97 protein-coding genes and 3 pseudogenes (1 of these 100 running past the window's edge) are annotated in these 115,343 nt (G+C 61.3%); 47 read left to right on the forward strand and 53 right to left on the reverse strand.

Annotated features, from left to right (window positions below; all coding sequences use genetic code 11):
- Nucleotides 1–161 precede the first annotated feature (161 nt).
- From GIW28_RS01970 to GIW28_RS01990, 5 genes are all read left to right on the forward strand, one after another.
- Nucleotides 162–3,668, forward strand: a complete 3,507-nt coding sequence (locus GIW28_RS01970; RefSeq protein ID WP_236445652.1) for a DUF2339 domain-containing protein — start codon at nucleotides 162–164, stop codon at nucleotides 3,666–3,668.
- Nucleotides 3,668–5,011: a DUF3999 domain-containing protein gene (locus GIW28_RS01975; protein WP_236445717.1), complete on the forward strand. Its 1,344-nt coding sequence runs from the start codon at nucleotides 3,668–3,670 to the stop codon at nucleotides 5,009–5,011. Before GIW28_RS01970 ends, GIW28_RS01975 begins: the two co-directional genes overlap by 1 nt.
- Before the next feature lie 96 nt (nucleotides 5,012–5,107).
- Entirely contained in the window at nucleotides 5,108–6,118 is a 1,011-nt protein-coding gene (locus tag GIW28_RS01980) for a class 1 fructose-bisphosphatase (RefSeq protein WP_003237460.1), read from the forward strand.
- Nucleotides 6,119–6,378: 260 nt separating this feature from the next.
- Complete coding sequence (locus GIW28_RS01985; RefSeq protein WP_017138621.1) at nucleotides 6,379–6,633, forward strand: hypothetical protein; 255 nt, start codon at nucleotides 6,379–6,381, stop codon at nucleotides 6,631–6,633.
- A gap of 30 nt (nucleotides 6,634–6,663) precedes the next feature.
- Nucleotides 6,664–7,233, forward strand: coding sequence for a lipocalin family protein (locus GIW28_RS01990; RefSeq protein WP_017138620.1), 570 nt, complete (start codon nucleotides 6,664–6,666; stop codon nucleotides 7,231–7,233).
- A 160-nt stretch (nucleotides 7,234–7,393) separates the two neighbouring features.
- On the opposite strand, the gene GIW28_RS01995 is transcribed toward GIW28_RS01990, so the two are convergent.
- Nucleotides 7,394–8,758 carry a formimidoylglutamate deiminase gene (locus GIW28_RS01995; protein ID WP_236445679.1) on the reverse strand — a complete coding sequence of 455 codons (1,365 nt, stop codon included), beginning with the start codon at nucleotides 8,756–8,758 and terminating at the stop codon, nucleotides 7,394–7,396.
- Between the two features lie 147 nt (nucleotides 8,759–8,905).
- Here GIW28_RS01995 and hutC point away from each other — a divergent pair, with 147 nt between their 5' ends.
- The 22 genes and pseudogenes from hutC to GIW28_RS02105 all read left to right on the forward strand — a co-directional run bounded on the left by hutC (nucleotide 8,906) and on the right by GIW28_RS02105 (nucleotide 35,616).
- Nucleotides 8,906–9,616, forward strand: coding sequence for a histidine utilization repressor (gene hutC, locus GIW28_RS02000; RefSeq protein ID WP_017738808.1), 711 nt, complete (start codon nucleotides 8,906–8,908; stop codon nucleotides 9,614–9,616).
- Nucleotides 9,613–10,173 carry a HutD/Ves family protein gene (locus tag GIW28_RS02005; RefSeq protein WP_236445681.1) on the forward strand — a complete coding sequence of 187 codons (561 nt, stop codon included), beginning with the start codon at nucleotides 9,613–9,615 and terminating at the stop codon, nucleotides 10,171–10,173. Before hutC ends, GIW28_RS02005 begins: the two co-directional genes overlap by 4 nt.
- A 323-nt stretch (nucleotides 10,174–10,496) precedes the next feature.
- Nucleotides 10,497–12,200 (forward strand): urocanate hydratase, encoded by a 1,704-nt coding sequence (hutU, locus tag GIW28_RS02010; protein WP_050547752.1) that lies wholly within the window; start codon nucleotides 10,497–10,499, stop codon nucleotides 12,198–12,200.
- Between the two features lie 169 nt (nucleotides 12,201–12,369).
- Nucleotides 12,370–13,815: a purine-cytosine permease family protein gene (locus tag GIW28_RS02015; protein WP_099549490.1), complete on the forward strand. Its 1,446-nt coding sequence runs from the start codon at nucleotides 12,370–12,372 to the stop codon at nucleotides 13,813–13,815.
- 69 nt (nucleotides 13,816–13,884) lie between these two features.
- Nucleotides 13,885–14,850 carry an ABC transporter substrate-binding protein gene (locus GIW28_RS02020; protein ID WP_017138614.1) on the forward strand — a complete coding sequence of 322 codons (966 nt, stop codon included), beginning with the start codon at nucleotides 13,885–13,887 and terminating at the stop codon, nucleotides 14,848–14,850.
- Between the two features lie 72 nt (nucleotides 14,851–14,922).
- Nucleotides 14,923–15,774, forward strand: a complete 852-nt coding sequence (locus GIW28_RS02025; protein ID WP_017138613.1) for an ABC transporter permease — start codon at nucleotides 14,923–14,925, stop codon at nucleotides 15,772–15,774.
- Nucleotides 15,771–16,595 carry a quaternary amine ABC transporter ATP-binding protein gene (locus GIW28_RS02030; protein ID WP_046034013.1) on the forward strand — a complete coding sequence of 275 codons (825 nt, stop codon included), beginning with the start codon at nucleotides 15,771–15,773 and terminating at the stop codon, nucleotides 16,593–16,595. Before GIW28_RS02025 ends, GIW28_RS02030 begins: the two co-directional genes overlap by 4 nt.
- A 131-nt stretch (nucleotides 16,596–16,726) precedes the next feature.
- Nucleotides 16,727–18,250, forward strand: coding sequence for an HAL/PAL/TAL family ammonia-lyase (locus GIW28_RS02035; protein ID WP_236445682.1), 1,524 nt, complete (start codon nucleotides 16,727–16,729; stop codon nucleotides 18,248–18,250).
- 31 nt (nucleotides 18,251–18,281) lie between these two features.
- On the forward strand, nucleotides 18,282–19,820 hold the full coding sequence (gene hutH, locus GIW28_RS02040) for a histidine ammonia-lyase (protein WP_236445684.1): 1,539 nt from the start codon (nucleotides 18,282–18,284) through the stop codon (nucleotides 19,818–19,820).
- Nucleotides 19,821–20,040: 220 nt separating this feature from the next.
- Nucleotides 20,041–21,450, forward strand: a complete 1,410-nt coding sequence (locus tag GIW28_RS02045) for an amino acid permease (protein ID WP_017138609.1) — start codon at nucleotides 20,041–20,043, stop codon at nucleotides 21,448–21,450.
- 15 nt (nucleotides 21,451–21,465) lie between these two features.
- Nucleotides 21,466–22,671, forward strand: coding sequence for an imidazolonepropionase (gene hutI, locus GIW28_RS02050; RefSeq protein ID WP_170039043.1), 1,206 nt, complete (start codon nucleotides 21,466–21,468; stop codon nucleotides 22,669–22,671).
- A gap of 11 nt (nucleotides 22,672–22,682) precedes the next feature.
- Nucleotides 22,683–23,483, forward strand: a complete 801-nt coding sequence (gene hutG / locus GIW28_RS02055) for an N-formylglutamate deformylase (protein WP_236445686.1) — start codon at nucleotides 22,683–22,685, stop codon at nucleotides 23,481–23,483.
- A 216-nt stretch (nucleotides 23,484–23,699) separates the two neighbouring features.
- Complete coding sequence (locus GIW28_RS02060) at nucleotides 23,700–24,635, forward strand: choline ABC transporter substrate-binding protein (protein WP_236445688.1); 936 nt, start codon at nucleotides 23,700–23,702, stop codon at nucleotides 24,633–24,635.
- A gap of 152 nt (nucleotides 24,636–24,787) precedes the next feature.
- On the forward strand, nucleotides 24,788–25,717 hold the full coding sequence (locus GIW28_RS02065; protein WP_176991721.1) for an alpha/beta hydrolase: 930 nt from the start codon (nucleotides 24,788–24,790) through the stop codon (nucleotides 25,715–25,717).
- Between the two features lie 104 nt (nucleotides 25,718–25,821).
- Nucleotides 25,822–26,793 carry a prolyl aminopeptidase gene (gene pip, locus GIW28_RS02070; RefSeq protein ID WP_017138604.1) on the forward strand — a complete coding sequence of 324 codons (972 nt, stop codon included), beginning with the start codon at nucleotides 25,822–25,824 and terminating at the stop codon, nucleotides 26,791–26,793.
- Nucleotides 26,790–27,227, forward strand: coding sequence for a D-aminoacyl-tRNA deacylase (gene dtd / locus GIW28_RS02075; protein ID WP_017138603.1), 438 nt, complete (start codon nucleotides 26,790–26,792; stop codon nucleotides 27,225–27,227). The genes pip and dtd overlap by 4 nt, the downstream gene beginning before the upstream one ends.
- A 323-nt stretch (nucleotides 27,228–27,550) precedes the next feature.
- The gene (locus GIW28_RS02080; RefSeq protein WP_170039139.1) at nucleotides 27,551–29,239 is read left to right on the forward strand and encodes a glucan biosynthesis protein G; all 1,689 of its coding nucleotides are present in this window, start codon (nucleotides 27,551–27,553) and stop codon (nucleotides 29,237–29,239) included.
- Nucleotides 29,232–31,876: pseudogene (gene mdoH, locus GIW28_RS02085) on the forward strand (glucans biosynthesis glucosyltransferase MdoH). Before GIW28_RS02080 ends, mdoH begins: the two are co-directional and overlap by 8 nt.
- Before the next feature lie 111 nt (nucleotides 31,877–31,987).
- Nucleotides 31,988–32,788, forward strand: coding sequence for a transporter substrate-binding domain-containing protein (locus GIW28_RS02090; RefSeq protein WP_138452866.1), 801 nt, complete (start codon nucleotides 31,988–31,990; stop codon nucleotides 32,786–32,788).
- A 220-nt stretch (nucleotides 32,789–33,008) separates the two neighbouring features.
- Entirely contained in the window at nucleotides 33,009–33,806 is a 798-nt protein-coding gene (locus GIW28_RS02095; RefSeq protein ID WP_236445690.1) for a transporter substrate-binding domain-containing protein, read from the forward strand.
- 123 nt (nucleotides 33,807–33,929) lie between these two features.
- A complete protein-coding gene (locus tag GIW28_RS02100; protein WP_017138598.1) occupies nucleotides 33,930–34,889 on the forward strand; it encodes an amino acid ABC transporter permease in 960 nt (319 codons plus the stop codon).
- Nucleotides 34,882–35,616, forward strand: coding sequence for an amino acid ABC transporter ATP-binding protein (locus tag GIW28_RS02105; RefSeq protein ID WP_176991724.1), 735 nt, complete (start codon nucleotides 34,882–34,884; stop codon nucleotides 35,614–35,616). Before GIW28_RS02100 ends, GIW28_RS02105 begins: the two co-directional genes overlap by 8 nt.
- Nucleotides 35,617–35,672: 56 nt before the next feature.
- Here GIW28_RS02105 and GIW28_RS02110 read toward each other — a convergent pair whose 3' ends face one another.
- The 12 genes and pseudogenes from GIW28_RS02110 to ubiE form a co-directional block, all read right to left on the reverse strand.
- Entirely contained in the window at nucleotides 35,673–37,580 is a 1,908-nt protein-coding gene (locus tag GIW28_RS02110) for a methyl-accepting chemotaxis protein (protein WP_099549482.1), read from the reverse strand.
- A gap of 137 nt (nucleotides 37,581–37,717) precedes the next feature.
- Nucleotides 37,718–38,590 (reverse strand): methyl-accepting chemotaxis protein, encoded by an 873-nt coding sequence (locus tag GIW28_RS30695; protein ID WP_442963450.1) that lies wholly within the window; start codon nucleotides 38,588–38,590, stop codon nucleotides 37,718–37,720.
- Nucleotides 38,576–39,634, reverse strand: a pseudogene (locus GIW28_RS30700) (methyl-accepting chemotaxis protein); the annotation flags it as partial. The gene GIW28_RS30695 and the pseudogene GIW28_RS30700, both read right to left, overlap by 15 nt.
- Before the next feature lie 192 nt (nucleotides 39,635–39,826).
- On the reverse strand, nucleotides 39,827–40,534 hold the full coding sequence (locus GIW28_RS02120) for a 16S rRNA (uracil(1498)-N(3))-methyltransferase (RefSeq protein ID WP_017138594.1): 708 nt from the start codon (nucleotides 40,532–40,534) through the stop codon (nucleotides 39,827–39,829).
- Nucleotides 40,531–41,322, reverse strand: coding sequence for a twin-arginine translocase subunit TatC (gene tatC, locus GIW28_RS02125; RefSeq protein ID WP_017138593.1), 792 nt, complete (start codon nucleotides 41,320–41,322; stop codon nucleotides 40,531–40,533). Before tatC ends, GIW28_RS02120 begins: the two co-directional genes overlap by 4 nt.
- Nucleotides 41,319–41,720 carry a Sec-independent protein translocase protein TatB gene (gene tatB, locus GIW28_RS02130; protein ID WP_017138592.1) on the reverse strand — a complete coding sequence of 134 codons (402 nt, stop codon included), beginning with the start codon at nucleotides 41,718–41,720 and terminating at the stop codon, nucleotides 41,319–41,321. Before tatB ends, tatC begins: the two co-directional genes overlap by 4 nt.
- Nucleotides 41,721–41,730: 10 nt before the next feature.
- On the reverse strand, nucleotides 41,731–42,009 hold the full coding sequence (locus GIW28_RS02135; protein ID WP_138454343.1) for a twin-arginine translocase TatA/TatE family subunit: 279 nt from the start codon (nucleotides 42,007–42,009) through the stop codon (nucleotides 41,731–41,733).
- 25 nt (nucleotides 42,010–42,034) lie between these two features.
- Nucleotides 42,035–42,367: a phosphoribosyl-ATP diphosphatase gene (locus GIW28_RS02140; RefSeq protein WP_017138590.1), complete on the reverse strand. Its 333-nt coding sequence runs from the start codon at nucleotides 42,365–42,367 to the stop codon at nucleotides 42,035–42,037.
- A gap of 2 nt (nucleotides 42,368–42,369) precedes the next feature.
- The gene (gene hisI, locus GIW28_RS02145; protein ID WP_012721796.1) at nucleotides 42,370–42,762 is read right to left on the reverse strand and encodes a phosphoribosyl-AMP cyclohydrolase; all 393 of its coding nucleotides are present in this window, start codon (nucleotides 42,760–42,762) and stop codon (nucleotides 42,370–42,372) included.
- Nucleotides 42,763–42,803: 41 nt separating this feature from the next.
- Nucleotides 42,804–44,408 (reverse strand): ubiquinone biosynthesis regulatory protein kinase UbiB, encoded by a 1,605-nt coding sequence (gene ubiB / locus GIW28_RS02150; protein WP_236445696.1) that lies wholly within the window; start codon nucleotides 44,406–44,408, stop codon nucleotides 42,804–42,806.
- Nucleotides 44,405–45,028: a ubiquinone biosynthesis accessory factor UbiJ gene (locus tag GIW28_RS02155; protein WP_017138587.1), complete on the reverse strand. Its 624-nt coding sequence runs from the start codon at nucleotides 45,026–45,028 to the stop codon at nucleotides 44,405–44,407. Before GIW28_RS02155 ends, ubiB begins: the two co-directional genes overlap by 4 nt.
- Nucleotides 45,028–45,798 (reverse strand): bifunctional demethylmenaquinone methyltransferase/2-methoxy-6-polyprenyl-1,4-benzoquinol methylase UbiE, encoded by a 771-nt coding sequence (gene ubiE, locus GIW28_RS02160; RefSeq protein ID WP_003171186.1) that lies wholly within the window; start codon nucleotides 45,796–45,798, stop codon nucleotides 45,028–45,030. Before ubiE ends, GIW28_RS02155 begins: the two co-directional genes overlap by 1 nt.
- 145 nt (nucleotides 45,799–45,943) lie before the next feature.
- Here ubiE and GIW28_RS02165 point away from each other — a divergent pair, with 145 nt between their 5' ends.
- The 3 genes from GIW28_RS02165 (at nucleotide 45,944) to GIW28_RS02175 (ending at nucleotide 47,749) form a co-directional block, all read left to right on the forward strand.
- A complete protein-coding gene (locus GIW28_RS02165; RefSeq protein ID WP_017138585.1) occupies nucleotides 45,944–46,219 on the forward strand; it encodes a polyhydroxyalkanoic acid system family protein in 276 nt (91 codons plus the stop codon).
- 105 nt (nucleotides 46,220–46,324) lie between these two features.
- The gene (locus GIW28_RS02170; RefSeq protein WP_017138584.1) at nucleotides 46,325–46,747 is read left to right on the forward strand and encodes a phasin family protein; all 423 of its coding nucleotides are present in this window, start codon (nucleotides 46,325–46,327) and stop codon (nucleotides 46,745–46,747) included.
- 12 nt (nucleotides 46,748–46,759) lie between these two features.
- Complete coding sequence (locus GIW28_RS02175) at nucleotides 46,760–47,749, forward strand: phasin family protein (RefSeq protein ID WP_236445698.1); 990 nt, start codon at nucleotides 46,760–46,762, stop codon at nucleotides 47,747–47,749.
- Nucleotides 47,750–47,922: 173 nt separating this feature from the next.
- On the opposite strand, the gene GIW28_RS02180 is transcribed toward GIW28_RS02175, so the two are convergent.
- The 10 genes from GIW28_RS02180 to GIW28_RS02225 form a co-directional block, all read right to left on the reverse strand.
- Nucleotides 47,923–48,543: a TetR/AcrR family transcriptional regulator gene (locus GIW28_RS02180; protein ID WP_017138582.1), complete on the reverse strand. Its 621-nt coding sequence runs from the start codon at nucleotides 48,541–48,543 to the stop codon at nucleotides 47,923–47,925.
- A 27-nt stretch (nucleotides 48,544–48,570) separates the two neighbouring features.
- Nucleotides 48,571–50,253 (reverse strand): class II poly(R)-hydroxyalkanoic acid synthase, encoded by a 1,683-nt coding sequence (gene phaC, locus GIW28_RS02185; protein WP_236445700.1) that lies wholly within the window; start codon nucleotides 50,251–50,253, stop codon nucleotides 48,571–48,573.
- 88 nt (nucleotides 50,254–50,341) lie between these two features.
- A complete protein-coding gene (phaZ, locus tag GIW28_RS02190) occupies nucleotides 50,342–51,187 on the reverse strand; it encodes a poly(3-hydroxyalkanoate) depolymerase (RefSeq protein WP_017138580.1) in 846 nt (281 codons plus the stop codon).
- A gap of 166 nt (nucleotides 51,188–51,353) precedes the next feature.
- Nucleotides 51,354–53,033 (reverse strand): class II poly(R)-hydroxyalkanoic acid synthase, encoded by a 1,680-nt coding sequence (gene phaC, locus GIW28_RS02195; protein ID WP_099549478.1) that lies wholly within the window; start codon nucleotides 53,031–53,033, stop codon nucleotides 51,354–51,356.
- A gap of 249 nt (nucleotides 53,034–53,282) precedes the next feature.
- Nucleotides 53,283–53,660: a gamma-butyrobetaine hydroxylase-like domain-containing protein gene (locus GIW28_RS02200; protein ID WP_017138579.1), complete on the reverse strand. Its 378-nt coding sequence runs from the start codon at nucleotides 53,658–53,660 to the stop codon at nucleotides 53,283–53,285.
- Nucleotides 53,661–53,843: 183 nt separating this feature from the next.
- On the reverse strand, nucleotides 53,844–55,181 hold the full coding sequence (gene hslU, locus GIW28_RS02205; RefSeq protein WP_017138578.1) for an ATP-dependent protease ATPase subunit HslU: 1,338 nt from the start codon (nucleotides 55,179–55,181) through the stop codon (nucleotides 53,844–53,846).
- 36 nt (nucleotides 55,182–55,217) lie between these two features.
- Nucleotides 55,218–55,748 carry an ATP-dependent protease subunit HslV gene (gene hslV, locus GIW28_RS02210; protein WP_010563201.1) on the reverse strand — a complete coding sequence of 177 codons (531 nt, stop codon included), beginning with the start codon at nucleotides 55,746–55,748 and terminating at the stop codon, nucleotides 55,218–55,220.
- A gap of 258 nt (nucleotides 55,749–56,006) precedes the next feature.
- A complete protein-coding gene (locus tag GIW28_RS02215; RefSeq protein WP_017138577.1) occupies nucleotides 56,007–56,708 on the reverse strand; it encodes an SPOR domain-containing protein in 702 nt (233 codons plus the stop codon).
- Nucleotide 56,709: 1 nt separating this feature from the next.
- Nucleotides 56,710–58,446, reverse strand: a complete 1,737-nt coding sequence (gene argS, locus GIW28_RS02220) for an arginine--tRNA ligase (protein ID WP_236445702.1) — start codon at nucleotides 58,444–58,446, stop codon at nucleotides 56,710–56,712.
- A gap of 204 nt (nucleotides 58,447–58,650) precedes the next feature.
- Nucleotides 58,651–60,870, reverse strand: coding sequence for a primosomal protein N' (locus GIW28_RS02225; protein ID WP_138452622.1), 2,220 nt, complete (start codon nucleotides 60,868–60,870; stop codon nucleotides 58,651–58,653).
- 342 nt (nucleotides 60,871–61,212) lie between these two features.
- On the opposite strand from GIW28_RS02225, the gene rpmE reads away from it, so the two are divergent.
- Both rpmE and GIW28_RS02235 read left to right on the forward strand, forming a co-directional pair.
- A complete protein-coding gene (gene rpmE, locus GIW28_RS02230) occupies nucleotides 61,213–61,440 on the forward strand; it encodes a 50S ribosomal protein L31 (RefSeq protein WP_017138574.1) in 228 nt (75 codons plus the stop codon).
- 288 nt (nucleotides 61,441–61,728) lie between these two features.
- Nucleotides 61,729–62,997 (forward strand): malic enzyme-like NAD(P)-binding protein, encoded by a 1,269-nt coding sequence (locus tag GIW28_RS02235; protein WP_099548044.1) that lies wholly within the window; start codon nucleotides 61,729–61,731, stop codon nucleotides 62,995–62,997.
- Nucleotides 62,998–63,739: 742 nt separating this feature from the next.
- Here GIW28_RS02235 and GIW28_RS02240 read toward each other — a convergent pair.
- Nucleotides 63,740–66,202 (reverse strand): penicillin-binding protein 1A, encoded by a 2,463-nt coding sequence (locus GIW28_RS02240; protein ID WP_407073963.1) that lies wholly within the window; start codon nucleotides 66,200–66,202, stop codon nucleotides 63,740–63,742.
- Between the two features lie 219 nt (nucleotides 66,203–66,421).
- Between GIW28_RS02240 and pilM the strand changes: the two genes are divergently transcribed.
- The 10 genes from pilM to hemE all read left to right on the forward strand — a co-directional run bounded on the left by pilM (nucleotide 66,422) and on the right by hemE (nucleotide 80,905).
- On the forward strand, nucleotides 66,422–67,078 hold the full coding sequence (pilM, locus tag GIW28_RS02245) for a type IV pilus biogenesis protein PilM (RefSeq protein WP_099548046.1): 657 nt from the start codon (nucleotides 66,422–66,424) through the stop codon (nucleotides 67,076–67,078).
- On the forward strand, nucleotides 67,075–67,626 hold the full coding sequence (locus tag GIW28_RS02250; protein WP_236445703.1) for a PilN domain-containing protein: 552 nt from the start codon (nucleotides 67,075–67,077) through the stop codon (nucleotides 67,624–67,626). The genes pilM and GIW28_RS02250 overlap by 4 nt, the downstream gene beginning before the upstream one ends.
- Complete coding sequence (locus tag GIW28_RS02255) at nucleotides 67,623–68,624, forward strand: pilus assembly protein PilP (RefSeq protein WP_236445704.1); 1,002 nt, start codon at nucleotides 67,623–67,625, stop codon at nucleotides 68,622–68,624. Before GIW28_RS02250 ends, GIW28_RS02255 begins: the two co-directional genes overlap by 4 nt.
- A 69-nt stretch (nucleotides 68,625–68,693) precedes the next feature.
- Entirely contained in the window at nucleotides 68,694–70,022 is a 1,329-nt protein-coding gene (locus GIW28_RS02260; RefSeq protein WP_017138568.1) for a type IV pilus secretin PilQ, read from the forward strand.
- A 4-nt stretch (nucleotides 70,023–70,026) separates the two neighbouring features.
- On the forward strand, nucleotides 70,027–70,545 hold the full coding sequence (aroK, locus tag GIW28_RS02265; protein ID WP_017138567.1) for a shikimate kinase AroK: 519 nt from the start codon (nucleotides 70,027–70,029) through the stop codon (nucleotides 70,543–70,545).
- Between the two features lie 123 nt (nucleotides 70,546–70,668).
- A complete protein-coding gene (aroB, locus tag GIW28_RS02270) occupies nucleotides 70,669–71,769 on the forward strand; it encodes a 3-dehydroquinate synthase (RefSeq protein ID WP_017138566.1) in 1,101 nt (366 codons plus the stop codon).
- A gap of 10 nt (nucleotides 71,770–71,779) precedes the next feature.
- Complete coding sequence (locus GIW28_RS02275) at nucleotides 71,780–73,348, forward strand: AAA family ATPase (RefSeq protein WP_177034866.1); 1,569 nt, start codon at nucleotides 71,780–71,782, stop codon at nucleotides 73,346–73,348.
- 354 nt (nucleotides 73,349–73,702) lie between these two features.
- Nucleotides 73,703–78,148: a glutamate synthase large subunit gene (gene gltB, locus GIW28_RS02280; RefSeq protein WP_236445705.1), complete on the forward strand. Its 4,446-nt coding sequence runs from the start codon at nucleotides 73,703–73,705 to the stop codon at nucleotides 78,146–78,148.
- 32 nt (nucleotides 78,149–78,180) lie between these two features.
- Nucleotides 78,181–79,599, forward strand: a complete 1,419-nt coding sequence (locus GIW28_RS02285; protein ID WP_003187920.1) for an FAD-dependent oxidoreductase — start codon at nucleotides 78,181–78,183, stop codon at nucleotides 79,597–79,599.
- A gap of 238 nt (nucleotides 79,600–79,837) precedes the next feature.
- Nucleotides 79,838–80,905 carry a uroporphyrinogen decarboxylase gene (gene hemE / locus GIW28_RS02290; RefSeq protein ID WP_034117349.1) on the forward strand — a complete coding sequence of 356 codons (1,068 nt, stop codon included), beginning with the start codon at nucleotides 79,838–79,840 and terminating at the stop codon, nucleotides 80,903–80,905.
- A gap of 117 nt (nucleotides 80,906–81,022) precedes the next feature.
- On the opposite strand, the gene GIW28_RS02295 is transcribed toward hemE, so the two are convergent.
- A complete protein-coding gene (locus tag GIW28_RS02295; protein WP_189660918.1) occupies nucleotides 81,023–82,249 on the reverse strand; it encodes an MFS transporter in 1,227 nt (408 codons plus the stop codon).
- Between the two features lie 172 nt (nucleotides 82,250–82,421).
- On the opposite strand from GIW28_RS02295, the gene GIW28_RS02300 reads away from it, so the two are divergent.
- Nucleotides 82,422–83,315: a LysR family transcriptional regulator gene (locus GIW28_RS02300; RefSeq protein ID WP_017138561.1), complete on the forward strand. Its 894-nt coding sequence runs from the start codon at nucleotides 82,422–82,424 to the stop codon at nucleotides 83,313–83,315.
- Nucleotides 83,316–83,433: 118 nt separating this feature from the next.
- Here the strand turns inward: GIW28_RS02300 and GIW28_RS02305 are convergent, their stop codons facing one another.
- The 20 genes from GIW28_RS02305 to GIW28_RS02400 form a co-directional block, all read right to left on the reverse strand.
- Complete coding sequence (locus GIW28_RS02305) at nucleotides 83,434–83,853, reverse strand: hypothetical protein (protein WP_017138558.1); 420 nt, start codon at nucleotides 83,851–83,853, stop codon at nucleotides 83,434–83,436.
- Between the two features lie 26 nt (nucleotides 83,854–83,879).
- Nucleotides 83,880–85,106 (reverse strand): beta-ketoacyl-ACP synthase, encoded by a 1,227-nt coding sequence (locus tag GIW28_RS02310; protein ID WP_099548054.1) that lies wholly within the window; start codon nucleotides 85,104–85,106, stop codon nucleotides 83,880–83,882.
- Nucleotides 85,106–85,834: a 3-oxoacyl-ACP reductase FabG gene (fabG, locus tag GIW28_RS02315; protein WP_186617945.1), complete on the reverse strand. Its 729-nt coding sequence runs from the start codon at nucleotides 85,832–85,834 to the stop codon at nucleotides 85,106–85,108. The genes GIW28_RS02310 and fabG overlap by 1 nt, the downstream gene beginning before the upstream one ends.
- Complete coding sequence (locus tag GIW28_RS02320; RefSeq protein WP_017138555.1) at nucleotides 85,831–86,292, reverse strand: ApeP family dehydratase; 462 nt, start codon at nucleotides 86,290–86,292, stop codon at nucleotides 85,831–85,833. Before GIW28_RS02320 ends, fabG begins: the two co-directional genes overlap by 4 nt.
- Entirely contained in the window at nucleotides 86,289–87,455 is a 1,167-nt protein-coding gene (locus GIW28_RS02325) for a beta-ketoacyl-[acyl-carrier-protein] synthase family protein (protein ID WP_186617943.1), read from the reverse strand. The genes GIW28_RS02320 and GIW28_RS02325 overlap by 4 nt, the downstream gene beginning before the upstream one ends.
- Complete coding sequence (locus GIW28_RS02330) at nucleotides 87,452–87,934, reverse strand: hypothetical protein (protein WP_056860603.1); 483 nt, start codon at nucleotides 87,932–87,934, stop codon at nucleotides 87,452–87,454. Before GIW28_RS02330 ends, GIW28_RS02325 begins: the two co-directional genes overlap by 4 nt.
- Nucleotides 87,931–88,665 carry a class I SAM-dependent methyltransferase gene (locus GIW28_RS02335; protein ID WP_017138552.1) on the reverse strand — a complete coding sequence of 245 codons (735 nt, stop codon included), beginning with the start codon at nucleotides 88,663–88,665 and terminating at the stop codon, nucleotides 87,931–87,933. Before GIW28_RS02335 ends, GIW28_RS02330 begins: the two co-directional genes overlap by 4 nt.
- Complete coding sequence (locus tag GIW28_RS02340; RefSeq protein ID WP_099548058.1) at nucleotides 88,662–89,909, reverse strand: NAD(P)/FAD-dependent oxidoreductase; 1,248 nt, start codon at nucleotides 89,907–89,909, stop codon at nucleotides 88,662–88,664. Before GIW28_RS02340 ends, GIW28_RS02335 begins: the two co-directional genes overlap by 4 nt.
- A gap of 33 nt (nucleotides 89,910–89,942) precedes the next feature.
- Nucleotides 89,943–92,255, reverse strand: coding sequence for an MMPL family transporter (locus GIW28_RS02345; RefSeq protein WP_186617941.1), 2,313 nt, complete (start codon nucleotides 92,253–92,255; stop codon nucleotides 89,943–89,945).
- Nucleotides 92,245–92,895 (reverse strand): outer membrane lipoprotein carrier protein LolA, encoded by a 651-nt coding sequence (locus GIW28_RS02350; protein WP_186617946.1) that lies wholly within the window; start codon nucleotides 92,893–92,895, stop codon nucleotides 92,245–92,247. Before GIW28_RS02350 ends, GIW28_RS02345 begins: the two co-directional genes overlap by 11 nt.
- 29 nt (nucleotides 92,896–92,924) lie before the next feature.
- Entirely contained in the window at nucleotides 92,925–93,350 is a 426-nt protein-coding gene (locus tag GIW28_RS02355) for an acyl-CoA thioesterase (RefSeq protein ID WP_099487817.1), read from the reverse strand.
- Complete coding sequence (locus tag GIW28_RS02360; protein ID WP_099548062.1) at nucleotides 93,343–94,884, reverse strand: HAL/PAL/TAL family ammonia-lyase; 1,542 nt, start codon at nucleotides 94,882–94,884, stop codon at nucleotides 93,343–93,345. Before GIW28_RS02360 ends, GIW28_RS02355 begins: the two co-directional genes overlap by 8 nt.
- Nucleotides 94,868–95,803: an LpxL/LpxP family acyltransferase gene (locus GIW28_RS02365; protein ID WP_099548063.1), complete on the reverse strand. Its 936-nt coding sequence runs from the start codon at nucleotides 95,801–95,803 to the stop codon at nucleotides 94,868–94,870. Before GIW28_RS02365 ends, GIW28_RS02360 begins: the two co-directional genes overlap by 17 nt.
- Complete coding sequence (locus tag GIW28_RS02370; protein ID WP_176991735.1) at nucleotides 95,800–96,534, reverse strand: glycosyltransferase family 2 protein; 735 nt, start codon at nucleotides 96,532–96,534, stop codon at nucleotides 95,800–95,802. Before GIW28_RS02370 ends, GIW28_RS02365 begins: the two co-directional genes overlap by 4 nt.
- Nucleotides 96,535–96,734: 200 nt before the next feature.
- Nucleotides 96,735–98,405: an acyl-CoA synthetase family protein gene (locus GIW28_RS02375; RefSeq protein ID WP_017138544.1), complete on the reverse strand. Its 1,671-nt coding sequence runs from the start codon at nucleotides 98,403–98,405 to the stop codon at nucleotides 96,735–96,737.
- Entirely contained in the window at nucleotides 98,402–98,947 is a 546-nt protein-coding gene (locus GIW28_RS02380) for a hypothetical protein (RefSeq protein WP_186617937.1), read from the reverse strand. The genes GIW28_RS02375 and GIW28_RS02380 overlap by 4 nt, the downstream gene beginning before the upstream one ends.
- The gene (locus tag GIW28_RS02385; RefSeq protein ID WP_003187949.1) at nucleotides 98,944–99,198 is read right to left on the reverse strand and encodes an acyl carrier protein; all 255 of its coding nucleotides are present in this window, start codon (nucleotides 99,196–99,198) and stop codon (nucleotides 98,944–98,946) included. The genes GIW28_RS02380 and GIW28_RS02385 overlap by 4 nt, the downstream gene beginning before the upstream one ends.
- Nucleotides 99,199–99,207: 9 nt before the next feature.
- The gene (locus tag GIW28_RS02390) at nucleotides 99,208–99,477 is read right to left on the reverse strand and encodes a phosphopantetheine-binding protein (protein WP_017138542.1); all 270 of its coding nucleotides are present in this window, start codon (nucleotides 99,475–99,477) and stop codon (nucleotides 99,208–99,210) included.
- Nucleotides 99,455–100,267, reverse strand: a complete 813-nt coding sequence (locus tag GIW28_RS02395) for a lysophospholipid acyltransferase family protein (RefSeq protein ID WP_017138541.1) — start codon at nucleotides 100,265–100,267, stop codon at nucleotides 99,455–99,457. The genes GIW28_RS02390 and GIW28_RS02395 overlap by 23 nt, the downstream gene beginning before the upstream one ends.
- Nucleotides 100,243–100,962: a beta-ketoacyl synthase chain length factor gene (locus GIW28_RS02400; RefSeq protein ID WP_186617935.1), complete on the reverse strand. Its 720-nt coding sequence runs from the start codon at nucleotides 100,960–100,962 to the stop codon at nucleotides 100,243–100,245. The genes GIW28_RS02395 and GIW28_RS02400 overlap by 25 nt, the downstream gene beginning before the upstream one ends.
- Before the next feature lie 317 nt (nucleotides 100,963–101,279).
- Between GIW28_RS02400 and GIW28_RS02405 the strand changes: the two genes are divergently transcribed.
- Entirely contained in the window at nucleotides 101,280–102,050 is a 771-nt protein-coding gene (locus tag GIW28_RS02405) for a ParA family protein (protein WP_017138539.1), read from the forward strand.
- Between the two features lie 478 nt (nucleotides 102,051–102,528).
- Nucleotides 102,529–102,750, forward strand: coding sequence for a DUF6124 family protein (locus tag GIW28_RS02410; protein WP_099548066.1), 222 nt, complete (start codon nucleotides 102,529–102,531; stop codon nucleotides 102,748–102,750).
- A gap of 125 nt (nucleotides 102,751–102,875) precedes the next feature.
- On the opposite strand, the gene trxC is transcribed toward GIW28_RS02410, so the two are convergent.
- The 6 genes and pseudogenes from trxC to GIW28_RS30710 form a co-directional block, all read right to left on the reverse strand.
- Nucleotides 102,876–103,310, reverse strand: a complete 435-nt coding sequence (trxC, locus tag GIW28_RS02415) for a thioredoxin TrxC (RefSeq protein ID WP_017138537.1) — start codon at nucleotides 103,308–103,310, stop codon at nucleotides 102,876–102,878.
- A gap of 216 nt (nucleotides 103,311–103,526) precedes the next feature.
- A complete protein-coding gene (gene selO / locus GIW28_RS02420) occupies nucleotides 103,527–104,990 on the reverse strand; it encodes a protein adenylyltransferase SelO (RefSeq protein WP_236445706.1) in 1,464 nt (487 codons plus the stop codon).
- A gap of 48 nt (nucleotides 104,991–105,038) precedes the next feature.
- Nucleotides 105,039–108,377: a mechanosensitive channel MscK gene (mscK, locus tag GIW28_RS02425; protein ID WP_017138535.1), complete on the reverse strand. Its 3,339-nt coding sequence runs from the start codon at nucleotides 108,375–108,377 to the stop codon at nucleotides 105,039–105,041.
- A 56-nt stretch (nucleotides 108,378–108,433) separates the two neighbouring features.
- Nucleotides 108,434–110,176, reverse strand: coding sequence for a potassium/proton antiporter (locus tag GIW28_RS02430; RefSeq protein ID WP_017138534.1), 1,743 nt, complete (start codon nucleotides 110,174–110,176; stop codon nucleotides 108,434–108,436).
- 261 nt (nucleotides 110,177–110,437) lie between these two features.
- On the reverse strand, nucleotides 110,438–111,310 hold the full coding sequence (locus GIW28_RS30705; RefSeq protein WP_442963451.1) for a methyl-accepting chemotaxis protein: 873 nt from the start codon (nucleotides 111,308–111,310) through the stop codon (nucleotides 110,438–110,440).
- Between the two features lie 30 nt (nucleotides 111,311–111,340).
- Nucleotides 111,341–112,117 (reverse strand): annotated as a pseudogene (locus tag GIW28_RS30710) (MCP four helix bundle domain-containing protein); the annotation flags it as partial.
- Between the two features lie 223 nt (nucleotides 112,118–112,340).
- Here GIW28_RS30710 and GIW28_RS02440 point away from each other — a divergent pair.
- The gene (locus GIW28_RS02440; protein WP_017138532.1) at nucleotides 112,341–112,571 is read left to right on the forward strand and encodes a hypothetical protein; all 231 of its coding nucleotides are present in this window, start codon (nucleotides 112,341–112,343) and stop codon (nucleotides 112,569–112,571) included.
- Complete coding sequence (locus GIW28_RS02445; RefSeq protein ID WP_017138531.1) at nucleotides 112,568–112,861, forward strand: cell division protein ZapA; 294 nt, start codon at nucleotides 112,568–112,570, stop codon at nucleotides 112,859–112,861. Before GIW28_RS02440 ends, GIW28_RS02445 begins: the two co-directional genes overlap by 4 nt.
- On the opposite strand, the gene GIW28_RS02450 is transcribed toward GIW28_RS02445, so the two are convergent.
- On the reverse strand, nucleotides 112,858–114,660 hold the full coding sequence (locus GIW28_RS02450) for an acyl-CoA dehydrogenase (protein ID WP_236445708.1): 1,803 nt from the start codon (nucleotides 114,658–114,660) through the stop codon (nucleotides 112,858–112,860). The genes GIW28_RS02445 and GIW28_RS02450 overlap by 4 nt on opposite strands.
- A gap of 210 nt (nucleotides 114,661–114,870) precedes the next feature.
- Nucleotides 114,871–115,343, reverse strand: partial view of a trifunctional transcriptional regulator/proline dehydrogenase/L-glutamate gamma-semialdehyde dehydrogenase gene (gene putA, locus GIW28_RS02455; RefSeq protein ID WP_236445710.1) — the 3' portion only. Its footprint extends 3,481 nt past the window's final position; the window shows 473 of its 3,954 coding nt (coding positions 3,482–3,954); its start codon lies off the right edge, out of view; its stop codon occupies nucleotides 114,871–114,873.

Consider the following 115,343-nt stretch of genomic DNA (forward strand, 5'->3'; position numbering starts at 1 on the left):
CATACGAGCTTACGCGGCTGGTCGCGTGGGCGCGGAGAGGGGGATAAGAGACAGCCGAAAGGGTGATGGCCTGGTCGCCACAAAAGCCGCTCCCACATTAGCTTTGCGTCGATATACTAGGCCTCGGTTTGCCCGCCTCGGGCTGCTTAGGGATATCGACCATGCAATGGATTTTCATGCTGATTGGCCTGGTGCTCGGCTGGACACTCGATGAGTCGTTCACCGATGCCGGCTTCGGTGCGCTATTGGGCTTGGGCATTGGTCAGGCGATTCGCCTGTCGAGGCTGTCCGCCCAGGCAGACCAGCAAGCGCTTCAGTTAGAGACCACGCAGAAGGCATTGATAGCCCTGGGTGAGCGCCTGCGGCAACTGGAAGTGCCTGCGCCTACAAACAGCGTGATTGTCGAAGCCCCCATCCCTGAACCTGCACCTGCCGTTGCCAAGCCCGAACTTGTTTGGGAGCTGCCCACCGAACTGGCGCCCGTCGCCGTGATGGCCGAGGCGAGCCAGCCACTGCCGGAGGACGTCTGGACCCCAGCACCAAAACCGAAAGAACCTGCCATCCCCCGCGGCCCCAACCTGATCGAGCGCGCCATCGGCGGCGCCCGCAATTGGCTGTTCGGCGGCAACACCGTGCTGCGCGTTGGCGTGGTGCTGCTGTTCCTTGGCCTGGCCTTCTTGCTGCGTTATGCCACCGAAGGCGTGGTGGTGCCGATTGAACTGCGTTACGCCGGGGTTGCCGCTGCCGCCATCGGCCTGCTGGGCCTGGGTTGGTGGTTACGGCTGCGCAACAGCAATTACGGGCTGATGCTGCAGGGTACCGGGATTGCCGTGTTGTACCTGACGGTGTTTGCTGCGATGCGCCTGCACCCGTTGATCGACCCAGGCGCGGCACTCGGCCTGCTGGTGGCGGTCACGGTGTTCTCGGCAATCCTGGCGATCACCCAGGATGCCCTCGGCCTGGCCTGCGCAGCGGCGCTGGGTGGGTTTGCCGCGCCGATTCTGACCTCAACCGGCGCCGGTAATCATGTGGCGCTGTTCAGTTACTTTGCATTGCTCAACGCCGGCATTCTGGCCATCGCGTGGTTCAAGGCCTGGCGTCTGCTCAACCTGATCGGATTTGTCGGCACCTTCGGCATAGGCTTCGCCTGGGGCATGCGCTCCTACACACCGGAACTGCTGTGGAGCACCGAGCCGTTCCTGATCCTGTTTTTCCTGATGTACCTGGCCGTCGGCCTGTTGTTCGCCCGCCGCAAGCTGCAGGAGGTGGGCGATGCCCCCGAAGGCCGTGAGGCGCTGCTGCGCTGGTCGGCGGCCAAGGGTGATTATGTCGATGGCAGCATGCTGTTCGGCCCGCCGTTGGTAGGCTTTGGCTTGCAGTTCGCCGTGGTGCAGCACCTGGAGTTTGCCGCCGCGTTCAGTGCACTCGGTTTAGGCCTTATCTACATGGGCTTGGCGCGGATGCTGAGTGGCGGGCGCGCCTTGCTGCTGGCCGAAACTTGCCTGGCGCTGGGCGTGATCTTTGCCAGCCTGGCGATTCCGCTGGGCCTCGACGCGCGCTGGACGGCGGCGGCCTGGGCAGTGGAGGGCGCCGGGATCTTCTGGCTTGGCTTGCGTCAGCAGCGGCCGTTGGCTCGTGCGTTTGGCCTGTTGTTACAGTTGGGGTCAGCGCTGGCGTTCCTCAGCGAACTGCGCGTTGGCGAGTTGACCTTGCTCAACGGTGCACCACTGGGCGCGCTGTTGCTGGGCGCGGCCCTGTTGTTCAGCTTCGATCAGTTGCGCAAGGCATCGACCGAACAAGCGGCGCAATGGGAGCGCACCGGCCTGCCCGTGCTGGCGAGCCTGGGATTGACCTTTTTGTACCTGCTTGCACCCTTGTTGTTGCTGACCCAAGGCACCGCCATCAGTTGGGCAATCGCCGGGCTGCTGACGCTGTTTGTCGGCCTGCGCATTGGCTCGCGCACCTTCCTGTTCACTGCCTTTGCTGTGCAATTGCTCGGTGGGGTGTTGTTCCTCCTGCGCTTGCAGGGCGGTGATGGGGCCGCGGTATTCAGTGCCGGTTGGACCGGCTTGTTGACCGCCTCGCTGATCGGCCTGGCGTTGGTCGGCGGCATGCTGATGGCGGCGCGCGATGACATGGTGCGCAGCGATGTGCGGCTGCTGCGTGGCTTGTCGGTGGTGCTGCTCGCGGGTCTGGTGCTGATCAACCTTGCGGTGCTGTTTGTGCTGCCATGGGAAAGCGCCAGCGGCGTGTGGGCGGCCAGTGGCTTGCTGATCATCTGGTTGAGCCTGTACCTGCAACAACGCGTGAGTTTCGTGTTTGGTTTGCTGCTGCAACTGATCGGTGGTGCTTCGTTCTTGTTGGCGGTGCCGCAGTTGCTCGGGCCGTTGAACAGCGAGGGCTTGCGGCCCTTGGCGCACAGCGCTTTCTGGACGCCGATGGTGCTGGGCCTGGCGGCAATGGTGGGCGCCTGGCGCTTGCAACGTGAGTCGCAGGCGCCGGTGTTTGACGTGTTGAAATTGCAACGCCTGTCCGACCTGCTGTTGGTGTGGGGCGCGGCCTGGTGGGCATTGGCGTTGATCGGCGAAGTGCTGCGGTTTATCCCGCAAGCGCTGCAAGGCGCATTTCTGCTCGGCATCGCGGCGCTGAGCGTGGCGATCTGGGCGCTGTTGGCCGCACGTTTACGCTGGGCATCTCTGGGCATGCTGTGCGCCTTGCTGATGCCGGCGGCGGGCGTGGTGTTGCTGGTGTCTGCCCATGATTACTACCACCCGGCAGCGCATTACGGCTGGCTGGCGTGGTTGGCGGTGTTTGTGGTGCATTTTATCGCGCTGCGCCGTTTGGCGGCGGTGGTGCCGGGCAAGGTATTGAGCATCGCTCATGTGTTCGGCTGCTGGATGTTGATCGGTGTGTTGGCGCTGGAGCTGCGTTACGGCCTGTTGCTGCTGTCGAGTGAGTACAACGCCTGGCGTTGGCTGGGTTGGGCGATTCTGCCAAGCCTGTACCTGGTGCTGGCGGCGGCACCGCGCAGTTGGCCGTGGCCGGTGTCGGCAAACCCGCGTGAATACCGTGTGCTGGCCGCGTTGCCGCTGGCGGTATTGATGCTCGGCTGGTTCTGGTTGGCGAACATCTTCAGCGACGGCACGGCGAAACCACTGCCGTACGTGCCATTGCTCAACCCGTTGGACGTGGGCCTGCTGTTCGCATTGCTGGGTATTTACCTGTGGTCGCGCAGCGTGGCGCCGCAGCGCGGGCCGCGTGCTGAACTGATCGCCCAAGGTGTCGCAGGTGCTTCGCTGTTTGCCTTCTTCACGGCCTTGGTGATGCGCACCGCCCACCATTGGGCGGGCGTGCCGTTCCAACTGGATGCCTTGCTGGCGTCCATGTGGGTGCAGGCTGGCCTGTCGCTGGTCTGGACCCTGATCGCCCTGGGCCTGATGATCGGCGGCCACCTGCGCCATCGTCGCGAAGTGTGGCTGATCGGCGCGGCGTTGATTGCGGTGGTGGTCGCCAAGCTGTTCTTTGTCGAGCTGAGCAACCGTGGCGGGCTGGCGCGGATCGTATCGTTTATTGGTGTGGGCGGGCTGTTGCTGGTGGTGGGTTACTTCGCACCGCTGCCGCCCAAACGCGCCGAGCCGGTGTTGGAAACTGAAGGAGCATCCTCTTGATCGGTAAGTTGAGCGTGATCGCGTTGGGCATGTGTTCGACGTTGTCGGCGTGGGCGCAAGAAACGCCCGCCGACTTCACCACACAGGTGCCGTTGGCGGTAAGTGGCAACGGGCCTTGGTATCGCCTGGAGTTGCCGCTGTCGGTGCAATTGAGCGCGCGCCAGGCAGATCTTGGTGATGTGCGCGTGTTCAACGCCGCCGGCGAGCCCCAGGCTTACGCGTTGTCGCGCCAATCAGCGCAACGCACCGAAAGCCGCACGGTGGCCGACGTGAAGTGGTTCCCGTTGTACGCCGCCGACACCCGCCAAAGTGTGCCGGACGTGGTGATGAAATCCACCGCCGAAGGCACGCTGCTGGAAGTGCGCCCGTCCAAGGCCGGCAAACAGGTGCTGCGTGGCTGGGTACTGGACGCCAGCGCGATCAAGGCGCCGTTGCAGCAACTGAGCCTGGACTGGAGTCGCGAACAGGATGGCTTCCAGCGTTTCAGCATTGAAGCCAGCGATGACCTGCAGCACTGGGAACCCTGGGGCGATGGCCAGGTGGCGCGCCTATCGTTTGCCGATGAGCGGGTTGAGCAACATGACGTGAGCCTGCCGGGGCAATCGGCGCGTTACCTGCGCCTGCTGTGGCAAGGCCAGGCCGCGCCGACGCTGACCTCGGCCAAGCTTGTGAGCGCCACCAGCAGCAGCCTGCCAATGCCCTTGGTGTGGTCGCAGCCGTTGTCGGGTACGCGGCTCAAGGCGGGTGAATACAGCTGGCAGTTGCCGACGGGGCTGCATGTGGAGCGCTTGCGCGTCGAGCTCAAGCAGCCCAACACGCTGGCGCCCGTGACGTTGGCGGGGCGGCGGGAAGCCAATCAAGCCTGGCAGCCTTTGAGCAATGGCTTGTTGTATCGCCTGGCCCAGAACGGCCAGGACGTGGTGCAGGATGAATTGCAATTGCCAGGCGTGGCCGTGGGCGAACTTAAGTTGCAGGTGGACGAGCGCGGCGGCGGCCTGGGCGTGGAAGCGCCGGCATTGCGTTTTGCTGTGCGCGCCACGCAGTTGGTGTTCCTGGCGCGGGGCGAGCCGCCGTTTACCCTGGCGTTGGGCAACCCGTCGGTAAAGGCCGCTAACTTGCCGCTGTCGACGCTGATTCCCGACTACAGCGCCGAGCGTATCAAGACCTTGGGGCAGGCCACGGTCACAGGCGACGTGAGGGTCAAATCGCCTGTGATTGCCGTTTCACCCGAAGCGGGCACCGACTGGAAGAAACTCGGCCTGTGGGCCGTGCTCCTGCTGGGTGTAGCGGCGCTAGGGGCGATGGCCTACAGTTTGTTGCGTGCACCGGCGGCCAAGCCGTGAACTCTATTGGGGTTAAATCCTCTGATTAGAGGAAATAACCCTCGACTCGCGTTAAACTGCGCGGGTTTTTAAGCCCCCCATTTTCCGGAGCCTTCCATGTCCCGCGTTACCCTGAGTCGCTATTTGATCGAGCAGACCCGCAGCAACAACACGCCTGCCGATCTGCGCTTCCTTATCGAAGTGGTGGCGCGTGCTTGCAAGGAAATCAGCCACGCCGTGTCCAAAGGCGCACTGGGTGGTGTTCTGGGCAGCATGGGCACTGAAAACGTCCAAGGCGAAGTGCAGAAGAAGCTCGACGTGATTTCCAACGAAATCCTGCTCGAAGCCAACGAATGGGGTGGCCACCTGGCCGGCATGGCGTCCGAAGAAATGGACAATGCCTACCAGATCCCGGGCAAATACCCGAAAGGCGCGTACCTGCTGGTGTTCGACCCACTCGACGGCTCGTCCAACATCGACATCAACGCACCGGTCGGCACTATCTTCTCGGTACTGCGTTGCCCTAACGAATACCTGAGCCAGAACGAAGCCCTGAACGAAAAGGCCTTCCTGCAGCCAGGCACCGAACAGGTTGCTGCCGGTTACGCCATCTACGGCCCGCAGACCATGCTGGTGCTGACCCTGGGTGACGGCGTCAAAGGCTTTACCCTGGACCGCGAAATGGGCAGCTTCGTACTGACCCACGAAGACATCACCATTCCTGCTTCCACCCAGGAATTTGCGATCAACATGTCCAACCAGCGTCACTGGGAAGAGCCTGTGACCCGCTACGTGGGCGAGTTGATGGCCGGCGAAGAAGGCCCGTTGAAGAAGAACTTCAACATGCGCTGGGTCGCTGCGATGGTTGCCGACGTACACCGCATCCTGACCCGTGGTGGCCTGTTCATGTACCCACGTGACAGCCGCGAACCTTCCAAACCGGGCAAGCTGCGCTTGATGTACGAAGCCAACCCGATGTCGTTCCTGGTTGAGCAAGCAGGTGGCGCGTCCACTGACGGCCACCAGCGCATCCTCGACATCCAGCCGGAAGGCCTGCACCAGCGTGTGGCAGTGTTCCTGGGCTCGAAGGAAGAAGTTGAGCGTGTGACGGCTTATCACAAGAAGTAAACCTCTGTGGCGAGGGAGCTTGCTCCCGTTGGGCTGCGAAGCGGCCCCAAAAAGCTTGCGGGCGCTGCGCACCCGAACGGGAGCAAGCTCCCTCGCCACAGAAGCATTCAAGACTTGAAGTTTTGAATGAGAAGAAGCCCCGAAACGTTTCAGCGTTTTCGGGGTTTTTTTGTTTTTGCCCATCGGGAACCAGACACCTCTTTTCCCTTCTAAGCTTCTGGCAGATACCCCAGCTGCTTTGTCTCTCCAGGAGCTTTTCCATGTCTTTACGCCGTCTCTCCCTGCTGGCTTTTTGCGTGCTGTTAGCCGCGTGCAGCAAGGTCAATCAAGAAAATTACGCGAAGCTGTCGGCTGGCATGGCCAAGGCCGAGGTGGAGTCGTTGCTGGGTAAGCCGACCGATTGTTCCGGTGCGCTGGGCATGTCCAGTTGCACGTGGGGCGATAAAAACAGCTTTATCAGCGTGCAGTACGCCGGTGACAAAGTTCTGATGTTTTCCGGGCAAGGCCTGAAGTAAACCGGGGCGCGAGCCTGCGGGAGAAGAAGAATGATGCGTTTTGTTTTGTTTCTTTGCGCCAGTCTGTTTTTGGCGGGCTGCGCCAGCCATTCTGGCGATGATCTGCAACCCAAGACCGCGAGCAACGTCAACCTCAAGCGTTACCAGGGCACCTGGTATGAGTTGGCCCGATTGCCGATGTACTTCCAGCGTAACTGCGCGCAGTCCGAGGCTCGCTACACCCTGCTGCCGGATGGCGATATGTCGGTGTTTAACCGCTGCCTGACCACAGAGTGGAAGTGGGAAGAAGCCAAGGGCACGGCCACGCCGCAAGTGCCGGGCAAGACCGACAAGCTCTGGGTGGAATTCAATAACTGGTTCACCGCGCTGCTGCCAGGCGTCGCCAAGGGCGATTATTGGGTGCTGTACGTGAGTGATGATTACAAGACCGCCATCGTCGGTAGCCCGAGCCGGCGTTATATGTGGATCTTGTCGCGCACACCGACGGTGAGCGCCGACACCCGCGAAGACCTGCTGAGCAGGGCGCGCCAGCAAGGGTATGACACGACGCGACTGATCTTCCGCACGTCGGACAAGCAGATGGCGAAGACCTCGCAGTAACCTGAGGTCACCCTCAATCCAATGTGGGAGCTGGCTTGAATTGGGAGCTGGCTTGTGTGGGAGCTGGCTTGCCTGCGATGCAGACACCTCGGTGTATCAGTTACACCCAGGTGATGCTATCGCAGGCAAGCCAGCTCCCACATTTGTTTTGCATTGTTTTTTAGCCGAGTAGATTCCTCAGAACTTGGGTGAACGCCCGGCTGCTTTCTTCTTCGCCAGCATGATGCCCATCGCGCACCACCCATTTGCCGTTGACCAGCACATCGCGCACTTGGCGATCACCACCGGCGAACAGCCAGCGATTGAGGATGCCATCCTCGGTTGCCGTCGCCAGGTACGGGTCATTGCCATCCAGCACAATCCAATCTGCCCGCTTGCCGACTTCCAATCGACCAATCGGCTGCCCCAACGCTTGGGCGCCGCCGTCCAGTGCAGCATCGAACAGCGTGCGGCCAACCATCGGTTGATCACTGCGATACAGGCGGTTGCGCCGCTGGTCCCGCAGGCGCTGGCCATATTCGAGCCAACGCAACTCCTCCACCACGCTCAGTGACACATGGCTGTCGGAACCGATACCCATACGCCCGCCTTGAGCGAGGAAATCCACCGCCGGGAAAATCCCGTCGCCCAGGTTGGCTTCGGTGGTCAGGCACAAGCCGGCGATTGCCCGGCTCTTGGCCATGCGCGTGACTTCATCGGCGTCAGCATGGGTGGCGTGTACCAGGCACCAACGTTCATCCACTTCAACATTGTCATACAGCCATTGCAGCGGGCGTTTGCCGCTCCAGGCCAGGCAATCATCGACTTCTTTTTGCTGCTCGGCGATGTGGATGTGTACCGGGCAAGCCTTGTCGCTGGCGGCCAGCGCCTCATTGATCTGTTCGGGTGTGACGGCACGCAATGAGTGGAAACACAGGCCCAGTTGCTGCGCTGGCTGCGCCGCCAGAATGGGCTTCAGGCGTGCTTGCAGGTCCAGGTAATCTTCGGTGCTGTTGATAAAGCGCCGCTGGCCTTCATTCGGCGCCTGGCCACCAAAGCCGGAATGGGTGTAGAGCACTGGCAGCAATGTCAGGCCAATCCCACTGCTGGCGGCCGCCTGGCTGATCTGCCGCGACAGCTCCGTGCGATCGGCATACGCCTGGCCGCTGACGTCGTGGTGCACATAATGAAACTCGGCCACCGAGGTGTAACCGGCCTTGAGCATCTCGATATAAAGCTGGCGGGCGATGACCTGCAGTTGTTCCGGGGTGATCTTGCTGACCATGCGGTACATCAAGTCGCGCCAGGTCCAGAAGCTGTCATTCGGGTTGCCGGCCACTTCGGCCAACCCGGCCATGGCGCGCTGGAACGCATGGGAGTGCAGGTTGGGCATGCCCGCCAAAACCGGGCCTCTGAGCCGTTCGGCGTTGTCTGCGCTGGCATTGGGCTCAACCTGGGTCAGCACGCCATCGGCGCTGACTTCAAAGCGTACATCGTTGGCCCATCCATTAGGCAGCAGCGCGCGTTCGGCAAAGAAAGCGGACATGATCAAGGCACCCCGGTCGTGTGTTTATTTGTATATACATATACAGACGTTTGCCTGCTCGGTAAACTCCGGCAATCTATGCATCTTTTCCCCCTGCAAGGATTCCCTGTGCCGACTCCGCCCGCCAAGTCTTCGCTGGCTGCCCACATGGACGAAAGTCCGGCGCCCTTGTATGCCCGCGTCAAACAGATGATCAGCCAGCAGATTCTCAACGGCAACTGGCCGCCCCATTACCGCGTGCCGTCCGAGAGCGAACTGGTCAGCCAGTTAGGCTTCAGCCGCATGACCATCAACCGCGCCCTGCGTGAGCTCACCGCCGAAGGGTTGCTGGTGCGCATGCAGGGCGTTGGCACTTTCGTCGCCGAGCCCAAGAGCCAATCGGCGCTGTTTGAAGTGCACAACATTGCCGATGAGATCGCCTCCCGCGGTCATCGGCATACCTGCCAGGTTATTCACCTGGGCGAAGAGGCCGCCGGCTCCGAACGTGCTGTGGCCCTGGAAATGCGCGAAGGCGGCCGCGTGTTTCACTCGTTGATCGTGCACTTTGAAAACGACATTCCCGTACAAATCGAAGACCGCTTCGTCAACGCTCTGGTTGCGCCGGAATACTTGCAGCAGGATTTCACCCAGCAAACGCCGTACGCCTACCTCAACCAGGTCGCACCACTGACCGAGGGCGAGCATGTGGTTGAAGCCATCCTCGCCGACGCCGCCGAGTGCAAGCTGTTGCAGATCGAGCCGAGCGAGCCTTGCCTGTTGATTCGCCGCCGCACCTGGTCCGGCCGCCAGCCGGTGACCGCCGCGCGTTTGATCCACCCCGGTTCCCGTCATAGCCTGGAAGGACGTTTCAGTAAATGAGTGAAGTGAAAGTCTGGCGCGCCGCCGACTACATCCGCATGCCATGGAAAAACGGCGGCGGCAGCACCGAAGAAATCACCCGTGACGCAGGCACTGGCCTGGATGGCTTTGGCTGGCGCTTGTCGATTGCCGATATAGCCGAATCGGGTGGGTTTTCTACCTTTGCCGGCTACCAGCGTGTGATCACCGTGATCAAAGGTGCGGGCATGGTTCTGACCGTGGATGGCGAGGAACAGCGCGGGCTGTTACCGCTGCAGCCGTTTGCGTTCAAGGGTGAAAGTGAAGTGTCCTGCCGCTTGATCACCGGGCCGATACGCGATTTCAACCTGATTTATTCGCCTGAGCGTTACCACGCACGGTTGCAGTGGATGGATGGTGTGCAGCGGTTTTTCAGCACGGCGCACACGGTGTTGGTGTTCAGTGTGGCGGATGAAGTGAAGGTGCTGGGTGAAAAGCTCGGCCATCACGATTGCCTGCAAATCGACGGTAACAATGACCTGCTGGATATTTCTGTCACCGGCCGCTGCTGCGTAATCGAACTGACCGCACGCGGTTAAAAAACTGTGGGAGCAGGCAAGCCAACTCCCACATTTGCTTTTCATTGCTCATAAGAGCTGTTTCCAGCCGCGCACCAATTTGTTACCGAACGCCCCAGCTTGGCGCAATGCCTGGCAGTGATGAACAATGTCCTCGTCCGCAAACTCCCTCTGTAAGAAAATTCACCAAGCCTCAAAGCCTTAATTTCCGAGGCTTTCACGCACCTCCCAAAAAAATCTCACCCGCTCTCTCACCAAGTTGGCCGCTTGATTGCATATGCTTGTACATACAAGTAAAGATGTGTGCGTAAGACTCTCCTTCGCACCATCAATGTTCGCGCATCATGCCGAGGAGTCCAGCTGTGACCGATTTTTCGAAAGCCAAGCCTACTAAATACCGTGACGTCGAAATCCGTGCCGCCCGCGGTAACAAGCTCACCGCCAAAAGCTGGCTGACTGAAGCACCGTTGCGCATGCTGATGAACAACCTCGACCCGCAAGTGGCCGAGAACCCGAAAGAGTTGGTGGTGTACGGCGGTATCGGCCGTGCGGCGCGCAACTGGGAGTGCTACGACCAGATCGTCGAGAGCCTCACCAACCTGAATGACGACGAGACCCTGCTGGTGCAATCCGGCAAGCCGGTCGGCGTGTTCAAGACCCACAGCAACGCCCCGCGCGTGCTGATCGCCAACTCCAACCTGGTGCCGCACTGGGCCAGTTGGGAACACTTCAACGAACTGGATGCCAAGGGCCTGGCCATGTACGGCCAGATGACCGCCGGCAGCTGGATCTACATCGGCAGCCAGGGCATCGTGCAGGGCACCTACGAAACCTTCGTCGAAGCCGGCCGCCAGCACTACAACAGCGACCTCACCGGCCGCTGGGTCCTCACCGCCGGCCTCGGCGGCATGGGCGGCGCTCAGCCGTTGGCTGCGACCCTGGCTGGCGCTTGCTCGCTGAACATCGAGTGCCAGCAGGTCAGCATCGATTTCCGCCTGGCCAGCCGTTATGTCGACGAGCAAGCCACCGACCTCGACGACGCCCTGGCCCGCATCGCCAAATACACCAAGGAAGGCAAGGCCATCTCCATCGCCTTGCTGGGCAACGCGGCCGAAATCCTGCCGGAACTGATCAAGCGCGGCGTGCGCCCGGACATGGTCACTGACCAGACCAGCGCCCACGACCCACTCAATGGTTACCTGCCTGCCGGCTGGACCTGGGACGAATACCGCGCCCGCGCCAAAACCGAGCCGGCTGCCGTGATCAAGGCCGCCAAGCAGTCGATGGCCGTGCACGTCAAAGCCATGCTGGAATTCCAGAAACAAGGCATCCCGACTTTCGACTACGGCAACAATATCCGCCAGATGGCCCAGGAAGAAGGCGTAGAAAACGCCTTCGACTTCCCAGGCTTCGTACCGGCCTACATCCGCCCGCTGTTCTGCCGTGGCATCGGCCCGTTCCGCTGGGCTGCGCTGTCGGGTGACCCGCAAGACATCTACAAGACCGACGCCAAAGTCAAAGAGCTGATCCCGGACGACGCGCACCTGCACAACTGGCTGGACATGGCGCGCGAACGCATCAGCTTCCAGGGCCTGCCAGCACGTATCTGCTGGGTTGGCTTGGGCCAACGCGCCAAGCTCGGCCTGGCATTCAACGAAATGGTGCGCAGCGGTGAGCTGTCGGCACCCGTAGTGATCGGCCGTGACCACCTCGACTCCGGCTCGGTCGCAAGCCCCAACCGCGAAACCGAAGCCATGCAGGACGGCTCCGACGCCGTGTCCGACTGGCCACTGCTCAACGCCTTGCTCAACACCGCGAGCGGCGCGACCTGGGTTTCGCTGCACCACGGCGGCGGCGTGGGCATGGGCTTCTCCCAGCACTCGGGCATGGTGATCGTCTGCGACGGCACCGATGAAGCGGCTGAGCGGATCGCCCGCGTACTGCACAACGACCCGGCCACCGGGGTGATGCGTCACGCCGATGCCGGTTACCAGATCGCCATCGATTGCGCCAAGGAGCAGGGCCTGAACCTGCCGATGATCAAATAACGGCTGGCCTGGTTCCTGTGGGAGCTGGCTTGTGTGGGAGCTGGCTTGCCTGCGATGCGGGCGACTCGGTCTCTCGGCAGACCGAGGGGATGCCATCGCAGGCAAGCCAGCTCCCACAGTAGAACCCGAAATCTGCACACCCAGAACAATCCATCAGAGGTTGACCAACATGGCTGCAAATGACACCACACCGTTGATCGAAAGGCGTTCGATCGACTACATCCCGGAAGCGGAAAGACACGGTCGTCTATTGAGCCAGTTCACCCTGTGGATGGGTGCCAACCTGCAAATCACCGCGATTGTCACCGGGGCCTTGGCCGTGGTGCTCGGCGGTGATGTGTTCTGGTCGTTGATCGGTCTGTTGATCGGCCAACTCATCGGCGGCGGCGTCATGGCGTTGCATGCGGCGCAAGGGCCAAAGCTTGGCCTGCCACAGATGATCTCCAGCCGGGTGCAGTTCGGCGTTTACGGTGCAGCCATCCCGATTGTGCTGGTCTGTTTGATGTACCTCGGTTTCACCGCGACCGGGACCGTGCTGTCGGGGCAGGCACTGGGCCAGTTGTTCGGGGTCAGCGACAGCGTCGGTATCCTGATTTTTGCCAGCGTCATCGTACTGGTCACCGTGCTGGGCTACCGGGTGATCCACTTTATTGGGCGTGTCGCCAGCGTCATTGGCGTGATTGCCTTTGTCTATCTGTTCAGTCGTTTGATGAGCCAGACCGACGTTGGCGCGCTTTTGCAGATCCGCCACTTCAGCTGGAGCAGTTTCCTGCTGGCGGTGTCGCTCGCGGCATCCTGGCAGATCGCCTTCGGCCCTTACGTGGCGGACTATTCACGTTACCTGCCAAGCAAGACATCTTCGCTGAAAACCTTTCTCGCCGCCGGTGCAGGTTCGGTCATTGGCGCTCAGGTGGCGATGGTCCTTGGCGTGTTTGCCGCGGCCATGTCCAACGGGCAATTTGCCGGTCACGAAGTCGCCTACATCGTTGGGTTGAGTGGTACAGGCGCCACCGCTGCGCTGCTGTACTTCAGCATCGCGTTCGGCAAGGTCACCATCTCTACCCTGAACTCCTACGGCAGCTTCATGTGCATTGCGACCATCGTCAGCGGCTTCCGTGGTCGCCTTGAGGTCACCCGCCTGCAGCGTCTGGTGTTCGTGCTGGTGATTGTCGGCACTGCAACCCTGATCGCGTTGCTCGGCCAGCACTCGTTCCTCGGTGCGTTCAAGTCTTTCATCCTGTTTCTGCTGGCGTTCTTTACGCCGTGGAGTGCGATCAACCTGGTGGATTACTACTGCATCACCCGCGAGCGCTATGACGTCCCGGCTTTGGCCGACCCGAATGGCCGCTACGGTCGCTGGAACCTGCTCGGTATCAGCGTCTATGTGTTCGGTGTGCTGGTGCAGTTGCCGTTCATCTCCACCAAGTTCTACACCGGCCCTTTGGTTGCCGCGCTGGGTGATGTGGATATCTCCTGGATCATCGGCCTGGTACTGCCAGCGGCCTTGTACTACGTCTGTGCGAAAAAATGGCACGGCACGGTGCCCGATCAACTGATCCTGCCAATAGAGCAGGGCGCTGCACCAACGACAAACGGGCTGGCTGCACAGGCCTGATGGGACGTGGACAGGGCAGGATGCCTACTGACTGCCGTAATCCATTTCAAGATTGGGAGCGTCACAACAATGAAGATGAATAAAACCTTGCTGGCCACCGTGTTATCTGCAGGCTTGCTGGCCTCTGCCGGCGCCCAGGCGGCGGGTTGGTGCGAGTCCGGCAAACCGGTGAAATTCGCCGGGCTGAACTGGGAAAGCGGCATGTTGCTCACCGACATCCTGCAAACCGTGCTGGAGAAAGGCTACGGCTGCAAAACCGATAGCTTGCCGGGTAACTCCATCACCATGGAAAACGCCCTGAGCAGCAACGACATCCAGGTTTTCGCCGAAGAGTGGGTAGGCCGCAGCGAGGTCTGGAACAAGGCCGAGAAGGCCGGCAAAGTTGTCGGTGTTGGTGCGCCGGTGGTCGGCGCCGTGGAAGGCTGGTATGTGCCGCGTTATGTGATCGAAGGCGACGCCAAGCGCAAGCTGGAACCCAAGGCACCAGACCTGAAAAATATCGCCGACCTGGCCAAATACGCCTCGGTATTCAAGGACCAGGAAGAGCCCTCCAAGGGCCGCTTCTACAACTGCCCGGCCGGCTGGACCTGTGAGCTGGATAACAGCGAAATGCTGAAAAGCTATGGCCTGGAAAGCACCTACACCAACTTCCGCCCTGGCACCGGCCCGGCGCTGGATGCCGCCGTGCTGTCGAGCTACAAGCGTGGCGAGCCGATCCTGTTCTACTACTGGTCGCCAACCCCGCTGATGGGCCAGGTCGATCTGGTCAAGCTGCAGGAAAAGCCCGGTGTGGATAAAAGCGTGAGCATCAAGGTCGGCCTGTCCAAAACCTTCCACGAGCAAGCGCCGGAACTCGTGGCGGTGCTGGAGAAGGTCAACCTGCCCATCGACCTGCTTAACCAGAACCTCGGTCGCATGGCCAAAGAGCGGATTGAGTCGCCAAAACTGGCGAAAATTTTCCTCAAGGAACATCCTGAAGTCTGGCACGCATGGGTGAGCGACGACGCAGCCAAGAAAATCGACGCGGCCTTGTAGGTCAAGCGTGTCCGGCTACCCTCAAGGGCCAGCCGGGCACCCGGCCACAACCCACTGGATCGAGAGCACGCTATGTTTCCTGAGAGTTTTACGTTTTCCATCGCCGACTGGGTCAACGGTTGGGTGGACTCACTGGTCACCAACTACGGCGATGTGTTCCGGCACATCTCCGACACGCTGTTATGGGCCATCGTCAACCTGGAAGGCTTGCTGCGTGCAGCGCCCTGGTGGCTGATGCTCGCCATTGTCGGCGGCATCGCCTGGCATGCCACCCGCAAGGTGGTGACCACGGCGGTGATCGTCGGTCTGCTGTTCCTGGTGGGTGCGGTTGGCCTGTGGGACAAGCTCATGCAAACCCTGGCACTGATGATGGTCGCCACGGTGATCTCGGTGCTGATCGGCATTCCGTTGGGCATTTTGTCTGCACGCAGCAATCGCCTGCGGTCGGTATTGATGCCGCTGCTCGACATCATGCAAACCATGCCCAGCTTCGTGTACCTGATCCCGGTGCTGATGCTGTTTGGCCTGGGCAAGGTGCCGGCGATTTTCGCCACGGTGATCTACGCCGCGCCACCGTTGATTCGCCTCACCGACTTGGGCATTCGCCAGGTCGACGGCGAAGTCATGGAAGCCATCAATGCCTTCGGTGCCAACCGCTGGCAGCAACTGTTTGGCGTGCAACTGCCGCTGGCGCTGCCGAGCATCATGGCCGGTATCAACCAGACCACCATGATGGCGTTGTCGATGGTGGTGATCGCCTCGATGATCGGCGCCCGTGGCCTGGGTGAAGACGTGCTCGTCGGCATCCAGACCCTCAACGTCGGCCGTGGCCTCGAGGCCGGGCTGGCGATTGTGATTCTTGCAGTGGTCATCGACCGCATTACCCAGGCCTACGGTCGTCCACGGCATGAGGCGAGCAAATGACTACTGTCAGCAAAATTGAAGTTAAAAACGTCTTCAAGATTTTTGGCAACCGCTCCAAGGAAGCCCTGGCGCTGGTTGGCCAGGGCAAGACCAAGGATCAGGTGCTGGCCGAGACCGGTTGCGTGGTCGGCGTGAACGACCTGTCACTGAGCATCGGCACGGGCGAGATCTTTGTGATCATGGGCCTTTCGGGTTCGGGCAAGTCCACGTTGGTGCGTCACTTCAACCGCCTGATCGATCCAACCAGCGGCGCGATCCTGGTGGACGGCGAAGACATCCTGCAACTGGACATGGAAGCCCTGCGCCAATTCCGTCGCCACAAGATCAGCATGGTGTTCCAGAGCTTCGGCCTGCTGCCCCACAAGAGCGTGCTCGACAACGTCGCCTACGGCCTCAAGGTGCGCGGCGAAACCAAGCAGGTGTGCGCCGAACGTGCGTTGCACTGGATCGAAACCGTGGGCCTCAAAGGCTACGAAAACAAATACCCGCACCAGCTTTCCGGTGGCATGCGCCAACGTGTAGGCCTGGCCCGCGCCTTGGCAGCCGATACCGACATCATCCTGATGGACGAAGCCTTCAGCGCCCTCGACCCGCTGATCCGCGCCGAGATGCAGGACCAGTTGCTGGAGCTGCAAAAGACCCTGCACAAGACCATCGTGTTCATCACCCACGACCTCGACGAGGCGGTGCGCATTGGCAACCGCATTGCGATTCTCAAGGACGGCAAGCTGATCCAGGTCGGCACGCCGCGCGAGATTCTGCATTCGCCGGCGGATGAGTATGTGGACCGGTTTGTTCAGCGCCGGGCGGCGGTGGTGTAGCTGATCGTTCCCACGCTCTGCGTGGGAATACATCCCGTGACGCTCCGCGTCACACCTGATAGCGGGACGCGGAGCGTCCCAGGCGGCGTTCCCACGCAGAGCGTGGGAACGATCAATTCAAGAGGCTCAAGATGTCCCAGGCAACAAAAATCATCATCGCCGACGCTCCACTGCGTTGGCAGGACGTGGTCGCCGTCGCCCGCCACGGCGCCGTGCTCGAACTCTCGGGCCACGCCTGGGCGCGTATCGACAATGCCCAGGCCATCGTGCAACGCATCGTCACCAGCGGCGAACGCGCCTATGGTGTGAATACCGGCCTGGGCGCGCTGTGCAATGTGTCGCTCAAGGGTGAACAACTCAGCCAGTTGTCGCGCAACACACTGCTGAGCCACGCCTGTGGCGTCGGGCCGCTGCTGAGCGACGAACAGACCCGCGCGATCATCTGCGCAGCCATCATCAACTACAGCCACGGCAAATCCGGCCTGCACCCGCAGGTGGTGCATTCGTTGCTGGCGCTGCTCAACCATGGCATCACGCCGCAAGTGCCGTCCCAGGGCTCGGTGGGCTACCTGACCCACATGGCCCACATTGGCGTGGCCTTGCTCGGGGTTGGCGAGGTGAGCTATCGCGGCCAGATCGTGACGGCGCAAGCCGCCTTAAAAGCCGAAGGTTTACAGCCTGTGGTGCTCGGCGCCAAAGACGGCCTGTGCCTGGTCAATGGCACGCCGTGCATGACCGGCCTGAGCTGCCTGGCCCTGGCCGACGCGCATCACCTGCTGCAATGGGCCGACGTGATCGGCGCCATGAGTTTCGAAGCCCAGCGTGGTCAGATCGACGCCTTCGACGAAGCCATCATCGCCCTCAAGCCACACCCAGGCATGCAGCAAGTCGGCATCAACCTGCGTGCCTTGCTTGACGGCAGTGAAGTGATCGCCAGCAGCAAAGGCATCCGCACCCAGGACGCGCTGAGCATCCGCTCGATCCCGCAGATTCACGGTGCGGCGCGTGATCAGGTGGAACACGCCACGCGCCAGATCGAGACCGAACTCAACAGCGCCACCGACAACCCGCTGGTGCTCGGCACGCCGGACAACTACCGCGTGGTGTCCCAGGCCAACCCGCATGGGCAGTCTGTGGCGCTGGCGGCCGACATGCTCGCCATCGCCATGGCCGAAATCGGCTCGGTGGCCGAGCGTCGCCTGGACCGCCTGATCAACCCGCACGTCAGTGGTTTGCCGGCGTTCCTGGTCAGCAACCCTGGGGTCAACTCCGGGATGATGATCGTGCAGTACGTCGCCGCCTCGCTGTGCGGGCAAAACCGTCAGCTGGCGCAACCGGCGGTGCTCGACAATTTCGTTACCTCGGGCCTGCAGGAAGACCACCTGAGCATGGGCACCAATGCCGCGCTCAAGCTGCATCAGCTGTTGGCCAACGTCACGCAGATTCTCGCCATCGAGTACCTGCTGGCAGCCCAGGCGTTCGAGTTTTTGAAGGGCCAGCGTTTCGGCGCGGGTACTGACAGCGCCTGGCGTCTGCTACGCGAAAAGGTCGCACCTTACGAACAAGACCGTTGGTTGGCGCCAGATATTGCCGCCACCGCCGCGCTGCTCAAAGACACCGCTTTGCTGCGCTCAGCAATTCCCCATTTGCACTAAACACTTATTCAAAAGAACAATTCAAAGGAGCATGAATGTGACTGCGCTAAATTTGATTCCAGGCCAACTGAGCCTTGCCCAACTGCGAGCCATCTACCAGCAGCCGGTAACCCTCACTCTGGATGACAGCGCCACGGCGCAGATCGAAGCCAGTGTGGCCTGCGTGGAACAGATTCTCGCCGAGAACCGCACCGCCTACGGCATCAACACCGGTTTTGGCCTGCTGGCCTCGACCCGCATTGCCAGTGAAGACCTGGAAAACCTCCAGCGTTCCCTGGTGCTGTCCCACGCCGCCGGCGTCGGTGAGCCGATCAGCGACGCGCTGGTGCGGCTGGTCATGGTGCTCAAGGTCAACAGCCTGAGCCGTGGGTTCTCCGGCATTCGTCGCCAGGTGATCGACGCGCTGATCGCACTGATCAACGCCGAAGTGTACCCGCACATTCCGCTCAAAGGTTCGGTCGGTGCTTCCGGCGACTTGGCGCCATTGGCGCATATGTCGCTGGTGCTGCTGGGCGAAGGCAAGGCGCGCTACAAGGGCGAATGGTTGGAAGCCACCGAAGCGCTGAAAGTTGCCGGCCTGACGCCGCTGACGCTGGCGGCCAAAGAAGGCCTGGCGCTGCTGAACGGCACCCAGGTATCCACCGCTTATGCCTTGCGCGGCCTGTTCGAAGGCGAAGACCTGTTCGCCGGTGCGCTGGCGTGCGGTGCCCTCACCGTGGAAGCGGTATTGGGCTCGCGCTCGCCGTTTGATGCACGTATCCATGCCGCCCGTGGCCAGCGTGGTCAGATCGACGCGGCCGCGGCTTATCGCGACCTGCTCGGCGAGAGCAGCCAGGTGTCCCAGTCGCACCAGAACTGCGACAAGGTGCAAGACCCGTATTCCCTGCGTTGCCAGCCGCAAGTCATGGGCGCCTGCCTGACCCAGTTCCGCCAGGCTGCCGACGTGCTGGTGGTAGAGGCCAACGCCGTGTCGGATAACCCGCTGGTATTTGCTGCCGAGGGCGACGTGATTTCCGGCGGTAACTTCCACGCCGAGCCGGTGGCCATGGCTGCCGACAACATGGCGCTGGCCATCGCCGAAATCGGCTCGCTGAGCGAGCGTCGTATCTCGTTGATGATGGACAAGCACATGTCGCAACTGCCGCCGTTTTTGGTCGGCAATGGCGGGGTGAACTCCGGTTTCATGATCGCCCAGGTCACCGCTGCGGCGCTCGCCAGTGAGAACAAGGCGCTGGCGCATCCCCATAGCGTGGACAGCCTGCCGACGTCGGCCAACCAGGAAGACCACGTGTCCATGGCCCCGGCTGCGGGCAAGCGTTTGTGGGAAATGGCTGAAAATACCCGTGGTGTGCTCGCAGTTGAGTGGCTGGCGGCATGCCAGGGCCTGGACCTGCGCGATGGCTTGAAGACTTCGACCAAGCTGGAAAAAGCCCGCGGGATCCTGCGCGACAAAGTGGCGTTTTATGAGAAGGACCGCTTCTTTGCCCCGGACATCAATGCCGCCAGCAAACTGCTCGCCAGCCGCTGCCTGAATGAGCTGGTGCCGGCCAAGCTCCTGCCGAGCTTGTAACCGCAACGCAACCCAGTGTGGGAGCTGGCTTGCCTGCGATAGCTATCTGTCAGTTGAAACATGTGTGACTGACATACGATCGTTCCCACGCTCTGCGTGGGAATGTTGCCCTGGACGCTCCGCGTCCGCTTTAAGAGTCGTGACGCGGAGCGTCACAGGATGTGTTCCCACGCGGAGCGTGGGAACGATCTTCTCCTCATAAAAATAATAGGGACGAGAAATGCACCAGCAAGAAAAGGGTTTGAAACGCGGGTTGAGCGCCCGACATATTCGCTTCATGGCACTCGGTTCCGCGATCGGCACCGGGTTGTTCTATGGTTCCGCCTCTGCCATCCAAATGGCCGGCCCTGCCGTGCTGCTGGCCTACCTGATCGGCGGCGCCGCCGTGTTCATGGTGATGCGTGCTCTCGGTGAAATGGCCGTGCACAACCCGGTGTCAGGCTCCTTCGGCCAGTACGCCAGCACCTACCTGGGGCCTATGGCCGGGTTTGTGCTCGGCTGGACCTACGCATTTGAAATGATCATCGTCTGCCTCGCCGACGTCACCGCCTTTGGCATCTACATGGGCTTCTGGTTTCCCGAGGTCGCACGTTGGGTCTGGGTGCTCGGCATCGTGTTTTTGATCGGCGGCCTGAACCTGTGCAACGTCAAAGTGTTTGGCGAAATGGAGTTCTGGCTGTCGCTGCTCAAGGTCGGCGCCATCGTGGCGATGATCCTCGGCGGCTTTGGCATCATGCTGTTTGGCATTCATTCTGCTGGCGAAACCCAGGCCAGCGGCTTGAGCAACCTGTGGGCCCACGGCGGCTTCATGCCTAACGGCATTGGCGGCCTGATCGCCTCGTTCGCGGTGGTGATGTTTGCGTTTGGCGGCATCGAAATCATCGGCATCACGGCCGGTGAAGCCAAAGACCCGCAGCGCGTGATCCCCAAGGCGATCAATGCGGTGCCGCTGCGCATCCTGCTGTTCTACGTGCTGACCCTGTTTGTGCTGATGGCCATCTACCCGTGGCCACAGATTGGCAGCCAGGGCAGTCCGTTCGTGCAGATCTTCAGCAACCTTGGCATCGGCTCGGCAGCGACCATCCTCAATATCGTGGTGATCTCGGCCGCCGTCTCGGCCATCAACAGCGACATTTTTGGCGCCGGCCGCATGATGTATGGCCTGGCCCAGCAAGGGCAGGCGCCCAAGGGTTTTGCGCAGCTGTCCAAGCAAGGCGTGCCGTGGATGACTGTACTGGTAATGGGCGCGTCGTTGCTCGGCGGCGTGGTGCTCAACTACCTGATCCCGGAAAACGTGTTCCTGTTGATTGCCTCGATTGCCACTTTCGCCACCGTGTGGGTGTGGCTGATGATCCTGTTTACCCAGGTTGCCATGCGCCGCTCGATGACCAGGGAACAGGTGGCCGAACTGAAATTCCCGGTGCCGTTCTGGCCGTATGCGCCAGCGGCGGCCATTGTGTTCATGCTGTTCGTGTTTGGCGTGCTGGGTTACTTCCCGGACACCCAGGCCGCTTTGCTGGTCGGCGCCGTCTGGATCGTGTTGCTGGTCCTCGCCTACCTGCTGTGGGTCAAGCCCGCTGCCGGGCAGGGGGCCAAGGTCCATTACGACCCGGCTTTGTCTCATCGATAACTTAGGGAGGCGTTGATGAAAACGCTTTGGCAACACTGCCACGTCGCAACTATGGCCCAGGGCAAATACTCGATCATCGAGGATGCCGCCATGGTCACCGCGGGTTCGCTGATCGAGTGGATCGGCCCCCGCAGCCAGGCGCCAGTGGCGGATTACGCCCAGGTGCATGACCTGCAAGGTGCGTGGGTCACCCCCGGGCTGATCGACTGCCACACCCACACGGTGTTCGGCGGCAATCGCAGCGGCGAATTCGAGCAGCGCCTTGAAGGCGTGAGCTACGCCGAAATCGCTGCCAAGGGTGGCGGTATTGCCAGCACCGTGCGCGCCACCCGTGCCGCCACGGAAGATGAATTGTTTGCCAGCGCTGAAAAGCGCTTGCGCAGTTTGCTGCGTGACGGCGTGACCACGGTGGAGATCAAGTCCGGCTACGGCCTTGACCTGGCCAACGAGCGCAAGATGCTGCGGGTTGCGCGGCGCCTTGGCCAGATGCTGCCGGTGAGCGTGCGCGCCACGTGCCTGGCGGCTCACGCGCTGCCGCCGGAGTACAAGGATCGCGCTGACGACTACATCGACCACATCTGCACCGAGATGCTCCCGGCGCTCGCGGCCGAAGGGCTGGTGGATGCGGTAGACGCCTTCTGTGAGTACCTGGCGTTTTCCACCGAGCAAGTGGAGCGTGTATTCAAGGTCGCCCAGCAGTTGGGCTTGCCGGTGAAACTGCACGCCGAGCAGCTTTCCTCATTGCACGGCTCCAGCCTGGCGGCGCGTTACCACGCACTGTCGGCGGACCACCTGGAGTTCATGACCGAAGAAGACGCCATCGCCATGGCCGCGTCCGGCACTGTCGCGGTGTTGCTGCCGGGCGCGTTCTACTTCCTGCGTGAAACCCAGTTGCCGCCGATGGATGCGCTGCGCAAGCACGGTGTGAAAATCGCCATCGCCAGTGACCTCAACCCCGGCACCTCGCCGGCGCTGTCGGTACGCCTGATGCTGAACATGGCCTGCACCCTGTTCCGCATGACCCCGGAAGAAGCCTTGGCCGGCGCCACGCAACATGCGGCCACCGCGCTGGGCATGGGTGACACCCACGGTTCGCTGGAAGTGGGCAAAGTCGCGGATTTCGTCGCCTGGCAGATTGATCGCCCCGCCGACCTGGCTTACTGGCTGGGCGGCGAGCTGGATAAACGCGTCGTGCGCCATGGCGTCGACGTCACCGTCTGAGGAGTGTTGTTGTGGATAAGGTTCTGAGTTTTAAACAAGGCCGTGTGCCGCTGCTGATCAGCATGCCCCACGCGGGGTTGCGCCTGACGCCTGCGGTCGAAGCCGGGCTGATCCCCGAGGCGCAAAGCCTGCCGGACACCGACTGGCACATCCCCACGCTGTATGACTTTGCCGAGGCATTGGGCGCCAGCACCTTGTCGGCCGAGTACTCGCGGTTTGTGATTGACCTGAACCGGCCGTCCGACGACAAACCGCTCTACGCCGGCGCCACCACCGGGCTGTACCCGGCGACCCTGTTCGATGGCGTGCCGTTGTTCCGTGAAGGGCAGGTGCCGTCCGAAGAAGAACGCGTAACCTACCTGCAAAAAATCTGGGGGCCGTACCACCGCACCCTGCAAGAAGAACTTGCCCGGCTCAAGGCCGAGTTCGGTTATGCCTTGCTGTTTGATGCGCACTCGATCCGTTCGGTGATCCCGCACCTGTTCGAGGGCAAGCTGCCGGACTTTAACCTCGGCACCTTCAACGGCGCGGCGTGTGACCCCGAGCTGGCCAGCCAGCTGGAAGGCATCTGCGCTCAGCATCCGCAGTTCACCCATGTGCTGAACGGGCGCTTCAAGGGCGGGCATATCACTCGCCACTATGGCGACCCGGCGCAGGATATTCATGCGGTGCAGTTGGAGCTGTGCCAGAGCACGTATATGGAAGAGGTTGAGCCGTTCCGGTATCGCCCTGATTTGGCTGCGCCGACCCAGGTTGTGTTGAAGCAGTTGCTGGAAGGGTTGTTGGCCTGGGGGCAGAAGCGCTACGGCTGATATCGCTATCGCAGGCAAGCCAGCTCCCACATTTGGATGTATTCACAGCTCAAAATGTGGGAGCTGGCTTGCCTGCGATGGGGCCTTCCGGGTCGCCCCAGTGCAACTGCCGGTCGCCACAGTTCGTGTCAGCACAGGTTCCGCTGGGTAAGGTTGTGGGTACGGCGCACCAGACGCCACTTCCCACAATAAAAGCTGCCCAGTGAGACCTCATCCATGAAAAGACTGTTGTTGATCCTCACCGGCGCGGCTTTGATCAGCGCCAACGCCATGGCCGCAGAACCTGCATCCTGTAAAACCATCCGCATGGGCGTGGTCAGCTGGACCGACGTCATCGCTACCTCAGGCATGGCCGACGTGCTGCTCAATGGCCTGGGCTACGACAGCAAGCAGACCAGCGCGGTGCAGCAGATCATCTTTGCCGGCATTCGCGACAAACGCCTGGATATCTTCCTCGGCTACTGGAAACCGGCGATGGATAACAACATCGCACCGTTCCTGGCCGCCAAGCAGGTCAAGGTGTTCGACACGCCCAGCCTCGCCGACGCCCAAGCCACCCTGGCCGTGCCGCAATACGTGGCGGATGCCGGGCTGAAGACGTTTGCCGACATCGCCCGCTTCAAGGACAAGTTGGGCGGCAAGATCTACGGCATCGAGCCGGGCAGTGGCGCCAATACCGATATCCAAAAGATGATCGACACCAACCATTTCGGCCTGGGCGGCTTCAAACTGGTAGCTTCCGGTGAAGCGGGCATGCTCGCAGCGGTGCAGCGAGCGGTGAACCGCAAGGAGTTCGTGGTGTTCGTCGGCTGGACCCCGCACCCGATGAACATCAATATGAAAATGGCCTACCTCACCGGCAGTGAAGATGTGTTCGGCCCGGACGAAGGTCGCGCCACGGTTTCCACCGTCACCGCGCCGGATTTTGGCGAACGCTGCCCCAACGCCAACCGTTTGTTGCAGAACCTGACCTTCACCGCTGCCCAGGAAAGCCAGTTGATGGTGCCGATCATGGAACGCCAGTCGCCGCAGGAGGTGGCCAGGCAATGGTTGCGTGACCACCCAGAGGATTTGCAGCGCTGGTTGGCCGGGGTCAAGGCGTTTGATGGCAGCGATGGCGTGGCGGCAGTGCAGGCCAGCCTCAAACCCTGAAAACACCGCCGGGCAAAATGTGGGAGCTGCGGTGCGACGATTCGACTGGCCTGCGATAGCGGTGTATCAGTGAATGAAGAGGTGACTGACACACTGCTATCGCAGGCAAGCCAGCTCCCACGTTTAGATCTCCATTCTCAGGGATATTGAGCATGTATCCGATTTCAGCGCAGCTTGCCGCCTTCATCGCCAAAACCGAATCCTTCACCAGTGACGACTCTTCGCTGGCGGGCTTGCGCCATAACTACGACCGTATGTGCCAGGCCTTCACGCCACCGAAGCCTGAAGGGCTGCAACTGTCGGACTTTTCCCTGGGCGGTGTAGGCGTGCGCAGTTACCTACCCACGGCGCCAGCGCCGACGGAGGGCTGGCCCTGTCTCCTTTATATGCACGGTGGCGGCTGGGTGGTCGGCGGGTTGGACTCCCACGACTTCATCTGCTTCGAACTGGCGAGCGCGTTGCAGGTCCTGGTGATCGCCATCGACTACCGTCTGGCGCCGGAGTACCCGTTCCCGGCAGCCTACCAAGACTGTCGCGCCGTATGGCAGGCAATCCAGGCCGCGCAGGGGCCGCACGCCATCAACCTGCAACGCCTGGTGGTGATGGGCGACAGCGCGGGCGGCAATCTGGCGGCGGCGCTGTGCCTGGGGCTGCGCGACGACGGCCAGCCGCTGCCCATGGCCCAGGTGCTGATTTACCCCGGCCTGGGCGGGCCTGCCGATTTGCCCTCGCGGCGTGACTGCATGGACGCACCGCTGCTCAGTACTGCCGACACCGACTGCTACCTGGCAATGTACCTGCATGCTGCGGTCACGCCATCGGCCTATGCCATGCCTTTGTTGGCCGAGCATTTCGGCGGCTTGCCCAAGGCGTTGATCGCCGTGGCCCAGTTCGACCCGTTGCGCGATGACGGCATGCTCTATGCCGAACGGCTGCAACAGGCCGGTGTGCCCGCCGTGCTGTATCCCGGCAAAGGTCTGGTCCACGGTTGCTTGCGCGCGCGCGGCCAAGCCCCGGAGGTGGATCAGCTTTATAACTATCTGCTGCATTACCTCAGGAGCGAAGGGCTGACACAGGTCTAAGTATTCAAGGACATGCTCATTGCACAATTCGGGTTTATGATGCCAGACGGCAAGAATAATAGACGTCCCCTCAGGGATGAACCCGACACCCTATGGAGCGCGCAATGCAGACTTGGTACCCGCAGATCAAACCCTACGCCCGGCACGATCTGGCAGTCGATGACACCCACACGCTGTACGTCGATGAAAGTGGCTCCCCCGAAGGTTTGCCTGTCGTCTTCATCCATGGCGGCCCCGGCTCCGGTTGCGATGCCCAGAGCCGCTGCTATTTCGACCCGAACCTGTACCGCATCGTTACCTTCGACCAGCGTGGCTGCGGGCGTTCCACGCCGCGAGCGAGTCTTGAAAACAACACCACCTGGGATCTGGTCGCCGACCTCGAGCGCATCCGCGAACACCTGGGCATCGATAAATGGGTGCTGTTTGGTGGTTCCTGGGGCTCGACCCTGTCGCTGGCCTATGCGCAAAGCCACCCTGAGCGTGTGCATGGTTTGATCCTGCGCGGTATCTTCCTGGCCCGCCCGCAAGATATTCATTGGTTCTACCAGGAAGGCGCGAGCCGCATGTTCCCGGATTACTGGCAGGACTACCTTGCCCCGATCCCGGCGGACGAGCGCCACGACATGGTTGCCGCCTACCACAAGCGCCTCACCGGCAACGACCAGATCGCCCAGATGCACGCAGCCAAAGCCTGGTCCGGCTGGGAAGGGCGCATGCTCGGCCTGTGCCCGAGCCCGCAGCACGTCGAGCGTTTTTCCGAGCCGCAGCGCGCCCTGTCGATTGCGCGTATCGAGTGCCACTACTTCACCAATAACTCTTTCCTGGAGCCCAACCAGCTGATTCGCGATATGCACAAGATCGCCCATCTGCCTGGCGTCATCATCCATGGCCGCTACGATATGATCTGCCCGCTGGACAACGCCTGGGAGCTGCATCAGGCCTGGCCCAACAGTGAGCTGCAGGTGATTCGCGAGGCTGGCCATGCGGCATCCGAGCCGGGCATCACCGATGCGTTGGTGCGTGCGACCGGCGAGATGGCACGGCGCCTGCTTGATCTGCCGCCAGAAGAAGCATGAAGGGCCTGTTGCAACGGGTGCGTGGCGCCCGGGTCGAGGTGGCGGGTGAAGTCGTAGGCTCGATAGACCAGGGATTACTGGTGCTGGTCGCCGTGGAACCTTCAGATACGCCCGAGAGTGCCGACAAACTGTTGCACAAGCTGCTTAACTATCGGGTGTTCAGCGACGATGAGGGCAAGATGAACCTGTCCTTGAAGGACATTGGCGGTGGTTTGCTGCTGGTATCGCAGTTCACCCTGGCGGCGGACACCAAAAGCGGGTTGCGGCCCAGCTTCTCCACGGCGGCCCCACCGGCCCTGGGAGCCGCGCTTTTTGAACACTTGTTGTTACAAGCGCAACAATTGCATGGCAAGGTGGCATCGGGGCGTTTTGGCGCTGATATGCAGGTGCATTTGGTCAATGATGGCCCTGTGACCTTCCTCTTACAGACATGAATGTATTAAAAACGACTTTAATGCCTAAAAACGCAGGGTTTCGCTACAAATACTTCGTTGTCCCTGATGCGTTGTTTCGCGGGCTACTAGATAATCGCGCGCTATGGGGATCAGCGTAAATTGGTCCATTTTTGACTTAGGTAGAGACTTGTCCGACGGCCTTTGGGGAATCATTTTGACCCAGAGGAGTCGGAACAATGCTCGCCAACCTGGCATATAGATAGCTGGCCGTTGGTTTTTTGATCTGTTTTCGGCGAGGGTTGCTCGTGATTGTTAGTCCCTGTAATGCACCAAAATTGTCTGCCAAACGGTTACGAAACGCACTGGTAACGGGCTCTGCCCTGTTTTGCCTGTTCGGGGCGGGTCAACTGTGGGCATTCAGTCTGGATGATGTGTCGGCCAAGGCAAAAGAGCTGGCCGGGCAGAAATACGAAGCTCCGCGCAGCAATCTGCCGAACGAATTTCGCGAAATGAAATTCGCGGACTATCAGAAGATTCGTTTCCGCAACGAAAAAGCCGAGTGGGCCGATCAGAACACGCCATTCAAGCTGTCCTTCTATCACCAGGGCATGCACTTTGACACGCCGGTGAAAATCAACGAAGTGACCGCCGACAGCGTCCAGGAAATCAAGTACGACCCAAATCGTTTCGATTTCGGCGACGTGAAATTTGATCCTAAAGCCACCGAACAGCTGGGTTATGCCGGTTTCCGTGTGCTGTACCCGATCAACAAGGCCGACAAGCAAGACGAAATCATGACCATGCTCGGCGCCAGCTACTTCCGCGTCGTCGGCAAAGGCCAGGCCTATGGCCTGTCGGCCCGTGGCATGGCGATCGACACTGCATTGCCGTCCGGTGAAGAATTCCCGCGTTTCACCGAGTTCTGGATTGAGCGCCCAAAACCGGGCGAGAAACAGCTGGTGATCTTCGCCCTGCTGGACTCGCCACGCGCCACCGGCGCCTATCGCCTGACGCTGCGCCCGGGCACCGACACCATTGTCGACGTCAAATCCCAGATGTTCCTGCGTGACAAGGTCAGCAAGCTGGGCATCGCCCCGCTGACCAGCATGTACTTGTTCGGCGCAAACCAGCCGTCCAAGGTGCTCAACTACCGTCGTGAATTGCACGATTCCAGCGGCCTGTCGATCCATGCCGGCAATGGCGAGTGGATCTGGCGCCCACTGAACAACCCTAAACACCTGTCGGTCAGCAACTTCGCCGTTGAAAACCCGCGTGGTTTCGGCCTGCTGCAACGTGGCCGCGACTTCAGCCACTACGAAGACCTGGACGACAACTACGACAAGCGCCCAAGCGCCTGGATCGAACCTGAAGGCGACTGGGGCAAGGGTTCTGTCGACCTGGTGGAGATTCCGACCGCCGACGAAACCAACGACAACATCGTTGCGTTCTGGAGCCCGGCCGAGCTGCCGAAAGTCGGCGAGCCGCTGGACGTCAGCTACCGCTTGCACTGGACCATGGACGAGAAAGACCTGCACCCGGCCGACAGCGCCTGGGTCAAGCAGACCTTGCGCTCCACCGGTGACGTGAAGCAATCCAACCTGATCCGCCAGCCTGACGGCAGCGTGGCCTACCTGGTGGACTTCGAAGGCCCGTCCCTGAAGAACCTGCCACCGGATGCGCCAGTACGTAGCCAGGTGAGCGTGGGCGACAACGCCGAAATCGTTGAAAACAGCGTGCGCTACAACGAGCACACCAAAGGCTGGCGCCTGACCCTGCGCATGAAGATCAAGGACGCAGGCAAGCCTACCGAAATGCGTGCCGCGCTGGTCGAAGACATCGTGAAGCCTGAGCCTGAGAAGGTTTCGACCCAGGTGCTCAAGGCCGACAAGCTGCTGGCCAAGCAACACGAAAAACAGGCCAGGAAAGACGCCAAGGAAGCGAAAGACAAGGACGCCAAGCAGCCAGAGGCTGCCCCCGCCAATCCGGAGCCGGAAAAGACCGAACACGTCCTGACCGAAACCTGGAGCTATCAGTTGCCTGCCGATGAGTAATTCTCAAGCCACGCCAGAGACCCTGTCCGAGTACCTGGCGCACCTCCCGATGACCGCAGAGCAGCGCGCCGAACTGGCGGGCTGCACCTCCTTCAGCGAGCTGCACGAACGCTTGTCGTCAAAGACTTTCGACGCACCCACCGAGGCTGCCCAAGCCTCGGTCGGCCGCCGGTTGACGCTCAATACCGCCGAAGAGCTGCAAGACGCCGAGATGCTGGCGCTTGACGCCAACGGTCGGGTTTGCCTGAAGGCCACGCCGCCGATCCGTCGGACCAAAGTGGTGCCGGAGCCATGGCGTACCAATATCCTGGTGCGTGGTTGGCGCCGGATGACCGGTCGCACCAACCCTCCGGCCCCGCCGAAGGATGAGCGCGTATTGCCGGCAGCACGCTGGCGTACCGTGGGTTCGATCCGTCGCTATATCCTGCTGGTGCTGATGCTCGGCCAGACCATTGTGGCCGGCTGGTACATGAAAGGCATCATGCCGTACCAGGGCTGGTCGCTGGTCGACTTCGACGAAATCCGCAACCAGACCCTGCTGCAAACGGCCACCCAGGTGCTGCCTTACGCCTTGCAAACCAGCATCCTGATCATGTTCGGGATTCTGTTCTGCTGGGTCTCGGCCGGTTTCTGGACCGCGCTGATGGGCTTCCTGGAGCTGCTGACCGGCCACGATAAATACCGGATCTCCGGTAAAAGTGCTGGTGACGAGCCGATTCCAAAGGATGCCCGCACCGCGCTGGTGATGCCGATCTGCAACGAAGACGTGCCCCGGGTATTTGCCGGCCTGCGCGCTACTTTCGAATCGGTAGCCGCCACTGGCGACCTGGACCGTTTCGATTTCTTCGTGCTCAGCGACAGTAACGAAGCCGATATCTGCATCGCTGAACAGCAAGCCTGGCTTGATGTGTGCCGCGAAGCCGGTGGTTTCGGCAAGATCTTCTATCGCCGCCGTCGCCGTCGCGTAAAGCGCAAGAGCGGCAACCTCGACGACTTCTGCCGTCGCTGGGGCGGTGAATACAAGTACATGGTGGTGCTCGACGCCGACAGCGTGATGAGTGGTGAATGCCTCACCAGCCTGGTGCGCTTGATGGAAGCCACGCCGGATGCCGGGATCATCCAGACCGCGCCACGTGCGTCTGGCATGGACACCCTGTATGCGCGCATGCAGCAGTTCGCCACCCGTGTTTATGGCCCGCTGTTTACCGCTGGCCTGCACTTCTGGCAGTTGGGTGAATCCCACTACTGGGGTCACAACGCCATCATTCGTATGAAGCCGTTTATCGAGCACTGCGCCCTGGCGCCGTTGCCGGGTAAAGGCGCGTTTGCCGGTGCGATCCTCTCCCACGACTTCGTTGAAGCCGCGCTGATGCGCCGTGCCGGCTGGGGCGTGTGGATTGCTTATGACCTGCCGGGCAGCTACGAAGAACTGCCGCCGAACCTGCTGGATGAACTCAAGCGTGACCGTCGCTGGTGCCACGGCAACCTGATGAACTTCCGCCTGTTCCTGGTCAAAGGCATGCACCCGGTGCACCGTGCGGTGTTCCTGACCGGCGTGATGTCCTACCTGTCGGCGCCGTTGTGGTTCTTCTTCCTGGTGCTGTCGACGGCGTTGCTGGCGGTGAACACCTTGATGGAGCCGCAGTACTTCATGGCGCCACGCCAGCTGTACCCGCTGTGGCCACAATGGCACCCGGACAAGGCGGTGGCGCTGTTCTCCACCACCATCGTGCTGTTGTTCCTGCCTAAATTGCTCAGCATCATCCTGATCTGGGCCAAGGGCGCGAAAGAGTTCGGTGGCAAGTTCAAGGTGACCTTGTCGATGCTGCTGGAGATGCTGTTCTCCATGCTGCTGGCGCCGGTGCGCATGATCTTCCACACCCGTTTCGTGCTCGCCGCGTTCCTGGGCTGGGCTGCGACCTGGAACTCGCCGCAGCGTGACGACGACTCCACGCCATGGAGCGAGGCAGTCAAGCGCCACGGTCCACAGACCCTGCTGGGCTTTCTGTGGGCACTGTTGGTGGTGTGGTTGAACCCAAGCTTCCTGTGGTGGCTGATTCCGATCGTCGGCTCGCTGATGCTGTCGATTCCGGTGTCGGTGATCTCCAGCCGGGTCAAGCTGGGCCTCAAGTCTCGCGACGAGAGCCTGTTCCTGATCCCTGAGGAATACAACCCGCCGCAAGCCTTGCTGTCGACTGAGCAATACACCCACGAAAACCGTTGGCACGCCCTCAATGACGGGTTTGTGCGCTCGGTGGTCGACCCGCAGCAAAACGCACTGGCCTGCGCCCTGGCGACCTCGCGTCACCGTGAGGCGGAGCCCATCGAGCACTTGCGTCAGGAACGTGTGCGCCACGCGCTGAAAGTCGGCCCCGCCGGCCTCAACAACGGCGAGCGCCTGGCATTGCTCAGCGACCCGGTAGCCTTGGCTCGCCTGCATCAGCAGGTGTGGACTGAAGGTCACGCCGAGTGGCTCGGTGCCTGGCGTGCTTCGGTCAAGGCTGATCCGCACGCGCCATTGCTGCCGCTGCAACCGCTGTCTTCCCAGGCCCAACCGGCCTGATTCCGACGCCCCCGAGGGCTCACCTCGGGGGCGTTAGATGCGCTGGTCCTACAGCGTTTAGAACATCTTCTTGATAACGCTAACCCCTTGTTATTTCGAAACAAAAGACCTTTGTTCGAAGCGTATTGCCGTGCCTGTCGCTGGGGTAGCATCGCCCCCAAATTGACTAGGTCGCAGGGGGATTAATGATCAAAAGGTATTGTTTGGCGGTGCTGAGCGGCGTCATCGCATTGATTTACGCAGGCTGGTTGAGCGCTGGTGCCCTCGATGAAGCGGTTCGACGCGGTGTGCTTAAAGTCGGCACCACGCCCACCTATGTGCCCTTTGAAATGAAGGACAAGCAGGGCCGTATCGTCGGTTTCGAAATCGACTTGCTGCAGGCGATGAGCCGCGCGTTGGGCGTCGAGCTTGAACTGGTCGCGGTGCCATATACCGAGTTGCTACCGGGGCTGATGGCGAAGAAGTTCGACCTGATCGGCAGCGGTATGACGGTGACGCAGGAGCGCAACCTCAAGCTGAACTTCAGCGACTCCTTTATTGTGGTCGGCCAGACCGTGCTGCTGAACCCCAGCCTGGCCGGCAAGATTGCCAGCATCGAAGATCTCGACGAGGCGGGTTACCGCATCGCCGCGACTGAAGGCACGACCGGCGAAGCGGCTGCGCAGCGGTTTTTGGGCGCGGCGCGCCTGAGCACTTTTACCACGCCGGAAGAAGGCGTGCGCCAAGTGGTCGAGGGCAAGGCCGACGCCTTCGTCCATGACGCACCCTACAACCTGATTGCGCTGGCCAGGCCGGAAAACCACCGGCTCTTTGCCCTTGAGCAACCGTTTACCTTTGAGCCTCTGGCGTTTGGCCTGAAAAAAGGCGACTACGACAGCCTCAACTGGATCAACCACTTCCTCAATCAAATTGCCCAGGATGGCACCTACGATCGGCTGCACGACAAGTGGTTCAAGGACACGGACTGGATGGCGGAGATCGACTAAGCGTCATAACTGCTTACACATCAATGAATTGCCGGCCTGTTGCACTGATGTGTCTAGCCCCTGCGCAGTGATGCACCATTGTGGGGCTTTTGCGACATGCGCCGATAACATTTACCCGTGAAACCTTTGTGACGGGCAACGAGTGGGTTAGGATCGCACCCCGAATGGGTGCAGCCCTTTTGCGCGCCGGCCTTATAAGAATCTTTCAGGGGACTTGATGATGAAAAAGTATCTTTCGATGCTGATGCTCGGCGTCACCGCGCTGGTCGCGGCCACTGCGGCGCATGCGGGCGCCATCGACGATGCGGTCAAGCGCGGCACGCTGAAAGTCGGCATGGACCCGACCTACATGCCGTTCGAGATGACCGACAAGCGCGGTGAAATCATCGGCTTTGAAGTCGACATTCTCAAGGCCATGGCCAAGTCCATGGGCGTCAAGCTGGAGTTGGTGTCCACCGGCTATGATGGCATTATCCCGGCCTTCCTGACCGGCAAGTTCGACATGATCGGCAGCGGTATGACCCTGACTCAGGAACGCAACCTGCGCCTGAACTTCAGCGAACCCTTCATCGTGGTCGGCCAGACCCTGCTGATTCGCAAGGACCTGGAAGGCACGATCAAGTCCTACAAAGATTTGAACGACGAGAAATACCGCCTGACCTCCAAGCTCGGCACTACCGGCGAGATGGTTGCCAAGAAACTGATCTCCAAAGCCAAGTACCACGGCTATGACAACGAGCAGGAAGGCGTGCTGGACGTGGTCAACGGCAAGGCCGATGCCTTTGTGTATGACGCACCTTACAACGTGGTCGCCGAGAAGAAAGTCGGTAATGGCAAGCTGGTGTTCCTGGAAGAACCCTTCACCTTCGAGCCCCTGGCGTTCGGCCTGAAAAAGGGCGATTTCGACAGCATCAATTACATCAACAACTTCCTGCACCAGATCCGCAACGACGGCACCTACGATCGCATCCATGACAAGTGGTTCAAGAGCTCCGAGTGGCTCAAGGACATGGAATAAGGGCTGACACCGAGTCGACTTCATCGCAGGCAAGCCAGCTCCCACAGTTGAAATGCGTTCCCTTGTGGGAGCGGGCTTGCCCGCGATGACGACATGCCAGGCGATACATCTTCGGAAAGTGAAATGAAACAGAAAAAAGCCCAATGGCCCTGGCACCTGCTGACCGTGGTCGTGCTGGTTGGCCTGGCCGGCGCGTTGTACTACGCCACCTCGTTGATGTCCTACGAGTGGCGCTGGAACCGCGTGCCGCAGTACTTCGCCTATCAGGCCGAAACCTCCCAGCGCGCCGCCGACATCTCCACTGTCATTGAGCTGGTGCGCAAAGGCGATGTGGCCGAAGTCACCTTGCGCAACGACGCAGGCGCCGAGCAAAAGCTGACCGTGGCCGACAACAGCCTGCAAGTGTCACGTGGCGATGACGTGGCCGAAGGCGATGTTATTGGCGTAACCCGGCATTGGGCGCTGGGCCCGCTGATGTGGGGCTTGTGGACGACCTTGTGGTTGTCGGTGGTCTCCGGAATCCTCGGCCTGGCGATTGGCCTGGCAACCGGCTTATGCCGTTTGTCGAGCAACCCGACCTTGCGCGATCTGTCGACGATCTACGTCGAACTGGTGCGCGGTACGCCGCTGTTGGTGCAAATCTTTATTTTCTACTTCTTCATCGGCACGGTGCTCAACCTGTCCCGCGAATTCGCCGGTATTGCCGCGTTGTCGCTGTTCACCGGCGCCTATGTGGCGGAAATCGTCCGCGCCGGCGTGCAGTCCATCACCCGTGGTCAGAACGAGGCCGCCCGTTCCCTGGGGTTGAGCGCCAGCCAGTCGATGCGTCATGTGGTGTTGCCGCAAGCGTTCAAACGCGTGCTGCCGCCATTGGCTGGGCAATTTATCAGCCTGGTGAAAGACACTTCGCTGGTTTCGGTGATCGCGATTACCGAGCTGCTTAAAAGTGGTCGTGAAGTGATAACCACCTCGTTCTCGCCCTTTGAAATCCTGTTCTGTGTGGCAGGCCTGTACCTGCTGATCAACCTGCCGCTGTCGAAAATGGCCAGCCGGCTTGAGCGGAGGCTCGCGCAAAGTGATTGAAGTTCGCGATCTGGTAAAAGTCTTCGACACCCGTGGCCAAGTGGTGCGCGCCGTGGACCACGTCACCACCCGGGTAGCCAAGGGCGAAGTGCTGGTGGTGATCGGTCCTTCAGGTTCGGGCAAGTCCACGTTCCTGCGCTGCCTTAACGGCCTGGAAGAGTTCGACTCGGGCTCGGTGAGCATCGATGGCCTGCAATTGGCCGACCCGAAAACCGACGTGAATGCCTACCGTCGTGAAGTCGGCATGGTGTTCCAGCACTTCAATTTGTTCCCGCACATGACCGTGCTGGAAAACCTTTGCCTGGCGCAAAAAGTCGTGCGCAAACGCGGCAAGCAAGAGCGTGAAGCCAAGGCTTTGGCACTGTTGGAAAAGGTCGGTATCGCGCAGAAGGCCAACGAGTTTCCATCACGCTTGTCCGGCGGCCAGCAACAACGGGTAGCCATTGCCCGTGCGTTGGCCATGGAACCCAAGGTAATGCTGTTTGATGAGCCCACCTCGGCGCTGGACCCGGAAATGGTCGGCGAAGTGTTGGACGTGATGAAGACCCTGGCCCTGGAAGGCATGACCATGGTCTGCGTCACCCACGAGATGGGCTTTGCCCGTGAAGTGGCAGACCGCGTGCTGTTCTTCGACCACGGCAAATTGCTCGAAGATGCGGCCCCGGCCGAGTTCTTCGATGCGCCCAAAGACCCGCGCGCCCAAGCGTTCCTGCGCCAGGTCCTGTAATTGAAGGCCGAGCTTCCTGTGGCGAGCAAGCTCGCTCGCCACAAGGGCCGTGAGTATCAAAGCCTGAATTTGCCCACCAGCGTCTGCAAATCCAGGCTCAATCGGGTCAACTGAACACTCGCAGCGGCCGTTTCCTCACTGGCCGCAGCGGTTTGTTCGGTGACATCGCGCACCTTCAGCACACTGCGATTGATCTCTTCCGCCACCGCGCTTTGCTGCTCGGCGGCGGCGGCAATCTGCGGGTTCATTTCCTGGATGATCGACACGGTACGCGTGATCGCTGCCAAGGCATCGCCGGCATCGCGGGTCAGGCCGACGCTGTTGTCGGTCAGGCTGCGGCTGTTGTCCATGATGTCCGCGACCTGCTGGGTGCCGGTATTCAGGCCGAGAATCAAACCTTCAATTTCTTCGGCGGATTCCTGGGTGCGCTGGGCCAGGCTGCGCACTTCGTCGGCCACTACCGCAAAACCCTGGCCGGCACTGCCCGCACGCGCCGCTTCGATGGCAGCGTTCAGGGCCAGCAGGTTGGTTTGCTGGGACACTGATTTGATCACGTCGAGCACGCTGCCGATTTTCTGGCTTTCATGTTGCAGCGCAATCATCGCCTGGCTCGAACGCGCCATCTCATGGGCCAGGTGCCCGATTTGCTCGACGGCCTGGGTCACCACTTTTTCGCCGGCGCTGGCCTCCTGGTCGGCTTCATTGGCCGCGACGGAAGCCTGCTCGGCATGCCGGGCGACCTCCTGGGCGGTGGCGAGCATTTCATTCATCGCCGTGGCCACTTGATCGGTTTCCTCCTTCTGGTCATTGACCCCGGCGCGGGTCTGCTCGGTGACGGCTGATAGCTGCGTTGCGGCACTGGCGATCTGCCGGGCGCTGTCGCCGATACCGCTGATCAGGTTGCGCAGGTTGCGGGTCATTTGCCCGATGCTCTGCTGCAACTGGCCCAGTTCATCGCGGCGGTCCTCTTGAATGTCTCGACTCAGGTCGCCGTCAGCAATGCGGTGGGCGGCGGTGAGGATCGCGCGTAAAGGCACGACTATTTGCCGCGCGATCCACCAGGCGGCCAGTACACCGAGTAGCAAGGCCGCCACGGTGACGCTCAGCAGTCGTGTGTGGGTCTGCTCGGCTTCGCTGTCACGCTTGCTGTTCTGGCCGTCACTCAGTTGATGGCTTTGCTCGCGTAAATCATTGAGTTGCTGTTCAAAGCGGTTTTGCAGGGTTTCGGTGTTGAGCTGTGCGTCCTTGAGCTTGGTCAATTGTTCGCGATAGTTGGCCAGGTCGGCTTTGAGCAGGGCCGCGTCCACGGGCAGTGCGGTCACCGCTGCTTGTGCCACGTTCAGGGCTTCGAGCGCCTGGGTGAGTGCGTCGGTGTAGGCTTGCAGCGACTCGGCCGCCCAGGCGGGGCTTTGGGCGCGATCTTCGGCCTGCTCCATGGCCTGGCGCAGGTTTTCGATAGCATCCAAAGCCTTTTCGTCTTCCTGGTTCGGTAAGTCGCTGGCGAACTGGGCGAGAGTATCGCTGGCTTGCAACGCGGTCTTCTTGAGGGTCGGGCGGATGCTTTCGCGTTGCTCGATCAAAGCGGGCAAGGCCGCCAGCGCTGTCTTGAAGCTCGCCACCAAGCGTGTTGCTTCCTGCAGTCGCTGCAAGTCGGCCGGGTGTTTGAGGCGGCTTGAAAGGTCGGCCAGATGCTGGTCGATCTTTTCGGTCTGCGTGTTCATTTTGGCCAGGCTGCTGGCGTCCGTCAGGGTCCGGTACACGATCCTGTCGGCGCGCATGGACTCGGCGTCCAGGGCCAATTGCCCCAGGATCGCCAGGCTGTGTGAGCGATAAAGCACGTCGTTCAAGGCCTGCCAGCCGGTCGCGGCAATCAGGATGCTTAACATCAACACTTGGCCGAAACCCAGTGCGAGTTTGAGACGGACGCTGGCGTTGACCAGCAAGCGGGTCAGCCGAGGAAACATGGTGAACCTCCAAATCTGAGGAAGCATTTCGCAACAGCTGAAACGCTAAATCGATTCGAGGTTGTGGCGGGCTGATAACCGCGTAGGAAATTTCACAAGTTACGGCGGCCTTGCTCTGGCCGCCGTGTGGGGGCGGGTCAGATGCGGAAGCGCCCGACCAGAGACTGCAAATAGATCCCCAAGCGTGCCAGTTCGGCACTCGATGCGGCAGTTTCCTCACTGGCCGAGGAGGTCTGCTCAGACACGTCGCGCACATTCAACACGCTGCGGTTGATCTCTTCGGCCACAGCGCTTTGTTGCTCGGCGGCAGTGGCGATCTGCGAGTTCATCGCCTGAATGGTTGAGACCGTGCGCGTGATATTGCTCAGCGCGTTGCCGGCACGTCGGGTCAGCTCGACGCTGCTGTCGGTGAGCCCCCGGCTGTTGTCCATGATGGTCGCCACCTGCTGAGTGCCGTTTTGCAGGCCGACGATCAGCTCTTCGATCTCCTCGGTGGACTTCTGTGTGCGCTGGGCCAGGCTGCGCACCTCGTCGGCCACCACCGCGAAGCCGCGACCGGCTTCACCGGCACGCGCCGCTTCAATCGCCGCGTTCAGCGCCAGCAGGTTGGTTTGCTGGGCGACAGACTTGATCACATCGAGCACGCTGCCGATCTTGTCGCTTTCGCGCTTGAGGTCGCCCATGGCCGCCGTGGAATTACCGACCTCGGTAGCCAGGCGCTCAATCTGCGCGATGGCCTCACCGACTACCTTGTCGCCTTCACGGGCCTGTTGGTCCGCTGCAACGGCAGCTTCGGAGGCTTCTTCGGCGTTGCGCGCCACTTCCTGCACGGTGGCGGCCATTTCGTTCATGGCGGTGGCCACTTGGTCGGTCTCAACCTTTTGGCTGTTAACCCCGGCGCTGGTCTGTTCGGTCACGGCCGACAGTTGTTCGGCAGCGCTGGCAATCTGGGTGACACCGTCGCTGATACCGCCGATCAACTCGCGCAGGCCCAGGGTCATGCTCTGCATGGCGCGTTGCAGTTGGCCCAGCTCGTCCTGGCGGGCGGAGTTGAGGTTATGGCTCAGATCGCCCGAGGCCACACGCTCGGCGACTGTGAGGGTCTGGTTAAGCGGGATCACGATCTGGCGGGTGATAGCCCAGGCGGCGAGAATGCCGAAGATCAGCGCCAGCACGGTGGCCAGCAGCAACAGCTGTTTAGCCTGCGCGGCATCGGCATCGCGCACGGCGGTCTGGGAGGTGGTGAGTTTTTCGCTGTGCCCCAGCAGGATATCGCCTTGGGCGGTCATGATTTTCAGCGCGGCGGCGCTGGCCACTTGGGAGTCACGGTACTGGCTGACCGCGGCGCGGTAGGCTTGCAGTGACACGCCGGCCTCTTGCAGGTTGGCCTGGTATTGCTCAGGCAGCTTGCCTTGCAGGTCAGTGATTTTCTTCAGGGCATTGTCGATGGCATCCAGGGCTGGTTGCTCGGCCTCGGTCTTGCCACTGTAGGTGTAGCCGCGCACCTGGAAGCGCGACTGTTGGATCAACTTGCTCAGCTCGACCACGCTGTTGAACTGCGTGACGCTGTCGCCTTGCAGCAGGGTCGCTTCGATTTCATTGATCTTGGCCACGGCGTTGTCGGCGGTGTCGCCGAGTTTGCTGCGTGCACCCTCACGCTTGAGGCCGGCCAGGACCATTGTGCCAAAGGCTTTTTTGTATTGGCCCAAGGCTTCCAGCTGTTGCTCTACCAGGGCTTTGTCGCCGGGTTGTTCAATCAGCGTTTGGGCGGTTTTGAGGCCATCGTCCAGTTGCTTCAGCAGACCGTTGACGGCATCGGTGCCTTGTTCGCCCCGGCGCATTTCAAAGTCCAGGCGCGCCAGGCGCAGGTCTTTGGTCAGGCCGTTGAGGCTGGAGATAAAGCCCAGTTTGTCGCCGCGACTGATCACGTCGCCCAAGCCGGTCCAGCCGGTGAAGGTGATCAACAGCGTCAGGATCAACACCAAGCCAAAGCCTATGCTCAGCTTGCGATTGACGCTCACATTCCCCAGTTTTTCGGCTAACCAACGATACATGCTGCGATCTCCTTTGGAACAAGGCTTGGACTTATTCAGAGGCTATCGGCAGCGTAGGAAGTTTCTGTAGGTTATCAGAGCCAATGTGGGAGCTGGCTTGCCTGCGATGCAGGCACCTCGGTACATCAGGCATACCCAGGTGATGCAATCGCAGGCAAGCCAGCTCCCACTTTTTTCGGGGCAGGTCGGTGTTCAGAACAACCGGGCGAGCAGGGCGGTCACGGCGGTTTCTACGCGCAGGATGCGCGCACCCAGTTGCACCGGTTGCAAGCCGGCCTTGGCCAACAGCTCCACTTCGTAGGGGATCCAGCCGCCTTCCGGGCCGATGGCCAGGGTCACCGGTTCGTCCAGCCCACGTGGGCAGGCCGGGTAATCGCCGGGATGGCCGATCAGGCCCAGAGTCCCTGCGGTCATGGCTGGCAGGCGGTCTTCGACGAACGGCTTGAAGCGCTTTTCGATGCTGATCTCGGGCAGCACCGTGTCCCGTGCCTGCTCCAGGCCGAGGATCAGTTGCTCGCGAACGGCCTCCGGTTCCAGGAACGGGGTTTGCCAGAAGCTCTTTTCGACCCGGTAACTGTTGACCAGCACCACCTTCGGCACGCCCATCGCCGCCACGGTTTGCAGCACCCGGCGCAGCATCTTTGGACGCGGCAGGGCCAGCAGCAGGGTCAGCGGAAGTTTGGTCGGTGGCGGCTGGTCGAAGCTCACGTGCAGCTCGGCTTCATCGGCTTCCAGGCGCAGTAATTGCGCATTGCCCATCAACCCGCCGATTCGCCCGACCCGCAGGTTGTCGCCCACCACCGCGCGGTGGACTTCCTGCATATGCACTAGGCGCCGATCACGCAGGATCACCCGGTCGGCCGCGATAAAGTCGGCCCCCTCAAGCAACAGCAGGTTCACGGGTGCGTCGCTGGCGGCTGGTCGTCGTCGACGGGTTGGTCATCCGGGTGGTCGCCACGCTTGCTGATCAGGCTGCCAAACAGGATGCCGATCTCGAACAGCATCCACATCGGCACGGCCAGCAGGGTCTGCGAGAAAATGTCCGGCGGCGTGAGGATCATGCCGACCACGAAGCAGCCGATGATCACGTAGGGGCGCACTTTCTTCAGGTATTTGACGTCGACCACGCCGATCCACACCAGCAGCACCACGGCCACCGGGATTTCGAAGGCCACGCCAAAGGCGAAGAACAGCGTCATCACGAAATCGAGGTAGCTGGTGATGTCGGTCATCATTTCGACGCCGGCCGGGGTGGCGGCGGCGAAGAATTTGAAGATCAGCGGAAACACCAGGAAATACGCGAAGGCCATGCCGGTGTAGAACAGCAGGATGCTCGACACCAGCAACGGCACCGCAATGCGCTTTTCATGCTTGTACAGGCCCGGCGCAATAAAGCCCCAGATCTGGTGCAGGATCACCGGGATCGCCAGGAACAGCGAGACCATCATGGTCAGCTTCAACGGCGTCAGGAACGGTGACGACACGTCGGTGGCGATCATCGTCGCGCCGGCCGGCAGGTACTGGCGCAAGGGCGTGGAGACGAAGGTGTAGATCTGCTGGGTAAAGGCGAACAGCCCGGCAAAGATGATGAAGATGGCCGCTACGCAACGCAGCAGGCGGGTCCGCAGCTCGGTGAGGTGCGAGACCAGCGGCATATGCTGGTCGTTTTCCGGTTTATCAGCGCTCATGGGGCTCGCGGCGGCAATGTAGGGTCATGGGGAGCGGGCGACGCTACGGGCGTCGGCGCTGGCTCAGTCGGGGCGGGCGCGGTTGGCGATGCTTCGGCGGCCGGAGCAATGCTGTTTTCGGGCACAGGTTCCACCGGTTTGGCGGGCTCCTGAACCGGCGACAGAATCTTGCGCGCCTCCTGCTCCAACGACAGGATATGTTCGTTGTGCAGCTGGCGGCGGATCTCGTCGGCGCCGATTTCCCGTTCAACTTCCTGTTTGATGGCGTTGAAACTGCGTTTCAGGCGCCCGATCCACAGGCCGGCCGTGCGTGCGGCACCGGGCAGGCGTTCCGGCCCCAGTACCAGCAAGGCCACGAGGCCGACGAGCAGCAGTTCAGAGAAGCTGATACCAAACATTAGTCAGTGCTCACGAGTCTTTGCGGGTCGGCTCTTGGACTTTTTCAGCCTGCACGTCGAAGGTACGACGCTCGGTGATCGGCTGGGTGGCCTGTGGGTGTGCAGGCTGCACCGGTGGTACCGGATTGGCCATCGGGTCGGCCGGTTTTTCATCGTCGTTCATGGCTTTACGAAAGCCCTTGATCGACTCGCCCACGTCAGTGCCCAGGTTCTTGAGTTTCTTGGTGCCGAACACCAGTACCACGACCACCAGAATGACGATCCAGTGTTTCCAGTCAAAAATGCCCATGCTGCAATTCCTCTGTAAAAGTTATTCAGGCGGACGGGCGCGAGGCCTTTTCTGCATGCCCGGACAAGCCGAAGCGACGGTCCAGTTCATCCAACACGGCCTGTGGGTGCTGCCCCAGTTGGGCGAGCATGACCAGGCTATGGAACCACAAGTCTGCGGTCTCGTAGATTACATCGCTGTAATCACCGCTGATTTGCGCATCTTTGGCGGCAATAATCGTCTCGATCGACTCTTCGCCAAGTTTTTCCAGAATCTTGTTCAAGCCCTTGTGGTAAAGGCTTGCGACATAGGAGCTGTCGGCGTCCGCGCCTTTGCGGTCTTCCAGCACCTGGGCCACACGGTTCAGGGTATCGCTCATGTTCAGTGTCCTGCGGAATAAATGGCGTGCGGGTCTTTGAGCACCGGTTCCACAACCTTCCACTCGCCGTTTTCGAACACGCGATAGAAGCAGCTGTGACGGCCGGTATGGCAGGCGATATCGCCGATCTGCTCGACCTTCAGGATCACCACGTCGGCGTCACAGTCGATGCGCATCTCATGCAGGGTCTGCACGTGCCCGGACTCTTCGCCCTTGCGCCACAGTTTGCCACGCGAACGTGACCAGTAAATGGCGCGCTGCTCAGTGGCGGTGAGGCTCAAGGCCTCGCGGTTCATCCAGGCCATCATTAATACGCGCCCGGTCTTGTAGTCCTGGGCAATGGCCGGCACCAGGCCGTCACTGTCCCACTTGATCTCGTCCAGCCAGTCTTTCATGTTCGGCTCCGGCAATTTGCGACAGTGTATAACCGGATCGGCTATCGGCGCACGATCAGATAAATACCCACGGCGACCATGATGCCAGCCGGCCAATGGCCCAGTTGGTTCAGCGGCCCGCCAATCGCCAGCATCACGCCGCCGACCAAATGGGCGGCGCCCAACAGGCGCAGGAACCAGTCGTCCTTGCGCCTGTGCCACGGCGGTGCAGGGTCTTTGGCGTGGGGCTGGGACATGCGCTCCAGCAGGTCGCGGGTCATGTTGGCCAGGTGCGGCAGTTGTTCGAACTGGCTGTGCAGGTTGCCCAGCAGGGTTTTCGGGCTGACGCGCTCGCGCATCCAGCGTTCCAGGAACGGCTGCGCGGTGTTCCACAAGTCCAGGTCCGGGTACAACTGGCGGCCCAGGCCTTCAATGTTGAGCAAGGTTTTTTGCAGCAGTACCAGCTGCGGCTGCACTTCCATATTGAAGCGCCGCGCGGTTTGGAACAGACGCATCAGCACCTGGCCGAAGGAAATATCTTTTAACGGTTTTTCAAAGATCGGCTCGCACACCGTGCGGATCGCGGCTTCGAATTCGTTGAGCTTGGTTTCGGCCGGCACCCAGCCCGAATCGATGTGCAACTGCGCCACGCGGCGGTAATCGCGCTTGAAGAAGGCGAACAGGTTGCGTGCCAGGTAATCCTGGTCTTCCGGGGTCAGGCTGCCGACGATGCCGCAGTCGATCGCAATGTATTGCGGGCTCCACGGGTTGACGGTGCTGACGAAAATGTTGCCCGGGTGCATGTCGGCGTGGAAGAAGCTGTCGCGAAACACCTGGGTGAAGAAGATTTCCACGCCGCGCTCGGCAAGCATCTTCATGTCGGTGCGCTGGTCGGCAAGAGTGGCGAGGTCGGTGACCTGCACGCCGTAGATGCGCTCCATCACCAGCACTTTGGGACGGCACCAGTCCCAATACACCTGCGGCACGTACAGCAGCGCTGAACCTTCGAAGTTGCGTTTGAGCTGGCTGGCGTTGGCCGCTTCGCGCAGTAGGTCGAGTTCGTCGTAGATGGTTTTTTCGTAGTCGGCAACCACGTCCACCGGGTGCAGCAGGCGCGCATCGGCGGAGAAACGTTCGGCGGCGCGGGCGAGGATAAACAGCCACGCCAGGTCCTGGCCGATGATCGGCTTGAGGCCGGGGCGAATCACCTTCACCACCACTTCTTCGCCGGTCTTCAATTGTGCGGCATGCACCTGCGCCACCGAGGCCGAGGCCAGTGGCTCGACGTCGAAACGGCTGAACACCTCGCTGATCTTCTTGCCCAGCTGTTCTTCGATCAGCTTCATCGACTGCTGGGAATCAAACGGCGGCACGCGGTCCTGCAACAGCATCAGCTCGTCGGCAATGTCTTCGGGCAGCAAATCGCGGCGTGTCGAGAGGATCTGCCCGAACTTGATAAAGATCGGCCCCAGGTCCTGCAACGCCAGGCGCAGGCGCGCGCCACGGCTCAGTTCCAGCGGTTTGCGCGGGAACCAGCGCCACGGCAACACATAGCGCACGGCCAGCAAAAACCACGGCAACGGCAGGGCGAACAGCAGGTCATCGAGGCGGTAGCGGATTACGACGCGCTGGATACGAAACAAACGGCGGACGGCGAGCAGCTTCATGCGTTATCGCTTGGATCAAGGGAACGGCTCAGGCGCTCGAAGCGTGCCTCAAGGCGTTCCAGGTCGATTTTGGCCTTGTCGAGTTCGCGAAAGCGCGCTTGCGCTTCCCGTTCTCCGACCAGGGTGCGCGATTCTTCGCTCAGGTATTCGGCGAGGTTCTGGTTGAGGCTGGCGAACCCTTGCTGGTACCAGCGCGAGCGGCTGCGCAGGTGCCCGCTGATCAGTTGGGTGGCCACCGGACCAATCCAGCGTGACAGCTCGTATTCCCAATCCAGTTCCAGGTCTTGCAGCACGGCGGCCAGGTCCATCAGCACGGCGCTGTCGCCTTCCAGCTCCACGTCGGGGCTGTGCAGGATCGCGGTCTTGTTGCGGCTTAGCGCCAGGTGCAACAGGCTCGAGGCGGGTGCGCGCAGGGTGCAGTCGGCCTCGGCGGCCCAATCGCCGGCGAGCAGCAGGCCTTCATCGCTGGGCAGGATAAACAGCTGCAGGGCGGGGCTGGTGCAATCGACGGCAATAACCTTGCCGTTCAAGTGCGCAAGCCGCGCCAGGGCGGTGCTGTCCAGGCGCAGGACACGGTTGATGCCGTGTTCGACGCTGGCGAGGAGGCCTGCGAACAGCATCAGGGCTTGATGCCGCGGTGCAGGGCGACGATGCCTGAGGTCATGTTGTGGTAGGTCACGCGGTCGAAACCGGCCTCTACCATCATCGACTTCAGGGTTTCCTGGTCGGGGTGCATGCGGATCGATTCGGCCAGGTAGCGGTAGCTCTCGGCGTCATTGGTGATCAGCTTGCCCATCAGCGGCATGAAGGCGAACGAGTAGGTGTCGTAGACCTTGGACATCAGCGCGTTGGTCGGCTTGGAGAACTCCAGCACCAACAGGCGGCCGCCCGGCTTGAGTACGCGCAGCATCGAGCGGATGGCGTCCTCTTTATGGGTCACGTTGCGCAGGCCGAACGCGATGGTCACGCAGTCGAAATGGTTGTCCGGGAACGGCAGCTTTTCCGCATCGGCCTGGACGAATTCGATATTGCCGGCCACACCTTTATCCAGCAGGCGATCACGGCCGACCTTGAGCATCGAACCGTTGATGTCCGCCAGCACGACCTGGCCGGTCGGGCCAACCAGCTTGGAGAACTTGGCCGCCAGATCGCCCGTGCCGCCGGCGATGTCGAGCACGCGGTTGCCGGTGCGTACACCCGACAACTCGATGGTGAAGCGCTTCCACAGGCGGTGCATGCCGCCCGAGAGTACGTCGTTCATCAGGTCGTACTTGGCCGCAACGGAGTGGAACACCTCAGCGACTTTTTCCGCTTTCTGGCTTTCCGGAACGTTCTTGAAGCCGAAGTGAGTGGTGGGTTCGGCATCGCTGCCTTTGCGCTGATCAGTCATATCGCTGTCACCAAAAGAGAATGCGGGACATGATAATCCCCACCGCCTGCTTTGTCTTGGCAAGGCTGAAGGTAAGATAGGTGTTCATCGAGACCTTTTGCCGCATGGCAGGTGTTCTGAGTCGATATAAAGAGGAGTCATTGCAATGGCCCGTATTACCGTTGAGCGTGCACATTCCCTGGGTAAAGAAGGCGCGCGCGCGAAGGCCGAGAAGTTGGCGCATAAACTCAAGGAGCAATATGGCCTGGAGTCATCGTGGTCGGGCGATAGCCTGAACCTCAAGCGTTCGGGGGTTAAAGGCACGGTGTTAGTCGCCGATGAATCGCTGCGCATTGATGTTGAATTGGGCCTGTTGATGTCGGCCATGAGCGGCACCATCAAGTCTGAAATCGAGAAAGCCCTGGATAAGGCGCTGGCCTGATCAATGTGTTCTTAGGGTGCCGATTCTAATTTTCCAGCCTACTTTGTGCCCAAGCCCTCAACTCCTGCGGGCCGTTCCTCGACCCTAATCTGCGTGAGGTGCACCATGGCCAAAGTTATTTTGAAGAAAAAAATCGACCTTCAGTCCACTGCCCTGAGTGACGTTAAAAGCTACGCCCGCAAGATCTGGCTGGCAGGACTTGGCGCCTATGCCAAGGTCGGCAGCGAAGGCGGCGAGTACTTCAAAGAGCTGGTTAAGACCGGTCAACATGTTGAAAGTAAAGGCAAAAAAGTTGTGGTTGAACAACTTGATGCTGCCAACAGTCAGATTGACCAAGTAAAGAGTAATGTCTCCAGCGTCAAAGGTTTGGTTGAAGTTCAACTGGATAAAGTTGAAAAAGCTTTTGACACGCGTGTTGCAAGTGCCTTGAATCGAATCGGCATTGCGTCTAAACATGACGTGGAGACACTCTCTGCTAAGCTCGAAGAGCTGACGACATTGCTAGAACGTGTCGCGCGTAAACACTAAGGAGACATCGGGATGGCTGTTAAAAAGACTACTCAGAAAGAAGGCAGCTCGTGGATCGGGGAGGTTGAAAAATATTCCCGTAAGATCTGGCTTGCTGGTTTAGGCGTGTACTCGAAGGTTAGCAGTGACGGCGGCAAATACTTCGAGACATTGGTCAAGGACGGCGAAAAGGCCGAGAAGTTGACCAAGACCACGGTTGGTAAAAAAGTTGAAGCGGCCAAGGCCACTGCCGGCTCTGCCAAGTCGAGCATTTCTGACACTTGGGGCAAGTTGGAAGAAACCTTCGACAAGCGTCTCAACAGTGCCATTTCGCGACTGGGCGTGCCCAGCAAAGCGGAACTGAAGACGCTGCACAGCAAGGTCGATACCCTGACCAAGCAAATCGAAAAACTCACCGGCGCTAAAGTGGCTCCAGCCAAAACCGCCGCCGCTAAACCGGCTGCCAAGCCTGCGGCTAAAACTGCGGCTGCTAAACCGGCTGCCAAAACCGCCGCCAAGCCTCTGGTTAAAGCGGCCGCCAAGCCAGCTGCCAAACCTGCGGCCAAGGCCCCGGCTAAAGCTGCGGCAAAACCCGCTGCAAAAACCGCAGCTGCCAAACCGGCTGCCAAGCCTGCAGCAAAACCCGTGGCCGCTAAAGCCGCTGCCAAGCCTGCGGCTAAGCCGGCTGCCAAAGCAGCAGCAAAACCAGTGGCTAAAACCGCCGCTGCCAAACCTGCTGCCAAGCCGGCCACTGCGAAACCTGCAGCCAAGCCAGCCGCCGCTAAAGCCGCTGCCAAGCCTGCTGCAGCAAAACCTGTGGCTGCCAAGCCTGCGGCAAAACCTGCCGCCGCGAAGAAGCCAGCAGTAGCCAAGAAGCCAGCAGCGTCCAAACCTGCTGTTGCGGCCAAGCCTGCAACTCCAGCGCCAACCGCTTCTACAGCCAATTCGGTGTCCGCACCGACACATGCTCCTGCCGCCCCGACTGCAACGCCGGTAACCCCGACGCCATCCAGTCAGTCCTGATTTTTTCAGGGCACAAAAAACGCCCGGCCTGTGAAGGTCGGGCGTTTTTTTATGGAAGTCTCATATACACCGCATTTCCAATGTGGGAGCGGGCTTGCCCGCGATGGCGGAGTGTCAGCCACCCAGGTATTGGCTGATAAATTGCTATCGCGGGCAAGCCCGCACACACATTTTTAATCGATATCATCCAGGTATTTGAGCGCAAACCGCTCAGTTGCCTGCCGCGCCGGCAATAGCAGATGCGGCGCCACCAGCATCATCACCTGGTACACCACCACCCGCACCTCGCCTTCACGGTCGAGAATCCGTTGGTAGTCCAGGGAAAACAGCAGGGTCATGGTGATCTGTTCCACCAATTGCCCCAGTGCCTGGGTGTCACTGACCAACTGTCCCGCTGCCTTCAGGCGCGCAAGCAGTGAAGCCAGGGTGCGCTTGAGCGCCGTGAGCAAGTTGCGAATGCCCTTGGCCAGCTTTGGCAGGCGCCCGGCCAGGTTCGACAGGTCCTGGAACAGGAACCGGTAGTGGGCCATGCGCTCGATGATCAGGTGCAGGAACAGCCAGTAATCTTCGGGTTTGAGTTGCGCATCTGCCGGCGGGTCGAGCAGCGGCGCCAGTTCATTCTGGAAACGCTCGAACAACCCAAGCACCAAGGGCTCCTTGCCATGGAAATGGTAATAAAGGTTGCCGGGGCTGATCCCCATTTCATTGGCCACCTCCATGGTCGACACGTTCGGTTCGCCCTTGTGGTTGAACAACTGCAGGGCACATTCAAGGATACGGTCGCGGGTCTTCATCCAGTCTTCTTAATGTGATCGTTGAGCTCAGCGCACCCGCACGTAAGTGCCTGGCGCCACTTCCATCGGTGGGTAATTCTGGTTGCCCAGGGCGGTGAGTGTTTCGCGTTGCACGCCCGAACGTTGCTGGATCCACGCAAGCCACTGCGGCCACCAGCTGCCTTCGACGTGACTGGCGTCGTAGTACCAGGCACGCGGGTCGCTGCTCAGCTTGGGGTTCTCGACGTAGTTGGCCTTGGGGTTGCCCGGCGGGTTGAGGATGCTCTGGATATGCCCGCTGTTGGACAGCACAAAGCGCCGCTCGCCGCCCAGCAGTTGCGTGGAGCGATACACCGCGTCCCACGGCGTGATGTGGTCGTTGATCCCGGCCACGCTGAAGCTGTCCACTGTGACCTTCTGCAGGTCGATGGGCGTGCCGCACACCTCAAGGCCACCCGGATGGCTGAGCGGGTTGTGCTTGAAGAAGTCCAGCAGGTCGCCATGCAACGCGGCGGGCAGGCGCGTGTTGTCGTTGTTCCAGTAGAGGATGTCGAACGCCGGCGGTTCTTTGCCCAGCAGGTAATTATTGATCCAGTAGTTCCAGATCAGATCGTTGGGGCGCATCCAGGCGAAGACCTTGGCCATGTCGCGACCCTCCAGCACGCCTTGCTGGTAGGAGCGGCGCTTGGCGGCCTCCAGGGTCTGTTCATCGGCAAACAAGGTGGCGGGGCTGTCGATCTGGCTGTCCAGCAGGCTCACCAGGTAACTGGCGCTGGAGATGCGCCGCAGCTGGCGCTTGGCTTGCAGGTGGCCTTGCAGCGCGGCGATGGTCAAGCCACCGGCGCAGGCGCCCATCAGGTTGACCTCACGGGCACCGGTGATTGCCCGGCACACGTTCAGCGCTTCCTCCAGCGCCGCCACATAGGTGGACAGGCCCCACTCGCGGTGACGCACATCCGGGTTGCGCCAGCTGACCATAAACGTCTGCAGGCCGTTTTTCAGGGCGTACTGCACAAAGCTGTTGGCGGGGCTGAGATCGAAGATGTAGTACTTGTTGATTTGCGGCGGCACGATCAGCAACGGCTTGGCGTACTGCTTTTCGCTCATGGGCTTGTACTGGATCAGTTCCAGCAGCTCGTTGCGAAACACCACGGAGCCCGCGGTCGTTGCCACCGTTTTGCCCACTTCAAAAGCGTGTTTGCTGACCTGGCTGGGCAGGCCGTTGTTGTGCAACAAATCGTTAAACAAATTACTCACGCCGCGCACCACACTGTTGCCGCCGGAGTTGAGCAGCTCCTTGATGGCCAGCGGGTTGAGCAAGGTGTTGGAGGGCGAGACGGCATCGTTGATCAGCGAGAAGGCAAAGTGCGCGCGGGCGCGGTCATCGGCGCTCATCGAGCTGTCGTCGATCCAGTGACGCGTTTGTTTCTGCCAGCTCAAATAGGCTTGCAGGCTGCGCCGGTACAGCGGATTAAGCGTCCAGGTGGGGTCGGAGAAGCGGCTGTCAGCGGGGTTGGGGGCCTGTACGGTTTCACCCAGCAGCACGCGACCGAGTTGGCCGCCCAAGGCCAGGGCGTGCCGAGCGGTGTACAGCGGGTTGCGCAAGCCATGGTTGGCGACACTGCGCAGGGTCGCCAGCAAATCGCGGCCCCGCAGGCCACTGATCGCATTTTGCGCGTTGATGAACGCGGCCGGGGTGGGCGCCGGGTTCGTCACGGGTCTTTCTCGCATGAGCCAACACTCCTTCGTCAAGCCATCAACAGGCACGCCAATTCAGAACCATAGTCGGTTCCTGGCAAGTTGCGCGGCGGCGTAGTCCTTACACCGCTGGTCGAGGGTGAATCACCGCACGCAGGCGCTCCTCTTCAAGAAACTTCATGATGATCGGCGCCACGGCTTCGGCGCGGGTGATCAGGAACAAGTGGCCATCATCGATGATGTGCAACTGTGCGTTGGGAATGCGCCAGGCGAGCATGCGCATATTGATCAGCGGGATCAGCGGGTCGTCGTCGCCGGCCAGCACCAGCGTCGGCTGGCGGATCTTGTGCAGCCAGTGAATGCTGGTCCAGCCAAGGCCCGCAAACAGCTGCCAGTAGTAACCGAGCTTGCCCGCCGAGCGCACCTTGCTGGCGTGTTCGGCGGCCAGTTTGGAGTCGCGGCGGAACGAGCCGCCATAAATCATCGGTGCAATTCGCACCACGTGGGACGGTTGGATATAGCGCCTGGGGCTTGCCATCAGCCATAGCACCTTGGGTTTGCCCGGCACCATAAAGGCCCCGGCTGCCGTCGCCGCCAGGATCAGTTTTTTGCAGCGCTCGGGGTAGTCATAGGCAAACTGCTGCGCCAACGCGCCGCCCCAGGACACACCCACCGCATTCACCTGGCCATAGTCCAGGTAATCGAGCATGCGTGCGGTGAGCTTGGCCAGACCGGGAAAGCGATAGGGCACGCTGGGTGTGGAAGACCCCCCCACACCTGGCACATCGAAGGCGATCACTTCCAGGTCCGGGTCCAGCGCCTGGACGAACGGAAACACCAGCTCAAGGTTGGCGCCGATGCCGTTGAAGATCAGCAGCGGCGTCAAGTGAGGCTTGCCCGGGCGTACCGCCGTACGGATGGTCTGGCCATCCAGGTCGATGGTACGGAAGATGAACGGTTGCGGCATGCTCAAGCCCTGTGAAGTGGCGCTATTTGTCTGGAAAAACTCGGTTCCTGTGGGAGCTGGCTTGCCTGCGATAGCAATCTTTCAGTTAGCTCATCAGCTAGCTGGCCCACCGCTATCGCAGGCAAGCCAGCTCCCACATTGATCGCATTTCTACCGCAAAATCTGCTTATCGTTCGTGCACATAAGTACCCGGTGCCGCCTCGGCTGCGGCATAGGCTTTGTTACCCAGGCTTGTAGGTGCTTTCTTCAGTTTGCCCGCCCGCTCGGCCTGCCACGCCTGCCAATGCAGCCACCATGAGTCAGTATGCTTGGTGGCATTCTCCTGCCACTCCAGCGGCTTGCCCGCCAACCCATCGCTGGTCTGGTAACGCGCCTTGGGGTTGCCTGGCGGGTTGAGGATGCTCTGGATATGCCCGCTGCTGGACAACACAAACTCCACTTTGCCACCAAACAGCTGCGCCGATTTGTAGCACGACTGCCACGGCGTGATGTGGTCGTTGGTGCCGGCCAGGGAATAGATATCGGCGGTCACCTGCTTGAGGTCGATCGGCGTGCCGCACACTTCCAGGGCATTGGCGCGTACCAGCGGGTTGTTCTTGAACAGCTCAATCAAATCGCCATGGAAGGCGGCCGGCAAACGTGTGGTGTCGTTGTTCCAGAACAGGATGTCGAACACCGGCGGCTCGTTGCCGAGCAGGTAGTTATTGACCCAGTAGTTCCAGATCAGGTCGTTGGGGCGCATCCAGGCGAAGACCTTGGCCATGTCGCGGCCCTCCAGCACACCGGCCTGGTAAGAATGGCGCTTGGCGGCTTCCAGGGTCTGTTCGTCGACAAACAGCGCCACCTGGGTGTCCAGGGTGGTGTCCAGCACACTCACCAGCAGGGTCAGGGCGTTGACCTTCTTCTCGCCCAGCGCCGCGTAGTGGCCCAGCAGGGCGGTGCAGGTGATGCCGCCCGAGCAGGCGCCGAGCATGTTCACGTCTTTGCTGCCGGTAATCGCCGTGACCACATCGACCGCTTCCTTGAGCGCCTCGATATAGGTCGACAGGCCCCACTCGCGCTGCGCCTTGGTCGGGTTGCGCCAACTGACGATAAACGTCTGCTGGCCATTGCGCAGGCAGAAGCGCGCCAGGCTCTTCTCCGGGCTCAGGTCGAATACATAGAATTTGTTGATCTGCGGCGGCACCACCAGCAGTGGGCGTTCGTGCACCTGCTCGGTAATGGGCTTGTACTGGATCAGCTCCAGCACGTCATTGCGAAACACCACGGCGCCTTCAGTGGTGCCCAGGGTCTTGCCGACTTCAAAGGCGCCCATGTTGACCTGGCTGGGCATGCCGCCGTTGTGCACCATGTCTTTGGCCAAGTGGGACAGGCCATCAAGCAGGCTTTTGCCGCCGGTTTCAAAGAAGCGTTTGACCGCCGCCGGGTTGGCCGCGCTGTTGGTGGGGGCCATGGCTTCGGTCATCAGGTTGATCACGAAGTGGCCGCGGCTGATGTCCTGTTCCGACAGGTTACTGTCGCCGATCCAGTCGTGCAGTTCCTTGCGCCACGCCAGGTAAGTTTGCAGGTAACGCTTATAGAGCGGGTTCTGGCTCCACGCCGGGTCGTTGAAGCGACGGTCATCGCCTTCGGGGGCCAGTGCGGATTTGCCGAACATCACGTTCTTCAATTCCACGCCAAAATGCGCGACGTGTTTGACGCTGTGCAACGGTTGCTTGATGGCTTGGGTCAGTACCATCTTCGCTGAGGCCAATAAATCCTTTTTGCGTAACGCGATGATCGGGTTCAGCCCCAGGGTGTTTTCCGAGGCCTGGCGTTTCAAGTCATCGTTATTCTTGTTACTCATCTACGACGCTCCATTGTCCGAAAGACGAGTACCGGCGATTGCTGCGCACCCAATTTCGATACACGACACCAGCCTGGTACTGCGACTCGGGTGACCGTTGATACCGCATCGTCAAATGCAGGGAACTTGCCAGTTCCATTGGTTACCCGAGTTTAATTTTTTTCGCAAGCGGGCCAATCGTTGACCACGCGACAGGGCATTCAAGCAGATGAAATTAGAAAATGCCCTCTAAAGAGCGAGACGCCTGAGTTAGAGCATCAGCCGCACGACCGATTCGCTCGGGTCGCGGGTTTTGCCGGCGGCTTTAAGCTCAGCCAGATAATCGGCCCACAACGCATCCTGGCGTACGGCCAACTGGTAGAGGTAGTCCCAGGTGAACAGTCCGCTGTCATGGCCGTCGTCGAAGGTCAATTTCAGTGCGTATTGGCCGGCTGGTTCTATCTTGATCAGCCGCACGTTGAGCTTGCCGAACTGCAGGATGGGTTTGCCGTGGCCCTGGACCTCGGCGGAAGGCGAGTGGGTGCGTAGCAGCTCAGCGGGGAGCTGGTAGACCTCGCTCGGCCCATAGGTAAGGCCGAGGGTGTTGGAGGTTTTGTGCAGGTTTACAGCGGTGGGGAATTTGGTCATTGGAGAACCGCCCAGAGATAGTCCTGAGAACCGGCTTAAAACTGTAGGAGCTGGCTTGTGTGGGAGCCGGGCTTGCCCGCGATGCAGACACCTCGGTGTTTCAGAAACACTGAGGTGATGCTATCGCAGGCAAGCCAGCTCCCACACAAGTCCGGCTCCGACACAAGCCGTTTTCTGTGAGGCTTACAGGATATAACGAGACAGATCTTCGTTCTGCGCCAATTCGCCCAGGTGGCTATTGACGTACTCAGCGTCAATCTTGATCGCTTCGCCATTCTGCGAACCGGCCATGTCGCCAGCACTGAAGGACACTTCTTCCAGCAGACGCTCAAGCAGGGTGTGCAGGCGACGGGCACCGATGTTTTCGGTCTTCTCGTTGACCTGCCAGGCAATCTCCGCCAGGCGCTTGATGCCGTCCGGCTGGAATTCGATGCCCAAACCTTCGGTTTTCAGCAGTTCGCGGTATTGCTCGGTGAGCGAAGCATGCGGCTCGCTGAGGATACGTTCGAAGTCGCCGGGGGTCAGCGCCTTGAGTTCCACGCGAATCGGCAGACGGCCTTGCAGCTCCGGCACCAGGTCGCTGGGCTTGCTCAGGTGGAACGCGCCCGAGGCGATAAACAGGATGTGGTCGGTCTTGACCATGCCCAGCTTGGTGTTCACCGTGCAGCCTTCGATCAGCGGCAGCAGGTCGCGCTGTACGCCTTCGCGGGACACATCGACGCCGCCGGAGTTGCCGCGCTTGGCCACCTTGTCGATCTCGTCGATAAACACGATACCGTGCTGCTCCACCGCTTCCAGGGCTTTGGCCTTGAGCTCTTCCTCATTCACCAGGCGCCCGGCTTCTTCGTCGCGCACCAGCTTCAGCGCGTCCTTCACCTTGAGCTTGCGGCTTTTCTTCTTGCCCTTGCCCATGTTGGCGAACAGGTTCTGCAACTGGCTGGTCATTTCTTCCATGCCAGGCGGTGCGGAAATGTCGACGCCGGACACTTCGGCCACTTCGATCTCGATTTCCTTGTCGTCCAGCTGGCCTTCACGCAGGCGCTTGCGGAACAGCTGGCGGGTGTTGGAATCCGAGCTTGGCGCGGCGTCTTCGTTGAAGCCCATGCGTGCCGGTGGCAGCAGGGCATCGAGAATGCGTTCTTCGGCGGCGTCTTCGGCGCGGTGGCTGACCTTGGTCACTTCCTGCTCGCGCAGCATTTTCAGGGCGGCGTCGGCCAGGTCACGAATGATCGACTCGACGTCACGGCCTACGTAGCCCACTTCGGTGAACTTGGTGGCCTCGACCTTGATGAACGGAGCATTGGCCAGCTTGGCCAGGCGCCGGGCGATTTCGGTTTTACCCACGCCTGTCGGCCCGATCATCAGGATGTTCTTGGGCGTTACTTCAACGCGCAGTTCTTCGGGCAGTTGCATCCGGCGCCAGCGGTTACGCAGCGCAATGGCAACGGCGCGCTTGGCATCGTCCTGGCCGATGATATGGCGATTAAGTTCATGGACGATTTCGCGGGGAGTCATGGACATAGTGTTTGGCGGCCTCAAGCGGAATAAGCCTACGGCTTACTCGGCGAGGTCCTGCTCCTCAATGGTGAAGTTGTGGTTGGTGAACACGCAGATATCGCCGGCGATACCCAGGGCGGTCTCGACGATTTCGCGGGCCGACAGGTCGGTTTTCTTCAGCAGGGCGCTGGCTGCCGCCTGGGCGTAGCCGCCGCCGGAACCCATGGCGATCAGGCCGTGCTCGGGTTCAACCACATCGCCGTTACCGGTGATGATCAAGGATGCGTCTTTGTTGGCGACCGCCAACATGGCTTCCAGGCGGCTGAGGGAACGGTCGGTGCGCCATTCTTTGGCGAGTTCGACAGCGGCGCGAACCAGGTGGCCCTGGTGTTTTTCCAGCTGGCCTTCGAAGCGTTCGAAGAGGGTGAAAGCGTCGGCAGTGGCGCCAGCGAAACCGGCGAGAACCTGGCCGTGGTACAGGCGACGCACTTTCTTGGCGTTGCCTTTCATCACGGTGTTGCCCAGGGAAACCTGGCCGTCGCCGCCCATGACGACTTTGCCGTGGCGACGTACTGAAACGATGGTGGTCAAGGGGAGAGTCTCCACGCAGCGGGGCGAAAGTGCCCTGATGGAATCTCATATGGGGGTGGCGGGGGGGATTTCAACCGTAGGACGTGTGTGCGGACGAGTGGTGTTTATGGGGCTGACACCTTCCAGAGAACACCACAAAACCAAGTGTGGGAGCTGGCTTGCCTGCGATAGCGGTGTGTCAGTCACTGAAAATACTGACTGTTACATCGCTATCGCAGGCAAGCCAGCTCCCACATTTTGATCAACGTTGAGCCGGAATCAACGGCTCTGGCGTTGTTGTAACAACAGATTGCTAAAGCCTGCACCCGCCAGTTGCTTCTGCGCCACGGTCAGCTGTTCACGGTTGCTGAACGGCCCGACCAATACGCGATACCAGGTCGCATCCTTCACCGTGCCGGACTCCACTGTTACCGACTGGCCCAGCAGGATGATCTGCGCACGCACACGATCCGCATCCGCCTGTTTCGGGAACGAGCCCGCTTGCAGGAAGAACTTGGTCACCGGCGCCGCCTTGGTGGTCGCCACCGGTGGCGGTGGCGGCGGAGTGATCCCGGCCAACGCGGCTTGAGCGCGTGCGGTGTCGATTTTCGCGGCTTCCGCTGGTGTCACCGGCGTGGTCGGCACTTGTGGCGTCGGCAGGGTTTTCTCCGGCACGGCGTCAGGCGGCACGATCACTTCCGACTCCGGCAGCAGCGTGTAGAAGTCGTACTTGGGCTTTACCGGCGCGGTCGGGCTCGGCGCAGTCTTGTTGGCCTCGGCGATTTTTGTGGCCTTCTGCTGTTCTTGCTTGACCCGTTTGACGTCATCACCCTTGCCGGGCTCCAGCTTCATCAGGATCACCACAAACGCGCCGACCGCCAGGCCGATAGCCATCCACAGCCAGCCCGGGATTGGCTTCTTCGCCGGTGCCTGATAGCGGCTGGCGCCGCGCTTGGGTGCAGGTTTTTTCTTGGCAGCCAACTTACATACGCTCCAGGGTTTCCAGGCCTAACAGTTCCAGGCCTTGCTTGAGGGTCCGTCCAGCCAGTGCGGCGAGGCGCAGGCGACTTTGCTTTTTCGCTTCATCGTCTGCCGTAAGGATCGGGCAGTTCTCATAGAAACTGGAGAACAGACCGGCGACTTCGTACAAATACGTGCAGAGGATATGCGGCGTGCCTTTTTCACCGACGCTGTTGAGCACTTCGCCGAACTGCGCCAGCTTGGCCGCCAGGTCCTGTTCATGTGGGGCATCCAGCACGATTTGGCCTTCGACCTCGCTGAAATCCTTGCCCAGCTTGCGGAACACGCCGGCCACACGGGTGTAAGCGTACAGCAGGTACGGCGCGGTGTTGCCTTCGAAGTTGAGCATCAGTTCGAAGTTGAAGCTGTAGTCGCTGGTGCGGTGCTTGGACAGGTCGGCGTACTTCACCGCACCAATACCTACCACGCGGGCGATATTGCGCAGGTCGGCTTCGGCCAACTCCGGGTTCTTTTCCTTCACCAGGTTGTAGGCACGGTCCTGGGCTTCGTTGAGCAGGTCGATCAGCTTCACGGTGCCGCCGTCGCGGGTCTTGAACGGGCGGCCATCGGCGCCGTTCATGGTGCCAAAACCCATGTGTTCCATGTGCATCGGGTGGGTGACGAAGCCTGCGCGGCGCGCCACTTCGAACACTTGCTGGAAGTGCAGGGCCTGGCGCTGGTCGACAAAATACAGCGCGCGGTCGGCCTTGAGCACGCCGCTGCGGTAGCGCACGGCTGCCAGGTCAGTGGTGGCGTACAGGTAGCCGCCGTCGGCCTTGACGATGATCACTGGCAGCGGCTCGCCGTCGGCGGTCTTGAATTCCTCGAGGAACACGCACTGCGCGCCGTTGCTCTCAACCAACAGGCCGGCAGCCTTGAGGTCGTTGACCACGTTGATCAGGTCGTCGTTGTAGGCGCTTTCGCCCATCACGTCGGCCATGGTCAGCTTCACGTTGAGCAGCTCGTAGATTTCCTGGCAGTGCGACAGCGAAATCTCACGGAAACGGCCCCACAGCGCCAGGCAATCTTCATCGCCGGCTTGCAGCTTGACCACCAGGCCACGGGCGCGGTCGGCGAACTCTTCGGATTCGTCGAAGCGCTTTTTGGCGGCGCGGTAGAAGTTTTCCAGGTCGGCCAGCTCGTTGCTGGTGATCGGGTTTTCCTGCAGGTAGGCCATCAGCATGCCGAACTGGGTGCCCCAGTCGCCCACGTGGTTCTGACGGATCACGTCGTCACCCAGGAACTCCAGCACCCGTGCCACGCCGTCGCCAATGATGGTCGAGCGCAGGTGGCCCACGTGCATCTCTTTGGCCAGGTTGGGTGCCGACAGGTCAATCACCACACGCTCCACGGGGCCGGCCTTGCGCACGCCAATGTTGGCGTCGGCCAGGGCCGCGTCCAGGCGCGAAGCCAGGGCCTGGGTGTTCTGGAAGAAGTTGATAAAGCCTGGGCCGGCGATTTCGGCCTTGGTCACACTCTCGTCGGTTGGCAGCGCGGCGATGATTTTCTCCGCCAGGTCACGCGGTTTCATGCCGGCAGGCTTGGACAGCATCATCGCAATGTTGCTGGCAAAGTCGCCATGGGTCTTGTCGCGAGTGTTTTCCACCTGGATCGCCGGCGACAGGCCTTCAGGCAACACACCTTCGTTGACGAGTTGGGTGAGGGCTTGTTGGATCAGCTGGCGAATGGTGTCTTTCATGGTGTTCTCTTTCGACCGCAAGCGGCGGTGCGCGATGCGCAGGTGGAAAAACTCGGCATTATCCGTGGCGAGGGCGGGCTTGCCAACCGTTCAGACAGGTTGATGGACCTGCGGACCTCATCGCGGGCAAGCCCGCTCCCACATTTAAGGGGGTTCATATTTCAAAATGTGGGAGCTGGCTTGCCTGCGATAGCGATTTCGCAATCAATACAGGTCTACCGGATCCACATCCAACGACCATCGCACTTGGCGGGCGCTGGGCATTTGCTCCAGGGCAAGCATCCAGCTATTTAATAGTCGATGCAGCGGTGCACGGGACGTTGCCTGCAAGAGTAGCTGAGCGCGATACCGCCCGGCGCGCCGCTCCATCGGCGCGGGGACTGGGCCGAGCAATTCGATGCCGGCCAGACTCAACTCACCGAGCAAACGTTCGGCGGCGCTGCATGCCTCGTCGAGAAAATTTTCGGCCTGCCCTGGCTTGTGCGCTTCGGCGCGCAACAGTGCCAGGTGTGCAAACGGCGGCAGGCCGGCGGAGCGGCGTTCGCTCAGGGCCTGTTCGGCGAAAGCGAAGTAGCCCTGTTCTGTCAGTTGAATCAGCAAGGGGTGGTCAGCCAGATGCGTCTGGATAATCACCTTGCCCGGCTCTTCGGCGCGCCCGGCACGGCCTGCCACCTGCACGATCAGTTGCGCCATGCGTTCGCTGGCGCGGAAGTCGCCGGAGAACAAACCACCGTCGGCGTCCAGGATCGACACCAGCGTTACCCGTGGGAAGTGGTGCCCTTTGGCGAGCATCTGCGTGCCGATCAGGATGCACGGCTGGCCTTTCTGAATGGTCGCGAACAGCTGGTTCATCGCGTCTTTGCGCGAGGTGCTGTCGCGGTCGACGCGCAGCACCGGGTAATCCGGAAACAGAATGCCCAGGCGCTCCTCGGCACGCTCGGTGCCCGCACCCACGGGGCGCAAATCCACTTTGCCGCATTGTGGGCAGTGGCGCGGCACGCGCTCCACATGGCCGCAGTGGTGGCAGCGCAGCTCGCCGTGGCGCTGGTGTACGGTCATGCGCGCATCGCAGCGTTCGCACTCGGACATCCAGCCGCAGTCGTGGCACAGCAGCGTCGGCGCAAAGCCCCTACGGTTAAGAAACACCAGGACTTGCTGGCCGGCGGCGAGGGTTTGGCCGATGGCTTGCTGCATCGGCCCGGAAATGCCGCTGTCCAGTGGGCGGCTTTTTACATCCAGGCGCAGAAACCGTGGTTGCTTGGCGCCGCCGGCGCGCTCGTTGAGGCGCAGCAGGCCATAACGGCCGGTGTAGGCGTTGTGCAGGCTTTCCAGGGACGGTGTAGCCGAGCCGAGCACAATCGGGATGTCTTCCTGGCGCGCGCGTACCAGCGCCAGGTCGCGGGCGTGGTAGCGCAGGCCTTCCTGCTGTTTATAGGAGCCGTCGTGCTCCTCGTCGATGATGATCAGCCCGGGGTTTTTCATCGGCGTGAACAGTGCCGAGCGGGTGCCGATAATAATGTCGGCCTCGCCATCCCGCGCCGCCAGCCAGGCTTCCAGGCGCTCGCGGTCGTTGACCGCCGAATGCACCAGCGCGATGCGCGCGTTAAAACGTTGCTCGAAACGCGCCAGGGTTTGCGGGCCGAGGTTGATCTCCGGGATCAACACCAGTGCCTGCTTGCCGGCTTGCAGGGTTTCGCGGATCAGTTGCAAATACACTTCGGTCTTGCCGCTGCCGGTGACGCCGGCGAGCAGGAAGGCATGGAAGCTGTCGAAACCGGCGCGAATGGCTTCATAGGCGGCGCGTTGCTCGGGGTTCAGCGGCAACTCCGGTTGAGCCAGCCAGTGGTCATGGCGCGGGTCCGGCGCGTGCTTGCGGATTTCCACCTGCACCAAGCCCTTTGCCAGCAGCAAGTCGAGGCTGTCTTTGCTCAGCATCAGCTTGCTTAACAACTGGTGGGCTACGCCATGGGGGTGTTGGGCCAGGGTCGCGAGGGCTTCGCGTTGGCGTGGCGCGCGGGCGATGCGTGGGTCATCCAGGCGCGCGCCGGGCACCATCGACCAGAAACGCTCCTGGCGTGCTTCAGCCAGTTCGCCCTGGCGCAGCAGCACCGGCAGTGCCCAGCTCAGGGTATCGCCGAGGCTGTGCTGGTAATACTGTGCGGTCCACAGGCATAACTTGAACAGCGCGGGCGGCAGCGGCGGTGTAGCGTCGAGGATGGCCAGGGCCGGCTTGAGCTTTTCGGCGGGGACTTCGCTGTGGTCGGCCACCTCGATCAGGATGCCGATCATCTCGCGACGGCCAAACGGCACGCGCACGCGCATGCCCGGCTGTAACTGCGCCCGCAACACGCCGGCCGGGGCTCGGTAGTCGAACAGGCGGCGCAGGGGCGAGGGCAGGGCTAGGCGCAAAATGGCGTCGGGCACGCGGGGAGTCTCATATAAAGGCAGGCAGTGGCGCAGGGGCGGGAGCCTAGCAGACCTGCGGTGGGGGTGTCCTGTGTTGCGGCACTTCTGTGGGCGCCGGGCTTGTTGTGGCGAGCAGCAGGCTTGCCCAGCGCAGGGCAAGCCTGCTCGCCACAAAAAAGTGCGGCCTTGCAGATGGGCGGTGGTGTGTTGGGTTTTTCTGATGAAAGGGGCTTTTATGTAGGCAAAGCACGGGAGGCGCCGCTTGCGCGTTTAAAAAGGTCTGGTAGAATCCGCGGCCTAATTACGTGCGGTATTCGACAATAGTGTCGAGTGGCGGCACGCTAGCCCGAGGAAGTCACCATGAAAGCCGATATCCATCCAGCGTACGAAACTATCGAAGTAACCTGCAGCTGCGGCAACAAGTTCGAAACGCGTTCGAACCTGTGCAAGCCACTGGGTACTGACGTATGCAACGAGTGCCACCCGTTCTACACCGGTAAGCAGAAAACTCTGGACACCGGCGGCCGTGTACAGCGCTTCGCAGATCGCTTTGGTGCTTTCGGCAAGAAGCCTGCTGCTGCAGAGTAAGGCTCAAAAGCCCCCAGGGTTTTTGCAAGCTGTTGAAAAAGGCGCCCCTTGTGGGCGCCTTTTTTGTGCCTGCGATTTGACCGTGCTGCACTCAAAGCGATTTTAATAAAATAATTGTAGACATTTTTTATCGTAATTGTGAACAGTTAAGCCCTTGTATCCCGTGGCTCTTGGCCGAAAGTCGTAGTGCGCGGCCCTTGACGGCAGTGACTGACCAGTCTTGTGGGGACTTTCTCACACGCGTATCCTCGGCGGTCCGTCGACCAACAGTAAAAGCGGAATGCCGATATGTCTGATTTGAAAACTGCCGCTCTCGAATATCACGCCCATCCTCGTCCAGGAAAGCTGAGTGTAGAGCTCACCAAAGCCACTGCCACTGCCCGCGACTTGTCGCTGGCCTACAGCCCTGGCGTTGCCGAGCCCGTACGTGAAATCGCCCGCGACCCTGAACTGGCGTACAAGTACACCGGCAAAGGCAACCTGGTTGCAGTGATTTCCGATGGCACCGCGATTCTCGGCCTGGGCAACCTCGGCCCATTGGCTTCCAAGCCAGTCATGGAAGGTAAGGGCGTGCTGTTCAAGCGCTTTGCCGGCATCGACGTTTTCGACATCGAAGTCGATTCCGAAAGCCCGCAAGCTTTCATCGACACTGTAAAGCGCATCTCCATCACTTTCGGTGGCATCAACCTGGAAGACATCAAGGCACCTGAGTGCTTCGAGATCGAAAAGGCCCTGATCGAACAGTGCGACATTCCGGTATTCCACGATGACCAGCACGGCACCGCGATCGTTACTGCGGCCGGCATGATCAACGCCCTGGAAATCGCTGGCAAAACCCTGGCTGACGCCCAGATCGTCTGCCTGGGCGCTGGTGCTGCGGCCATCTCCTGCATGAAGTTGCTGGTGAGCATGGGCGCCAAGCTGGAAAACATCTTCATGGTCGACAGCAAGGGCGTAGTTCAGTCCGAGCGTACCGACCTGAACCAGTACAAGGCGATGTTTGCCCACGCCACCGACAAGCGCACCCTGGCTGACGCCCTCGACGGTGCCGACGTGTTCGTTGGCCTGTCCGGCCCGAACCTGCTGAGCGCCGAAGGCCTGAAGTCCATGGCGGCCAACCCGATCGTGTTCGCCTGCTCCAACCCGGACCCGGAGATCTCGCCTGAGCTGGCCCACGCCACTCGCAACGACGTGATCATGGCCACCGGCCGTTCGGACTACCCGAACCAGGTCAACAACGTGCTGGGCTTCCCGTTCATCTTCCGTGGTGCCCTGGACGTTCGCGCCAAGCGCATCAACGAAGAGATGAAAGTGGCTGCCGCCAACGCCCTGCGTGAACTGGCCAAGCTGCCGGTACCTCAGGACGTCTGCGATGCCTACGGTGGTGCCCCACTGGCATTCGGTCGTGAGTACATCATCCCGAAACCAATGGATAAGCGCCTGATCACCCTGATCTCGGATGCCGTGGCCAAAGCCGCGATCGAGACCGGTGTGGCTACCCTGCCGTATCCGAAGCACTACCCGCTGAAAAGCGTGGATGATGTGTTCAACGGCTAAGCCGTTGTAGCGCACCAACAAAAAGCCCCGGCTCTTGCGAGTCGGGGCTTTTTTTGTGGCTGATGAATACGGTCTTCAGGCGCCAGGTAAACCCTGTGGGAGCCGGGCTTGCCCGCGATGGCGGTGTACCAGGGGGTGAATCAGTGGCTGATACACCGCCATCGCAGCATAGGTTACACAGCCGGTTGGCACGCAGTCTGTGGCAGGTGGGCTGTTGTGGCGAGCAGGCTTGTCGAATCGTCGCACCGCCGGCGTTGGGCTGCGAAGCGGCCCCAGTAAAGGCACTGCAATTTTCCTGAAAGTACTCAGTGTCAGGGTTTGGGGCCGCTTCGCGGCCCAACGCAGGACAAGCCTGCTCGCCACAGGAGAAAGTGGCGGCCTTCAAAAGTTGTGTAGATGCCTATGGCCATCGCAGGCAAGCCAGCTCCCACAGTGGAGCTGGGTCGGCCATTGATCTCATCAGAACAAATCGATCGGCGCCGCCTAATCCGCCGGCAGCGGGCTGCCCGGTGTAAAGCGTGGATGATGTGTTCAACGGCTAAGCCGTTGTAGCGCACCAACAAAAAGCCCCGGCTCTTGCGAGTCGGGGCTTTTTTTGTGGCTGATGAATACGGTCTTCAGGCGCCAGGTAAACCCTGTGGGAGCCGGGCTTGCCCGCGATGGCGGTGTATCAGGGGGTGAATCAGTGGCTGATCCACCGCCATCGCAGGCAAGCCAGCTCCCACAGTGGAGCTGTGTCACATTAGAAGAGATCGATCGGCGCCGCCTCATCCGCCGGCAGTGGGCTGCCCGGTGCAACGCCGTTGCCCAGCTCGTTGACCGACGGCGGCGTGTCTTCGCTCTTGAACAGCTCGAAGTACGCATTCGGCGTGCTAGGTGATGCCGCACGGCCGCTGACCGGGTCTATCCGCAGGCTGAGAATACCTTCCGGCTCAGCCTGGGTATGCAGCGGCTTGTCCTTCAAGGCCGCGCCCATGTAACTCATCCAGATCGGCAGTGCGACGGTGCCACCAAACTCACGGCGGCCCAGGCTTTCCGGTTGGTCGTAGCCGGTCCACACAGTGGTCACGTAGTCGGCGTTGTAGCCGGAGAACCAGGCATCCTTGGACTCGTTGGTGGTACCGGTCTTGCCGGCGATATCCGCGCGACCCAAGGCCAGGGCGCGGCGGCCGGTGCCTTTCTTGATCACGTCTTCCAGAATGCTGTTGAGGATGTAGGTGGTACGACCATCTACCACACGCTCGGCCACTGCTGGTGCCTGTGGCTCGGCGGGCACGGCGGCATTGGCGGCCGGTGCTGCGCCTGGCGTCGGCTCAATGGTGATGCCGCCGTTGTTCGGTGCTGCGATGCCGTCGGGTGCAGCCACACCGTTTACCACGTCGCCCGGCACGCGTGGCGGGTTGGCGGTGAACAGCGTGTCGCCATTGCGGCTTTCGATCTTGTCGATCAGGTACGGCGTGATCTTGTAGCCGCCGTTGGCAAAGGTGCTCCAGCCGGTAGCAATTTCCATCGGCGTGAGGGTCGCGGTGCCCAGCGCCAGGGACAGGTTCGGCGGCAGATCCGACTTGGCGAAGCCAAAGCGTGTCATGTAGTCGATGGTCTTGCCCACGCCCATCGCCTGCAGCAGGCGGATCGAGACCAGGTTGCGTGACTTGTACAGCGCCTCGCGAATACGGATCGGGCCGAGGAAGGTATTGGTGTCGTTCTTCGGGCGCCAGACCTTGTCCAGGTACTCGTCGACAAACACGATCGGTGCGTCGTTGACCAGGCTGGCGGCGGTGTAGCCGTTATCCAGCGCGGCGCTGTAGACAAACGGTTTGAAGCTTGAGCCCGGCTGGCGCTTGGCCTGGGTGGCGCGGTTGTAGTTGCTCTGCTCGAAGGCAAAGCCGCCGACCAGCGCACGGATCGCACCGTTCTGCGGGTCCAGGGACACCAGAGCGCCCTGGGCCACAGGCACTTGGCTGAATTTCAGGCTGTCGTCTTTCTGGCGTTGCACGCGGATCAAGTCACCGACTTGCGCCACGTCCGACGGCTGCTTGGGCATCGGGCCCATGCTGTTGGTGTTCAGGAACGGGCGTGCCCATTTCATGCTGTCCCACGACACATGGCCTTCGCCGCTGCGGGTGAGCACTTGCACGCCATCCTTCTTCACCTGAGTGACGATGGCGGGTTCCAGGCCGCTGATCGGGCGCTGTTTACCCAGCTCGGTGGTCCAGGCGCTCAGGGTCTTGCCCGGCAGGCGCGATTCGGGGCCACGGTAGCCATGGCGCTGGTCGTAGGTCACCAAACCGTCGCGTACTGAGTTATTGGCGATTTCCTGCAGGTTGCTTGGAATGGTCGTGGTCACGCGGAAGCCTTCGGTGTAGGCCTCGCTGCCATAACGGCCGACCATCTCGGCACGTGCCATTTCAGCGATATACGGCGCATTCACTTCCGGAGTCGGCACGTGGTAGCTGGCGTTCAGCGGCTCGGCCACGGCGCTCTCGTAGGCGGCCTGGTCGATTTTGCCCAGCTTATACATGCGCCCCAGGATCCAGTCGCGACGCTCCTTGCTGCGCGCCGGGTTGGCCAGCGGGTTGAAGCGCGACGGCGCCTTCGGCAGGCCGGCGATCATTGCCATCTGCGCCAGGCTGGCATCACGAATCGACTTGCCGTAGTACACCTGCGAAGCGGCTTCGATCCCGTAGGCGCGATTGCCCAGGTAGATCTTGTTGACGTACAGCTCAAGGATTTCGTCCTTGGTCAGCTGACGTTCGATCTGCAGCGCCAACAGGATTTCGGTGGCCTTGCGCGAAAAACTGCGCTCGCTGGTGAGGAAGAAGTTCTTCGCCACCTGCATGGTGATTGTGCTGCCGCCGGATTGAATGTGTCCGCTTTTTACCAGCTGGGTGGCTGCGCGCACCAGGCTGCCTGGGTCGACGCCGTAGTGGTTGGCGAAATTATCGTCTTCAGCCGAGAGCAGGGCGTTGATGAAATTGGGTGGAATGTCGGCGAAACGGATCGGTGTGCGGCGCATTTCGCCGAACTCCGCGATCAGTTTTTCATCGCTGCTGTAGACCCGCAAAGGAATCTGCAACTGGATACTTCTGAGTGCCTCTACTGAGGGCAAACCCGGACTAAGGTAGAGGTAGGCCCCGCTGAGTACGAGCAGCAGCCCGCAGACGATCGCGACAATGGAGTACCCGAAAAACTTCAGCAGACGAATCAAGGCTTTTGGATTTCCAGAGAAAAGAATGAGTTACGCGTCGGGGCATGCATGGCAAACGATGGATCGACCCGAGCAGCAGGAAAAAGCGGGAAAAAACGCTGGGCATTAAAGCATTTTCGGCCTGGGGCGTCATTCGTGGCGGCCAAACAAGTCGACCGAATGCACGATTCCCAGCGGCAATCAGGCGGTATGACAGGCAAAGTTTTAGGGAGTTTTATGAGAAAGGGATTTTTCAGGCGCAAAGCCGACACCCTGCTGGGCGTCGACATCAATGACACCGGAATCAAGCTGATTGAACTGGACCACACCGCCGGCGCCTACAGCGTCAAGGCATACGTCGCGCAGGGGCTGCCCGCCAATGCGGTCGTCGATGGCACGTTGTTGGACCTTGAAGGGGTGGGGCAGGCGCTGCAGCAGGCATTGTCCCGGTTGCACTCGTCCGTCCGGCAGGCGGCGGTGGCGGTATCGGGGCCATCGGTCATCACGCGGGTGATCGACATGGAGGCGGGGCTCAGTGACGAAGAGATGGCCTGGATGATCCAGATGGAAGCCGACCAGTACATCCCTTACCCACTGGATGACGTCGCCATCGATTTTCAGGTGCGCGGCCCCTTAGCTCAGGACTCGGCGCGGGTCGAGGTGGTGCTGGCTGCGTGCCTGAAGGAGCAGGTCGAGGCCCGCGCAGCGGTTTTGGCCCTGGCCGGGCTGGTTGCGCGGGTGGTGGACGTCGAAGGGTTTGCATTGGAGCGCGCTTGCCGTCAGGATTTCGCCAGCTTCATGCCGGGCCATCGAGTCGATGGCGCACAATGGGCCGTGGATGCCCACGGGATGGGAATTGCTTGCGGGCTGGCCCTGAGGAGTTTCGCTGGATGACACGAATCAATCTTTTGCCCTGGCGCCAGGCGCAGGCAGAACGGCGGCGCAAATACTTCCTGATATTTCTGCTGGGGTTCGCCGGTGTGGCACTCGCGGCGGTGTGGCTGGCGAACCAGGTCATCGATCAGGCGATCGACCGGCAAGTGACACGCAACAGCCACCTCAACCAAGACGTCGCCATCCAGGACTCGCGCCTCAAGACCATCGATGACTTGCAGGAGCAGAGCCAGCAATTGGCCGCGCGAATGAAGGTCGTACAGGACCTGCACGAATCTCGCTCGGCCGGCGCCCAGCTATTGGACCAACTCGCCCGTGCCGTGCCCGATGGGGTGCACCTGCATGAGGTGGTTGCCAAGGGCAATACGGTGAGTGTCAGTGGCAGTGCCGAGTCCAGCCAGGATATCGCTCAACTGATGCGCCGCCTCGAGGCCTCTGAAGGTGCCCACGCAACCCGGCTGCAGCACGTGCGTGCGCAAGGCCAAGGCGGCGGCAACGAATTCCAGTTGATGGTGCGCCAAGGGGAATCCACCGAGGCCCAGCCTTGAGCCTGCCCAGGCTCGACTTTTCCACGCTTTCTCACAACGCTGCCAAATGGCCCCTACCGGCCAAGCTTCTGCTCGGCTGCGCGCTGGGGGGATTGGTGTGGGTGGTGGGCGATGGATGGCTGCTGGCTCCGGCACGTGAACAGTTGCAAGGGTTGCAAGCGCAGACGCTGATGTTGCAACAGCAACTTACGCAAAAGACCGGCCTGGCCGCCGATCTTGAGGTGCGTGCCCATCAGGCCCAGGGAGCCCAGGCGCAGGTTGCCGAGCTGTTGCGGCAGTTGCCCGGCGAATCGGACGTGCCGGGCTTGCTCGAAGACATGGCGCGGCTGGCGGCGGCCAACGGTTTGGTGGTCGAAGGTGTCACGGTACTGGATGAACAGACGCAGCCGTACTACATCGAGGAGCCGGTACAAGTCGGTGTTTTGGGTGCCTACCACGACCTGGCGAGCTTCGTGACTGCCCTGGGTGATTTGCCGCGGATCGTCACTGTGCAGGATGTGGTGCTTCGGTCTGAAGGGGCGTTATTGCGCCTTGATTTGCTGGCCAAGACTTACCGTGGCCTGTCCGCGCGCGGCAAGCCTGGAATGGCTGTCGAGCAGAGGGCGCACTTTGTCTACGACGCAGCGTCCCAGCGTGACCCGTTCCAGCCGCCTGCGGCGCAGGTCGACCATATGCCGGGCCAACCCGCTCTTGCGCCGGACTTGGCTCGCAAGCGCGGCCCACTGGAAGGCCTGGCTGTCGACCAGTTCGAAATGGTCGGCACGCTTTCAATCGATGCAGTGTCGGTCGAAGCACTGCCCCATGGCCTGCAGACATTCGCCCTGCTGCGCACATCTTCTGGCGTGCACCGGCTGGCGGTCGGCGACTACCTGGGGCCTAACCATGGCCGGGTCACGGCCATTCATTCCGGCCACATCGAACTGGTCGAACTGTTCCCGGACGAACAGGGCGCATGGCTTGCGCGTTCGCGAACCCTGGTTTTAAACGTCAACTCATAACGGAATCAAACAATGAAAAGGACTTTCTCGTCCTTCGGGGTGGCGCTATGGATAGCGTTCACGGCACCGATGGCATTTGCTGTGCCCAATCGCGTCGATCTGATCCAGCTGCCGCCTCCTGGCAGCGTGGTTCCCAGTGGCGCCTACAACGGCGACACGCTGACCCTCAACTTCCAGAACATCGAATTGCGCGCCGTGTTGCAGCAAATTGCGGATGTGGCCGGGCTTAATCTGGTGGCCAGTGATGAAGTGCAAGGCTCGATCACTTTGCGGCTCAAGGATGTGCCCTGGGACCAGGCGCTGGATCTGGTGCTGCAAACCAAAGGCTTGGATAAGCGCGTGAAGGCCGGCGTTTTGCTGGTGGCACCCGCCGAAGAATTGGCGGCCCGCGAGCTGCTGGCGCTGGAGTCGCGCAAGCAGATGGAAGAGCTGGCGCCCTTGCGGCGCGAGCTGTTGCAGGTCAATTACGCCAAGGCGGCGGACCTGGCCAAGTTGTTCCAGTCGGTGACAGGCGTTGACGGCTTTACCGATGAGCGCGGCTCGGTGGCGGTGGATGATCGCACCAATAACATCATCGCCTACCAGACCCGCGAGCAAATTGACGAGCTGCGGCGCATCGTGGCACAGCTGGATGTACCGGTACGCCAAGTGATGATCGAGGCGCGGATTGTCGAGGCTAATGTCGATTACGACAAAAGCCTGGGCGTGCGCTGGGGCGGGCGGCTCAATCGCGGCAACTGGGGCGCGGGCGGTATCAGCAAGCCGTTGGCCGAGGGTGCGGAGCCACCGGAGAATCCGCCCAGCTCGCCGTTTGTCGATATGGGCTCGCTGGCCGGTACGTCTGGCTTGGGCATCGCTTTTATTACCGACAACCTGTTGCTCGACCTGGAACTGACGGCCATGGAAAAAACCGGCAACGGCGAAATCGTCTCACAGCCCAAGGTGGTCACTTCCGACAAGGAAACCGCGCGCATCCTCAAGGGCACCGAGATTCCTTACCAGGAGTCCAGCTCGCGTGGCGCCACCTCAGTGTCGTTCAAGGAGGCCTCGCTGTCGTTGGAGGTGACCCCGCAAATCACCCCGGATGGCTGGGTGATTATGGAGGTCAAGGTCACCAAGGACGAGCCGGACTACCTGAACAAGCTCAACGACGTACCGCCGATCAAGAAAAACGAAGTCAACGCCAAGGTGCGGGTCAAGGATGGCGAGACTATCGTCATTGGCGGGGTTTTCTCCAATACGCAAAGCAAAGTGGTAGATAAAGTGCCATTTTTGGGCGATGTACCGTATCTTGGCCGCCTTTTCCGGCGCGATGTGCTGGCGGAGAAAAAATCCGAGCTGCTGGTATTCCTGACTCCGCGTATTATGAATAACCAGGCGATTGCTGTGAGTCGTTGATTCTGTGCGAAATTTGATTCTTGTAGGACCGATGGGGGCTGGAAAAAGCACCATCGGCCGTTTGCTGGCCAAAGAGCTGCGCCTGCCGTTCAAAGATTCCGACAAGGAAATTGAATTGCGCACGGGTGCCAATATCCCATGGATCTTCGATAAGGAAGGCGAACTGGGCTTTCGCGACCGCGAGCAGGCGATGATTGCCGAGCTGTGCGGCTGCGATGGCGTGGTATTGGCCACCGGCGGCGGTGCAGTGATGCGCGATGAAAACCGCCGGGCGCTGCATGCCGGTGGTCGCGTGGTTTATTTGCATGCATCGGTCGAGCAGCAGGTGGGGCGTACCGCCCGCGATCGCAATCGCCCATTGCTGCGCACCGCAGACCCGGCAAAAACCTTGCGGGACTTGCTCACGCTGCGCGATCCGCTGTATCGGGAAATCGCCGATCTGGTGGTCGAAACCGATGAGCGGCCGCCTCGAATGGTGGTTCTCGACATTCTTGAGCGTTTGCAGCAATTGCCACCCCGTTAAAGCCAGGCCCGAAATGCGCTATTCTCGGCGGCGCGCCATCATCCTCCGGGGTATGGCGCAGAGCCATCAGGCGACGAAATTCCGAGCGTTGCCGATCGTACATATTTCTTCACGCGGGGACACATGCAGACACTTAAGGTCGATCTAGGCGAGCGCAGCTACCCAATCCATATTGGCGAAGGTTTGTTGGACCTGCCCGAGTTGCTCGCACCGCATATTGCCGGTCGGCAAGTGGCGATCATCTCCAATGAAACGGTCGCGCCGCTGTATCTTGAGCGTCTGAGCCGCAGCCTTGCGGCCTACTCGGTGATTTCGGTGATCCTGCCCGATGGCGAGGCCCACAAGAACTGGGAAACCCTGCAACTGATCTTTGACGGCCTGCTGACTGCACGGCATGACCGACGTACCACGGTGGTCGCCCTGGGCGGCGGCGTGATCGGCGACATGGCCGGCTTTGCCGCAGCGTGCTACCAGCGCGGCGTGGACTTTATCCAGGTGCCGACCACCTTGTTGTCCCAGGTCGATTCGTCGGTGGGCGGCAAGACCGGCATCAACCACCCGCTGGGCAAGAACATGGTGGGTGCGTTCTACCAACCACAAGCCGTGCTGATCGACACCGCGACCCTCAACACCTTGCCGCCGCGCGAGCTGTCGGCCGGTCTGGCGGAGGTCATCAAGTACGGGCTGATTTGTGACGAGCCGTTCCTGACCTGGCTCGAAGAACACATGGACGCCCTGCGTGCCCTGGACCAGGTGGCACTGACCGAAGCGATTTCCCGTTCATGCGCCGCCAAGGCGCTGGTGGTGAATGCCGACGAACGGGAGTCCGGTGTGCGCGCCACCCTGAACCTGGGCCATACCTTCGGGCATGCGATCGAAACGCACATGGGCTATGGTGTGTGGTTGCACGGGGAGGCCGTGGCGGCTGGCACAGTAATGGCACTGGAAATGTCGCAACGCCTGGGCTGGATCAGCGCCCAGGAGCGTGATCGCGGCATCCATCTGTTCCAGCGCGCCGGCTTGCCGGTTATTCCGCCGGAAGAGATGACCGAGGCGGATTTCCTCGAACATATGGCAATCGACAAGAAAGTGATCGACGGTCGCCTGCGACTGGTGCTGCTGCGCCACATGGGCGAAGCGGTAGTGACCGACGATTATCCGAAAGAGATTTTACAGGCCACGCTGGGAGCGGATTACCGCGCCCTGGCCCAGCTTAAAGGTTAATAAGATCCCGATGACTAGTTTGCATGCCGACGAGGCGTTCCTCGGCCACTACCAGTTAAGCCACGACCCTTTTGCTCCACGGGTGCCTGGCTTCAAATTTTTCCCTGCCCAGCGCAAGCCGGTGCTCGGTCAGTTGCACCACCTGGCGCGCTACAGCCAACTGTTGCTGGTTGTGACCGGCCCGTTGGGCAGTGGCAAGACCCTGCTGCGCCAGGCGCTGGTTGCCAGCACCAACAAGCAATCGGTACAGAGCGTGGTGGTATCGGCCCGTGGTGCCGGTGATGCAGCCGGCGTACTGCGCCAGGTTGCCCAGGCGCTGAACGTTGCCAATGCCGAGCCGAACGCGATCCTCAAGCAGGTTGTGCAGTTGGGCCTCACCGGCCAGGAAGTCTACTTGCTGGTGGACGATGCCGAGCAGCTCGACGAATCCGCCCTGGAAGCGCTGCTGGCGCTGGCGGCGGGTACGCCGGAAGGGCGCCCGCATGTGTTCCTGTTTGGTGAGTCGTCCTTGATCGCCGATCTGGAGCAGATCAGCGGTGAGCAGGAGCTGTTTCACGTCATCGAATTGCAGCCGTACGAAGAGGAAGAAACCCGCGAATACCTGGCTCAACGCCTCGAAGGCGCCGGTGCCGGTATCGAACTTTTCACGGCAAATCAGATCTCTGATATTCACGAAAGCGCAGGCGGCTGGCCTGGCACCATCAACCAGGTTGCCCGCGATGCCTTGATCGAAGCCATGATTGCCAGCCGCTCTGCGGTTAAGCGTCCAAAGATGGGGTTTACTATGCCTAAGAAGCACGTATTGGCGATTTCTGCCGTGGTCGTGGTCGCTGTCGCTGCTGCCTGGTTGATCCCGGGTCGCAGCAAGGCACCCGCCACCGCCGGTGCGCCAACCGAACAGGCGCAGTTGCCACTGGGCAAGCCCACGCCAAATGTCGAATTCGCCAACTCCGGCCAACCGACCAACCTGCCGATGGTCGGCCAGCCAGTCATGCGCGGCCCGCTCGCTGAAGCCGCCGGTGGTATCTCTGAAGGTGACGACGGTGTGCCGGTGGAAGGCTCCAGCGCCACGCCGCCAACCGTAACCACCACCGCACCGCCTGCCGGCGTTCCGGCTGGCCCGGCAGCTGCTCCAGTTGCCAAGCCGACGCCAGCGCCGACCGTTGCCACTGCCAAGCCTGCTCCGGTTGCCAAGCCTGTCGCGCCTGCGCCAGTGGCCAAGCCGGCACCGGCCGCCAAGCCTGCTGAAAAACCTGCCGCTGTTGCCAAGGCCGCTGCGCCTGCCGCCGCCGGCAGCAGCTGGTACACCAGCCAGCCAACCGGTAATTTCGTCGTGCAGATCCTGGGCACCAGCTCCGAAGCCAACGCCCAGGCGTTTGTGAAAGAGCAGGGCGGCCAGTACCGTTATTTCAAGAAAGTGCTCAACGGCAAGCCTCTCTACGTGATCACGTACGGCAACTTCTCCAGCCGTACCGCAGCGGAATCCGCTATCAAAGCCTTGCCAGCGAAGGTTCAGGCTGGTAAACCTTGGCCTCGCACTGTTGCCAGCGTTCAACAAGAACTCGCAACAAGTCGCTGAAGATTCGGCGGCCTTACCCAGGCCGCCTCTCCCGGCACCTCAAAATTAAAACCGCAAGTGCGTGCTGCCCTCAAGGCCGCGCGCCCTGCGGTGTCTGCGTCACAGTAGCTTTTGAGTCGTAGCGGTCAGAATTAAAAAAGTTTTGACTAGCACAGCATATCGCTTTAAACCTTTCATAAATGCGACATAGATTTGCGACATTTCGTCGCTAAATTTGTGAGCGTTCGTGTCGGTGTGTACAATGACCTCCCTTTTGCCCCCGCTAAGCCGGCGTACGTTCGGCGTGGAAGGTAACCGGTTGAATTGAAAAGAAATTTGCCTCGATATAAGAGGCAGCCTGGTGAGAAAGTGTCTATGAAAGCAGGTCTGTACCAACCCGATGAATTCAAGGATAACTGCGGTTTCGGCCTGATAGCCCACATGCAGGGCGAGCCCAGTCATACCCTTTTGCAAACGGCCATCGAGGCCCTGACCTGCATGACCCACCGCGGTGGGATCAACGCCGACGGCAAGACCGGTGACGGTTGCGGCTTGCTGATTCAAAAACCCGACCAGTTCCTGCGCGCTGTCGCAAAAGAGCAATTTGCTGTCGACCTGCCCAAGCAGTACGCCGTGGGCATGGTGTTTTTCAATCAGGACCCGGTAAAAGCCGAAGCCGCTCGCGAGAACATGAACCGCGAGATCCTGGCTGCTGGCCTGCAACTGGTGGGCTGGCGCAAAGTGCCGATCGACACCAGCGTGCTCGGCCGCCTGGCCCTGGAGCGCCTGCCGCAGATCGAACAAGTGTTCATCGCAGGCGATGGCCTCAGCGATCAGGACATGGCGATCAAGCTGTTTACCTCGCGTCGTCGTTCATCGGTGTCCAACGCCGCCGACACCGACCACTACATCTGCAGCTTTTCGCACAAGACCATCATTTATAAAGGCCTGATGATGCCGGCGGATTTGACCGCCTTCTATCCAGACCTGAGCGATGAGCGCCTGCAAACCGCAATCTGCGTGTTCCACCAGCGCTTCTCCACCAACACCCTGCCGAAATGGCCGCTGGCTCAGCCATTCCGCTTTCTCGCCCACAACGGCGAGATCAACACCATCACCGGCAACCGCAACTGGGCTGTGGCCCGTCGCACCAAGTTCGCCAACGATTTGATGGACCTCGAAGAGCTCGGCCCGCTGGTTAACCGCGTGGGTTCCGACTCCTCCAGCATGGACAACATGCTCGAACTGATGGTCACCGGCGGCATTGACCTGTTCCGTGGCGTGCGCATGATCATTCCGCCTGCGTGGCAGAACGTCGAGACCATGGACCCGGACCTGCGTGCGTTCTACGAGTACAACTCGATGCACATGGAGCCGTGGGACGGCCCGGCTGGCGTGGTGATGACCGACGGCCGCTACGCGGTGTGCCTGCTCGACCGTAACGGCCTGCGCCCGGCGCGTTGGGTGACTACCACCAACGGTTTTATCACCCTGGCGTCGGAAATCGGCGTGTGGGACTACAAGCCTGAAGACGTGATCGCCAAAGGCCGTGTAGGCCCGGGCCAGATCCTGGCCGTGGACACCGAGACCGGGCAGATCCTCGACACCGACGCCATCGACAACCGCTTGAAGTCGCGTCACCCGTACAAGCAATGGCTGCGCAAGAACGCCCTGCGCATCCAGGCGACCATGGAAGACAACGACCACGGTTCGGCTTTCTATGACGTCGACCAGCTCAAGCAGTACATGAAGATGTACCAGGTCACGTTCGAAGAGCGCGACCAAGTGCTGCGCCCGCTCGGTGAGCAAGGCTATGAGGCGGTCGGCTCCATGGGCGATGACACGCCAATGGCCGTGCTGTCCCAGCGCGTGCGTACGCCGTACGACTATTTCCGCCAGCAGTTCGCCCAGGTGACCAACCCGCCGATCGACCCGCTGCGTGAAGCCATCGTGATGTCGCTGGAAGTGTGCCTCGGTGCCGAGCGCAACATCTTCCAGGAATCGCCTGAGCACGCCTCCCGTGTGATCCTCAGCTCGCCGGTCATTTCCCCGGCCAAATGGCGCTCGTTGATGACCCTGGAGCGTCCAGGTTTCGACCGCCAGATCATCGACCTGAACTACGACGAGAGCCTCGGCCTTGAAGCCGCTGTGCGCAACGTCGCCGATCAGGCCGAAGAGGCTGTGCGTGCCGGTCGTACCCAGATCGTGCTGACCGACCGTCACATCGCGCCAGGCAAGCTGCCGATCCACGCCTCCTTGGCCACCGGCGCGGTGCACCACCGCCTGACCGAAAAAGGCCTGCGTTGCGACTCCAACATCCTCGTGGAAACGGCTACTGCCCGCGACCCGCATCACTTCGCAGTGCTGATCGGTTTCGGCGCCTCGGCGGTTTACCCGTTCCTGGCCTACGAAGTGCTGGGTGATTTGATCCGTACCGGTGAAGTGCTGGGCGACCTCTATGAGGTGTTCAAGAACTACCGTAAGGGCATCACCAAGGGCTTGTTGAAGATCCTGTCGAAGATGGGCATCTCCACCGTCACCTCGTACCGTGGCGCACAGCTGTTCGAAGCCATCGGCCTGTCCGAAGAGGTTTGCGAGCTGAGCTTCCGGGGTGTGCCAAGCCGTATCAAGGGCGCACGTTTCGTCGACATCGAAGCCGAACAGAAAGCCCTGGCAGCCGAAGCCTGGAGCGCGCGCAAGCCGATCCAGCAAGGCGGCCTGCTCAAGTTCGTGCACGGTGGCGAATACCACGCCTACAACCCGGACGTGGTCAGCACCCTGCAAGCCGCTGTGCAGCAGGGCGACTACGCCAAGTTCAAGGAATACACCGCGCTGGTGGATAACCGCCCGGTGTCGATGATCCGTGACCTGTTCAAGGTGAAGACCCTGGATACGCCGCTGGCCATCAGCGAAATCGAACCATTGGAATCGATCCTCAAGCGCTTCGACTCCGCCGGTATTTCCCTGGGTGCCTTGTCGCCTGAGGCCCACGAAGCCCTGGCCGAAGCCATGAACCGCCTGGGTGCGCGTTCCAACTCCGGCGAAGGCGGCGAAGACCCTGCGCGCTACGGCACCATCAAGAGCTCGAAAATCAAGCAAGTGGCGACGGGTCGTTTCGGTGTAACGCCGGAATACCTGGTCAACGCCGAAGTGCTGCAGATCAAAGTCGCCCAGGGCGCCAAGCCCGGCGAAGGCGGCCAGCTGCCAGGCGGCAAGGTCAACGGTCTGATTGCCAAGCTGCGTTACGCAGTGCCGGGCGTCACCCTGATTTCGCCGCCGCCGCACCACGACATCTATTCGATTGAAGACTTGTCGCAGCTGATTTTCGACTTGAAACAAGTCAACCCGCAGGCATTGGTTTCGGTGAAACTGGTAGCAGAAGCTGGCGTCGGCACCATCGCCGCTGGTGTGGCCAAGGCCTATGCCGACCTGATCACCATCTCCGGCTATGACGGCGGCACCGGCGCTTCGCCGCTGACTTCCATCAAGTACGCTGGCGCACCGTGGGAACTCGGCCTGGCTGAAACCCACCAGACCCTGCGCGGCAACGACCTGCGCGGCAAGGTGCGGGTGCAGACCGATGGCGGCCTGAAAACCGGCCTCGACGTGATCAAGGCCGCGATCCTTGGCGCCGAAAGCTTCGGCTTCGGTACTGCGCCAATGATCGCCCTGGGCTGCAAATACCTGCGCATCTGCCACCTGAACAACTGCGCCACCGGCGTCGCCACTCAGAACGAGAAGCTGCGCAAGGATCACTACATCGGCACCGTCGACATGGTGGTGAACTTCTTCACCTACGTCGCCGAAGAAACCCGTGAGTGGCTGGCCAAGCTGGGCGTGCGTTCGCTGGAAGAGCTGATCGGCCGTACCGACCTGCTCGACATCCTCGAAGGCCAGACCGCCAAGCAACAGCACTTGGACCTGACGCCGCTGTTGGGCAGCGATCACATCCCGGCAGACAAGCCACAATTCTGCCAGGTGGACCGCAACCCGCCGTTCGACAAAGGCCTGCTGGCCGAGAAGATGGTCGAAATGGCCAGTTCCTCGATCAATGACGCCAGCGGTGGCGACTTTGCCCTGGATATCTGCAACTGCGACCGTTCGATCGGCGCACGCATCTCCGGCGAAATCGCGCGCAAGCACGGCAACCAAGGCATGGCGAAAGCGCCGATCACCTTCCGCTTCAACGGCACAGCCGGCCAGAGCTTTGGCGTGTGGAACGCCGGCGGCCTGCACATGTACCTCGAAGGTGACGCCAACGACTACGTGGGCAAGGGCATGACCGGCGGCAAGCTGGTGATCGTTCCGCCTAAAGGCAGCATCTACAAGACTCAGGACAGTGCCATCATCGGCAACACCTGCTTGTACGGTGCCACCGGTGGCAAGCTGTTCGCTGCCGGTACTGCCGGTGAGCGTTTCGCCGTGCGTAACTCCGGTGCCCACACCGTGGTGGAAGGCACTGGCGATCACTGCTGCGAGTACATGACCGGTGGCTTTGTCGCGGTACTGGGCAAGACCGGTTACAACTTCGGCTCGGGCATGACCGGCGGTTTCGCCTACGTGCTTGACCAGGACAACACCTTCGTCGACAAGGTCAACCACGAGTTGGTCGAGATCCAGCGGATCAGCGGCGAAGCCATGGAGTCCTACCGGAACCACTTGCAGCACGTGCTGGACGAGTACGTCGAGGAGACCGGCAGCGAATGGGGCCGTAACCTCGCCGAAAACCTCGATGATTACCTGCGTCGTTTCTGGCTGGTCAAGCCCAAGGCTGCCAACCTGAAATCGTTGCTTTCCAGCATCCGTGCCAACCCGCAGTGATATGCGCCTGAAGAGTTTGATGAGGTTTTAACATGGCTGAACGTCTGAATAACGACTTCCAGTTCATCGATGTCGGGCGCAAAGATCCGAAGAAGAAACTGTTGCGTCAACGCAAGAAAGAGTTCGTGGAAATTTACGAACCCTTCAAACCCCAGCACTCGGCCGACCAGGCCCACCGCTGCCTGGGTTGCGGTAACCCGTATTGCGAATGGAAGTGCCCGGTGCACAACTTCATTCCCAACTGGCTCAAGCTGGTGGCCGAGGGCAACATCCTCGCTGCCGCCGAGCTGTCGCACCAGACCAACACCCTGCCGGAAGTCTGCGGCAGGGTTTGTCCCCAGGACCGTCTGTGCGAGGGTGCCTGCACCCTTAACGACGGCTTCGGCGCGGTGACCATCGGTTCGGTGGAGAAGTACATCACCGACACCGCGTTCGCCATGGGTTGGCGCCCGGACATGTCCAAGGTCAAGCCGACCGGCAAGCGCGTTGCGATCATCGGCGCAGGCCCGGCGGGCCTGGGCTGCGCCGACGTACTGGTGCGTGGTGGCGTGACCCCGGTGGTGTTCGACAAGAACCCGGAAATCGGCGGCCTGCTGACCTTTGGTATTCCCGAGTTCAAGCTGGAAAAAACCGTGCTGAGCCACCGTCGTGAAGTCTTCACCGGCATGGGTATCGAGTTCCGTCTCAATACCGAAATCGGCAAAGACATCACCATGGAGCAACTGCTCGCCGAATACGACGCCGTGTTCATGGGCATGGGCACCTACACCTACATGAAGGGCGGCTTTGCCGGTGAGGACCTGCCGGGCGTGTATGACGCGCTCGACTTCCTGATCGCCAACGTCAACCGCAACCTGGGCTTTGAAAAGTCGCCGGAAGATTTCGTCGACATGAAAGGCAAGAAGGTCGTGGTACTGGGCGGTGGTGACACCGCGATGGACTGCAACCGCACTTCGATCCGCCAGGGCGCCAAGTCGGTGACCTGTGCTTATCGTCGTGACGAAGCCAACATGCCCGGTTCGCGCAAAGAGGTGAAGAACGCCAAGGAAGAAGGCGTGAAGTTCCTCTACAACCGCCAGCCGATCGCCATCGTCGGTGAAGACCGTGTTGAAGGTGTGAAGGTGGTCGAGACCCGTCTCGGCGAGCCGGACGCCCGTGGCCGTCGCAGCCCCGAGCCGATCCCGGGTTCCGAAGAAATCATCCCGGCTGATGCCGTGGTTATCGCCTTCGGTTTCCGTCCAAGCCCGGCGCCGTGGTTCGAGCAGTTCGAAATCCAGACCGACAGCCAGGGCCGCGTGGTAGCCCCGGAACAAGGCCAGTACAAGCACCAGACCAGCAACCCGAAAATCTTCGCCGGTGGCGATATGGTGCGCGGCTCTGACCTGGTAGTGACCGCGATCTTCGAAGGCCGCAACGCCGCCGAAGGCATCCTGGATTACCTGCAAGTTTGAGTTGAAACACGGTCAACGGTGGGAGCTGGCTTGCCTGCGATAGCGATAGTGAATTCACCACCGCCATCGCAGGCAAGCCAGCTCCCACACAAACCCCATTCCAGATAGGGTTTGTTGGTGTCTGTCATACCGCAAGACACCGCGACAAATTGACCCGATAGACAAAAGGCACGGCTCACTCCGTGCCTTTTGCGTCGCGCTCTGAGAAAATGCCCGCACTTTTTTTGCGGATGCCGACATGACTGCCCTCAAGAACGACCGTTTCCTTCGTGCCCTGCTCAAGCAACCCGTAGACGTCACGCCCGTGTGGATGATGCGTCAAGCCGGTCGCTACCTGCCGGAATACCGCGCCAGTCGCGCCAATGCCGGCGACTTCATGAGCCTGTGCATGAACCCGGAGTTCGCCTGCGAAGTCACGATGCAGCCGCTGGACCGCTATCCACAACTGGATGCGGCCATCCTCTTCTCCGACATCCTCACCATCCCTGATGCCATGGGCCAAGGCCTGTATTTTGAAACCGGTGAAGGCCCGCGTTTCAAAAAAGTCGTCAGCACCCTGGCCGACATCGAAGCCCTGCCGATCCCGGACCCGCACAAAGACCTCGGCTACGTGATGGACGCTGTGAGCACCATCCGCCGCGAGCTTAACGGCCGCGTGCCGCTGATCGGCTTCTCCGGCAGCCCGTGGACCCTGGCTACCTACATGGTCGAAGGCGGCTCGTCGAAAGACTTCCGCAAGACCAAGGCCATGCTCTACGACAACCCGCAAGCCATGCACCTGCTGCTGGACAAGCTGGCGCAGTCGGTTACCAGTTATCTCAACGGCCAGATCATGGCCGGCGCGCAAGCGGTGCAGATCTTCGACACCTGGGGCGGCAACCTGTCGTCGGCGGCGTATCAGGAGTTCTCCCTGGCTTACATGCGCAAAATCGTCAGCGGCCTGATCCGCGAACACGAAGGTCGCAAAGTGCCGGTGATCATGTTCACCAAAGGCGGCGGCCTGTGGCTGGAAAGCATTGCTGATGCGGGCGCCGATGCACTGGGCCTGGACTGGACCTGCGACCTCGGCGAAGCCCGCCGTCGCGTCGGCAACCAGGTGGCGCTGCAAGGCAACATGGACCCAACCGTGCTGTACGCCAAACCGGAAGCGATCCGCACCGAAGTCGGCCGCATCCTGGCCAGCTATGGCAAGGGCAGCGGCCACGTGTTCAACCTCGGCCATGGCATTACGCCGGAAGTGAACCCCGAGCACGCTGGCGCGTTCTTGCGCGCAGTGCATGAGCTGTCGGCGCAATACCACGAATAAAACGCAAACCTAATGTGGGAGCTGGCTTGTCGAATCGTCGCACCGCTGCGATAGCAGTAGTGAATTCACTATTGCTATCGCAGGCAAGCCAGCTCCCACATTAAAAGCAGGACCGCGTCAGGTTTTTACATTCCCCAGCGGCGGCAACTTCGCCAGCTTCAGCGCCACCAGCAGCGCACCCATCAGCAACGCCACGATAAACCCGCCAATTCCGTTCCACCCGGCAAAGTGCCAGAAGAACCCGCCCGCCGTCCCCGCGATACTCGACCCCACGTAGTAGCAGAACAGGTACAGCGACGACGCCTGCCCTTTGGCCTTCACCGCTCGCCGCCCAATCCAGCTGCTGGCTACCGAATGCGCGCCGAAGAAGCCGAAGGTGAAGATCAGCATGCCCGGCACCACCAGCCACAGCGGCGTGAACAGGGTCAGCAGCATCCCCGACAGCATCAAGACGATGGTGCCCCACAGTACGCGACGGCGGCCGAGACGGTCAGCCAGAGAGCCGATTTTCGCCGAGCTGTAGATGCCTGACAGGTACACCAGCGACAACAGGCCAACCACCGCCTGGCTAAGTTCGTAGGGCGAGGCCAACAGGCGATAGCCGATGTAGTTGAACATCGTCACGAATGCGCCCATCAACAGGAAGGCCTCGAGGAACAGCCACGGCAGGCCCGCGTCCTTGAAGTGCATGACAAAACCGTTCACCAGGTTACGCGGCTTCAGGCTGCTGGCGCGGAAGTTGCGCGATTCAGGCAGGATTTTCCAGAACACCGTGGCTGCGATCAGCGCCAGCGCGCCGATGATCAGCATCGCGGTGTGCCAGCTGACAAAGTCGATCAACACGCCGATGATCAGACGCCCGCTCATGCCGCCAATCGCGTTGCCGCCGATGTACAAGCCCATGGCCAGGCCAATGTGCTGAGGGTGGATCTCTTCGCTCAGGTAAGTCATCGCCACGGCGGCCAGGCCGCTTAGCGACAAGCCCACCAGCGCACGCATCAGCAGAATGCCTTCCCAGGTCGGCATCAAGCCGCTGGCGATGGTCGCCAGCGCGGCACAGAACAGGGCTGAAACCATCACCGGCTTGCGCCCCAAGCGGTCGGAAATCGGTCCGGTAATCAGCAGGCCCAGCGCCAGCATCGCCGTGGCGACCGAGAGGATCAGGCTGCTTTGCGCCGCATTGATGGAAAACTCGTGGGATAACGCCGGCATCATCGGTTGCACGCAGTACAGCAGGGCAAAGGTGGCAAACCCGCCGGAGAACAGCGCGAGCACCGTGCGCATGAACATCGGCGTGCCTTTTTCGATGTACGCGTCATTGAGCTGGGCGACCACCTCATCCAAGGCGGTAGGCGGGACTTCTTGAGCGAATGGCGCGACAGCAGATTTCACGGGGACCTCGGGGAGGAAAAGCCTGCCAGGACTGGCAATACGAAAAAGAATATAGCTGCCTAATGATTCTTTCCAATATATTGTTCGACCTGTTTAAGAGCTTTTACGACCTAATGAGGTTTGCATGGAATTGCGTCACTTGCGGTACTTCATTGCCGTCGCCGAAGAGCTGCATTTTGGCCGCGCCGCGCAGGTGCTGGGCATCTCTCAACCGCCGTTGAGCCAGCAGATCCAGGCGCTGGAACAGGAAGTCGGCGCACGCTTGTTTGAGCGCACCAATCGTCGGGTTGAGCTGAGCGAGGCCGGCCGATTGTTCCTGCACGAGGCGCGTTTGGTGTTGGCGCAGGTGGATAAAGCCGCCGACGTTGCCCGCCGCGCGCAATTGGGGGAGTTAGGCGAACTGAAGATCGGCTTCACCTCGTCGGCGCCATTCAACGCCAGCATTCCACAGGCGATCTTTGCGTTTCGTAAAGCCTTCCCGGCGGTGCACCTGAATTTGCAGGAAATGAGCAGCACCGAAGTGGCCGAGTCGCTGGTGGATGAGTCGATTCAGGTGGGCCTGATGCGCCCGCTGCCGTTGCCGGATTCTCTAAGCGTGATCGAGTTGATGCGCGAGCCGTTGGTTGCGGTATTGAACGCTGGCCATCCGTTGGTGGAAGGCAGCGAGCGCGGCCTGCACCTGGCGCAACTGGCCGAAGAGCCGTTTGTATTTTTCCCGCGCACCTACGGCAGCGGCCTCTACGCTCAGCTGCTCAACCTGGCCCGCGATGCCGGCTTCAGCCCGCACTTCGCCCAGGAAGCTGGAGAAGCGATGACCATCATCGGCCTGGTGGCGGCGGGGTTGGGGGTGTCGGTGCTGCCGGCGTCTTACCAGCGCATCCGCATTGATGGCGTGGTCTATCGCACCTTGCTCGATCGGGAGGCCGTGACGGCGGTGTGGCTGGTGCAACGCAAGGGTGCGCAAACGCCAATGGCCAAGGCCTTTGTGGAGCTGCTGACGCGCCAGGCGATCTTATAGTCGAACACGGTCAAAAGTGGGAGCTGGCTTGCCTGCGATGCAGGCGCCTCGGTTTATCAGAAAAACTGAGGTGAACCCATCGCAGGCAAGCCAGCTCCCACATTTGGATGCGAAAGCCTCAGTTCTGTTTCAAAGCCTCCACGCCATTGATACCCGCACTCTGCAAGCCCGCCATGATGTCGCGATCCAGCATGCTCACCCAGCGGTTGTAGTTGCGATGGATCTTGCCGTCCTTGTAGCCCAGGTCGCGGCTGTCGCGGTAGGTGATGGCGTAGCTGGTGCGGGTGTAGCGGATATCGATTTCGGCGTGGAATTGGTTGCGCACAGTGATTTCGGCCTGCACCAGTTGCGGGCTCAGGCGTTGCACGGTCCATTCGCGTTTTTGCAGGGCCGCGACGATCACCTGTTTGATTTTTTCTTCGCTGAGCTGGGCCGTGACCGGCAAATCGTGCTGGGTGTTTAGCACGGGTTTGTTGGTGCAACCGGCGGTGGTCAGCAAAGCCAGAGTGATCAGGGTGGCGCGTAGCAAGGAAGACATTCCGTTTTCTCCAGTCAATTAAAAAATCAGGACCAGCGGCGAAAGATCAGCGAAGTGTTGACGCCGCCAAAGGCAAAGTTGTTGTTCATCACGTAGTCGTTGTGCATCTCGCGAAACCCACCTTGCAGGTAATCCAGCTCGCCGCATTGCGGGTCGACGGCATCCAGGTTGAAGGTGTGCACATACTGGTCGCGGTTCATCATTTCGATGCTGAACCACGATTCCAGTGCGCCGCACGCGCCCAAAGTGTGGCCCAGGAAGCTTTTCTGCGAACTGATCGGCATGCGGCTGCCGAACAGGCTGCTGGTGGCCAGCGTTTCGGCGATGTCGCCCTGATCGGTGGCGGTGCCGTGGCCATTGACGTAGCCGATCGCGGATGGCTCAAGCCCGGCATCTTCCAGGGCCAGCTCCATGGCGCGGCGCATGGTTTTCTGCTCTGGGCGCGTGGTGTGCTGGCCGTCGGCGTTGCTGCCGAAGCCGACCAACTCGGCGTGGATATGCGCACCGCGCGCCAGGGCGTGTTCCAGTTCTTCGAGCACCAGCATGCCGCCGCCTTCGCCGATCACCAGGCCGTCGCGGCCGCTGTCGTAAGGGCGTGGGCTGGTCTGCGGCGCGTCGTTTTTGAGGCTGGTGGCGTAGAGCGCGTCGAACACCATGGCTTCGGTGGGGCACAATTCCTCGGCGCCGCCGGCAAGCATCAACGGCAAGCGGCCGAACTTGATCGCCTCGTAGGCGTAACCAATGCCCTGGCTGCCGCTGGTGCAGGCGCTGGAGGTGGGGATCAGCCGCCCGGTCAGGCCAAAGAAGATGCTGATATTCGCCGCCGTGGTGTGCGGCATCATGCGCACATAGGAGTTGGCATTCAGCCCCTCGGCCACCGAGTTCAGCAGCATATTGCCGAACGCCTTGATCTCATCGGTGCTGCCGGTGGATGAGCCACAGGCGACGCCCATGCGCCCGTCCTTGATCGATTCGTCGCCGAGCAACCCGGCATCCTGCAACGCCTGTTCCGCCGCCCACACCGCCAGGCGCGACACGCGGCCCATGCTGCGCAGTTGCTTGCGCGTCCAGTGCGAGGGCACGACAAAGTCGTCGATCGGCCCGGCCAGACGCGTGTTCAATTCGGTAAAACGGTCCCACTCATCCATGCGCCGGATGCCGCTGCGGTTGGCGCGAAAGTTGGCGGCGATGGTGTCCCAATCGCTGCCCAGGGAGGTCATGCCGGCCATGCCGGTGACGACGACGCGTTTCATCAGCACAAGCCCCCATTCACGGCCAGCACTTGGCGCGTGATATAGCCGGCCTCGGCCGACATCAAGAAATTCACTGCCCCGGCGACTTCTTCCGGGGTGCCCATGCGTTGCGCCGGGATCATCTTCATCAGTTCTTCGACCGGCACGTTTTCATCCAGCATCGCCGTGTCGATCAAGCCGGGGGCGACGCAATTGACGGTGATCTTGCGCTTGCCCAGTTCAATAGCCAGCGCCTTGGCCGCGCCGATCAAACCGGCTTTGGAGGCGCTGTAGTTGACCTGGCCACGGTTGCCGATCAAACCGGAAACCGACGTGATACAAACGATACGGCCAGCGGCGCGACGACGAATCATCGGCATCATCACCGGGTGCAGCACGTTGTAGAAACCATCCAGGTTGGTGCGCATCACCACATCCCAATCGTCTTCGGAGAGGGCCGGGAACGCACCGTCGCGTGTCAGGCCGGCGTTGAGCACCACGCCGTAATAGGCGCCATATTGCTCCACATCGGCTTCAAGGATTTCCTTGCAGCTGAAACGATCCGCCACATTAAATTGCAGCACCCGCGCCTTGCGACCCAGCGCCTCGATCTCGAGCTTTACCGCGTCCGCTTCAGCGCGGCCACTGCGGCAATGCAGCACGATGTCATGCCCGGCCTGGGCCAGGCGCAGGGCAATGGCGCGGCCGATGCCACGGCTGGAGCCGGTGACCAGTACGGATTCAGTCATGGCGTTGAGTCCTTCGATTCATCTAAATAATTGGCCGCCTGGGGCGGTCGAAATACGTTCAAACGTGCGCTGGCCTGGATACCGTCACCGGTCAGGTGGCATTCGAACACACCCATGCCGTTGTCGTCTTCCAGCGAGCGCAGGCCGTGGATGCGCAGCTCGGCGCCGGCCGGGAAGTGTTCCACGTTGCATTCGAATTTGCGCGTGCCGAGCAGGAAACCCAGTTCCACTGCCTCGCCGTTCTGGCGCGCGCGGCAGCCGGCATAGGCGGCGACGCTTTGCGCCATCAGCTCGATGCCGACCCAGGCTGGCAGGCTGCCGTCCGGCCGGTTGAACAGGCCGCCGGGCTTGACGGTGGCGCGGGTGTGAACCTGCTCTTCATCGAACGACAGCACCTGGTCGATCAGGATCATGTCGCCCGCGTGGGGCAGCAGTTCGGCGAGTGGCCAATCGATCATGGGGCCTCCGCGATTATCAGGCTGACGTTATTGCCGCCGAAGGCGAACGAGTTGCTCATCAGGCAGCGTTTTTTCAAGGTGTCGCCGGTCTGTGCCCACTGCAGTTCGGGCAGTGCCGGATCGGCTTGGCCGTCCCACACATGCGGCGGCACACGGTCATGCATCAGGCTCAACCAGCAGAACGCCGCTTCCAGCGCGCCTGCGGCACCGAGGGTGTGGCCGCTCATGGGCTTGGTCGACGAACAGGCTACGCCTTGAGGAAACAGGCTGGCGACGGCCAGGCTTTCCATGGCGTCGTTGTGTTGGGTCGCGGTGCCGTGCAGGTTCAGGTAACCGATGTGTTCCGGTTCAAGTTTGGCGCTGGCCAAGGCCTTGCGCATCGACTGCAACGCACCTTTGCCGCTGGGCTCTGGCGCGGAGATATGGTGCGCATCGCAACTGGCGCCGCTGCCGAGCAAGGCAATCGGCGCAGGTGTTTTGGTCATCAGAAACAGCACTGCCGCTTCTCCGATATTGATGCCGTTGCGGTTCACCGAAAACGGATTGCAGCGTTCGCTGGCGACCGCTTCCAGCGCGGTAAAGCCGTTCAGCGTCAGCTTGCACAGGCTGTCGACACCGCCGCAGATCACCGCATCACACACACCCAGGTCGAGCAGGCGCTGGGCACTCATCAGCGCACGGGCGCTGGAAGTGCAGGCAGTAGAAATCACATAGGCCGGGCCGCTTACCTGTAGCCAGTCAGCGAGAAAATTCGCCGGTGCGCTGAGTTCCTGTTGCTGGTAGTCATAGTCGCCCGGGAACTGCTGCCCACGCAGGTAATGCGCGATGCCGCGACTGGCTTCATCGATGCCCGAGGTGCTGGTGCCCAGCACAATGCCAACCCGCGAGGCGCCGTAGGTGTGGATTGCCTGGCGCAGCTCGGTTTCAATCTGCAAGGCCGCATCCAGCAGCAACTGGTTATTGCGGCTGCTCTGCGGGCGTAGGTCAGCCGGGATTGCCACCAGCTCGCTGCGCACGCCGCCCACCGGCAGCACGCGCTCTGGCACCCAACCGCTTTCGGCGCGCATGCCGGAACAATCGCCGGCAAACAGGCTGCGGCTGACTTCAGCCTGGCCGCGGCCCAGGGCGCAGATCACGCCCAGGGCATTCAGGTAAGCCGTCATCGCGCCGCCCCCAGTGGGGTGATGCGGTAGCTCAACGGCTGGCCCGCCATGTTCACGCTGAACACCTCGGAGGACTGATAGACGATCTGCCAATGCCCCGGCAGCGTGCGCGTCAGGTCCATCGCCTGGGCACGCGGGTACAGCGTGGGCACGTCATCGGCCGAGGTCAGCGCAAACAACAGCGCCGCAAACAGCTCACGCGCCTGGGGATTGGGCGGCAGCAAGCCGTCGGCCTGCCACTGGCCATTGATCAGCTTTTGCCGGGCCTGGGGAATGCCCAGCGGGTCCATCATCGACCAGCGAATGGCTGTGCCTTCGCGCTGGATCACCAGCAGCCAATCCTGGGTTTGGCCGTCGGCGCGGCGCTGCACGTGCAATTGCATGGGCAAGGCCAGGGCCGGGGTTTTTTCGGGCAGTGGCGGCTGGCTGACGCAGGCGCTCAGCAGCAACAGGCAACCCATCAACAGCATACGAATCATGTTTCGGCGCTCGCTAAAGGTTTACGCGCCACGCAGTTGACCAGCGTTTCTTCGCGCTGGCCAACCGGTGGTGGGCTGCGCAGGCCCCAGCGTTCCAGCAGGCCGAAATCGCTGGAGCGGCTCCACCACAAATACGGGTACGAAACGTTCTGCGGGCCGAACTCAAAACCCTGCTCGCGCAGCATCTCCAGGTATTCTTCAGCGCTTTTCTGCACATGCATCGGGTGGCGGAACAGCCAGCGAATCACCCAAGTGTCGATATAGGCTTCGGTGGATTCGGCAAACAGCAGATAGCCGCCCGGCTTGAGTACGCGATAGAACTCTTTCAAGGCGCGATGCTGTTCCACCAGATGGTGAAAGGTCTGGTGGCAGAACAGGATATCGACGCTTGCGTCCGGCACTTGCAGCGTGGCGCAGTCGCTGCCGATCAGCTCAATGGCCAAGCCTTGGCGCTTGGCTTCCGCCTGGCTCAGCTCCAGGCTGTGCGGGTCGGCATCCAGGCCGATCAGGCGCTGTGGCGCGAACACCTGCTGCAAATACTGGAACGATTTGCCCTGGCCGCAACCGGCGTCCAGCAGCACCGGCGCCACCGGCAGCGGGTCGGTGAACAGGCCGCGCAGGTCGTTGATCGCCACGCGCAATACATGGTGCTGCCAAGTGTGGCTGCGCAGGAACCAGAAGCCGAATTTGGTTTCTTCGACGTAGTTTTTACTCAGGTATTGGCTACTCATACCGGCTCACCCGCACAAATTTCCGACAACATCCGCAGCCGCCGTTTGGGCTCGCTGACAAACGGGTTGCGCTCATCCCAGGCGTAACCGGCGAGGATCGAACTGATCATCCGGCGAATCTCCGGCGAGCTGCCTGGGTGAAAAATCACGTCCTGGAAGGTGCCTGCATACCAGCCTTCGACATAGCAACGGAAGGTGTCGACCCCGCGTTTCAGCGGCTCGGCGAACTCGGTTTGCCAGTCGACGGTTTCGCCCTTGAGTTGGCGATGTAACAGCGCTGCGGCCATGCTCGCCGAACGCATGGCGATGGTCACGCCGGAAGAGAACACCGGGTCGAGAAATTCCGCCGCATTGCCCAGCAGCGCAAAGCCCGGGCCGTGCAGGGTTTTGACGTTGGCCGAATAGCCGGCGAGGGTACGCGCGGGCGTATCCCACACGGCGTTTTGCAGCACGCCCGCCAGGCTTGGCGTCTCAGCGATGAAACCGCGCAGGCAGGCGTCGAGGTCGCTGTCGCGGCCGTCGAAATGTTCTTTTGCCGCCACCACGCCTACCGAGCAGCGGCCATGGCTGAACGGGATGGTCCAGAACCAGATATCGCGTTGGGTCGGGTGAGTGGTGACGAGGATTTTGCTGCGATCAAAACCTGGGTGTGTGATGTGATCTTCAACGTGGGTAAACACCGCCTGGCGCACCGGGAAATTCGACGGTGCTTCCAGGTCCAGCAGGCGCGACAGCACGCGGCCGTAGCCGCTGGCATCGAGCACGAACTTGGCCTTGAGGTGATACTCGCTGCCATTCTGGCGACGCACGTGCAGGTAGCGGCTTTCACCGGCGAAATCCACACCGACGATGCTTTCGCCATAGCGAATCTCTACGCCTTGCAGCGCCGCTTGATCAGCCAGCAACTTGTCGAACTCGCCGCGCTGCACCTGGAAGGTGGTGGGCTTGCCGTTGCTGAAGGTGTCACCGAAATCAAACGCACTGTAGCGCTCGCCCCAGGCGAACGCCGCGCCGGTTTTTACCTGGAAACCCGCGGCCTGTACGGCGTCGAGCATGCCGGCTTCTTCGATAAAGTCGATGCAGTGCGACAGCAGGCTTTCGCCAATCGAGAAGCGTGGGAAATGCTCGCGCTCGATAATCAATACATCATGCCCGTGGCGCTTTAACAGCGCGGCGGCGATAGCGCCGGATGGCCCGGCACCAATCACCACCACCTGGCGACGTTCCATTTCAACTGTGGGCACGAGGGCTCCTTGCCACTTTGGCGATTAACACATTCATAAGGCGTGCTTCTGATGCCCGGCCCAAGGCGCCAGCATAAAGCTGAACGCCAGGCCGAGGCTGACCGACAGGCCGAAATTGCTCACGGCGGGTGTACTCGACACCGCCAGCAGGCCAAACGACAACCAGGTCGTCAGTGCTGCCAGCAGCGTACCTAAAAGACTCACGGCCGCGCCGCCGATCTGCTCGCGCATCAAGATCGCATAGTCGACGCTGATGGCGGTGACCAACAGCAGGCCGAACAGGCTGAACAAGGTCAGCGGCTGGCCCAGCCAACCGAGGCTGGCGAGGCTGCACAGCGCCGCGAGCAGTGGCAGGGCGACGATGCGCAGGGCACCGCCAACACCGAACGGCATAATCAATAACAGCACGATCAGCACACACGACATCAGCTTCAACTCAGCCGCGCTGATCTGCGTGTCGGCAAACACTCGGTTCAAATCACCCAGCCGGTCAACCAGTTGCACGCCGGGTAAGTCCAGCGCTTGCACACGCAACAGCGCCGGGTTGTTCAGGCCTTGCAGGCTGACCATCGCCGCCACGCCGCCGTTTACCGGCCCCAGCCACAAGGTGCGCCAAGGCTCAGCCAATGGGCCAACCAGCGCGGCATCGATGTCTTCGGTGGGCAGCGCTTGCAGTTGCGTGACTTCGGCTTGCAGCGCGCTGGCCGGCACGCCAAGGTCCAGCAGCGGCTGCCAGTGCTGCGCGAGGTTGTTCAGCGCATCACGAAGGTGTTGCTGCTCAGCCGGCAGGCTCACCAGTTGGTTGAGCGCCAGGTAGCCTTGCAGCTTGCCCATGTTCACCAACTGATCCAGGCGTTCGCCCAAGGCGGCCTGGCGTTCCAGTAACTGCTGCTGGTTGTCGGCGCGCACCAGGAAAAACTGGCTGGTGGGCTGGAAACCAGTAATGCGCGCCACGGCCTGCGCTTCTTGCAGCAATTGCGGCGGGGCACCGATCCACTGGCGGATATCATTTTTACTGTTCAAGTGCCACAGGCCGCCCGCGCAAAACAGCAGCAACAGTGCCAGCAGCACCGGGCTTGGCACGCGCTTGAGCAGCGCGGCGCGCAATAGCCACAGGCATTCGGCAATCCGCAGCGGCCATTGTGCCGGGCGCAGCTCCACACCCTTGAGCAGCGCGGGCAGCAGGCACACCGCCGACAGGTAGGCACCGACTAAACCGGCGGCGGAGAACACGGCGATTTGCGTCAGCGCCGGGAACGGCGTCCAGGCCAGCGCCAGGTAACCGATGCAACTGGTCGCCAGGCTCAGGCTCAGCCCCGGCAAGGTCAGGCGCAATGCCGGCCAGCTGCGCCAGGGTTGCAGGCTCCAGCTTTTGGACAGGTAATGCAGCGGGTAATCCACCGCCACGCCGATCAGGCTGGAGCCCAGCACCAGGGTCATCACATGCATATGGCCGAACAGCGCCACACAGGCCACCGCGCCAAACAGCATACCCACCAGCACCGGCACAAACGCCAGCAGCACCCGCCAGCGCCGAAACGCCAGCAACAGCAACAACAGGATGCCCAGCGTGGCGCCACCACCGACCCAGGTGATTTCCCGCGTGGCCTGTTGCTGCCCGTTGGCGGCGTAAAGCAGGCCGCTGGCAGCGAGCAATTGCGCGCCTTGCTCGCTGGCCTGTTCGCGACTGGCCTGGAGCAGGTCCGCCACTTGCAGCGGCAGTTTCATGTCAAAGGCATTGCCGGTGGTGCGCGCACGCAGCAGCACCCAGCTTTTGCCGTCGGCATCGGCAATCAAGGCGCCGCTGCCGATATCGAGCTGCACCGAACCGTGCTGCGGCTGGCTGTTCTGGATGCGACCGGTAAGGCCCAGCCAGTCGTCCTGGCTCGGCACCAGGCTGAACCCGGTAAACGGGTCGAACAGCGCTTGCACGCGCTGCTGAATGAACGCGTCTGGGTGCTCGATCAGTTGCTCGCGGTCCTTGGCCGAGAGCATCGCCAGCCGACCGCGCAGCAATTGTTCACGCAGGGCGGGCAAGTCGGCTTGCAGGTTCCACTGCACTTTTTCAAACAGCCCGCTGGCCTGCCAGCGTTCGCCCATTTGCTGCGCCACTGCTACGGCTTTTTGCCGATCGGCATGCCCCACCAACACCAGCATTTCGCGGTTCAGCGGTTCCTGCATACGCTGTTCGGCCTTGAGTTCCAGCGCATCCGGCGTGCTGCCCGGCACCAGTTCCATCAGGTTGGCCGACAATGGCGCGCCATGGCGCCACTGCCAGCCGGCCAGCGCCAATACTGCCACCAGCAGGATCAGGAACAGGCGTGGCAGCCAGCGCTCACTGGGCAAAGTCGTGTTGCTCCGATTCGCTCAACGGTTGGCCGGCAGTGCTGTCCTGCATGCGCAGCACGGTGCTGTCGCCCTGGGTTTCGAGCAGTTCGATTGTTTGCACCAGCTCGCCGCCGTCGATATTGATCTGGGTGAATACCTGCTTGAGCAGCAGCGAACGTGGGACCAGCGTCAGCTTCCACTGTTGGGCTTCGCCTTGCAGCTGCAGCTCGAAATCGCGCTGCAAGCCACTGCTGTCGCCTTGGAGTACGGCAAGGAACAGGCGATTCTGCTCGGCACCGGCGCTCTTGTTCGGCAGCAATTGCCAGCCATTGGCGTCACGCCGGGCGATGCCTTGGGCGCTGATGCGGTAGTCCTGTTGCAGCGGGGTTTTCAACAGCCACAGTAGGCCGTGGTCTTTGGCGAGTACGAACGTGCCTTTGCTGACCAGTGGCTGGGGCAGGGCGCGCAGGTGTTTTTCCTGGATGAAGCTGCCGTGGATTACGGCGGGTTTGGCCAGTTGGTCGCTTAGCTGCTGCAGGTCGAAGGCGTGGGCACTGAAACTCAGTAGCAACCCGATCAATGTGGGAGCGGGCTTGCCCGCGATGAACCTGAGGGCGCTGCGCAGTATCAGGCGAAGCGCGTTATCGTTGACGACCATCGCGGGCAAGCCCGCTCCCACATTGGATCTCATTTCAAGGCCCTTTCTACTGCGTTGGTAAAGACTGCGGGCGAGGCCAGCTGCATCTCGCGGCTGGCGATTTCCACCGCCACTTGCACGGTGCTGGCGCGGGTCAGGCGCTCGCCGCTGGCCAGGTCGGTGATCAGGTAGTTCACCTTCAAACGGTTCTCCCATTCCACCAGACTGGCGCGCACGTTGAGGGTCTGGCCGAACACTGCGCCGCGCACATAGCGCAGTTGCATGTCGATCACCGGCCAGGCGTAGCCGGATTCGAGCATCGCCGTGTAGTTGTGGCCGAGCTTGTCCAGCAACGCGCAGCGCGCCACTTCCAGGTACTTCACGTAATGCCCGTGCCACACCACGTTCATGGTATCGACATCAAAAAACGGCACGAGAATTTGCGTGTCGCAATGCAACACGCCCTGGCTACGCATGCAGCCTCCAGTGTTGCTCGGCGATACGTTTGAGGCACAGGCGCAGTTCGCCTTCCAATGCGCGGTCTTCGATCACCGGCGGGAAGTCTTTGGCCAGTTCGATATGCATGGCCGCCAAGGCCGGTGGCAGTGGTCGTGCGTCTTCAGCCTGGGCGCGCAGCCACACGCCCTGGTTGGCGGCGAGCAAGGTGGCGGCGGCGACCTGTTCGGTCAGCTCCAGCACGCGGATTGCGTCGCGGGCGGCGATGGTGCCCATGCTCACCTTGTCCTGGTTATGGCATTCGGTGGAACGCGAGAACACGCTGGCCGGCATGGTGTTTTTCAGCGCTTCGGCGGTCCAGGCGCTGGTACCGATCTGCACGGCCTTGAAGCCGTGGTTGATCATCGCGCGGTCGGCCGGCGCGCCGGACAGGTTGCTCGGCAGGCCGTGGTTGTAACGCACATCCACCAGCAGCGCGAGCTGACGGTCGAGCAGGTCGGCGACGTTAGCCACCAGGGTCTTGAGGCTGTCCATGGCAAAGGCGATATGCCCGCCGTAGAAGTGCCCGCCGTGCAGCACGCGCTCTTCTTCGGCGTCGATAATCGGGTTGTCGTTGGCGCTGTTCAGCTCGATTTCAATGAACGAGCGCAGCCAGTTCAGGCTGTCGGCCAGCACACCCAGCACATGGGGCGCGCAGCGCAGCGAGTAGCGATCCTGCAAACGATGCAGCGGCGCAGTCGGCGCATCGATCGCCAGGTCCTTGCGCAGCCAGGCGGCCACTTGCATCTGCCCCGGGTGCGGCTTGGCGGCGAACAGGCGCTCGTCGAAGTGTTCCGGGTTGCCTTGCAGCGCTACCACGTTCAATGCGGTGATGCGCGTGGCCAGTTGCAGCAGGTAGTCGGCGCGGGCGAAGGCCAGGCAGGCAAGGCCGGTCATCACGGCGGTGCCGTTCATCAAGGCCAGGGCTTCCTTGGGGCGCAGCACCAGCGGCTCCCAACCGAGTTCGCGGTGTACGTCGGCAGCCTGGCGGCGTTCGCCACGGAACAGCACTTCGCGCTCACCGGACAGGGTCGCCGCCACGTAGGACAGCGGCGTCAGATCACCGCTGGCGCCCACCGAGCCTTCTTCCGGAATCAGCGGCAGCACGTCGTGTTCGAGGAAGGCATGCAGGCGCTCCAGCAACTCCACGCGCACGCCGGACACACCATGGCACAGCGACTGCAAGCGTGCGGCGAGCACGGCGCGGGTGGCTTGGGCGTCGAGCAACTTGCCCAGGCCGCAACCGTGGAAGGTGTAGAGGTGACGTGGCAACGCCTCGACGTGCTGCAACGGCACCGCCACCACGCAGGAGTCGCCGTAGCCGGTGGTCACGCCATAGATCACGCCTTCCTTGTCCAGCAGCGAGTCGAGGAACTGCGCGCCCTTGGCGATGCGCTGGCGATAGGCAGCGTCATCCTGCAATTGCGTGGGCGCCTGACGGTTGGCCAGGGCCAGCACGTCTTCGATTGGCAGGTGGCGTTCGCCAAAAATTACCGGCTCAAGATGCGGGGTCATCGGTCTTCCAGAAAGGGTAAAAGTTGAACCATTGTTGGGGCGCCTCCAGGCAAAAATCGCCCAGGCGTGCGGCGTAGCGGGCGGTCCACTGGGCGATGACGTGCTCGCGGGTGCTGCGCTTCCATTCGATCAAGGCGGCGAACGGCTCGATGGTCAGGCGATAGCGGCCATTGTGCTTGAGGCACATCAGCAGGTTGACCGGGCATTTAAGCAGGCCGGCCAGCAGCCACGGGCCTTGGGGGAAGGCGGCGGCATGCCCGAGAAAGTCCACGCGCACCTTGCGCCCGCCGTGCAGGGGCACGCGGTCACCGGCAATCGCCAGCCACTCGCCCTCGTCCAGGCGCTGGCTGAGCAGCAGCATGGTCGCCGGGTCCAGCTCGCTGACCTGGATCAGGCGCAAGTGCGTGGCCCCGGCCTCGCCCAGCAGGCGGTTGAATTGTTCGGCGTGCTTGGTGTGCACCAACACGTTCATGGTGACTTGTTCGCCAATCTCTGCGAGTGCGCGGCACACCTCCAGGTTGCCCAAGTGCGCGCCCACCAGCATCTGGCCGCGCTTGCCGCGTAACTGCCCGCGCAATTGCGCCGGGTCGTTGATTTCGATCTGTTCGATGCGCAGCTTGCCGTTCCACACGTCGAGCTTGTCGAGCAAGGAGTCGGCGAAGGCCATGAACTGCGCGAACACGCTTTTATGGCTGGGCCGCAACGCAGCGCGCCCGCTCCAGTCGGCCAGGCGCTGCTGGTATTGCCAGGCACTTTGGCGCGCTGTGCGGCCGAACAGGAAAAAGTACAAAACGATGCCGTACAGCACCGGGCTCAACAGGCGGCGGCCCAGTACTTTGGCCGCGAACGCGGTGAGTTTCATCAGCCAGAAGCTGCCGCGCTCTTCGCGGTCGGCCCAGTGTTTGGTGCTGTCGCTCATGCCTGCCACCGTCGCCACACAATCATCGGCGCGCGTACCAGCATGCCGAAGAACAGCCGGGTGTGCATGGCGCTGATGCGCACGTTGTCGCGGAACAGGCGGAAGTGTGACACGCCATCGGTAGGGTAATGCACTTGGGTCGGCAGCCAGCGCATCGGCTGGTTGCGCCAGGCCAGGCGTACCAGGATGTCGGAGTCGAAATCCATGCGCGTGCCGATGTACGCCGAATCCATCAAGGCCAGCGTCGGCGCCAGCGGGTACACGCGAAAACCGCACATCGAGTCGCGAATTTGCAGCGACAGGGTGTTGATCCACACCCACACGTGGGTCAGGTAGCGCGCGTAAAGGCGACCTTTGGGCACGCTGTCGTCGTATTCGGGGTAGCCGCAGATCACCGCATTTGGGTGCGTGCGCGAGGCGTCGAGGAAGCTGTCGACTTCGCGCAGGTCGTGCTGGCCGTCGGCGTCTACCTGCAGCGCGTGGGTGTAGCCCAGGCGCGCGGCTTCGCGAAAACCGGCCATGACCGCGCCGCCTTTGCCTTGGTTGTTTGGCAGGGTCAACAAGGTGACGTGATCGAGCGTTGCCAGTTGCGCCAATACCGCCGCGCACGCCGGGCTGCTGCCGTCATCGACCAGCAGGCACGGCAGGCCGCTGTTCAACAGGCTGTGAACCACGGCGGGTACGGCGGTTTCGTGGTTGTAGACCGGGATGAGGGCGCAGGGGTTATGCATGGCGTACCCAGCCAGCGATTGAACAACCTGTGGCGAGCAGGCTTGTCGAATCGTCGCACCGCCTGCGTTGGGCTGCGCAGCGGCCCCAGTAAGGTAACCTCCGAGAATCAGGCAGTACTCCATTACAGGTTTTGGGGCCGCTTCGCAGCCCAACGCAGGGCAAGCCTGCTCGCCACATTAAGCCTGTTAGCCACAAAAGCCTATTCACTTGGGGCCTCCAGCACGATCCGGCCGCTGGAGCAGGCCGCATCGCCGTTGCGGTACGCGAAGTACAGCTTGCCGCGCTCCGGATCGAAGCGCAGGTGCAGTTCAACCTGATCACCAGGGCGCACCAGTTGCTGGAACTTGAGCACTTCCATCCCGGCAAAGGTCGCGGGTAAATCGAGCAGTTGCTGGCCGAGGTTGAAGGCCCATTCCACCTGCACCACGCCGGGCAGCACCGGCGTGACCGGGAAATGGCCGCTGAAGTAGGCCAGGTCCGGCGGGATGCTCAGTTGCACAGTCCATTCGCCGTTGGCTTCGACCTGTTCCAGCACTTCGGGTGCTTTTGGGCGTGGTGCCAGCAGCAATGCCTCTGCGTCAGCCTGGGGCAGTTTGCCTTGGCTGTTCAGCGGCAGCTGGCGCAGCAAACGCCAGCGACGTGGCAGGGCCAGGGCTTCGCAATGTTGGCTTAAATGCTCGCGCAGGGTTTGGGTGACGCTGCGTCGCCCCTGATTGCGCAGCGCATGCAGGCCCTCGGCGCTCAGCACCACCAGCGCGCCAAGTGAAGCGCGGTTTTCCTGCACCACGCCCAGGCGGGTTTCAGCGACCCAGGCGTGGGTCAGCAGTGCCTGTTCGAGCATGGGCAGGGAGATGCGTTTTTCTTCCAGTTTGACGATGCGGTCCAGGCGCCCGAGCAGCTCGAAGCGGCCATCGGAATGAATGCGCGCCGCGTCGGCGGTTTGTTCGATATGCCCGGCCGGCAGGTACGGCGAGGCAATGCGCAGGGCGCCGTCGGCATCCTGGCTCAGTTCCACATCGGCAAATGGCTGCCACGGCTGTGCACCCTGGCGCCATGCGATGCCGCCGGTTTCCGAGCTGCCGAGGATTTCCGTCGGCCATTGCTGCAAGCGGTCGTACAGGCTGCCGGCGGCTTCCACTGGCAGCGCGCCGCCGGAGGAGAACACTCGCGACACTTTACTCAGTGCGGGCCAGTCGAGGTTGTCGCCCATGCGCTTGAGCAGTGCGGGGCTGGCGACCCAGGCAAATTGCGCATGTTCGCGGCTGGCGCGCTGCATGTCTTCAGGGAAGGCTAGTTGCTTGCGCACAAAGGTGCGGCCGGCGCACAGCGGCCACAACACCCGGAACAGCAAACCATAGATATGTTGGGTGGCCACGCTGCCGATGATGCAGGCGTCTTTGAGGCCTGCGCCCCACAGCGCTTCCAGCGCCGCCACTTCGTTGGCCAGTTGGCGCAGGGTCTTGTCGATGCGCTTGGGTTCGCCGCTGGAGCCGGAGGTGCACAGGCTCAATTGGCAGGCGTCGAGGTCGAGCGCGGCAGGGCTCAATGGCGCCTGATACAACGCGTCAAGGTCGGCTGCCTCTACGAGCCAGGCGTCCACGCTGTCGTCCCAGCGTTGGCGGGTCTGGGGCTGTAAGTCGGCAGGCAGCAGCACACTGACCCCGGCACGCCAGGCGCCCAGCAGGGCAACGGCCAGCACGCCTGCGTCTTCCAGGTGCACCGCCAAGCGCTGGATGCCGCGCGCCTGCAGGCCCGCCGCGAGGCTCAGGGCCTGCTCGCAGAGTTGGACGTGATTCATCGCAGGTTCGGTGGTGACCGAACGTTGTTCCAGCGCCTCAAGCAGCAAGTGCTCAAGTTTCAACCCATTCATACGCGGCCTCGAACCCTTTGTCGTACCAGCCATTCCACGGCAAACAGCAGCCCCATCAGCCCGTAGGCGATGAGGCCGTTGTACAACGTCCACCAGCTCAGTGGCGCCCACAGCGTGAGGGCGGCGGCGAGCAAGCCATTACACAGAAAAAACATACTCCACACCACGGTGACCTGGCGCGTGTACACAATTGCTTTGGGCGGCAGCTGCGGGTCGGTCATGCGTGCAAGACGCTCGACCATCGGCGGCCCGTATTTGAGGCTCATGCCGAACAGCGCCAGCATGAACGCGCTGACCAGGCTCGGGTACCAGCGCAGCAACTGCGGGTTGTCGAACCAGGCCAACAGCAGGCAGAACACGATCACCGCTACGGCCATCCAGCGGCTGCCGGGGCGCCGTGCGCCGGTCAGCGCACGCAACAGCCACAGGCTACCCAGCAGCAAACCGAATTGCCACGGCGCGAAGTGCTCGGTGCCGTAATACACCGCAAAAGGGTACAGCAGCCCCGCCAGCAACAGGCCAAGGCCGATCAGCCGGCTCATGCGGCAGGCTGGACCAGACGGTACACCGCCTCAACCACGTCGTTGACAGTGCGCACCGCCTTGAACTCTTCGGCGGCGATCTTCTTGCCGGTCTGGCGCTTGATATGGTCGATCAGGTCCACGGCATCGATGCTGTCGATTTCCAGGTCCTGATACAGGTTGGCGTCGAGGGTGACGCGCTCAGGCGGCAGTTCAAACAGTTCCACCAAGGCATCGCGCAGGGTGTTGAAAATATCGTCACGAGTTTGCATGGTCCGGTCTCAAGCTGCCTTTTTAGCCGTGACGAATGCCGCAAGGCTGGCCACGTTGGTGAAGTGATTGCGCGTGTCTTTGGCGTCGGCATCGATCTTGATGCCGTACTTTTTCTGGATCGCCAGGCCCAACTCCAGGGCGTCCACCGAATCCAGGCCCAGGCCTTCGCCGAACAGGGTCTGGTCGCTGCCAATGTCGTCGGGGCTGATGTCTTCCAGGCCCAGGGCCTCGATGATCAGCGCCTTTATGTCGTGCTCAAGGCTGTGTTGGTTGCTCATCTTCGGCGAGCTCCTTAATGAAATAGTGATGCAGGTAATCGTTGAGCTTGCGTGAAGCCTGGGGCGCTGGCCCCAGTGTGGCAAACGCCTGTGGGTCTATATCGGCACCTACGCGCAAACTGAAGTGAAAACGGCGTTTGGGAATGCGATACCAGGGTTCGGCCTTGGTCAGGGTGGTGGGGCTGACCTTGATCACCACCGGGGTGATGATTGTCGCACCGCGCAGCGCAATGGCCGCGCCGCCGCGATGAAAGGCCGGTGCTACGCCGGGCGTGGTGCGCGTGCCCTCGGGAAAGATGATCAGCGTCTGGCCATCGCGCAGCGCATCGGCCGCGGCATCGAGCATATCGGCGCTGCCGTCATTGCTGATGTAACCGGCGTCGCGCACCGGCCCACGGGTGAACGGGTTCTGGAACAGGCTCTGCTTGACCACGCAGTTGGTCTGGCGCATCAGGCCGATCAAAAACACCACGTCGATCAGCGACGGGTGGTTGGCGATGATCATCTGGCCGGGGCGCCCGAGGTTTTCTGCGCCTTCAACGCTGTAGGTCAGCACACCGGCGCGTTGCATCATGCGGATAAACAGCCAGAACAGCTTGCTGATGGTGTGGCGGGCGCGGCGCTGGTGTTTAGCGGCACTGCCTGGCAGGCAACTGAGCAGCGGGAACACCAGCAAACGCAGGCACAGCCCGCCGACACCGAAGCAGAAGAAGCTCGCGGCGGTGGCGAACAGGCGCCAGTAATAGGCGTCCCGTGGCTTGTCGGTCAGGGCTTGCGTTGCCAGTTCCATACACGGTTCTTCCAGGCATGTTGGCAGGTGGCCTGCTCGGTAAGCAGGGTGCGCAGCAGGTTCAGGGCGTGGGGCCACTGGGTTTGAGTGAGTTGGACAGCGCCGCTGTTTAGTTCCAGTTGCCACTCGTCGCCCGGGGTCAGCAGCAGGCCGAGGGCATAAGGGAAGGGCACGTCACGGATCCAGTCGGCGTAAGCCGCAGGCGGTTGTTCTTCGGTGATCACCAGCAACACCGCCGGGGCGCCTTCGTTGAGCAGCGCGGCGGCTTCGAGCATGCCGTGTTCCAGGCCGTCGCCGGCGGCGGCGAGGGCGGTCATTTCGCAGGTCTCATTGCGCAGGATCGACCACAGGCCAATCACCGCGTTATGCACCGACAGGCTGAACTGGGTGGGCGACAGCGGTTCGTCGTTGGCCAGGTCGCTGAGTATATCGAGGGTGCGCGGGGTTTCGCCGTGCCGGGAAACAAACACCAGCGGCAGGTTTTGCCGGCCCTCGGCCAACGGCCAGCCCACGCTGAACGCCATGCGCGCCAGCCGGCTCAGGCGGCGGCGCTGCATGGCGGGCAGGAACGACACATCGGGTGACGCATCGCTGGCCGGCACTAACACCGGAGCCTGGCACCAGGCGCGCCAGTCCTGCGCAGTCTCAAGGCCCGGAGCCCAGGCGCGCCATTGGTCGATATTGAAAGTGATCACTGAGAAGTTATCCCGCCCCTGCGGGCTTCCATGTGCAGCCGTTGGCCCCGAATACCGGGACAGGGAACAATGGCCGAATGGCGCGCATTATCCCGGTGCCGTGGGGTTCTAGCAAACTTTGGTAAAGATTTGTTCACGGATGAATACAATTTGCCGGAAAAGATTTACAGATTGTCCTTTACCCGTGCGGTGTGTGGATTGTAGGACTCCTCCTTTTGTTCGACAGGTGATGCGCCAGTGCATGGATGAACGAGGTAGCTAACAGGCGCTTTTGCCCTCTACACTCGGACATTCATTGATACACGGAGGTTTTTTCCATGCGGCGTGTGGTGTTCAATCAAAAAGGCGGCGTTGGCAAGTCCAGCATTGCCTGCAACCTGGCGGCGGTGAGCGCCAGTGAAGGCTATCGGACCCTGTTGGTGGACCTCGATGCACAAGCGAACTCAACTCAGTACCTCACAGGGCTGACCGGCGACGATATCCCGATGGGCATCGCCGACTTCTTCAAGCAAACCCTGTCTTCCGGGCCGTTTTCGAAGAAAAATCAGGTGGATATCTACGAAACGCCATTCGACAACCTGCACGTGATCACTGCGACCGCCGAGCTTGCGGACCTGCAGCCCAAGCTTGAGGCCAAACACAAGATCAACAAGCTGCGAAAGCTGCTGGATGAGTTGAGCGAAGATTACGACCGGATTTACCTGGATACGCCGCCGGCACTGAATTTTTATGCGGTTTCGGCGTTGATTGCCGCTGATCGCGTGCTTATCCCGTTTGATTGCGACAGCTTCTCGCGCCAGGCGTTGTATGGTCTGTTGCGTGAAATCGAAGAATTGAAGGAAGACCACAACGAAGGCCTCGAAGTGGAAGGCATCGTGGTCAACCAGTTCCAGGCCCGTGCGAGCCTGCCGCAGCAGATGCTGGATGAGTTGATTGCCGAAGGTTTGCCGGTACTGCCGGTGTACCTGGCCAGCTCGGTGCGCATGCGCGAGTCGCACCAGGAGAGCAAGCCGCTGATCCACCTGGACCCACGGCACAAGCTGACGTTGCAGTTTGTGGAGCTGCATAACTTGCTGGAAAATGCCTGATCCCAATAGCACCCCAAATCCCCTGTGAACTCATGTGGGAGCTGGCTTGCCTGCGATGCAGACAACTCGGTCTATCAGTTAGACCGAGGTGATGCCATCGCAGGCAAGCCAGCTCCCACATTTGTTTTTGTGTTTCAGCAGGGGGATTTGGATTGTTCCTACGGAGGCTGTAGGAAGGGTCTGGCAAATGGGGTTGTGGGTTGTATCGTTGCCTACAGCTAAGCCAGAATCGCCCGGCTTGTGCGTCTGGATGGGCGTCTCTAAGGTTGGCCGGTCGCTGAATGTTCAGTGATCGGGTTTAGTAGCCCGTGGTGAGACGTACAGCAAATCATTGATCAGGACTGCCCTGTATTTGATGGTGGCTGTACGGAGGGCGCTTTCGAGCGCGCCGGTGAGTCTCCCCGGTCTACTAACCTGCGTACAGCTGCCACCCTCCGTTTAGTAGCGGCTGGTTGCGGCTCCTACCCGGAGACGTTCCATGGTTAACCTTTATTCCGTTGCACCCAACCTCCCTACCGAAACCCTCGTACTCAACAGCTACGAAACCTTCACTTCCGTCCGTACCCTGTTACTCAAGCTGTCCAACGACCTCACCGGCGAGCACCGCGACGTGGCTTTGGCCATTCATCAATTAAGCGAACTCGGCGTAATGCTGGTCGGCCAGATGATGGACCACGAAACCCCCGTAGCCCGAGCTTAAAACGCGGTCAATGTGGGAGCTGGCTTGCCTGCGATGCAGGCAACTCGGTCTATCAGTTAGACCGAGGTGAGGCCATCGCAGGCAAGCCAGCTCCCACAGTTGACCCCGTTGATTGAGGGGCTGGTTTACACCCCTTGGCTACGCAACCAACTCATCAACTGCGGCAACGGGAACGCCCCACTCTGGCGTGCCACTTCACGGCCGTTCTTGAACAGAATCAAACTCGGAATCGAGCGAATCCCCAACTGCGCCGACAGCTGCTGATTAGCCTCGCTATCAAGCTTGGCCAATCGGCACTTGCCCTCCAACTGCCCAGCCGCCTGCTCAAACACCGGCGCAAACGACTTGCACGGCCCACACCACTCGGCCCACACATCCACCAGCAACGGCAGGTCGCCCTTGATCTGGCTGGCGTAGTCGCCTTGTTTCAGCTCGAAGGGCTTGTTCAACAAAACAGGCTGCTTGCAGCGCCCGCATTTAGGCGCATCACCCAAGCGTTCGCCGGGGATGCGGTTGAGGCCGTTGCAATGCGGGCAGGGGATTACAAGAGGTTCGGACATGGTGGGCTCCTAGGACGTGGCCAATGGGTTCAATCTGGAGCCGGCAACGAGGTTTATCAAGACCAGGCGAAAAGGATGAAACACTGATCGTTCCCACGCTCCGCGTGGTAATGCATCCCGTGACGCTCCGCGTCACCCGTGCGCAGATGCACTGCAAAAGGCGGGACGCGGAGCGTCCCAGGCGGCATTCCCACGCGGAGCGTGGGAACGATCATCTTACGACGAGCAACTAATCTCCAAATGCTTGCCCCAGTCCGGTGGCCGCTGGGCGTATTGCTCCATCCCGGCCTGCTCTTCAAAAGGCTTGCTCAGCACCTCATGCAGCCGCCGCACTTCGCTGTAGTCACCTGACTCGGCAGCCGCGATGGCGTTCTGTGCCAGATAGTTGCGCAGAATGTACAGCGGGTTCACCGCGTGCATGCGTTCGCGGCGGCGTTCTTGGCTGTCATCGCCATCCCGTGCGACGCGTGCCTTGTACTGCTCGGCCCAGGCATCAAACCCGGCCAGGTCGACAAAGTCATCGCGCAAGCGCGCCACGGCCAGTGCCGCAGACTCATCACCCAGGCGGCGGAAGAACAGCGTGTAGTCCACGCCGCTGTTCTGCATCAGTTTCAGCAAGCGTTCCACCAGTGGCTGGTCAGCGTCTTCAGCCGTGGTGAGCCCCAAGCGTCGACGCATCAGGTCCAGGTAGTGCGCCTGATACAGCGGCAGATACAGCCCAAGGGCTTCTTTTAAGGCATCCACACTGATAAACGGCGTCAGCGCCTGGGCCAGCGCGCTCAGGTTCCACTGCCCGATCGGCACTTGGTTGCTGAAGGAGTAGCGCCCTTCATGGTCCGAATGGTTGCAGATGAAGTGCGCGTCAAAGTCATCCAGAAACGCAAACGGCCCGAAGTCGAAGGTGATGCCCAGGATAGACATATTGTCGGTGTTCATCACGCCGTGGCAGAAGCCATAGGCCTGCCATTTGGCGATCATCTCGGCGTTGCGCTCGACGATTTCGCGGAACATCGCCAGGTACGGTTCGGGCTGTTCGCGGCACTCGGGGTAGTGCAGATTCAACACGTGCTCCGCCAATTCGGCCTGCTGCTCGGGCTTCTTGGTGTAGTAGAAGTATTCGAAATGCCCGAAGCGGATATGGCTGTGAGCCAAGCGCAATACCATGGCGCCGCGCTCTTGTTTCTCGCGCCATACCGGCGTGTCGGAGCCAATCACGCAGAGGGCGCGGCTGCTGGGAATACCCAAGGCATGCAGGGCTTCGGAAGCGAGAAACTCACGAATCGAAGAGCGCAGCACCGCACGCCCATCGCCCATGCGCGAATACGGCGTCATCCCGGCACCCTTGAGGTGCAGGTCCCAATGCTCGCCGGCCTGGTTGTACACCTCACCCAGCAACAACCCGCGGCCATCGCCCAGTTGCGGGGTATAGCCGCCGAACTGGTGCCCGGAATAGACCATTGCCCGCGGTTCTGCTTCGGCCCACAGTTTGTGCCCGCCAAACAGCTCGGCAAATACCGGCGTTTCGGCCACGGCCGGGTCGAGGTCGAGCAAGGCCATGGCGGCGTCGCTCGCCACCACAAGGCGCGGCGCGTCGAGGGGCTCAGGCAGTACGTGGGTTGAGAACGCGTCGCCCAGGCGTGCGAAGCGGTTGTCGAAGGTCAGTTCGTCGAGGGCTTTCACCGGCCATCTCCAGCAGAATGTCCGAGCATTCTGCTGGGGATAGGGTGTTTAGTCGAGTTTGCTCGGCGGCGGTTCTTGCACGCCGCCGTCGTTGGCGGGTTTGGTCGGTGCGTCGACTTCCACCAGCTTGTATTCCTGGCCGTGAAGGTTCTTGAGGTAGACCTCCATCTGGCGGAACGAGATGTTGATGTGGTGGTTCTTGAACTCGCGGTTGATAAAGCGGTTCACCTCGTCGATCACCGGGTTGCGGTCACCCAGGTCGCGCACGTGCATGCGCAGTTCGTGGTCGAGGGTGCTTTCGCCGAAGTTGAGGAAGTACACATGGGGTTCGGGTTCTTTCAGCACGCGCGGGTTTTCACGCGCGGCCTTGAGCAGCAATTCCTTCACCAGATCCAGATCAGAGCCATAGTCCACACCGAGTTTCAGGGTGACGCGGGTGATGGTGTCGGTCAGTGACCAGTTGATCAGTTGCCCGGTGATAAACGTCTTGTTCGGGACAATGATGTCCTTGCGGTCGAAGTCCGTAATCGTCGTGGCGCGGATGCGGATCTTGCTCACCGTGCCCGACAGGTTGCCGATGGTGATGGTGTCGCCGATGCGCACCGGGCGTTCGAACAGGATCATGATGCCGGAGATAAAGTTGGCGAAGATCTCCTGCATACCAAAGCCCAACCCCACCGACAGCGCCGCCACCAGCCATTGCAACTTGTCCCAGCTCACGCCGAGGGTGGACAAGGTGGAGACGAAACCGACGCCGGCGATCACATAGGACAGCAAGGTGGTCGTGGCATAGGCGCTGCCTTGGGCCAGGTCCAGCTTGGACAGCACCAGTACTTCGAGCAGGCCGGGCAGGTTGCGCGCCAGGGCGAAGGTGATGCCGACGATGATCGAGGCGCCGAGCAAGTCGCCGATACTGATCGGCACCATGCTGATATTGGCACCAGTGCCGCTGGTGTATTCGTAGAGGGTCACGTTGTCCAGGTAGGAGAACACAGTGATCAGGTCTTTCCACACCCAGTACAGCGCGGCGATAAAGCCGCCGAGCAAGGCCAGGCGGATCAGGCGCATGGACTGTTCGTTGACCTGCTCGATGTCCAGGGTCGGTTCTTCGATCACCGCTTCGCCGTCGCCGGCTTCCTTGGCGGCCTGGCGTTTGGCCAGGGCGCGGGCATAGGCCAGGCGTCGTGCAGCAACGCCGAGGCCGCGGACAAAGGTGGCCTCGATGACCAGCCAGAACATCAGCAGGTACAGCGTGTTGATCAGCCGGTCGCTGAGTTTGAGCGCGGTGTAGTAGTAGCCAAAGCACACGGCGATAAACAGCGCGACGGGCAGGGCGGTAAACACCAGGCCCACGGCCTTGCGGAACAATGAGGCTTTTTCGTGGGTCGGGCTGTGCAGCAGCAGGCGACTCAGCAGCCAGGCCATCAGCGCGTAGCAGGTCAGCACCACAGCGATACCCAGCACGTCGTCGGCCAGCGCGGCCGGCTGGTGTTCGGCGATGGCCACTACCGCTACCAGCGCCAGCACCACCAGCCCGAGCTTGCGGATCCAGCCCTGGAGGAACTCGACCTGGGGCTTTTCCCAGCGGAAATGCAGTTCGGCCACGCCACCTGGCGCGAGAATCCGGTAGGCGGTGTAGAACACCAGCCACGCTTGGGCGATCAGCAGCAAGGCCGCGCCCAAGTTGGCGTTTTGCCCACGGGCGTCGATTTGCAGCGCGTAGCCGCACAATGCCAGCGCCAGGGCCACCGGCAGCGCCAGCAGGATATTCACCAGGATGGCCACCGGCGTGTGCCATTGGCTGTCGCGCTTGAAGTGGCCAATATCGAGGTGGATCTTTTTCAGGCGCGCGTACAAGGCTTTACGCCGCCACAGCAGTGCGCCAATCAACAGCAGCAACGGCAAGAACAGCAGCGGGCGCTGGGTCAGGCCGTCATACAGTTCGCTGACGCTCGAAGCCCACGGCAGGGTGGTGACTTGCTTGGTCAGGTGGTCCGGCACGGTTTCCAGCCACTCGGTGTCCAGCGGCTTGTTGCTGGGGATCCAGAACATTTGCTCGTCGAGGGTCGCGCGCAGGTTGGTGGCGGTGCTGAGCAGTTGTTTCTGGTTCAGTTGCAGGGTGATAGATTCGTTCAGCAGCGCGCTCAGCTCACGGCTCAGGCGTTCGAGCAGGTCGCTGCGAGTGATCGCCAGTTCCAGCAAAGTGCGGCGCAATTGTGGCGTCACGTCATCCGGCGACTGATTGGCCAGCAGGCTATCCACATAGGTGCTGGGCGTACTGATCAGTTCGCGTTGCTGGTTGACCTCGAACTGGTACAGGCGAATGTTGGCGATGTCGTCCGCCAGGTTGCGGTCGACGGTAAGACGCGGCAGCGCCTGTTTTTGTTTGTAGAGGATTTTGGAGAGCAGCAGGCTGCCCTTGAGCACATTGATCTGCTCGTCCAGGGCCGAGTCGCTTTGAGTGACGGTGTCCAGTTGCTGCTTGGTCTGCAGGTTTTTCTGGGTCAGGTCATTGAGGCGATCAGTGCTTTTGAGCAGGTAGTCGGAGAGCTTGAGGTTGGCCGCGCTTTCGGTCGCGAGCAGGCTGCTGCCACCGGCCTTTTGCGCTTCGATGGACTGCTGGGTCACGGTCTGCTGGGACTGGGCCAGGCGTTTCTGGTTGATCAGGGTTTGCAGGTCCTGGATCTCTTGTTCCAGGCGCGCGGTCTTTTCCACCACCAGGTCATGCTGGCTGTTGCCCAGGTCTTGCAGTTGGCTGTTGCCGGCCAGTTCCTGGCGGCGCAGCGGGATCAGGGCATTAAGGGCCGCAAGTTCGGCATTCAATTGGTTGCGCTGGTCGCCGCTGAGGGTTTTGCCGTTGTCTTTACCAGCCTTGAGGATCGAATTGATCTGCTGGATGCGCGTCTGGCTGCTGCTGATTTCGGTCTGGGCGCGCTCTGGACGGGTCTGGGCGGCGATGGTCAGGCTGTTGGCGTCGGCCAACTCTTTTTGCAGGTCGCCTTGCTGGGTGCTGCGCTGCACGAGCAATTGCTCAAGTTGCGGCACGGGCAGCGAGGCATAGCGTTGGGCCACGGGGACAATTTTAGTCGCCTTGAGCCGCACCAATTCACGCTGGTTGTCGGTGGTCTGGCGCGGGGCGTCTGCCAGCTGGCGCTTGAGGTCGGCCAGGCGCTGCTCGTAATCCTGCTTGTTGCCCAGGTACGTCAACGTCTGTTGCAGGATGCTCTGCAACGCCTTCATGTCGGCGTCGGGCAGCTTGCGGTCGGGCAGCTTGTCCAGGCTTTGCTGGATGGCGTCGGTGCTGGGCGGGTCGGCGGCGTAGACGTTGCCCACGCAGAGGGTCAGGCCCAGCAGGGCAGTGGCTAAAAAGGTGCGCAGTAGGGTCATGGATACCGGTCGAGCAAGGTAAAGAGGCTGGTGGCGTGGCGCCATAGCCTCGCAGTTTAGAGGAAGAGTCCAGGGCCTGGACGACTTCCTTCGGGGAATTTGACGCCGACTTTTCCGATCTTGTTCCCGTCCATGACCGCGACGGTCCAGATTGTGTTGTTCCACTCCACCTGGTCGCCGACGATGGGCGCGCCGCCGACCTTCTGGGTGATGAAGCTGCTGAGCGGCATATCCGGGTCGATGCCGTCGAGCTTAAGCCCGTACAGGGCGGAGACCGCGCCCAGCTGGGCGTCGCCTTCGAGCACGAAATCGCCGAAGAAACGCAGGTCGAGGCCGCGCTGCGGCGCCTGGCTGAACAGTTTGCCGAGGGCCGGCAAGTTGTGTTCGTGGCCGATCACGCAGAGTAAATCGTCGACTTCCAGCACCGTACTACCCGACGGATGGAGCAGTTGCTGGCCACGGAACAGTGCGGCGATGCGTGTGCCTTCGGGCATTTTCAGCTCGCGCAGGGCGGCGCCGATGCACCATTTTTCCGCGCCCAGGCGGTAGACGAACAGCTCCCACTCGCTGGTGACGTGCACTTCCAGCGCGGCGCGGGAGATGGGCGCCGGTTCCGGCGGCACGGTGACCTTCAGCAATTTGGCCACCCACGGCAGGCTGGTGCCTTGCACCAGCAGCGACACCAGCACAATAAAGAACGCCAGGTTGAAGTACAGCTGCGCGTGCGGCAGGCCGGCCATCAGCGGGAACACCGCCAGAATGATCGGCACCGCGCCGCGCAAGCCGACCCAGGCGATAAAGGCTTTTTCGCGGCCGTGGAAGGCCTTGAACGGCAGCAGGCCGACCATCACCGACAGCGGCCGCGCAAACAGGATCATCCACAACGCCAGGCCCAGTGCCGGCAGGGCGATGGGCAGCAGGTCATGGGGTGTGACCAGCAGGCCCAGCACCAGGAACATGCCGATCTGTGCCAGCCACGCCATGCCATCGAGCATATGCAAAATGCCATGACGGCTGCGCACCGGGCGGTTGCCGATCACCAGCCCGCACAGGTACACGGCGAGGAAGCCGCTGCCGTGAAGGGCATTGGTCAGGGCGAACACCACCAGGCCACCGGCAATCACCAGGATCGGGTACAGGCCGGTGGCCAGGTTGATGCGGTTGACCATTTGCAGCATCAGCCAGCCGCCGCCCAGGCCGACGATGCCGCCGATGCCGAATTCGCGAATCAGGTGAGCCAGCAAGCTCCAGTGCAGGCCGGTCTGGCCGCTGGCCAGCATGTCGATCAGGGTGACGGTGAGGAATACCGCCATCGGGTCGTTGCTGCCGGATTCGATTTCCAGGCTGGCGGTGACCCGCTCGTTCAGGCCCTTGCCGCCCAGCAGTGAGAACACGGCTGCGGCGTCCGTGGAGCCGACAATCGCGCCGATCAGCAAGCCTTGGATGATATTGAGGTCGAACAGCCAGGCCGCCGCCATGCCGGTGAGGCCGGTGGTGATCAACACCCCCACCGTGGCCAGCGACAACGCCGGCCAGAGTGCCACGCGAAAACTCGCCACCCGTGTGCGCAAACCGCCGTCGAGCAGGATCACGGCCAATGCGAGGTTGCCCACCAGGTACGCGGTTGGGTAGTTATCGAAGATGATGCCGCCGCCATCGACGCCGGCGGCCATGCCCACCGCCAGGATGATCACCAGAATCGGGATCCCTAAGCGCGAGGAAAGAGAACTCACCAGAATGCTCGCACCCACCAGCAACGCGCCGATCAAGAACAGGCTGTTGATGGTCGTTGCATTCAAAGGCAGTACTCCAGAGCGGGGAAGACGGGGCGCAAACTGACCATGCAGTCTGCGTGCCAGCGATTCTAACCTGTTGAATTGCTGTGCTGTCAAAAGATCGTTCCCACGCTCTGCGTGGGAATGCCTCGTTGGACGCTCTGCGTCCGCTGTCAATGTGTGAGCTGGCTTGCCTGCGATAGCGGTGTATCAGTCACTGGGGTTATTGACTGTTAGATTGCTATCGCAGGCAAGCCAGCTCCCACAAGGGATCACTGGTGTCAGTTAGAGCCTGAAGCGCCCCACCATCCCATTCAGGTCCACTGCCAAGCGCGACAACTCACTGCTCGCCGCACTGGTCTGGCTGGCACCCGTGGCCGACTGCACCGACAAATCACGAATATTCACCAGGTTACGGTCCACTTCCCGCGCCACTTGCGCCTGCTCTTCGGCCGCGCTGGCGATCACCAGGTTGCGTTCGTTGATCTCCACAATCGCAGTGTTGATGGTTTCCAGCGACATTCCCGCGCCTTTGGCGATGTTCAACGTCGACTCCGCACGTTCGGTGCTGTTGCGCATCGAATCCACCGCATGCTCGGTGCCGGCCTGAATGCTGCCGATCATCCGCTCGATCTCGCTGGTCGACTGCTGGGTGCGATGGGCCAGCGCGCGCACTTCATCGGCCACCACGGCAAACCCACGACCGGCTTCACCGGCGCGCGCCGCTTCAATCGCGGCGTTCAGGGCCAGCAGGTTGGTCTGGTCGGCCAGGCCGCGAATCACGTCGAGCACTTTGCCGATATCGCGGGACTCATTGGCCAGGTCGCCAATCAAGGTGGCGGTGGCTTGCACATCGCCGCTCATGCGCTCGATGGCGCTGACGGTTTCCTGCACCAGGTCACGGCCGTCACCGGCAGAGGTGGTGGCATTGCGCGAGGCTTCGGAGGTGCTCACCGCGTTGCGCGCGACTTCTTCAACGGCACTGGTCATCTCGTTGACGGCGGTGGCGGCTTGCTCGATTTCATTGTTCTGCTGGGTCAGGCCACGGGCACTTTCGTCGGTGACGGCATTCAGTTCTTCTGCCGCGGACGCAAGCTGGGTCGCGGAGCCGGCGATGCGCTGCAGGGTGTCGCGCAGCTTGTCCTGCATCTTGGCCATGGCAGCCAGCAGGCGGCCGGCTTCATCGTTGCCATCAACCTTGATCGGGCGGGTGAGGTTGCCTTCGGCGACTTCTTCGGCAGCTTCCAGGGCCTGGGCAATGGGCAGCGTGATGCTGCGGGTCAGCAGCCAGGCGAACAGCAGGGTCAGCGCGGTGGCAATGATCAGCAGGCCCACTACCAGATCAAAGGCCATGTCGTATTGGTCTTTGGCTTCTTGGTTGGTGGCGTTGGCCATTTGGTTGTTGATGTCCAGCAGGCGCGTGAGCACCGCGTTGACTTGCTCGGAATTACTCAGTAATTCGGTGTTGAGCAAGGCGCGCAGCTCATCAATCTGGTTGGCGCGTGACAGGCTCTTCATGCGCTCCTCGATCTGATGGTACTGGCCGAGCAAACGTACGTATTCGTTGTAGGTGGCGCGCTCTTCGCTGCTTTCGATAAGTTTTTCGTAGACGCCTTGGGCGGCACGAATCTGCTGGTTACGCAGTTCGAAGGCTTCCAGGGTTTTTTGCTGCACGTCCGGCTCGCGGTTGGTCAGCAGGCGGTACGACAGCACGCGCAGGCGCAGGGTCAACTGGGTGAATTCGTCGAGGGCGCGAATGCTCGGCACGCTGGACTGGGTGATGTCTTCGGTGGCTGCGCGAATCTTGCTCATCTGGTTCAAGGCGAACACGCCGAGAAACAACATCAGCGCGCCAATAAACGCAAAGCCAAGGAAGGCCCTCGGAGCGATATTCATATTACGAAGAGACATGCGGGAGTCCTGGGGAGAAGCGCGATCCGTGCGGCCATGAGACGAGGTGTGCATTGCGTATCGGCCATGCGACTAAAGTCTTAAGGGGGCGCGCGCTTTTGTCGCATCTGACGAGGGGTTGGACGGATTCAGGAACCAGATCGGGTAAATGCAGTCACTAAGGCTCGAAAGTGCGGCCCGGCCCTTAAAAAACGGGCTGCCTGCCGGGGATAACCCTGGCATCCGAGGTGAATTTTCTTTATCGTCACCGCCCTTTGAAAATGCCCGAGAAATCAAAATGTTAGAAGCATCTCTCAGCCAGCTTGAACAACTGGTCACTGACCTCGTACAACAAAACCAAGACCTGCTCGGCAGCAATGAAGCCCTGAAGGCGGAACTGGCCCGCGCCAAGGATGAAAACGACAGCCTGCAACTGAACCTGATGGAACAGGAAGAAAAACATGGCGCCACCGCCGCGCGTATCCAGGCGCTGGTTGAGCGTGTGAGCGCAGGGCCTGTCGGCGCATGAATGAAGGGATAAAGGTCGTTTCGATTCTCGGAGAGGATTACTCGATCAAGGCGCCGCAAGGGGAGGATCAAACCCTGATGCACGCCGTGACCATGCTCAAGGCCTCCCTGGCCACCACCAAGAAAAAGTACCCGACCCTGATCGGTGACAAATTATTGGTACTGGCTGCGCTGAACCTGTGCGCCGAGCAGATCGACATGCAAAAGCATCACCAGCAGGAACTCGACCGTTACCAAGAGCAAGTCAGCGCCACGGTCGAAGTGATTTCCAAGGCGATCGGAACGCCTTAGAACCACGCGTCCTGCATGCCCAGGCACGTGTCATCGCGTGCCTCCAGAATCGCCAGTTCATGATGGCAGCTCGGTACTTCCCAGGTCAGGAAGTACCGGGCGGCCTGGAGCTTACCTTTATAAAAGGCCACATCGGCCGCATTCCCCTTGGCCAAACCTTCCTCGGCGCGAATCGCCTGCTCCAGCCAGCGCCAGCCAATCACCGTGTGCCCGAACACCTTCAAGTACAGTGCCGAGTTCGCCAGGCTGCTGTTGACCTTGCCGTGGGCGAGATCCGTCAGCAGGCCAATCGTCACGCTTTGCAGGCGGCTGACCAATTGCTCCAGCGGTTCGCGCAGGGCCGTCAGTGAGGCGTATTCCTGAGCCCGAGCGCCGGTTTCGGCGATCAGGCGGACCAGTTGCTTCAAGCCCGCGCCGCCGTTTTGCGCGAGCTTGCGCCCGAGCAAATCCAGGGACTGGATGCCGTGGGTGCCTTCATGGATCGGGTTCAGGCGGTTATCGCGGTAGTACTGCTCCACCGGGTATTCGCGGGTGTAGCCGTGGCCGCCGAGGATCTGGATTGCCAGTTCGTTGGCCTTGAGGCAGAACTCCGATGGCCAGGATTTGACGATGGGCGTGAGCAGGTCGAGCAGTTCGTGGGCGTGCTTGCGCTCGGCTTCGGTTTCCAGCGTGGTGGTGTCGTCAAACAACCGAGCCGCGTACAGGCCCAGGTCGAAGGCGCCTTCCACATAGGCTTTCTGGGTCAACAGCATGCGCTTGATATCGGCGTGCTGGATGATCGAAACCGGCGCGGTGCTCGGGTCTTTGCTGTCAGGCAGGCGACCTTGCGGGCGTTCGCGGGCGTATTCCAGTGAATAGAGGTAACCGGCGTAACCCAGCATCACCGCACCCATGCCCACGCCGATGCGTGCCTCGTTCATCATCTGGAACATGCAACTCAAGCCCTGATGGGGTTTGCCCACCAGATAGCCGACGCAGTTGCCGTTATCGCCGAAGTTAAGCGCTGTGGACGTGGTGCCCCGCCAGCCCATCTTGTGAAACAGCCCGGCCAGCAGCACGTCGTTACGCGCGCCCAGGCTGCCATCCTCGTTGACCAGGAATTTGGGCACGATAAACAGCGAAATGCCCTTCACCCCAGGCGGCGCGTCCGGCAGCTTGGCCAGCACCATATGCACGATGTTTTCCGACAGCGGGTGGTCGCCGCCGGAGATGAAGATCTTGTTGCCCTTGAGTCGATACGTGCCGTCGGACGCAGGCTCTGCGCGGGTACGAATATCCGACAGCGACGAGCCGGCATGTGGTTCGGTGAGGGCCATGGTGCCGAAAAAGCGGCCTTCGATCATCGGCTGCAGGAAACGCTGTTTTTGTTCCTCGGTGCCGAAGCTTTCGATGAGGTTGGCGGCGCCCATGGTCAGGAACGGGTAGGACGTTGACGCTGCGTTGGCCGACTGAAAGTGCGCGAAACAGGCTTGGGAGAGCAGGGTAGGCAACTGCATGCCACCGGCTTCGAAACTGCGGGCAGCGTTCAGAAAGCCCGCTTCCAGAAAAGCGTCCACGGCGGGTTTGACTTCAGGGATCAGGATCGCCTGGCCATCTTCGTAGCGCGGTTCGTTTTCGTCATTTTTGCGGTTGTGCGGCGCGAAATACTTCTCGGCAATGCTGCGCGCCGTGCTGATGGCGGCGTCGAAGGTTTCACGGTTGTGCTCGGCAAACCGCTCGCGCTGGGTCAGGCCCTCGGCATCGAGGACTTCGTACAGCTCGAAAGCCAGATTGCGGGAACTGAGCAGCGTCTCGGACATGGCGGCTTACCTTTGAAGGGAATGGCCTGAGTCTAAGTGCGCGAATAGAGGCTGGATAGCAAGATTGATTTGCGTGATGGAGGGGCAGAACGCGGGCGAAAGGTTGGATGCGGTCAATGTGGGAGCTGGCTTGCCCGCGATGAGGCCGTGCCAGCTGACATCTAAGTCACTGGCCCACCGCTATCGCAGGCAAGCCAGCTCCCACATGAGTTAACCGATGGTCATCAGGCTCGCGTTACCACCCGCCGCAGCGGTGTTAACGCTCAATGCCCGCTCGATCACCAGGCGCTCCAGCGCAATCGCCGTCTCACCTTGCGACAAGCCGTGCACCCCGACAATCGCGCCACCGCGCTGCGCCACTTGCTGGCACACCGCACGCAGTTGGTCGGAATCACCGTGGTGCACAACGGCGTCGAACACCACCTCATCCTTGGTCCAGTCAGCCACACGCTTGATCTTCGCCTGAACTTCCCTCGGCAGGCGTGGGAACAAGGCTTTGGTCAGGTCAGTTTCCGGCCATACCGCCGAGCCACCAACCGCCAATACCGCCGCCAGTTGCGTCAGCAGGTCGCCTTCCACTTCCGCCAGGCACAACACGTGCTCGCGGGGCAGGATGGCATAGCTGTTGCGCTCGCCGGTCGGGCCGGCCAGTTGGCGGGTGATACCGCTTTGCGACTGTGCGG

This window comes from Pseudomonas sp. PA-5-4B (assembly GCF_021606215.1).
Taxonomy (GTDB): domain Bacteria; phylum Pseudomonadota; class Gammaproteobacteria; order Pseudomonadales; family Pseudomonadaceae; genus Aquipseudomonas; species Aquipseudomonas edaphica.

Coding starts and splice junctions, on each gene's coding strand:
- GIW28_RS02065 (WP_176991721.1), top strand. CDS start 24,788: ATGTATCCGATTTCAGCGCAGCTTGCCGCCTTCATCGCCAAAACCGAA.
- GIW28_RS02135 (WP_138454343.1), bottom strand. CDS start 42,009: ATGGGCATTTTTGACTGGAAACACTGGATCGTCATTCTGGTGGTCGTG.
- GIW28_RS02305 (WP_017138558.1), bottom strand. CDS start 83,853: ATGTCTTCCTTGCTACGCGCCACCCTGATCACTCTGGCTTTGCTGACC.
- ubiE (WP_003171186.1), bottom strand. CDS start 45,798: ATGACTGATCAGCGCAAAGGCAGCGATGCCGAACCCACCACTCACTTC.
- trxC (WP_017138537.1), bottom strand. CDS start 103,310: ATGTCCGAACCTCTTGTAATCCCCTGCCCGCATTGCAACGGCCTCAAC.
- GIW28_RS02275 (WP_177034866.1), top strand. CDS start 71,780: ATGACTAGTTTGCATGCCGACGAGGCGTTCCTCGGCCACTACCAGTTA.
- mscK (WP_017138535.1), bottom strand. CDS start 108,377: ATGACCCTACTGCGCACCTTTTTAGCCACTGCCCTGCTGGGCCTGACC.
- fabG (WP_186617945.1), bottom strand. CDS start 85,834: ATGACTGAATCCGTACTGGTCACCGGCTCCAGCCGTGGCATCGGCCGC.
- GIW28_RS01990 (WP_017138620.1), top strand. CDS start 6,664: ATGATGCGTTTTGTTTTGTTTCTTTGCGCCAGTCTGTTTTTGGCGGGC.
- pilM (WP_099548046.1), top strand. CDS start 66,422: ATGAGAAAGGGATTTTTCAGGCGCAAAGCCGACACCCTGCTGGGCGTC.
- GIW28_RS01980 (WP_003237460.1), top strand. CDS start 5,108: ATGTCCCGCGTTACCCTGAGTCGCTATTTGATCGAGCAGACCCGCAGC.
- hutU (WP_050547752.1), top strand. CDS start 10,497: ATGCCGAGGAGTCCAGCTGTGACCGATTTTTCGAAAGCCAAGCCTACT.
- aroB (WP_017138566.1), top strand. CDS start 70,669: ATGCAGACACTTAAGGTCGATCTAGGCGAGCGCAGCTACCCAATCCAT.
- GIW28_RS02285 (WP_003187920.1), top strand. CDS start 78,181: ATGGCTGAACGTCTGAATAACGACTTCCAGTTCATCGATGTCGGGCGC.
- phaZ (WP_017138580.1), bottom strand. CDS start 51,187: ATGCCGCAACCGTTCATCTTCCGTACCATCGACCTGGATGGCCAGACC.
- GIW28_RS02380 (WP_186617937.1), bottom strand. CDS start 98,947: ATGAGCCGGCTGATCGGCCTTGGCCTGTTGCTGGCGGGGCTGCTGTAC.
- GIW28_RS01985 (WP_017138621.1), top strand. CDS start 6,379: ATGTCTTTACGCCGTCTCTCCCTGCTGGCTTTTTGCGTGCTGTTAGCC.
- GIW28_RS02370 (WP_176991735.1), bottom strand. CDS start 96,534: ATGCATAACCCCTGCGCCCTCATCCCGGTCTACAACCACGAAACCGCC.
- hutC (WP_017738808.1), top strand. CDS start 8,906: ATGGACGAAAGTCCGGCGCCCTTGTATGCCCGCGTCAAACAGATGATC.
- tatC (WP_017138593.1), bottom strand. CDS start 41,322: ATGAGCGCTGATAAACCGGAAAACGACCAGCATATGCCGCTGGTCTCG.
- GIW28_RS02165 (WP_017138585.1), top strand. CDS start 45,944: ATGGCCCGTATTACCGTTGAGCGTGCACATTCCCTGGGTAAAGAAGGC.
- GIW28_RS01995 (WP_236445679.1), bottom strand. CDS start 8,758: ATGTCCGCTTTCTTTGCCGAACGCGCGCTGCTGCCTAATGGATGGGCC.
- GIW28_RS02260 (WP_017138568.1), top strand. CDS start 68,694: ATGGCATTTGCTGTGCCCAATCGCGTCGATCTGATCCAGCTGCCGCCT.
- GIW28_RS02325 (WP_186617943.1), bottom strand. CDS start 87,455: ATGACGGCTTACCTGAATGCCCTGGGCGTGATCTGCGCCCTGGGCCGC.
- GIW28_RS02020 (WP_017138614.1), top strand. CDS start 13,885: ATGAAGATGAATAAAACCTTGCTGGCCACCGTGTTATCTGCAGGCTTG.
- hemE (WP_034117349.1), top strand. CDS start 79,838: ATGACTGCCCTCAAGAACGACCGTTTCCTTCGTGCCCTGCTCAAGCAA.
- hisI (WP_012721796.1), bottom strand. CDS start 42,762: ATGAAAGACTGGCTGGACGAGATCAAGTGGGACAGTGACGGCCTGGTG.
- GIW28_RS02140 (WP_017138590.1), bottom strand. CDS start 42,367: ATGAGCGATACCCTGAACCGTGTGGCCCAGGTGCTGGAAGACCGCAAA.
- GIW28_RS30705 (WP_442963451.1), bottom strand. CDS start 111,310: ATGGCCAAGATGCAGGACAAGCTGCGCGACACCCTGCAGCGCATCGCC.
- GIW28_RS02025 (WP_017138613.1), top strand. CDS start 14,923: ATGTTTCCTGAGAGTTTTACGTTTTCCATCGCCGACTGGGTCAACGGT.
- GIW28_RS02030 (WP_046034013.1), top strand. CDS start 15,771: ATGACTACTGTCAGCAAAATTGAAGTTAAAAACGTCTTCAAGATTTTT.
- ubiB (WP_236445696.1), bottom strand. CDS start 44,408: ATGAAGCTGCTCGCCGTCCGCCGTTTGTTTCGTATCCAGCGCGTCGTA.
- GIW28_RS02200 (WP_017138579.1), bottom strand. CDS start 53,660: ATGACCAAATTCCCCACCGCTGTAAACCTGCACAAAACCTCCAACACC.
- GIW28_RS02385 (WP_003187949.1), bottom strand. CDS start 99,198: ATGCAAACTCGTGACGATATTTTCAACACCCTGCGCGATGCCTTGGTG.
- phaC (WP_236445700.1), bottom strand. CDS start 50,253: ATGCGAGAAAGACCCGTGACGAACCCGGCGCCCACCCCGGCCGCGTTC.
- pip (WP_017138604.1), top strand. CDS start 25,822: ATGCAGACTTGGTACCCGCAGATCAAACCCTACGCCCGGCACGATCTG.
- GIW28_RS02355 (WP_099487817.1), bottom strand. CDS start 93,350: ATGCGTAGCCAGGGCGTGTTGCATTGCGACACGCAAATTCTCGTGCCG.
- GIW28_RS02005 (WP_236445681.1), top strand. CDS start 9,613: ATGAGTGAAGTGAAAGTCTGGCGCGCCGCCGACTACATCCGCATGCCA.
- GIW28_RS02170 (WP_017138584.1), top strand. CDS start 46,325: ATGGCCAAAGTTATTTTGAAGAAAAAAATCGACCTTCAGTCCACTGCC.
- GIW28_RS02445 (WP_017138531.1), top strand. CDS start 112,568: ATGAATGAAGGGATAAAGGTCGTTTCGATTCTCGGAGAGGATTACTCG.
- GIW28_RS02045 (WP_017138609.1), top strand. CDS start 20,041: ATGCACCAGCAAGAAAAGGGTTTGAAACGCGGGTTGAGCGCCCGACAT.
- GIW28_RS02155 (WP_017138587.1), bottom strand. CDS start 45,028: ATGCTGTTCGCAGGCCTCCTCGCCAGCGTCGAACACGGCATCAACCGT.
- GIW28_RS02250 (WP_236445703.1), top strand. CDS start 67,075: ATGACACGAATCAATCTTTTGCCCTGGCGCCAGGCGCAGGCAGAACGG.
- GIW28_RS02350 (WP_186617946.1), bottom strand. CDS start 92,895: ATGGTCGTCAACGATAACGCGCTTCGCCTGATACTGCGCAGCGCCCTC.
- rpmE (WP_017138574.1), top strand. CDS start 61,213: ATGAAAGCCGATATCCATCCAGCGTACGAAACTATCGAAGTAACCTGC.
- GIW28_RS02320 (WP_017138555.1), bottom strand. CDS start 86,292: ATGATCGATTGGCCACTCGCCGAACTGCTGCCCCACGCGGGCGACATG.
- GIW28_RS01970 (WP_236445652.1), top strand. CDS start 162: ATGCAATGGATTTTCATGCTGATTGGCCTGGTGCTCGGCTGGACACTC.
- hutH (WP_236445684.1), top strand. CDS start 18,282: ATGAATGTGACTGCGCTAAATTTGATTCCAGGCCAACTGAGCCTTGCC.
- GIW28_RS02450 (WP_236445708.1), bottom strand. CDS start 114,660: ATGTCCGAGACGCTGCTCAGTTCCCGCAATCTGGCTTTCGAGCTGTAC.
- GIW28_RS02235 (WP_099548044.1), top strand. CDS start 61,729: ATGTCTGATTTGAAAACTGCCGCTCTCGAATATCACGCCCATCCTCGT.
- GIW28_RS02405 (WP_017138539.1), top strand. CDS start 101,280: ATGCGGCGTGTGGTGTTCAATCAAAAAGGCGGCGTTGGCAAGTCCAGC.
- GIW28_RS02365 (WP_099548063.1), bottom strand. CDS start 95,803: ATGAGCGACAGCACCAAACACTGGGCCGACCGCGAAGAGCGCGGCAGC.
- gltB (WP_236445705.1), top strand. CDS start 73,703: ATGAAAGCAGGTCTGTACCAACCCGATGAATTCAAGGATAACTGCGGT.
- GIW28_RS02015 (WP_099549490.1), top strand. CDS start 12,370: ATGGCTGCAAATGACACCACACCGTTGATCGAAAGGCGTTCGATCGAC.
- dtd (WP_017138603.1), top strand. CDS start 26,790: ATGAAGGGCCTGTTGCAACGGGTGCGTGGCGCCCGGGTCGAGGTGGCG.
- GIW28_RS02310 (WP_099548054.1), bottom strand. CDS start 85,106: ATGAAACGCGTCGTCGTCACCGGCATGGCCGGCATGACCTCCCTGGGC.
- GIW28_RS02440 (WP_017138532.1), top strand. CDS start 112,341: ATGTTAGAAGCATCTCTCAGCCAGCTTGAACAACTGGTCACTGACCTC.
- argS (WP_236445702.1), bottom strand. CDS start 58,446: ATGAAAGACACCATTCGCCAGCTGATCCAACAAGCCCTCACCCAACTC.
- GIW28_RS02175 (WP_236445698.1), top strand. CDS start 46,760: ATGGCTGTTAAAAAGACTACTCAGAAAGAAGGCAGCTCGTGGATCGGG.
- tatB (WP_017138592.1), bottom strand. CDS start 41,720: ATGTTTGGTATCAGCTTCTCTGAACTGCTGCTCGTCGGCCTCGTGGCC.
- GIW28_RS02110 (WP_099549482.1), bottom strand. CDS start 37,580: ATGTTTCCTCGGCTGACCCGCTTGCTGGTCAACGCCAGCGTCCGTCTC.
- GIW28_RS02300 (WP_017138561.1), top strand. CDS start 82,422: ATGGAATTGCGTCACTTGCGGTACTTCATTGCCGTCGCCGAAGAGCTG.
- GIW28_RS02180 (WP_017138582.1), bottom strand. CDS start 48,543: ATGAAGACCCGCGACCGTATCCTTGAATGTGCCCTGCAGTTGTTCAAC.
- GIW28_RS02330 (WP_056860603.1), bottom strand. CDS start 87,934: ATGATTCGTATGCTGTTGATGGGTTGCCTGTTGCTGCTGAGCGCCTGC.
- GIW28_RS02035 (WP_236445682.1), top strand. CDS start 16,727: ATGTCCCAGGCAACAAAAATCATCATCGCCGACGCTCCACTGCGTTGG.
- GIW28_RS02335 (WP_017138552.1), bottom strand. CDS start 88,665: ATGAGTAGCCAATACCTGAGTAAAAACTACGTCGAAGAAACCAAATTC.
- GIW28_RS02090 (WP_138452866.1), top strand. CDS start 31,988: ATGATCAAAAGGTATTGTTTGGCGGTGCTGAGCGGCGTCATCGCATTG.
- GIW28_RS02410 (WP_099548066.1), top strand. CDS start 102,529: ATGGTTAACCTTTATTCCGTTGCACCCAACCTCCCTACCGAAACCCTC.
- GIW28_RS02395 (WP_017138541.1), bottom strand. CDS start 100,267: ATGGAACTGGCAACGCAAGCCCTGACCGACAAGCCACGGGACGCCTAT.
- GIW28_RS30695 (WP_442963450.1), bottom strand. CDS start 38,590: ATGCAGAGCATGACCCTGGGCCTGCGCGAGTTGATCGGCGGTATCAGC.
- hutI (WP_170039043.1), top strand. CDS start 21,466: ATGAAAACGCTTTGGCAACACTGCCACGTCGCAACTATGGCCCAGGGC.
- hslU (WP_017138578.1), bottom strand. CDS start 55,181: ATGTCCATGACTCCCCGCGAAATCGTCCATGAACTTAATCGCCATATC.
- GIW28_RS02390 (WP_017138542.1), bottom strand. CDS start 99,477: ATGAGCAACCAACACAGCCTTGAGCACGACATAAAGGCGCTGATCATC.
- GIW28_RS02095 (WP_236445690.1), top strand. CDS start 33,009: ATGAAAAAGTATCTTTCGATGCTGATGCTCGGCGTCACCGCGCTGGTC.
- GIW28_RS02360 (WP_099548062.1), bottom strand. CDS start 94,884: ATGACCCCGCATCTTGAGCCGGTAATTTTTGGCGAACGCCACCTGCCA.
- GIW28_RS02100 (WP_017138598.1), top strand. CDS start 33,930: ATGAAACAGAAAAAAGCCCAATGGCCCTGGCACCTGCTGACCGTGGTC.
- phaC (WP_099549478.1), bottom strand. CDS start 53,033: ATGAGTAACAAGAATAACGATGACTTGAAACGCCAGGCCTCGGAAAAC.
- GIW28_RS02375 (WP_017138544.1), bottom strand. CDS start 98,405: ATGAATGGGTTGAAACTTGAGCACTTGCTGCTTGAGGCGCTGGAACAA.
- GIW28_RS02060 (WP_236445688.1), top strand. CDS start 23,700: ATGAAAAGACTGTTGTTGATCCTCACCGGCGCGGCTTTGATCAGCGCC.